This window comes from Falsiroseomonas algicola (assembly GCF_011040385.1).
GTDB lineage: Bacteria > Pseudomonadota > Alphaproteobacteria > Acetobacterales > Acetobacteraceae > Falsiroseomonas > Falsiroseomonas algicola.
In genome coordinates this window covers 168,447-278,600 of record NZ_JAAIKB010000006.1, presented here as the reverse complement: position 1 = coordinate 278,600, position 110,154 = coordinate 168,447, and the positions used below count along the sequence as shown (strand labels likewise).

Below are 110,154 nucleotides of genomic sequence, written 5' to 3'. Positions count from 1 at the left end.
GATCGGCGGCCAGCGTCTCCATGGCCTGGCGGATGGCCTGGTGGCCGGTGTCGGTGCCGTCGCCATAGGGATGCGCGGCGACATAGAGGTAGGGGATATCGCGACCCAGCGTGGCGCGGACGAGTGCCGCATCGACGCGCATCGCCTCCGCCAGCGAGGCGGCGGAGAGGTTGGGGTCGCGGCTGTCATATTCGCTGTGCAGCCAGACCATGGCGGTGGCGTCGCCGGGGCCATCGGCCCGGTATTGCTCCATGCGGTCCAGGAAGAGGCGTTCCAGCTCCCCGGCCTGCCAGCCGCCGGCCGCGGTCGGGTCCATCCATTCGTCGAGGAAGGCCGTCGCGGGGTAGGTGGTGTCGCCGCCCTGGCCGTCGCGGTCGTAGACCAGCGTCACACGATCGTTCACGCCATCGAAGCCGAGCAGGCGCTCCACCTCCGTCACCAGCCGCCCCGCGCCCGCGAAGCCATCGAGTTCGGCAAGGTAGGCGGCGTTGGATTGGCCACGCAGGATGAGATCGAGTTGCAAGGCGGCAGGCCCCCGGTTGTTGATTCCGGGGGGGCAATGCGGCGGCCCCGTCATGGTTCGGCGGGGTTCAGGCGCGTTGACGGGCTAGTGACCGGCAACGCGGCGGCGGGCGGAACGTTGCGCGCGGAGTCGCTTCACGCTTGCGTGGGCGGGCGGCGGCCGTGCCGCCGCTGCCCCATTCAGGCCATGAATCGGGCGTCGCGGGTGGCCGCGATCGCCTCATAGGCGGTCTTCACCGCGGCCGCGCCATGGAGGCGTTCCAGGCGCCGGACCGTGAAATGCCCCTCCGCCACGCTGCGGAAGTGTTCGAGGAAGGCGAGGTTGATGGCAGCACCCCCCGCCGCGCCGATCAGCGGCGCCGCCTGGGCGGAGAGCTTCAACGCCACCGGCCCGCCGAAGCGCGCCGCGATGGGGCCGAGGAAGCCCGGCAGTACCATGCCGGCCACGCCCTTGCCGACCGCGCCCTTCAGCGCCTCCGCCAGGGCGACGCGGACGGCGAAGTAGCCGGATTCGGCCGCGTCATCCCGCGCGTCGCGGCCGCCGAGCGCGAAGACCTTCAGGCATTCGGCGGCGACCAGCGGGTCCGACAGGTCCTCCCCGTGCTCGGCGGCGATGGCGGCGATCTGGCGCAGCAGCAGGGTGGTGGAGACCGGCAGTTCCACCAGCGTGCCGGGCAGGCCGAGCGCGCCGCCCGCCGCGCCGCTCGCCGCGGCCAGGCCGCGATGCAGCCAGGAGGTGGGCAGGGGCGTCGGGTTCGAGGCCGGCGCCGCCTTCAGCGCCGCCTGCATGGCGGTGGCGAGCGCCTTGCGCACCGCGCCATCCAGCATGGACTGCACGCCGGATGGCAGGCGGGAGCGCAGCGCCTCCACGGGGGTGCCGACCATGCCGGCGATGCGGGAGGCCAGGGAGACGGTCTCCAGCTGCACGACGGCGCGGGCGAGTTCCGCCTGCGCGTCGTCGGTCAGGATGCCAGAGGGGGGCGGGGCGACGGTGAGGGACATGCGGCACCATATGGGGGTTCGCGGCGCGGCAAGCGACCGCGTTCGCGCATGTTGTTACGCGCGAGGTGCCGTATGGTCCCGCAGCCAGGCGGCGAATTCCTCTTCCGTGAACTCGCCGGCGGCGAGGTCGAGCATGGCGACGGTCGCCATGGGCTGTGGCGCCACCAGGTCGAGCCCGTTCGCCATCAGGAAGACGCCCGCCGCCAGGAAGGCCGCGCGCTTGTTGCCATCCACGAAGGGATGGTTGCGGACGATGCCATGCGCATAGGAAGCGGCGAGGCGGCAGAGATCCGTCTCGGCCTCATAGGCGTGCCGGTTCAGGGGTCGGGCAAGGGCACTGTCCAGCAGCCCCTCATCCCGCAGACCCTCCGCGCCGCCGAACTGGCGCAGGCTTTCGCTGTGGAGGTAGAGCAGCGCCCGCTTGTCGATCCAGCGGGGGGTGGTCACGCCACGCCCCCTACTTGGCCAAAGCCGCGAAGGTTTCCCGGTACTTGCGCATCATCTCGCGCCCGAGGTCGAGCTGCGCCTCGGTTTCCTGCGGCGCAACGGTCAGCAGCAGCCCATCCGGACTTTCCACGACCTGGAGGCTGTCGCCCTCCGAGAGGTTGAGGCGCGCGAGCAGCTCCTTCGGCAGCACCACGCCCACCGAATTGCCGATCGCGCGCAGCTTGAGGGTCGCCATGTCACAGCCTCCGTGGATACGGAGGTTATAACGCAGCGACCCTGGCTGTGTCCACGTCTGTTATTACAGGATGAACCGCGAGAGGTCGGCGCTGCCTGCCAGCGGCGCGACGCGGGTCTTCACCAGCGCGCCATCCACCGTGATCGTCTCGCCCCCCCGGTCGGAGGCGGTGAAGCTGATCTCGTCCAGCAGCCGCTCCATCACGGTCGCCAGGCGCCGCGCGCCGATATTCTCGACCGTGGCGTTGATCTCGGCCGCGAGTTCGGCGATCGCATCCGTCGCGTCGCTGGTGATGTCGAGCGTGACACCCTCCGTCCCCAGCAGCGCCACATACTGCTTCACCAGCGAATGCTCGGGCTCCGTCAGGATGCGGCGGAAATCGTCGCGGGTCAGGGCGGAGAGTTCGACGCGGATGGGCAGGCGGCCCTGCAACTCGGGCAGCAGATCACTCGGCTTCGCCTGGTGGAAGGCGCCGGAGGTGATGAAGAGGATGTGGTCCGTCTTCACCGGCCCGTGCTTGGTCGTGACGGTCGTGCCCTCGATCAGCGGCAGCAGGTCGCGCTGCACGCCCTCGCGGGAGACGTCGCCGCCGCGGAAGCCGCTTTCGCTGGTGCGGGCGCAGACCTTGTCGATCTCGTCGATGAAGACGATGCCGTTGTTCTCGGCGTTGGACACGGCCTCGCGCGTCAGCGCCTCCTGGTCCAGCAGCTTGTCGGCCTCGTCCTTCAGCAGGGCCTGGCGGGCCTCGGCCACCGTCATCTTGCGGGGCTTCTGGCGGCCGCCGAACATTTTGCCCAGCATCTCCTGCATGTTCTGCATCTGCAGGCCCTGGGCGCCGGGCATGTCCATCATGCCGATCGGCATGCCGCCGGTGGTGTCGGCGACCTGCACCTCCACCTCCCGGCTCTCCAGCTGGCCTTCCCGCAGCATGCGGCGGAATTTCATCCGTGTCTCGCCGGAGGCACCCTCGCCGACCAGGGCGGAGATGAGCTTCTCCTCCGCCGCCAGCTCCGCCTTGGCCTGCACGGATTTGCGCGAGTTCTCCCGCGTCTGCGTGATGCTCACCTCAACGAGATCGCGAATAATGCTGTCCACGTCGCGGCCGACATAGCCGACCTCGGTGAACTTGGTGGCTTCGACCTTCAGGAAGGGCGCGTTGGCGAGCTTCGCCAGGCGGCGGGCGATCTCCGTCTTGCCGCAGCCGGTCGGGCCGATCATCAGGATGTTCTTCGGCACCACCTCCTCGCGCAGGCCCGCTGCCAGCTGCTGGCGGCGCCAGCGGTTGCGCAGCGCGATGGCGACGGCGCGCTTGGCGTCGTTCTGGCCGACGATGTGGCGGTCGAGCTCGCTGACGATTTCCCGCGGGGAGAGGTTCACGGTTTCCGTCACGACTCGATGGTCTCCAGCACGATGTTGCCGTTGGTGTAGACGCAGATGTCGGCGGCGATCTTCATGGCGCGGCGGGCGACTTCCTCGGCGGGGACGCCCTCCACCGTCAGCAGCGCGCGGGCGGCCGCCAACGCGTAGTTCCCGCCGGAGCCGATGCCGATCACGGCGTCCTCGGGTTCCAGCACGTCGCCCTGGCCGGTCAGCAGCAGGCTGCGCTTGCCATCGGCCACCGCGAGCAGCGCTTCCAGCCGCCGCAGGTAACGATCCGTCCGCCAATCCTTGGCGAGTTCGACGCAGGCGCGTTCCAGCTGGTCCGGGAAGCGTTCCAGCTTCGCCTCCAGCCGTTCCAGCAGGGTGAAGGCATCGGCCGTGGCGCCGGCGAAGCCGGCCAGGACGCGGCCCTGGGCGATGCGCCGCACCTTGCGCGCATTGCCCTTTACGACGGTCTGGCCCAGCGAGACCTGGCCATCCCCGGCCATAGCCACGCGCCCATCCTTGCGGACGCAGAGGATGGTGGTGCCGTGCCAGCCGAGGGGATCATGCGGGGAGGAGGAGGTGTTCATGGCCCGCGCATGTGGCATCGGGGCAGGGCCAGTGCAATGCAAGCGGCAGCGTCAGCGGCGCGGAACAGAAATGCAACACGGGCGGGTCGTTCGCCCGATTGTTGCCCCGCCGTCATCACCCGGCCGTGGACCCCGCCCGCCCTATCCGCTAGTGCAGCGCCCATGACGCGCACCGCCAGCATCGCCCGCGCCACCTCCGAAACCGACATCCGCCTGACCCTTGCCCTGGACGGCACCGGCAAGGTGGAGGTCGCGACCGGGGTCGGGTTCTTCGACCACATGCTGACCGCGCTCGCCCGCCATTCGCTGATGGACCTGACCGTCGCGGCCAGGGGCGACCTGCATATCGACGACCACCATACGGTGGAGGATGTCGGCATCGTGCTGGGCCAGGCGCTGCGCCAGGCGCTGGGCGACAAGCGCGGCATCCGCCGCTTCGGGCAGTGCCTGCTGCCGATGGACGAGGCGCTGGCCGAGGCCGCGATCGACATCTCCGGCCGGCCCTTCCTGGCCTGGTCTGTCCCCTTCCAGCGCCCCAAGATCGGCACCTTCGACACCGAACTCGTCGAGGAATTCTTCCGGGCTTTCGCCTTCAACGCGGGCATCACGCTGCACGTCACCTTGAAGGCGGGCACGAATGCCCACCATGTGGCGGAGGCCTGCTTCAAGGCCGTCGCCCGGGCGCTCCGGATGGCGCTGGAGACGGACCCGCGCATGGCGAACGAAATCCCCTCCACCAAGGGCTCGCTGGAGGGCTGATCGTGAAGCTCTACACCGTCCATGCGGCGCCGCCCCCGCCCCCCGGGCCGGAGGGCTGGCCGGAGCCGAAGGTGCGCCCGCCGGTCCTGGTGCGGGAGGGATTCTCCCTGGCCGCGACGATCTTCGGCCCCTTCTGGTTCGCCTGGAACCGGCTGTGGTGGGAGGCGCTGGCGCTGCTGGTGCTGGTCGTCGCCGCGGCCCTGCTGCTGCCCGAACCGCTGCTGAGCGCCACCACCGTCGTCCTGCACCTGCTGGCGGGCTTCGAGGCGCGGGACAGGCTGCGCGCGCGGCTCGCCCGGATCGGGCTGCCGGAACGCGGCGTGGTGGTGGCGGACAGCCTGGACACCGCCTGGTTCCGGCTCGGCCAGCAGCGCCCGGACCTGGTGCGGAGCCTGCCGTGAGGATCGCCGTCATCGATCCCGGCTCGGGCAACCTCGCCTCCGTCAAGCGGGCGCTGGAACGGGTCATCGGCGAAACGGGCGTCGCGGCAGAGGTCGCGGTGACGACGGACGCCGCCGAGGTGCGCGCGGCCGACCGCGTCGTGCTGCCCGGCCAGGGCGCCTTCGCCGCCTGCCGCCGGGGGCTCGACGCCCTGCCCGGCATGGTCGACGCCCTCACCGACAGCGTCATGGGGCAGAAGAAGCCCTTCCTCGGCATCTGCGTCGGCATGCAGCTGATGGCGGAGCGCGGGTTGGAGCATGGCGTGACGCCGGGCCTCGGCTGGATCGCGGGCGAGATCGCGCCGATGGACCCGCGGGACGAGGCGGGCGTGGAACTGCCCCTGCCGCAGATGGGCTGGAACGCGCTGGTGCTGGACCAGCCCGCGCATCCGCTGCTGGCGGGCCTCGCCCCCGGCGCCCACGCCTATTTCGTGCATTCCTACGCGCTGGCTGGCGGCAAACCCGCCGAGTTGCTGGCGAGCGCCCGCTATGGCGGCACGGTCCCGGCCATCATCGGCCGCGACAACATCGCCGGCACGCAGTTCCATGTGGAGAAGAGCAGCCTGGTCGGGCTGCGCATCCTGGCGAATTTCCTGCGGTGGGATCCATGAGCCCCACCATCCAGCGCGCCGGCCAGCACAAGCTGGCCGTCGAGATCGTCACCGAGCTGTCGCCGCATGACCTCGACGAGCTCTGCGAGGCGACCAATGCCGCGATCATCGAGGGTGGCGGCTTCGGCTGGGTGCAGAGCCAGGACCGCGCCGCGCTGGCGCGGCATTTCCGCGGCGTGCTGCTGGTGCCGGACCGCACGCTGTTCATCGCGCGGCTCGATGGCAATGTCGTCGGCAGCGCGCAGCTGGTCCGCCCGCCCCGCAACAACGAAGCCCAGGCCTTCGCGGCGCAGCTCACCCACGCCTACATCGCCCCCTATGCCCGCGGCCACGGGCTGGCGCGGCAGCTGGTGGAGCGGGTGGAGGAATATGCGGCCGGCACCGGCATCCGCGTGCTGAACCTCGACGTGCGGGAGACGCAGTCGAGCGCCATCGCGCTGTTCGAGGGCCTCGGCTACACGCGGTGGGGCACCCATCCCTGCTATGCGCGGGTGGAGAGCCGCACGGTCGCCGGCCATTTCTACCACAAGCTGCTGGAGCCCGGCCGCGGGCGCAGCACGGAAAGCCTGATCGGGGGCGGCTGAACACCCATGGCCTTTACCCTTTACCCCGCCATCGACCTCAAGGGCGGGCAGGTGGTGCGCCTCAAGCGCGGCGACATGGCGCAGGCGACGGTCTATGCCGATGACCCGGGCGCGCAGGCGGCCAGCTTTGCCGCGCAGGGCTTCGCCTGGGTGCATGTGGTGGACCTCGACGGCGCCTTCGCCGGCAAGCCTGCCAATGTGGAGGCGGTGAAGCGCATCATCGCCGCCGTGCCGGGGCTGTCCGTGCAGCTCGGCGGCGGGATCCGGGATATGGCGACGGCGGAAGCCTGGCTCGCCGCCGGCGTCACGCGCATCATCCTGGGCTCCGCCGCGGTGAAGGACCCCGATTTCGCCCGCGCCGCCTGCCGCGCCTTCCCGGGGCGCGTGGCGCTGGGCATCGATGCGCGGGACGGGTTCGTGGCGACGGAGGGCTGGGCGGAGACGAGCAGCACCACCGCGGTGGATCTGGCCAAGGCCTTCGAGGGATCGGGCGCGGCGGCCATCATCTACACCGACATCGCCCGCGACGGCATGCTGAGCGGCGTGAACGTCGCGGCCACCGCGGCGCTGGCCCGCGCCGTCACCATGCCCGTCATCGCCTCCGGCGGCGTCGCTTCCACGGATGATATCGTGGCGCTGAAGGCGGAAGGCGTGGTGGCCGGCGCCATCCTGGGCCGCGCGCTCTATGACGGCCGCGTGGAGCCCGCCGCGGCCCTGGCGCTCGCCGCCGCCTGAGCACTGGCGTGGCCGTTCCGCTGCAACTGGCGGAGACGGCCTGCTTCATCCTCGCGGCCTGGCTGGCGGTGCGGGTGCTGGGCCGGCTGCTGAAGGGGCGGGAGGTGCGCCTCCGGGACCGCAACCTGCGCGCCGCGCTGGTGCTGGCGCTGGCGGGGCTGCTGCTGGGCTGGGCGCGGCAGATCATCGCTTGACCAATGGCGACAACGGTCGCAATCACGCTACGCCTTCGCCATCCGGCGCGGCCCCTGACAAACCCGGACTAGCTGTCCCCAGCGGAGCGCCCCCTGTGCTGGCCCTGCGCGTGATCCCCTGCCTCGACGTCAAGGACGGCCGCGTCGTCAAGGGCGTGAATTTTCTTGAGTTGCGTGATGCCGGCGATCCGGTCGAGCAGGCGCGGATCTATGACCGGGAGGGGGCGGACGAGATCACCTTCCTCGACATCACCGCGAGCCATGAGGGCCGCGACACGATGCTCGACGTGGTGTCCCGCACCGCGGCGCAGGTGTTCATTCCGCTCACCGTTGGCGGCGGCGTCCGCGCGGTGGAGGATATGCGCCGCCTGCTGCTGGCCGGCGCCGACAAGGTGTCCGTCAATTCCGCCTTCGTCACCGACCCCGCGCTGGTGACGCGGGGCGCGGAGGCCTTCGGCAGCCAGGCCATCGTCGTCGCCATCGATGCGCGGTCCTCCGGCGAGGGCACCTGGGAAGTCTTCACCCATGGCGGCCGCCGCGGCACCGGCATCGACGCCATCGAATGGATCCGGGAGGCCGAGCGCCGTGGCGCGGGGGAGATCCTGCTGACCTCCATGGACCGCGACGGCACGCGCCAGGGCTTCGACCTCGGCCTGCTGCGCGCCGCGCGGGCGGCGGTGCGGCTGCCGATCGTGGCCAGCGGCGGCGTCGGCGCCGTGGAGCATTTCGTGGAAGGGGCGAAGGCGGGGGCGACCGGCCTGCTCGCCGCCAGCGTCTTCCATTACGGCCAGATGCGGATCGCGGAGGCGAAGGCCGCGCTGGAACAGGCGGGCCTGCCGATCCGGCCCATGGCAGAGGCTGCGTGAGATGGGCAAGGCCGCGACCCCGAAACTGAAGCCCGCCAAGGCCAAGGCCCCCAAGGCGAAGCCCGCGAAGCCGAAGCCCGCAAAGGCGAAGCTGCCGAAGCCGAAGGCCCTCAAGGCCAAGCTGCCCAAGGCCAAGAAGAAGGCGCTGAAGGTCGCGGCGAGCCTGCCGCTGCCGCCGACCATCCCCGTCGCCGAACAGCTCGCCATGCCGAAGGCGGCGAGTGCCGCCGGTGCCGGCGCGCTCGGCCGCTTCACGGTGGAAGGCGCGGAGGCCGCCATCCTCGACACGCTCTGGCGCACGGTGGAGGCGCGGCGCGCCGCCGGCGATGTGGAGAATTCGCACTCCGCCCGGCTGCTGGCGCGCGGCACCGCCAAGGTCGCCCAGAAGCTGGGCGAGGAGGCGGTGGAATGCGTGATCGAGGCGACGATGGGCAACCGCGCCGCGACGGTGCTGGAAAGCGCCGACCTGCTCTATCACCTCATGGTGCTCTGGGTGGATGCGGGCATCGCGCCGGCCGAGGTCTGGGCGGAGCTGGCGCGGCGCCAGGGCATCTCGGGCATCGCGGAGAAGGCGTCCCGGCCGAAGGGCCTCGTGAAGGCGGCGCAGACGACCAAGCTGCCCTGAAGGCGGGTTGCGCCGGCCCGGTGTCGTCGCCAGAACAGGGGCGCTGACCACGCCTGCGGAGCTTCGACCATGACGCGCATGACCGGCCTGCCGCCCTACGACTCCGGCAACATCTTCGCGCGCATCCTGCGCGGCGAGATCCCCTGCAAGCGGGTGCATGAGGATGAGTTCGCCCTCGCCTTCCACGACATCAACCCGCAGACGCCGGTGCATGTGCTGGTGATCCCGAAGGGGCCCTATGTCTCCCATGCCGATTTCAGCGCGCAGGCGTCGGACGCCGAGGTCGCGGGCTTCTGGCGCGCGGTCGGCAAGGTGGCGCGCGACCTCGGGCTGGAGGCTTCGGGCTATCGCATCCTCTCCAACATGGGCGAGGATGGGGGGCAGGAGGTGCCGCATTTCCACGTCCACATCTTCGGGGGCCGCCGCGTCGGCCGGATGGTGCCGGCGCAGGGCTGAGGCATGAGCAACCCGCTGCAGGATGCGCGGGCGGCGCTGGCCGCGCTCGGCACGCTGCCGGACAGCGAGATCGATATCGGCCAGGCCGCGCTGCAACTGGCGCGCGTCGATGCGCTGGAGGCGGATTGGCGCGCGGGGGCGGAACACCTGACGGCGCTGGCCCGCGCCGCGGTGAATGCCGCCGCCGCGGACAAGGAAGCCGATGCCGGCGACGTTGCCCGCCGCCGCGCCGTCCTCGCCCAGGTCATCCACGGCCAGTTCGGCTATGCCGGGGATGAGGAAACCTATGAGGACATGGCCAACGCCAACCTGCTGCGCGTGATGGAGCGCCGGCGGGGGCTGCCGGTGGCGCTTGGCATCCTCTGGCTGCATGCGGCGGAGGCGGCGGGGTGGGAGGCGCATGGCGTCGACTTCCCCGGCCATTTCCTGATCGCGCTGGCGGGGCGCGGCCAGGTGGTGGTGGATGTCTTCGCCGGCGGCCATGCCATGGATGCGCGCGACCTGCGTGCCACCCTGAAGCGCTTCGCGGGGGAGCAGGCGGAACTCGGCCCTTCGTCGCTGGCGCGCATGGACAAGCGCGCGGTGCTGCTGCGGCTGCAGAACAACATCAAGGTGCGGCGCCTGCGCGGCGGCGACCTGGCGGGCGCCGTGGCCTGCACGGAAGACATGCTGCGCATCGCCCCCGATGCCGCGCCCCTGTGGCGGGAGGCCGGGCTGATGCACCAGCGCCTCGACCAGATCGGGGCCGCCATCGCCGCGCTCGAGAATTTCCTCAAGCTGGTGCCGGAAGGCCCCCAGGCCGCCCGGGTGAAGGGCCTGCTGGAGGAGTTGCGGCAGCGGCTGAACTGAGGACGGTCCAGCGGGGAGCCGGGGGAACCGGCGTGTCCGCTCAGGCCGTCTGCTGCCCCGCCGCCTTCAGATCCTCCACAAATCGGGAAAACTCCCGCGCCTGCCCCTCCTGGTCCGGGATGCGCAGGAGGTAGCTCGGATGCACCGTCGCGAAGACCGGATGGCCTTCCAGTGCCGTCACGGTGGTGCCGCGGGTCTTCATCACCGGCAGCTTCTTGCCCGTCAGCGCCTGCAGCGCCGAGGCGCCCAGCGCCACCACCAGCTTCGGCGCGACGAGCCCGACCTCCCGCAGCAGGAAGGGGCGGTAGTAGGTGATGTCGCCGGCGTCCGGCGACTGGTGCAGGCGGCGCTTGCCGGTCGGCGTGAACTTGAAGTGCTTCACCGCATTGGTGACGTAGGCGGCATCGCGCGGCAGCCCCGCCGCCTCCATCGCGCGGTTGAAGAGGCGCCCGGCGGGGCCGACGAAGGGGCGGCCCTGGATGTCCTCCTCATCACCCGGCTGTTCGCCGACGAAGAGCAGCGGCGCGCCGACCGCGCCCTCCCCGAACACCGGCTGCGTGGCGCGCGTGGTCCAGTCCGGGAGGTCGTTCCGGCCGAGCAGTTCCTGGCGGAGATCGGCCAGCGCCAGGGCGGGATCCTTGGAGGTGTCGAGCAGGTCCATGGCGGCTTCAACGCGCGGCGCCGCGCCAGGCTTCACGGGCACCTGCGCCGGGACATGCACGGCGCGCTGCGGCTGCGGGTTGGGGGCGCCGCCGCCGCGGGCCACCATCTCCCGCACCCGCTGGGGGGCTTCCGCCAGCAGGCGGGGAATCTCGAAGGTCTCCGGCATGTTGCGCCAGTATTTGCGGGGCATCTCGGCCCGCATGGCGTTGGGCTTCACCCGGGCGGGGTTGAAGATCGCGGCGTAATAGGCGCGCCAGAGGGGCTCCACCGCATCATCCGGTGGCACCTCGGCGCGGTTGCCGCCCGGGCCGAAGGACAGGCTCTCCCCGTCCCAGCCCACCGTCCGGCGCGGCGTCACGATGGTCCAGCGCAGGCTGGCGAAGCGGCGGACGAAGAAATCGGCCTCCGCCTCCTCGATATGGTGGTCGGGCTCGAACCAGGCGACGTGGCGCGTGCCGGCCTCCGTCTCCACCTGCCGGAAGCGGAGGAAGGCGTGCATCTTGTGGGCGTCCCGCCGCACCGCCTTGGCCATCGCCTCCAGCCGCGCCACGGCCGGGTCGGTCGAGACCTGCATCAGCGCCGCCTCCCCCGCATGGATGCGCCAGAGCAGGCCATACAGCAGCGCGAAGCGTTCGGGATCGCTGTGGCGGATGGCGACCTCGGCGAGCCCCATGAAGGCGCGGGGCACGGTGAAGCGGCCGGGCTCCGCGGGGGGCGGGGGCGCGGGCGTCTCGCCGAACAGGCCGGGGCTGTCGCCGGCCACGCGCCATTCCACCTGGTCGGGCCTGAGGCCCGCCGCCACCAGGCCGCGCGCCGCCTGCCGCCACCCCCCGAAATCCGCCGGCCCTACCAGGATCGCCGCGACCGCCATGCGAAGCCCCTCCTCGTCAGAGGGAACATTTATAGAACATCGGGCGGCGGCTCAAGCGAGTCGTCCCGGGCTGGACATCGCCCTGGCTTGCGTGATTCTGGCCGTGCACGGGGAAACGGGTGGCCATGATGCGGATGCTGGTGCTGGGGGCGGGCGCGCTCGGCGGCTATTTCGGGGCGCGCGCGATGCAGCGTGGGCTCGATGTCGCCTTCCTGGTCCGCCCGGCGCGGGCGGCCGCGCTGGCGCGGGATGGGCTGCGGCTGCGCAGCACGCATGGCGATTTCGACGGGCCCGTCACCACGATGGAGCGCGCCTGTCCCGGCTTCGATGTCGTGCTGCTCTCCTGCAAGGCCTATGACCTCGATCCCGCGATCGAGGCGATCCGCCCGGCGGTGGAGGCGGGCGCCTGCGTGCTGCCGGTGCTGAACGGGCTGTCGCATATCGACCGGCTGAACGCCGCCTTCGGCGCGGCGCGCGTCTGGGGGGGCCTCGCGAAATGCGCGGCGACGCTGCGGCCGGACGGCACCATCCAGCACCTCAATGACTGGCACTGGCTGACCTTTGGTGAACAAGGGGGCGGGGAGCAGGACGGCGCGCTGGATGGCCGTGCCGCCGCCTTTGCCGCGGCGCTGGGCCAATCGCCGGGGCTGGTGGCGGAGGCGGTGCCGGACATCAGGCGGCGCATGTGGGAGAAGCTGGTCCATCTCGGCACCGTCGCGGCCGGCACGGTGCTGATGCGCGCCAGCGTCGGCGAGATCATCCGCGCCGGCGGCCGCGGCTTCCTACTGGCGCTGCTGGAGCGCAACGCCGCCATCGCGGCGGCGCAGGGCTTCCCGATGTCGCCCGGTTTCATGGAGAGCTACCGCGCGATGTTCTCCGATGCCGGGAGCGCCTACACCGCCTCCATGCTGAGGGATCTCGAAGCGGGCGGGCGGACGGAGGCGGAGCACATACTGGGCTTCCTGACCGATGCCGCGCGTGCGGCGGGTGTGCCGGAAGACCTGCACGCGCTGGCGCTGCTGCACGCCCGCGCGCATGACCAGCGGCGGGAGGCGAAGCGACGGCCATGAGCGGTTCAGCGGATCGGATCAGCCTCGGCACGCCGAAGCTCAAGGCCGTGGTGAAGGCCGAGGGTGCGGAACTCACCAGCCTGAAGGACGGGGAGGGCCGCGAGCTGCTCTGGCAGGCGGAAGCCGCCTGGCCGCGCCATTCGCCCGTGCTCTTCCCGATCGTGGGGAAGGTGAAAGACGACACGCTCCGCATCGGGGAGGCGAGCTTCCCCATGGGCCAGCACGGCTTCGCGCGCGACAGCCGCTTCACGCTGGTGGAGCATGACGCGACGGGGTGCCGGTTCCTGCTTCAGGACAGCGAAGCGACGCGCGCCATCTACCCCTTCGCCTTCCGCTTCGAGGTCGCCTATGCCCTGCATGGTGCGACGCTGGCCGTGACCTATGGCGTCACCAATGCGGGGGAAGGCACGCTGCCCTTCTCCGTCGGCGCGCATCCCGCCTTCCGCTGGCCGCTGCCCGGCAGCGCCGGCAAGCTCGCGCACCGCATCGAGTTCGAGCAGGAGGAGGCCGGGCCCTTCTTCCGGCTGAACGACAAGGGCCTGATCGACCAGACGCCGCATGCCCTGCCGACGCATGGCCGCACGCTCGGACTGCGGGAGGATCTGTTCCGGCCGAGTGCGATGATCCTGCTGAACCCCGCCAGCCGCCGCCTGCAATACGGCGCGCCGGGTGCGCCGGGGCTGGAAGTGGCCTGGCAGGGCTTCGGCCAGCTCGGCCTCTGGATGAAGCCCGGCGCCGATTTCCTCTGCATCGAGCCCTGGGCGGGACACGCGGATATCGATGGCTACGACGTCGATCTCTGGTCCAAGCCGGGGATCGAGATGCTGGAGGCGGGAGAGACGCGGCGCTTCACCTGGCGGGTTTCCGTCACGGGATAGCGGGCGCCGTTAGTCATTCCTGAGCCGGAAACGTGGCAGTGGCGCCCGGCGGCTGTTCCGGGCTCCGGGATGACGCGCCCGCAACGTCGCCGGAGGATCCGATGCGTCGACCGTTCAGCAACCTGTCCCTGTTGTGGAAGGCGCTCCTGCCCGTGGCACTGCTGGCGGCACTGGCCGCCGGCAGCACCTTCTACCTCATCCGCGTCGTGCAATCCGTCGATGCCGAATACTCGATCCTGATCGAGCGTGAGGCGGAGGCCGCGACAGCGGCCGCCAATGCCAATGCGACCACCATCGACATGGCGCGCGCGGTCTGGCGCGCGACGGCGTTCGAGGAACGCGCGGAGGTCGCGGTCGCGCAGCGCGAGATCGAGGAGATGGGCGAGACGATGGCGTCCCATATCCGGGAGATGCGGGAGGCAGCCCCCGATGGCACGCTGGCGGCGGATATCCAGGCGATGCAGCAACGCTTTGCCGCCTTGCAGCAGGTGGCGCTGGCGGGCCTGCGCATCCTGGCGGAGGGGCGGCAGGCGGAAGCCGAGGCCATGCTGCGCCGCGACTTCCTGAACCAGGTCGTCGAGTTGCGGGGGCAGAACCGCCGCCTGATGGAGGCGTTCGTCGGCCTGGCCGATCGCCGATCGGCGCAGCTGACCGACACCGTCGATGCGACCGCGCTGTGGCTGCAGATCGGCCTTGGCGTCGGGCTGCTGCTTGCTGTCGCGATGGCGGCCGGCATGGCGCTCGCCACCGTCGTGCATCCGCTGAAGCGCCTGAATGACGCGACCGCTGCCGTGGCGGCGGGCCGCTTCGAGACGAAGGTCCCTGAAACCGACCGCGGCGACGAGGTCGGCACCATGGCGCGCGCGCTGTCGGGCTTCGCCGAAGGGCTGCGGGAGAATGCCGCCCTTCGCGCCAGGCAGGAGGAGGACAAGCATGCCGCGGAGGCGGCCCGCAAGCAGGATCTGGAGCGCGTCGCCACGCAGCTGGAGGAGCGCGTCGGCGGCGTGGTGGAGGGCATCGCCTCCGCCTCCAACGAACTCAACGCCGCCGCCACCTCGCTGGTTGGGATCGCGGAGCAGGGCGCGATGCGCGCCAGCCAGGTGAGCGACGCCACCGGCGCCACCAGCGAGAATGTCGGCACCGTCGCCGCGGCGACCGAGGAGCTGGCAAGCTCCGTCGCCGAGATCGCGCGGCAGGTGAACGAGAGCTCCGCCGTCGCGCGCGCCGCCGTGGAACAGGCGGAGCGGACCAACAGCACCGTCGCCAACCTCAACGAGGCCTCGCAACGCATCGAGGAGGTGCTGAAGCTGATCGGCAGCATCGCCGGCCAGACCAATCTGCTGGCGCTGAACGCGACGATCGAGGCGGCGCGCGCCGGCGATGCCGGCAAGGGCTTCGCGGTGGTGGCGAGCGAGGTGAAGTCGCTGGCCGGCCAGACCACGCGCGCGACGGAAGGCATCGCCCAGCAGATCAGCGCGATGCAGGACGCGACGCGCGGCGCGGCGACCGAGATCAGCGCCATCCGCGATACCATCGTGAAGATCAGCGACATCGCGGTGGCCATCGCCGCGGCGGTGGAGCAGCAGGGCGCCGCGACGCAGGACATCGCCCGCAGCGTCCAGGCCGCCGCCAGCGGGACGCGCGACGTGGCCGCGCGGATCGAGGAGGTGCGCCAGGCGGCCGGGGAGACCGGCGGCGCGGCGACGCAGGTCAACGCCACCGCCGGCGAATTGTCGGAACAGGCGGAAGCGCTGCGCCGGCAGGTGCGGGACGTGCTGGTCACGCTGCGCGCGGCATGACGCTCCACCGCATCGTGGCGATGAGTATCGGCGAGTCCGGCGTGGCGGCGGACCCCGCCGCCATCGCCGCGATGGCGGACAGGCTGCGCGGCGGTCTGCTGGCGCGCGGCGTGACGGGCTGCCTGACGCTGCGCGGCCACTGCATCGGCCAGGTGCTGGAAGGCCCACCCCGCGCCGTGCGCAACGCCTTCGCCCGCCTGAAGCGGGACTGGCGCCACCGCGACCTGGTGGTGCTGGAGGATCGCGCCGTGGCCGCGCGGGAGTTCAGCGACTGGGGTATGCGGCCACCATCTGCCTGAGCCGCGCGACCTCCACCTTGCCGAGCGCGGTGCGCGGCAGGGCAGGCAGGGCGACGACCGCGCGGGGCTGCTTGAAGCGCGCGATCTGGCCCTCGAAATGGGCCAGCACGCGGGCGGCATCGAAGCCCTCGCCGGGCACGACCACGGCGATCGGCACTTCGCCCCAGCGCGGATCGTCGCGGCCGACCACGGCGCCTTCCGCGACGCCGGGCGCGCTGCGCAGCAGGCGTTCGACCTCGGCGGGGTAGATGTTCTCCCCGCCCGAGATGATGACGTGCTTGAGGCGGTCGGTGAACCAGTAGCGACCCTCCGGGTCGACGCGCCCGACATCGCCGGTGGGGAACCAGCCATCCGGCGTCAGCGCATCGTCGCGCTTCCAGTAGCCGCGTAGTACGGCGGGGCCGCGCACCTGGATCTCCCCATCGGTCCCGGGCGGGCACAGGGCGCCGCCGGTATCGACCAGGCGGCATTCCGCGTGCAGGGCCGGGCGGCCGATGGAGCCGGGAGCGGCCAGCGCCTCCTCCCGCGTCTGCACGATGGCGATCGGGCAGGTCTCCGTCGCGCCATAGACCTGCTGCACCGGGATGCCGCGCTGATGAAAGGCCTCGATGAGCGGCAGCGGCACGTCGGAGGAGCCGGCGCCGATGGCGCGGAGCGAGGAGAGGTCCGCGCTGGCCCAGCGGGGATGCGAGACCAGCGCCTGCATCACGGCGGGCACCAGCAGCGTCAGCGTCGGGCGGTCGCGCTCCACCGTGTCGAAGAAGGCGTCGGCCTCGAAGCGCGGATGCAGGATGATTTCGGCGCCGGCCATCAGCGCCGGCGTGGTCTGGATGTTGAGGCCGCCGACATGGAAGAGCGGCAGCACGGTCAGCACGCGGTCATCGGCCGCAAGGTCGAAGGTCGCGATGGCGTTCAGCGCGTTGAAGCGCAGCGCCCGCTGGTCCAGCACCGCGCCCTTCGGCCGGCCGGTGGTGCCGCTGGTATAGACCAGCAGCAGCGGGTCATCGTCGGTGCCGACGGCCGGTGGCACGGCATCGCCGTGCAGCGCCGTCGCATCCATCACCGCGCAGCCTTCGGGTGCGGCGGCCACGGCAGTCTCGAGAAAATCAGGCGTGGCCAGCAGCAGGGACGCGCCCGCATCCTCCAGGATGAAGCGCCATTCCGGCGCGGCCAGGCGCCAGTTCAGCGGCACCTGCATGGCGCCGAGCCTGGCGCAGGCCAGCAGCGCCACGATCTGCGCGGGGTGGTTGTGGCCGAGGAAGCCGATGCGGTCGCCCCGCCCGATGCCGCGCGAAGCCAGCGCGCCGGCCATGCCAGCGACGGCAGCGTCCAGCGCGCCGTAGTCCAGCGCGGCCTCGCCGAAGCGCAGCGCAATGCAGCCGGGCGGGTGGGAGGCCGCCCAGTGGTGGAGCGGCGCGGTCAATCGACCTCGCCCTTCTCGTAGAGCGTGTCGCGGCCGAGGCGATCCAGGCAGAGTTCCGCCGTCCAGGGCAGCATCAGCGCGCCGCAGCGGCTGTCGCGATACATCCGTTCCAGCGGCAGCGACTTCAGCATGGACTGCCCGCCACAGGTGCGGATGGCGAGCGCGCAGAGCGCATTCGCATTCTCCATCACCGTGTATTGCGCGGTCAGCGCGCGCATCATCTGCTCCTTGCTCGGATCGGGCCGCGCATCGGTGATGGCCTGGAACCACAGCGCCTTGGTCTGTTCCAGCATGATGCGCATCTGCGCGACGGCGATCTGCTTGGTCGGATACATGCGGCGCTTGACCGGCGGCGTGCCCGGCACCTCGCCCCGCAGATACTTCACGGTGAAGTCGTAGGCCGCCTGGCAGATGCCCATGTAGGTCGGAGACAGCGTCATGAACATGTGCGGCCAGCGCGTGGCGGCCTGGAAGTAGAGGCCGGGCGGCATCAGCGCCGCATCGTCGGGGACGAAGACATCCTTGAAGAGCAGGTTGCGGGAGACGGTGCCGCGCATGCCGAGCGGGTCCCACTCGCCCTCCACCGTCACACCAGGCGCGGTGGCCGGCACGCCGAGATAGAGCGTGTCCCTTCGCGACAGCTTCTCGCCTTCATGCACCTCCGTGCAGAGGATGCCGTAGTAGTTCGCGTGCCCCGCGAGGCTGGCGAAGATCTTCTTGCCGTTGATGAGGAAGCCGCCCTCCACGCGCTTCGCCGTGGTGCCGAAGGCCGCGGCACCGGCGGCGGCCGCGCCGCCTTCGGAGAAGGGCTGCGAGTAGATCGCGCCATCGGCCAGGATGCGGTCGTAGTGGATCTGTCGGCGCCGGCGATGTTCCGCACGGGCCTCGGCGGGAATGTCCAGATCCTCGGTCAGCGCACCGGTCCAGAGCGTCGAGCAGACATGCATGTTCCAGGTCAGCGCGGTGGCGCCGCAATACCGGCCGAGTTCGGCGGCGGTCATGCAATAGGCGCGGAAATCGGCGCCGAGCCCGCCTTCATCCTTCGGGATGCAGATGCCGAGCAGCCCTTCGCGATGCATGTCGCGATAGTTGTCGGTGGGGAAGGTGGCCTCGCGGTCCCAGCGCGCGGCGCGGGGCGCCAGCACCGTCGCGCCGAAGCGGCGCGCCTTGGCGGTCAGTTCGGCCTCGAATGGGGTCAGCCGGAAGGCGTCGGCGTCGAAGATCGGCGCGTCTTCCAGCGTGGTGGCGGGCAGGGCGTCCATGCTCAGCTCTCCAATGCGTCGCGCAGCGCGGCCGCAAATTCGGCGGGTTTCTCCAGGTGGATCAGATGCCCGGCCTCCGGGATCACGATGATCCGCGCGCCGGGGATCGTCTCCGCCATGCGCTGCATGGTCTTGAGCGGCGCGGCCTGGTCGCGCTCGCCCGCGATCAGCACGGTCGGCACGCTGATCCGCGCCAGGTCGGCGCGGCGGTCGAAGGTCGTCAGGCAGCGCAGCGTGTCGCGATAGACATCCTCCGGCACCGCCTGCATCGCCTCCAGCGCGCGGGGATAGGCATCGGGCGCGGCGTCCGGGCCGAACATGCCTTCCAGCATCGCCGGCGCGGCCTCCCGCATCGTGCTGCCTTCCAGCGGGCCGAGGCGCGCGCGCAGGAAGGCGTCGGCGAAGCTCGGGTCGCGGCCGCCAAAGGCCGGCGTGGTGCCGTAGAGCACCAGCTTCGCGACGCGGTCGGGATGCGTCGCCACGAAATCCTGCGCGACCATGCCGCCCATGGAGTGGCCGACCAGCGTGGCCTTCGCGATGCCACGCTCGTCCATCGCCGCCAGCAGCGCCGCCGTCAGCGCGGGGAAGGTCATCGAAGGCAGGGGCGCCGTGCCGCAGAAGCCCGGGAACGGCCAGTCGAGGGCGCCCGGCACCAGATTACCCCAGGAGGGGCCGCCAATGCCGTGCAGTAGGATGGTGGTCATGGAACGAGCCTCCCCTCGATGACGACGGGCTCGCCATCCAGCGCGATGGTGCAGCCGAAGACGGGGATGTCGAAATGCCCCTCCGTGAAGCGGCCCGCGAATTCATTCGCGCCGGTCGAGAACAGGAAGTTCCCCGCCGCGGCGCGCAGCTCCGTCCCGTTGGTGTCGCGCGCGCCATAGGCCAGCAGCGCCTCCCGCCGCGCGCGCGCGTTCATGCCCCAGCCGACATGGCTCACCGCATAGGCCGCGCGATCGCCCCAGGCGGCGAGATACTCGCGCATGGCGATGGCGTCGGTGCCCGCGCCCTCGATCGCCGTGACGTGGTCATCGATCAGCGTCAGGCGCACGGGGCTTTCGATGTAGCGCTTGAAGGTCAGGTTCGCGTCGCCCGGCGCCAGCACCAGCGTGCCGTTGACCGTGCCGGCGCGCGGGAAGCTGACGACGACGCCGCCCGGCCAATGCGCGATGGTGCCGGGGCGGTCCGTCCAGCCCCAGACCCCCGCGGTGATGGCGCCCGCCATGTCCACCACCAGGTCCGTGCCGGCCGCGCTCGTCACGGTCATCCGCTTCGCGGCGCGGGCGCGCTTCACCGCCGCCTTCACCGGCGCCTCGTCCTCGGGCCGTGGCACCAGCCGCTCCAGCGCCTCCGGATGCTCGTTGGAGACCATCAGGATGCGCGACCCCGCCGCCAGAATCTCCTTCAGCTCAGGCGCGTGCAGCAGGCCTTCCAGCGTCAGGTCCAGGATCAGGGAGGACGCCTTCAGCGCCGCCAGCGCGCCGGGATGGCCCTGCAGTGCGCGGGACGCGCCGGTGGAGCGCACCGGCACCGGCGCGGATTGCCGCGACGTCGGCACCACGAGCCGGAAGGGCCGGCAGCCCAGGCGATGGGCGGCCAGCTCCGCCAGGTCGAGGTTCAGCGGCCGCGACTGGCTTTCCGCCAGCAGGCAGACGACCTCCCCCGGCTGCGCTTTGCACAGCCGCAGCACGGCCTCGAAGGCCTCGATCCATTGCGGCTCGATCCGGTCGTCGCGCAATCCCGGGCACTCCCTGACGTTGCCCCAAGGATAACGCTGGTCCGTGACATATGAAAAGTCATATGTTGGCCGCCATGGGCGAATCCCCCCGCTTCGTCGATGGCTATCTGCTGGCCCTGCTGGCACGGGCGAGCCATGCGGCCTCCGCCGGGTTCCATGCGCAACTCAAGGCGCGCGGCGTGGCCGTGCCGGTCTGGCGCGTGCTGGCGACGCTGGAGGGCGCGGCGCAGGGTGTCACGGTCGGCGAACTGGCCGAGACCTGCCTGATGCAGCAGCCCACCATGTCCAAGCTGCTGGACCGGATGGCGGCGGATGGCCTGGTGGCGCGGCAGCGCCAGGGCCGCATGATGCGCATCCGGCTGACGCCCCCTGGTGCCGCGCTGGCCGCCGAGCTGGTGGCGGAAGCCCGTGCCCATGAGGCCGCGCTGCTCGCCCGCCACGCAGGGGCCGCGCCCGCCTTGAAGGCGCTGCTGCGGGACATTGCGGGGCCTTCATCTGAAGCGGGCTGATCCCCATCTGCCGCGCATGCCATCCCCGGACAAGCTCGGCCGCATCGTGCTGGTGCTGCTCGTCATCTCCGCCCTCGTGCAGATCGCGCGGCTTGCCTTGTCATGAGCCCTGCGCCCGGTAAGGGTGCAGGGAACACGCAGGGAGCGCGGCGATGAAGGTGGCGGTGATCGGCCTCGGGGCCATGGGCATGGGTGCCGCGCTGTCCTGCCATCGCGCGGGCCTGGCGACGACGGGCTGCGACATGCGCGACACGGCGCGCGCCGAGTTCGCCGCCGCGGGTGGTGCCACCGCCGCCAGCGCGGCCGGGATCGACCAGGGCACGGAGGCCGTGCTGCTGCTGGTGGTGAACGCCGCGCAGACGGAGGCCGCGCTCTTCGGGCCGGAAGGCTGCGCGCCGCGCCTGGCGCCGGGCGCCGTCATCCTCTCCTCCGCCACCATGGGCCCGGCGGATGCGAAGCGCCTGGCGGAGAAGGCCGAGGCAGCCGGCTTCCTCTACCTCGATGCGCCGGTCTCCGGCGGCGCCGCCAAGGCCGCTTCGGGGGAGATGACGGTGATGGCCTCCGGCTCGCCTGCCGCCTTCGCCAGGGCCCGGCCGGTGCTGGATGCCGTCGCCGCGAAAGTCTGGGAACTCGGCGATGCGCCGGGCATCGGCGCCACCGTGAAGGTCGTGCACCAGCTGCTGGCCGGGGTGCATATCGCCGTGGCGGCGGAGGCGATGGCGCTCGGCATCCGCGCCGGCGCCGATCCGCGGCAGCTCTATGACGTGGTGACGAGTGCCGCCGGCAATTCCTGGATGTTCGAGAACCGGATGGCCCGCGTGCTGGTCGGCGATGACGCGCCCCGCAGCGCCGTGGACATCTTCGTCAAGGACCTCGGCCTGGTGGCGGAGATGGCGCGGGGGCTGAACCACCCGGTGCCGCTGGCCACCCAGGCGCAGCAGCTGTTCACGGCGGCCAGCGCCATGGGCCATGGGCGCGCGGATGATGGCTTCGTCATCCGCGTCTGGCAGGCACTGACGGGGATCAGCCTGCCGGAGAAGACGCCGGTCAGCTGATGGCGGCGACGACGCCCGCGATGGCCAGCATCAGCACCGCCAGGGCGGCGCCGGCGCGGGCCAGCTCCTCCATCTTCTCCCGCGTCACCAGCGGCTCGGCGGGGGGGCGGGAGGTTTCCTCACCCGGGGTTGTCTCGGCATAGGGGTCGCGCAACCCCAGGAATTCCGACCGTTGTTGCTTGGTCTGCGACATCGCCGCCCCTGTTTGACCGCCGGCACGTCATAGCCGGCTGGATTCTGGCCGGAAACAGATCACGGGTTGAGAAACCCGCTTTCTCGCTTAAGTCAAAATTGGAACGCTCTCTTTTTCGTGAGAAGCCTCAGCCCTGCCGCGGATAGGTCTCCGCGCGCACCTCCTCCAGGAAGGGCGCGCGGATGCCGGCGGGGGAGACGAGTTCCACCTCCGCATGGTCGGCATGCAGGCGGTGGCGCAGGAAGCCGGCCAGGCGGTCGCCGGGAATGCCGGGCTGGATCTCCGGCTCGCAGACGAAGGAGGCCGGGGGCGCCCAGGCGTGGATGACCTCCCCCCGCTGGACCAGGCGGTGCAGGTGGACATGGCCGGAGCCGACCAGCCGCAGCGCGGGGTGGGTCAGCAGCGGCGCCAGCGTGGCGCGGGCGGCGGGCGGGACGGACCAGTAGTCGAAGGGATCCTCCATCCCGTGCACGAAGGGCGGCTTGTGCAGGAACAGCGCGATGCGCCGCCGGCCGAGCCCCTCCAGCGCCGTGGCCACGAAGCCTGCCTGCTCGGTCTCCCGCGCCAGGCCGGTGCCCATGATCTCCGTGTTCAGGCCGATCAGGCGCCAGGATTCACCGCCGGGGCCATCGAGGTCCTGGATGAAGCGGTCGGCGCCGAGCATCGCGTCCCAGCGGGCCAGGCGGGCTTCGTCCACCACCTGGGTCGGCATCGTCTCCCGCGTGCTGCCGACATCGTGGTTGCCGGGGATGGCCAGCAGCGGCGCGCGGCCCGCGGCGCGGCGGAGCGCGCTGGCGGCGAAGGAGAGGTCCGCATCCCGGTCCGCGCCATCGAGCGAGAGGTCGCCGCTGGCGACCAGCGCGGCGGGCGGGTCCGCATGCAGCACGGCCTCGATCCGCGCCATGTTGGCCTGGAAGACGGTGGTGCGGGGGCCGAGATGCGCGTCCGAGATCTGCGCGACGATGATGGGCATCAGTGTTCCTGTCGGGGTGCGCGGGTGGAGGCGCGGATGACGAGTTCGGGGACGAGGCGCGTGTCGCGGCGCGGGGCGGCGGGTTCTGCAATCTCCGCCAGCAGCGCCTCCGCCGCTTCCCGTCCCATGGCGGCGTGCTGGATGCGGATGGTGGTGAGCGGCGGGTCGATGAGGTCCACGAAGGGCATGTCGTTGAACCCCGTGACGGAAAGGTCGACGCCGGCGCGAAGGCCGCGTGACCGCAGCACGTCGTAGACACCAAGGCATAACATATCGTTCGCGGCGACGAGGGCCGTGAAAGAGGCGGCGGTGAAGGAAGGGCCGGCCAGCAGCGTCTCCATCGCCACCCGCCCGGCGGCGCGGGTGTAGCCCGCCGCATCCACCACCGGCCCCGGATCGAGCCCCGCCGCCCGCAGGGCCTCGAGAAAACCCTCGCGCCGGTCGATGGCGGTGGAGACGCCGCGCGGCCCGGCGAGATGCGCGATGCGGCGATGGCCTAGCGCCACCAGATGCGACACCGCGAGACCGATGCCATGCCGGTCGTCATTCGTGACGGCCGATGTGGTGGCGCCAGGCAGGCGCCGGTTGATCAGCACCGTCGGGATGCCGAAGCGGGCGCAAAGCTCGATCGCATGCGTCCCCTCTGCCGCGGAGGCCATCATCAGCCCGTCCACCACATGCTCCGCCATGCGGGAGATCAGCATCTCCTCCCGCGCCGGGTCATTGTCCGTGTTCGCGACCAGCGTGGCGTAGCCCTGCGCGGCCAGCAGCGATTCCGCCGCGCGCACGATGGGCGGGAAGATCGGGTTCACGAGGTCCGGGACCAGGATGCCGATGGTGCGGGATTTCCGCGTTCGCAGCCCGGCCGCCAGCGCCGAGGGCCGCCAGCCCAGCCTGTCCGCCGCCTCCGCCACCCGCAGCGCCACGGCTTCCGTCACCATCCCCCGCGTGGCCGGGTTGAGGGCGCGGGAGACGGTGGAGGCATGCACCCCCGCCGCGCGCGCGACATCGGCGATGGTGGCGCGGCCGGCCGGGGGCGGCGCGGCGTCAGGGATCGGGCGGTTGGGGGGCATGGCGCCGGCATCCTAGCCCGTCTTCGGGGCAGGTTGCAGCCATGCGTCGGGGGTGATGCAATCGATTGCAGAAAATGCTTGACCCCTTTCCGGGCACTGCTTACGAAGGCCGCAACGCCCGCCTGAGGAACCGTCCGACGATGAATGACGCGCCGCCAACCCCGGCCGCCCTTGCCCCCGGCGCCAGCCTGCCGGCCTCCGCCCCCGCGCTGCGCTTCCAGCGCCATGGCGGGCCGGAGGTCCTGGCGGTGGAGGAGATGCCGGTGCTGGCCCCCGGGGCAGGCGAGGCGCTCGTCCGGGTGCATGCCGCCTCCATCAACCCGTCCGACGTGAAGAACGTGCTGGGGCGCATGAAGCAGACCGTGCCGCCGCGCACGCCGGGGCGGGATTTCGCGGGCGTGGTGGTCGCCGGTCCCGCCGAGTGGCTCGGCGCGGAGGTCTGGGGCACCGGCGGCGATATCGGCTTCACGCGGGATGGCACCCATGCCGCCTACCTCACGGTCCCCGTCGGCGCCCTTTCCCGTAAGCCGGCCAACCTCTCCTTCGAACAGGCCGGCGCGGTCGGGGTGAACTACATCAGCGCCTGGATCGGCCTCGACTACGCCGCGATCAAGCCGGGCGAGACGCTGCTGGTCATCGGCGCCAGCGGCGGCGTCGGTGGTGCCGCCTGCGGCATCGCCCGTGGCAAGGGGGCGTCGGTCATCGCCGCCTGCCGCGGCCAGGCGGACCCTGCTTCGCCGGCGCGGCACGCGACCGACAACTTCATCGACCTGAACGAGCCCGACTTCGCCGCCCAGATCGCGAAGGCCGCCGGCGGCAAGCCGATCGACGTGGTGTTCGATTGCGTCGGCAGGCCGGACCTGGTGGAGCCGGCACTCGCCGCGCTCGGCTTCGGCGGCCGCGCCATCCTCATCTCGGGCAGCCCCGGCGAGAGCATGAAGGTGGAGATGATCCCCTTCTATCGCCGCGAATGCCGCCTGATCGGCGTGGACAGCCTGAAGCGCAAGGCGGCCGAATGCGCGCCGATGATGGACGCGCTGCGCGCGGGCTTCGAATCCGGCACCTACCCCGCCCCCGCCATCGCGGAACGCCATGCCCTGGCGGATGGCGCGGCTGCTTACGCCTCCGTCGCCCGCGGCACCCGCGGGCGCGTCGTGCTGACGATGACCTGAGCATCCCTGACGCAGGGAGGAGGAACCACCATGGCCGATGGCCACATCACCTATACCAGCGAGAACCTGACCGGCGCGGTGCTGGAGCGTATCCGCGGCGATGCCGATCCGCGCATCCAGCAGGTCATGACCGCGCTGATCCGCCACGTGCATGACTTCGTGCGGGAGGTGGAGCTGACGCCGGAGGAATGGGAGCAGGGGGTCGGCTTCCTGACCGAGCTCGGCCGCTGGTGCGACGACAAGCGGCAGGAGGTGATCCTGCTGTCCGACATCCTCGGCGTCTCCATGCTGGTCGATGCCATTGCGCACCGCACCCATGCGTCGGTCAGCGAGACGACGGTGCTCGGTCCCTTCCACCGGGAGAATCCGCCGCCGATGAAGAACGGGGAGAACATGTCCCCGGGCGTCGAAGGCGAGCCGCTCGAGGTCGAGGTCCGCATCCTCGACGCTGACGGCAATCCGCTGGAGGGCGCGCAGGTCGATGTCTGGCACACCTCCCCGGATGGCTTCTACGACAGCCAGCTGGGCGAGGAGCACAACATGCGCGGCCGCTTCGTCACCGGCCCCGATGGCCTGGTCGCCTTCCCGACCGTGATGCCGGCCAGCTACCCGGTGCCGCATGACGGTCCGGTGGGCCGCGTGCTGGCGGCGATGGGGCGCGGGCCGATGCGGCCGACCCATGTGCATTTCTGGATCAAGAAGCCCGGCTATCGAGACCTGATCACGCATATCTTCAAGGACGGTGATCCCTACCTGCATGAGGATGCGGTCTTCGGCGTGAAGGCCTCGCTCGTCACCGACTGGGACGAGCCGAAGAAGCAGGGCCGGCCCGCGAAGCTCACCTATGAATTCCGCATCCCGAAGGCGGATGCCGACACCAACGCCGCGAAGGACTGAGAACATGCGTCGCAAGGTCATCCTCACCTGCGCGGTGACGGGCAACATCACCACCCCCGAGCAGACGCCCTACCTGCCGATCACGCCGGAGCAGATCGCCAATGCCGCGATCGATGCGGCGAAGGCCGGCGCCGCGGTCGCGCATATCCATGTGCGGGACCCGGAGACGGGCAAGCCTTCCATGTCCCTCGACCTCTACAAGGAAGTCGTGGACCGCATCCGCAGCAGTGGCACCGATGTCGTCATCAACCTGACGACCGGCCCGGGCGGGCGCTTCGATCCGTCCCGCGACAATCCCCGCGTGGCCGGGCCGAACAGCACGCTGCTGCCGCCGGAGAAGCGCGTGGAGCACATTGTCGCGCTGAAGCCGGAGATCGCGACGCTCGACCTGAACACCATGTGGTCGGGCAATGCCGTCGTCATCAACGCGCCCTGGTCCGTGACGAAGATGGCCGAGCTGATCTACAGCGTCGGCACCATCCCGGAGCTTGAGGTCTTCGATTCCGGCGATATCGGGCTGGCGAAGAACCTGATGGAGCAGGGCGTGCTGAAGGGCCCCTGCCTGTTCCAGGTCTGCATGGGCATCCGCTGGGGCTTCGACTGGGATCCGCAGACGCTGAACTACGCCAAGTCCATCCTGCCGCCGGGCAGCCCCTGGGCCGCCTTCGCCATCGGGCGCATGGAATTCCCCATGCTGATGCAGGCCTGGCTGCTGGGCGGCCATGTGCGCGTGGGCCTCGAGGACAACATCTACCTCAACAAGGGCGAGCTCGCGACGAGCAACACCGTGCTGGTGGAACGCGCCGTGCGCCTGCTGCGCGAATTCGGCGTGGAGCCGATGACCGCCGCCGAGGCGCGCGCGGAACTCTCCCAGGTTGGCGGCTGGAGCCGATGATGGCGTCCGATGATCGGAGGGCCGAAGGGCCCGGAGATCTGAATCGGCCGCCTCAGACACGCGGTGTATTGATCGTCACCGGCGGCGGGCGCGGCATCGGGGCGGAGACCTGCAAGGCCGCCGCCGCCGATGGCTGGACCGTCGTCGTCAACTACGCCCGTGACGCCGACAGCGCCGCTGGTGTCGTCGCGGCGATCGAGGCAGCGGGCGGCAAGGCAAAAGCCGTGCAGGCCGATGTGCAGACCGAAGCGGGCATCACCGCGCTGTTCGAAGCCGCTGACCGCATCGGCCCCGTGCGCGGCCTGGTGAACAATGCCGGCGGCAGCGCGGATGCGAAGATCGCCGACCTCACCACGGCCGATTACGACCGGATGATGGACAGCAACCTCCGCACCACCGTCTTCTGCGCGCGGGAGGCCGTGCGCCGCATGGCGACGGATCGCGGGGGAGAGGGCGGCGTCATCGTCAATGTCGGCTCCCGCGCCAGCGTGCTCGGTGGCCAGCCCGGCCGCGTGATGTATGCCGCCGCCAAGGGCGCGGTCGATGGTTTTACGAGTGGCCTCGCCAATGAGGTTGGGAAGCTGGGTATTCGCGTCTGCACCGTGCGGCCGGGCGTGATCCGCACCGCCACCCACGAAGCGAAGGCCGGGGCCGAACGCCTGAAGACCATGACGGCCGCGATCGCGCTGGGCCGGCCCGGGGAGCCGGAGGAGGTGGCGGCGCTCATCACCTTCCTGCTCTCGCCCTCGGCCTCCTACATGACGGGAACGCTGGTGGATATCGGCGGCGGACGCTGACATTCTGTTTCGACAATAACGGAGGACAACGAACCATGATGATGAGGACGACGCGCCGCCTGCTGGCGGCCGCCGCGCTGGCCCTGCCGATGCTCGGCGGTGCGGCGCAGGCGCAGAACTGGCCCGAACGCCCGATCACCATGGTGATCCCCTTCGCGCCGGGCGGGCCGACCGATGTGGTGGGTCGCCTGATCGCGGAGGCGATGGGCCGCGACCTCGGCCAGAACGTGCTGGCGCAGAATGTCGGCGGCGCCGGCGGCACCACGGGTACGGCGCGCGTCGCCGCCGCGGCGCCGGATGGCTACACCATCCTGCTGCACAACATCGGCATCTCCACCGCGCCGACGCTCTACCGCCGCCTGCCCTATGATCCCGTCACGGCTTTCGAGACGGTGGGCCTGGTGACCGCGACGCCGATGGTGTGGCTCGCCCGCCCCGGCCTGCCGGTGACCAACTTCGCGGAGATGATCCGCCATGTGCGCGAGCGGGGCGAGGCGGTGAACCTGGCCAATGCCGGCCTCGGCTCCGCCAGCCAGCTCTGCGGCACGCTGTTCCAGGCGAGCCTCGGCGTGCGCGTCACCACCGTCTCCTACACCGGCTCGGGCCCGATCTATCCGGAGCTGATGGCGGATCGCCTCGACATCTATTGCGACCAGACCACCTCCGCCTCCTCCTTCGTCACCAGCGGGCGCGTGCGCGGGCTGGCAGTGACGACGGCGGAGCCGATGGCGCAGCTGCCGGGCATCCCGACCGCGGGCCAGGCCGGGCTGCCGGGCTTCGAGATCGGTATCTGGCACGGCATCTACGCGCCGAAGGGCACGCCGACGCCTGTGGTGATGCGCCTGAACCAGGCGCTGCGCGCGGCACTCGCCGATCAGCGCGTGGTGACGCGCATGAATGAGCTCGGCAGCCCGCCGGAGCCGGTGGAGCGCCAGAACCCCGATGTGCACCGCGCGCATCTGGTGTCGGAGATCGCGCGCTGGCGCCCGATCCTGCAGGCGGCCGGCCAATTCGCGGATTGAGGGTGTCGGACTGACGACCGTCACGGGCAGGGGTGCACCGCATCCCTGCCCTTTTTCGTTGAGGGATTCATGCAGACCTTGAACGTCGTCGCTTTCGCCGGCGCCTCCAACCTCGCGCTCTGGGCGGGCACGAAGCACGGCGTCTTCGCGCGCCATGGGCTGGAGATCGCGCTCTCCCTCACGCCCAACTCCAAGGCGATGGCGAGCGATCTTTACGCCGGCCGCTTCGACCTGGCGCTGACGGCGGTGGACAACATCGTCGCCTATGATGAGGGGCAGGGGGAGGTGGAACTGCCCGGCCCCGCCGATTTCGTCGCCTGGCTCGGCGTCGATGACGGCATGCTGAACGTCATGGCGGTGCCCGGCATCGCCGACATCGCCGCGCTGCGCGGCCGGCGCGTCGCGGTCGATGCCATGACCACCGGCTTCGCCTTCGTGCTGCGGGAGATGCTGGGCCGCGCCGGCGTGGCCGAGGCGGTGGAATGGGTCGCCGTCGGCGGCGGCGCGCAGCGCCTCGCGGCCCTGGTCGAGGGCGCGCAGGAGGCGACGCTGCTGAACACGCCGCTCGACCTGGCGGCCGAGGCCAAGGGCTGCCTGCGCCTGGCCCGCGCGCAGGATGTCGTCGGCCCCTACCAGGGCATCGTCGCGGCATCGCGCCGCGGCGTGCTGGCGGAGAAGCGCGCCGCGCTGGTCGCCTTCGCCCGCGCATTTCGCGAAACGCTCGCGCTGCTCGATGCCGACCACGCGGAGGCCGCCGCCATCCTGGCCGAGGGCGCGAAGATGCCGCCCCCCGTCGCGGCGCGCGCCGTCACCGCGCTGCTCGATCCCGTCCGCGGCATCACGCGCGACCTGTCGATCAGCGAGGCCGGCCTCGCCACCGTGCTGCGGCTGCGCAGCCACTTCACGGGCAAGGCGCTCACCGATCCCGCGCGCTACCTCGATCCCTCGATCCGCGCCGAGGCCTTCGGATGAGCGACAGCTTCCGCGCGGGGCTGCAGGCGGCGCGGGCGAAGCGCGGCTACCTGCTGCCGCATCACGGCCTGTTCCGCCTGCTCTCGCCCGACTTCGCGGAAGCCTATGAGGCCGCCTATGGCCGCCTCGCCCTGCAGCCCGTGGCCCTGCCGGCGGAGGAGAAGGAGTTCCTCTGGCTGGTCATCACCGCCGTGGTCGGCAGTGCGACGGCGCGCCATCACGTGCGCCGCTACAGGGAAGCGGGCGGGGGCATCGAGGGCGTGGAGGCCGCGCTCCGCCTCGCCGGCTTCGCCGTGGCGCGCTCCCGCTTCGACTTCGCCGCCGAGGGCTGGGCCGGGCAACTGCCGGGCTGGGACGCCGGGGCGGCGGAAGCGGCGGCGCTGGAGGCGCTGACCCCCACCCTGCCGCCGTCACGCCGCGCCTTGGCGCTGCTCGCCGCCTGCACCGCGCGGCGGGATTCCGCGGGGGTGCAGCGCTACCTTCGCGCCGCCTACGCGGTGGGGGTGGAGGAACGCTGGATGGCGGAGGCGATGTGCCTGACGGTGCAGCCGGCGGGGCTGCCCAACGTGGTGCACGCGGCGGGGCTGTGGCGCGGGGTGATCGCGTCGGGGGAGGTGCAGGCCTCCGACGCGTTCAGGGCCTGGGTGGAGATTCCGGCGGAGGGGGATGCGTGATTCCGGGAAAGGCTCTGCCTTTCCCGGACCCTATCCGCCCAAAGGGACCAGGGGCCCGAGACGGGCCTGGACCGTCTCAAGTCAGGGCTCGCAGCGCAGCATGACCGTGGCGCGGTGGGCGATGTCGCCGACATCGGCGGCGCTGCGATCGGCGCCGCGGCTCTCCGCCGTGCGGAATTCCTGGTTGTTCCGCCGCAGGAAGGCCTGGGCAGCCTCCCCCTTCACCGCGAAATTCACGTTGTCCACGTTCTGGACGCGACGGTTGTCGAGCTTGGCGACGACGACGCCGACCACATTTCCCTGCATGTCCAGCAGCGGCCCGCCGGAATTGCCGGGCTGCACCTCCGCGCTGATCTGGAAGCGCGTCTGGTCATTGCCGATGCCACCCAGCGCATTGATCTCGCCCCGCGTCAGCTTGGGGTCGGAGGACAACAGCCCGGAAAGCGGGAAACCATAGGCCACCACGCTCTCCCCCCGCCGGATCGCGGGCGTGCCGCGGAAGGCGACGGTCGGGCCAGGATTCCCCGGCACCGCGAGCAGCGCCAGGTCCAGCCGCGCATCCGCCTGGCCCTGCACCGTCGCCGCCAGCCAGCGGCCATCCGCGGTGCGGGCCAGGATGCGGCCGCAGCCTTCGATGACATGGTGGTTGGTCAGCACCCGGTCGGGGGCGACGACGAAGCCGGTCCCTGAACTCACGCGTCGGGCGTTCTGATTGGGGCGAGCCTGCGCCACCGGGGGCAGGGGCGCGGCGGCGGTCGCGATCTCGATCCGGGTCTCCGCGCAGATGTCGCGGTCGCGGATCAGCCCCTCCCGCCCATCGGCCAGGACCATCCTGATGTCGAAGCGGCAGCCCGCATCCTGGTTCACCCGCAGCGCGAAGGCGGCGTTGGTCGGCAGCGGGCCGCGGTTCAGCAGATTGCTGCCCCAGTCCGGCCGGCCGCTGCGCACGGCATGCAGCGCCGTCGCCTCCTGCCCCGTGCGGTTGACGATGCGGACCGGCTCGGTCTGCGGAGGTGCCGGCGCCTGGGCCGCCGCGGGCGCCGCCAGGACGAGGGAGAGCAGGATCGCTGAGGAAATGTTGCGCATGGCGCCGCCCATGTCGGGCGCCCCCGGTTCCGCGTCAACGGGCCCTGAGGCCATCGGCCGATCGGGAGCCCGGCGGCGGCCAACGGCCGCCGAGGCGCCGAATGGCGCCCGCCGCCTGTGCGGCGAGCCAAGCGCGCGGATGCGGCCGCGTCACGCCGCAGGCGTGCCTTCGGCACGACGCACTTGAGGGCACCAAAAAACTCATACCGACCGCCGCTGCAAGCGGCGGTCGGTATGAGCCAGATCAAGGCCGGCGCCTTCCAGAGCGGACAATCTCGGGGAAATCGAGGCGGGGTGCTTGACCCTCCCATTGTGGGAGACGCCACCTTCGCCTCATGGAACCGAAGCCCCCGATGCCCGAGGCCCCCCTCGCGCCGCCCCCGACCCTGTCCCTCCCCGTGGAGGGGATGACCTGCGCCAGCTGCGCCGGGCGGGTGGAGCGCGCGCTGGCGCAGGTGCCGGGCGTCGCCGCCGCCAGCGTGAACCTGGCTTCGGAAACCGCGACGGTCGCCGGCACCGCGCCCCCCGCCGCCCTGGCCGAGGCGATCCGCGCCGCCGGCTACCAGGTGCCCGAACAGGAACGCACGATCGGGATCGAGGGCATGACCTGCGCCAGCTGCGCCGGCCGCGTGGAACGCGCGCTGGGCAAGGTGCCGGGCGTGCTCTCCGTCAGCGTGAACCTGGCCTCGGACCAGGCGACCATCCGCGCCCTGGCGGGGGTGGAGGAGGCAGCGCTGGCCGCGGCCCTGTCCCGCGCCGGCTATGCGCTGACAGCCACGCAGGAGGATGACGGCGCGCCGGAGGCCGCGAAGCTGTCGCGCCAGCGGCGGGACCTGGTCCTGGCCGGGCTGCTCGCCGCGCCCTTCCTGGTCGGCATGGTCGGCATGCCGCTCGGCCAGGACTGGATGCCGAATGGCTGGGTGCAGCTGGCGCTGGCCACCCCCGTGCAGTTCTGGCTCGGCGCGCGCTTCTTCCGCGCGGGCTGGGCGGCGCTGCGCAACCGCACCGGCAACATGGACCTGCTGGTCTCCATCGGCACCCTCTCCGCCTTCCTGATGAGCCTCTGGCTGCTGGTCCAGCATGGCGGTGGCCATAGCCACGCGCTGTATTTCGAGGCGGCCGTCGTCGTCATCTTCTTCATCCTGGTCGGCAAATACCTGGAAGCCCGCGCCAAGCGCGGCACCGGCGCCGCCATCCGCGCGCTGCTCGACCTGCGCCCCCGCACGGCCCGCCGGCTGGATGCGCAGGGGCAGGAGCAGGAGGTGCCGGCCGCCGCGCTGGCACTCGGCGACCGCGTCGTCGTGCGCCCCGGGGAGCGCATCCCCGTGGACGCCGTCATCGAACAGGGCGAGGCCGGGATCGACGAAAGCGCCCTGACCGGGGAGAGCCGGCCCGTCGAGAAGCGCCCCGGCGACAGGGCCGCGACCGGCACGGTGGTGCTGGATGGCCGGCTGGTGCTGCGCGCCACCGCCATCGGCGCGGACACGACGCTGGCCCGCGTGGCGGCGCTCGTCGCCGCCGCCCAGGCCAGCCGCGCCCCCGTGCAGAAGCTGGTCGATCGCGTCAGCGCCATCTTCGTGCCCGTCGTCATCGGCATCGCCGCCGTCACGCTGCTCGGCTGGCTGCTGGCGGGGGCGGGGTTCGAGGCCGCGTTGCTCAACGCCGTCGCCGTGCTGGTCATCGCCTGCCCCTGCGCGCTCGGCCTGGCGACGCCCGCCGCCATCATGGCCGGTACCGGGGCGGCGGCGCGCGCCGGCATCCTGATCCGCGATGCGGAGGCGATCGAGCGCGCCCAGGGCATTTCGTTCGTTGCCTTCGACAAGACCGGCACGCTGACCGAGGGGAGGCCGCGGCTCGCCGCCCTGCATCCGGCGGACGGCATCGACCCCACGGAGGCGCTCGCACAGGCGGCCTCCCTGCAATCCGGCAGCGAGCATCCGCTGGCCCGCGCGGTGCTGGCCGCCTTCGGCGCCACGCCCGCCCCCGCGCAGGGCTTCCGCGCCCTGCCGGGCCGCGGCGTGGAGGGCGTGGTCGCCGGCCGCCGCCTAGCGCTGGGCAGCCCGCGCCTGCTGGCGGAATCCGGCGCCGATCCCGGCGCGCTGGCGACCACCGCGCGGGTCGAGGCCGCGCAGGGCCGCAGCCTCGCCTGGCTGATCGACCCGGCCACGGCGCGCGTGCTGGCGCTGCTGTCCTTCGAGGATGCGCCGAAGCCCGGCGCCACCGCCGCCGTCTCCGCACTGAGGGGCATGGGCCTGGAGGTCGCGATGCTGTCCGGCGACAACCGCGCCGCCGCCGGGGAAGCCGCCGCGCGGCTCGGCATCGGCCGCGTGGAGGCCGAGGTGCTGCCGCAGGACAAGGCCGGCCATGTCGCGGCCTGGCGGCAGGAAGGATTGCGCGTCGCCATGGTGGGCGATGGCGTGAACGACGCACCGGCGCTGGCCGCGGCGGATCTCGGCATCGCCATGGGCACCGGGACCGATGTCGCGATCGCGGCGGCGGGCGTCACCCTCATGCGGGGCGATCCGGGCCTGGTGCCGGCCACGCTCGAGATCACCCGCCGAACCTATCGCAAGCTCAAGGAGAACCTGTCATGGGCCTTCGGGTACAACCTGCTCGGTATTCCGCTGGCGGCGGCGGGCTTGCTCTCTCCGCCGGTGGCGGGGGCGGCCATGGCGCTGTCCTCCGTCTCGGTGGTGGCGAACGCGCTGCTGCTCTCGCGGTGGAAGCCAGCCGGCCCCCCGCGCCGTCCCTCCGGCCCCGCGGCATGAATATCGGGGAGGCGGCCGCCCGCTCCGGCGTCTCGGCCAAGATGATCCGCCACTACGAATCGATCGGGCTGGTCACGGCCACGCGCCGGGCGAATGGCTATCGCAGCTATGGGCCGCAGGACGTGGCGGTGCTGCGCTTCATCCGCCATGCGCGGGACCTGGCCTTTCCGCTGGAGGATATCCGCAAGCTGCTGGCGCTGTGGCGCGACCGGTCGCGGGCGAGTGGCGACGTGAAGCGCCTGGCGATGGACCATGTGACGGCGCTGGAGGCCAAGGCCGCGTCGCTGCGGGCGGTGGCTGACAGCCTGCGCCACCTGGCGCAGCATTGCGCCGGCGATGACCGGCCGGACTGCCCGATCATCGATGAGCTGGAGGGCAAGTCTGCATGACGGTGGCGCTGAAGGTCGAGGGCATGAGCTGCGGCCATTGCGTGAAGGCGGTGACGGGCGCGATCCAGGCGCTCGACCCCGCCGCGCGGGTGACCGTGGCGCTGGAGACCGGGATGATCACGGCGGAGACGGTGCTGACGGAAGCGCAGGTCGCCGCCGCCGTCGCGGAGGAAGGCTACAAGGCGGCCTGAGCCGCGCAACGCCGCCGTTCCTGCTGCGTTCGCGCCCCCGGACAGGGAGGCGCGGTGCATGGCGATCGGCGGGGCGAGTTGGCCCGACATCTTCAAATGGGCCGCGACGGGCCTGACCATCGCGGGGGCCGGCACCACCGCCGCCGATCTCGGCCGGCGCGCCACGGGCTGGGGTTTTGCGCTGCTGTCGGGCGGCTCGGCGTGCTGGCTCGCCTCGGCGCAACTGGAGCAGGAGAGCCAGCTGGGGCTCACGAACCTGGTGCTGCTGGCGCTGAACCTGTTCGGGGTGTGGCGCTGGCTGGTGCGGAAGGCGCCGGCCTGAACCTCGCGGTCCAGGGTTCCGCTGAACCCTGGCGAGGGTGCAGGGGGCAGAGCCCCCTGCGGGCCTACCGCCGCTTGATCCGGTCGGGCGAGATGTCCACCGGCCCGCCGCGCAGCTGCGCCTGCTCCACCATGTCGCCCGGCTGGGCTTCCCCTGGATGGATCGGGTCGTCGATCTGGCCGGAGGCGCGGTTGTCGCCCGCCTCGTCGGCGTGCTCCCCGCTCTCCCCCGGCCGCACCCTTTCGCCGCCCGGCAGCGTGGGGCGCAGCGCGTCCTCGGACCCGCGGGCCTCGCCGATCCTGTCCTTGTCGTCCATGGCGTCCTCCTGGCTGGGGATCGCCAACGCGGCGCCAGGGCGGGCGGTTGCGGGAACCCTCGGGCGTGCCGGGCCTTCCTGGCTGCGCAATGGCGGGAGTGGCGGCATGACCGAGTGGTGGCGCGGCGCGGTGATCTACCAGGTCTACCCACGGTCCTTCCGGGATTCGGACGGGGACGGGGTGGGCGACCTGCGCGGCATCCTGCAGGGGCTGGACCATGTCGCGGGGCTTGGCGTGGATGCCGTCTGGCTGGCGCCGGTCTATGCCTCGCCGCAGGCCGATTTCGGCTATGACGTGGCGGATCACTGCGCGGTGGATCCGCAATACGGCACGCTGGCGGACCTCGAGGCCGTGATCGCGGGCGCGCATGAGCGCGGCCTCAAGGTCATGCTCGACCTCGTCACGGGCCATACCAGCACGGCGCATGCCTGGTTCCGGGAAAGCCGGGCGCGGCGGGATGGGCCGCTCGCGGATCGCTATGTCTGGGCGGATGCGAAGGCGGATGGATCGCCGCCCAACAACTGGCTCTCCGTCTTCGGCGGCCCGGCCTGGCGGTGGGAGCCGCGGCGGCGACAGTACTACCTGCATCACTTCCTGCCGGAGCAGCCGGCGCTGAACCTGGAGGATCCCGACACGCTCGATGCCGTGGCGGGGGTGATGCGCTTCTGGCTGGATCGCGGCGTCGATGGCTTCCGGCTGGATGCGCTGGATTTCGTGGCGCATGACAAGGCGCTGCGGGACAATCCGGCCGCGCCGCCGCGCCCCGAACCACCCGCCAAGCTCTTCGGCCTGCAGCTGCACCAGCACGACATGATGGGGCCAGGGACGGCGGCCATCCTGCGGCGCTTCCGGGCGGAGGCCGATGCCGCCGGCGCGGTGCTGCTGGGCGAATTGTCCTCCCAGCCAGGCGCGCATGCGCGGGTAGCCCGCGCCACGGCGCCGGGGCTGCTGCACATGGCCTATACGCTGGCGCCGCTGCGGGCCGGCTTCGACCATGGCGTGGCGCGGGCGCTGGTGGAGGCGGCCTCCCACCCCGAGGGCTGGCCCTGCTGGAATTTCAGCAACCATGACGTGGTCCGCACCGCCACGCGCTGGTCGCCGACCGGCACGCCCGACCCCGCCGTGACGCGGCTGCTGATGGCGCTGCTGCTGACCCTGCGCGGCAGTGCCTGCCTCTACCAGGGGGAGGAGCTTGGCCTGCCCGAGGCCGAATTGCCGTTCGAGGCGCTGCGCGACCCCTTCGGCATCAGCTTCTGGCCGGATTTCGCCGGCCGCGACGGGTCCCGCACGCCGATGCCCTGGGACGCTGCGCTGCCCCATGCCGGTTTCACGACGGGCAGTCCCTGGCTGCCGGTGCCGGAGGCGCATCGCGACCTCGCCGTCTCCATGCAGCAGGAACCCGGCAGCATGCTGGCCTTCACGCGGGAGCTGCTGGCCACGCGGCGCGCCAGCCTGGCGCTGGTGGCGGGCGCGTCCCACCCGCTCGGCCTGCCGGCGCCGCTGCTGGGGTTCGAGCGGCGGGAGGCGGCGGATCATGTGCGCTGCCTGTTCAACCTCTCGCCCGAACCGGTGCCCGTGCCGGCGGGCCTGCAGGGGGGCGCGGCGCTGTCGGGCAGCCCGGTCGGCGCGGCGGGCGAGGTGCTGCCAGGCTGGGGCGTGGCGCTGGCGCGGGTGTAGGCGGCGCCAGAACCCGGCGGTCCAGGGTCGCCTTCGACCCTGGCCGGGGGTGCAGGGGGCGGGCAGCCCCCTGCGGCCTGGACGCGGGCGCGCCGCTGCGCTTAAGCGCCCGCGTATTCTGCCATGGCAGCCGGAGCCGCGCCCATGAACCCCGCCACGCGCGACGCCCTGATGGGCGTCACCACCGCCACCCTGACGACGGTCCTGCTCAAGAAGGGCGTGCGCTTCTGCTACATCGCCGGCAGCCGCCCGATCGTCCCCGGGGCTGCGAAGCGGATCGTGGGCCCCGCCTTCACGCTGCGCTTCACGCCGACGCGGGAGGATCTGGCGACGGTGGAGAGCTGGTCCTCTCCCCGCTCGACCCGCGCGGCGATCGAGGAGATGCCGGAGGGTTGCGTCGCCGTCGCCGATGCCATGGGCAATACCGCGGCCGGCATCTTCGGCGACATCCTCTGCGCCCGCATGGCGAAGAAGGGCGTGGCCGGCTTGGTGACGGATGGCATGGTGCGGGACGGTGCCGGCGTGATCGGCACCGGCCTGCCGGTCTTCTGCCAGGGCTATGTCGCCCCTGCCTCCGTCGCCGCGCTGAACTTCGTGGGATGGCAGGAGACGATCGGCTGCGGTGGCGTCACCGTGGTGCCGGGCGACATCATCGTGGCGGACCAGGATGGCGCCGTGGTGATCCCGGCCGCGCTGCTGGATGCCGTGACGGAAGCCGCGGTGGAGCAGGAACGGCTGGAGGGCTGGATCATGAAGGAGGTCGAGAAGGGCCTGCCGCTGCCCGGCCTCTATCCCCCCAATGCCGAGACCAAGGCCCGCTACGAGGCCGATCGCGGCCGCGGGTGAGGCACCACGCCATGGCCAGCGCGGCGCCGCTGGTGGATCGGGCCGGGGTGCATCTGCTGCGCAACCTCGGCCCGCGCAGCGCGGCGATGCTGGCCGATGCCGGGATCGAGACGGTGGGCGACCTGCGCGCGATCGGCGCCGCGGGCGCCTTCCGCCGGCTGCGCTTCATGGGGGGCAACCCGTCGCGCAGCCTGCTCTGGGCGATGGCGGCGGGGCTGCAGGGGCGGGACTGGCGGGCGCTGGACGAGGCGGAGAAGGCGGCACTGGAAGCGGCGCTGCTGGACTGACGGATTCCGCTGGCGGCGCGCCGGCGTTCGCTTTATGTTCGGATCATCCTGGCCCGGATTGCGCCCTTCGCACGCTGTAGCCGCGCTGCCACGGCCAAGGTTTTCCGGCGGTGCAGGCGGGCGGCAGCGCCCCATGAAATCGGTGCTAAACGTCCTAAAGGCCCTAAACCGGCTTTAGAATCCGGCTGATTTTAGTGGCAGCCATGCCACGGTCCCGCAGGAAATCCCCGCACGACACCGGGGCAAAAAAAGCCCCAGCGCCTTGCAGCGCCGGGGAAGTGGATGGTCCGCACACCATGCGCGGAACCGCCGGGAGAAAACGTCGAGGCAATGCCTTGACGCGTTACCATCTGCGCCACTTGTCCTCACGGCAGCGTGACGCCTGGGTGAAGCCTTGGTCAGTCATTGTGCAGCGCGAAGGATGGCGCGGCCGATCCTTCCGCCGCCATGCGCAGGTGGGCGCCCTGGGACCGCAGCGCGGCCTGGATGTCGGCCACCGGCACCGCCCGCGGCGCGACCCCCCGCGCCGCCGCCAGCGCGGCCCCGACCCCCGCCGCCTGGCCGGTCAGCCAGCACTGCGGAATCTCCCGCAGGAAGGAATGGCTGGTGGCATCGCAGGCGAGGTGCCGGCCCGGCGCCAGCAGCCCGTCCAGCGCCACCGGGACGATGGCGCCATAGGGCACGGAGACCGGCGGGAAGGCGGGCGCCAGGCTCGGCGAGACGCCGATCTCCTCCGCCGAGACCCGCCCATCCCACCAGGCGCGCGTCACCGGCGTGACGCCGGCGAGCCGCCGCGCATGCCGGACGCCGAGCTGCGGCGCCGTCAGCATCGGGAAGGCGCGCTCGAAGCCCGGGCACTCCGCGCGGTAGCGCTCCAGGTGCCGGAACATCAGCCGGTGGGAGATGACCTCCACCTCCGCCAGATCATCGACCATCACGGCGGAATAGCCCGCGAGACGCGGGCCCATGAACAGCGCGACGTCGTCCCGCCAGCTGGCGAAGGCCTTGTCGAAGAAGCCGACAGCTTCCTTGCCGCGGCGCATGAACTCGCTGAATTCGTCGGGGCTTTCCGCCCGCCAGGCGAGGTAGCGCGGCATGTCGACGCCGCCCCAGGTCCAGGAGGTGTTCATGCAGTGGTGGATGTCGCGCGTATCGACATCCTCCGCGAAGGCGGCGCCGGCGCGGGCATAGAGGTCGCCATCCCCCGTGCCGTCCACGGTCACCTTCGCCAGCACGGCGCGGCGGCCCTGTTTGCTCTCGAAGATCGCGCCGGCGACGGCGCCGTCCCGCAGGATGGGCTCGGCGCCCCAGGCGTGGAACAGCAGCTCCACGCCCGCCTCGGCGGCCATCTCCAGGCTCGCGGCCTTCAGGTGTTCCGGGCAGACCGTTGGCGAATGGGTGACGATGCCGTGGAAGGCGGCGGTGCGCAGCGCCCACCAGGCGGCCGTCGCGGCATCGCGCGATCCCCAGGCCTCCGGCGGCGGGCCCGCCACGACGGCCTTCGGCAGGCGGTCCAGCAATTCGGCGGCGAAGCCCTGGATCAGCAGGCTGCCGTCCCAGCCCGTCATGCGGTCGATCCACACGACGAGCCCGCCGGTGGACAGGCCACCCAGGTGGTTGTGGCGCTCCAGCAGGATGGTGCGCGCGCCGAGGCGGGCGGCGGCCACCGCGGCGGCGGTGCCGGCGGGGCCGCCGCCCACCACCAGCACGTCGCATTCGGCGTGGACCGGGATGTCCCGCGCCGCCTCCCGCACCGTCAGCCCGGTCTCGCGCCGCCGCTCGCGCGCCCGGGGGCTGAAGACCTCGGATCGGAAGAAGAGGCGGCCGCCGTCATTCGTGCCCATCGCCGCAGGATAGGGTGGATCGGGTCGCGCGGCCCAGCCCTCGGCGCCGCCCGCTGTTCCGCGCGGGGCGCCCGCGCGGTATCCTGGCACCAGACCCGAAAGCGGAGGCCCATGCGCAACCTGCTGCACGCAACCGACCGCGACCGCCTGGCCGCCTGGTTCCGCGGGCCGATCGAGCGCAGCGTGGCGCTGGACGGCAGGCGGCTGACGGCGCTGGCGGAAGGCGAGGCGGGTGGTAGCTTCTGCGCCGCCGCGGGCAATGCGCGGGCCGCCGAAGCGCTGGCCATGCCCGACATCCATGACGCCGCGCCTGGCCTGGCCGCGGCGGCGATCGACTTCGCCATGGCGATGGAGGACGCACCCGAACCCTGCGGGCGCCTCGGCTGCCATGGGCTGCTGGTGGTGCAGGAGGATCCGCGCGACCTGCTGGTGCTGACGCCCTTCGACGCCTTCGGGGGCGACCTCTCGATCGGCATGCTGCACCAGCGCCCGCGCGGGCCGCTCGACGCCCTGGTCTCCGCCACCCATGGCGGCAACAACGTGGAGTTCCAGCTCGGCTGGCGTCCCCACCGCGAGGATGTGGAGGAGGCGGTGACGGCCTGCGGGCTGGATCGCGAAGGGGAGACGGTGGTGGCCTGGCACGAGAGCCGGGTCATGGGCCGTGCCGGCTGGCTGCGGCCGCGCCGGGTGGAAGTCGGGCGGGTCCGCTACGCCTACACGATCAGCGGCGCCTCCCCCCTGCTGCGGCTCACCGTGACCTTCACTGCCGCCGTCCCGCTGCGTCGCGTGCGGCTGACGACGGCGCTGGACGGGCTGTCCGACAGCGGCTTCGCGGAAGGCGTGGTGCAGGAGGGCGCCGGCTGGCGCCGCCTTCCCCCACCCTCCCGCGCCGGCACCGAAACCTGGCAGGCGGCGGGGCCGGCAAGCCACGTCGCGGTCGCGCCCGAGGGCTGGCCGCCGGATGGCGCGACGCTGCACCTCCGCCCGGTCGATCCGGACCGCGTGCTGCATGTCAGGGCGACCGCGCTGCGTCCGGGCCAGGTGCAATGGGTCCTGCTGCGGCATGGCGGGGTGTCCCTCGCGGCGGGAGAGACGCTGGTGGTGCGGGAGGACCGCTTCCTCTCCCGCGGCCTGACGGCGCCGGAAGCCGCCCAGGCCATGGCGATGACCGGCGCGGACGGGCTGGACCTGCAGCCCCTGCCGCCACAGGGCGCCACCCTCAACGCCATCGGAACCCATCTCCTTTTCGCTGCGGCCGAGGCGTATCGGGACCCGGTCCCCGCGGCGCGGCGGGCGGCGCTGGCGGCGTGGTTCGACGCGCATCTCGACCGGCTGATGGATGGCGAGGCGGGGCTCGAGGATCTCGCGCATGCCGCGCTCGGCGTCGATGCGCGGCTGCGCGCGGAGGCACAACCCCGCCACGCCACGGCGTTGGGCGACCTTGCGGGACGCATCCTGGCGCTGCAGGGCGATGACGGGGTGTTCCGGGACCGCGACGGTCGCCTGGCCGATCCGGCCGTGCAGGCCATGGCGCTGCTGGCGCTGGCGCGCGCCTTGCCGCAACTCGATCCCGCACGGATCGCCCCGGCCATCGCGGCCGCGCTGGCCGCGGTGCGGCCGGGCATGGTGGACCTGGTGGCGGGGCCGCGACGCGCGCAGGCGGAGGGGTTGCTGGTGGGCGGCGCCGCCCGGCAATCCGAACTCCGCTACGGGGAGGGCGTGGCCCTGATGGTGCGCGCGACCGGTGCGGTGATGCTGGCCGCCACGGTGGCCCCCGGCGCGCTGGACGCGGCAGCGATCGGCCAGGCGGAGGAGTTGCACCACCATGCGATCGCGCTGCTGCGTCCGCTGGTCCGGCTGCAGGGCGGCACGCTGGTGGTGATGCCCTCCCCCCTCGGCGGGGATACGGAGCCGACCACCCAGGCCGCCGCCATGCTGGGGCTGATGGCGCCGGATGCGGTGATCCTGGGCCTGGCGGCGGCGCCGGCGGCGTGAAGTCACTTCCAGCCCTCGGCCTGCTGGCCCTGCTGGCGGGTTGCGCCGGCGCGCCGGAAGCGCCGCCCTCGCCGCCACTCTCCTACCCCCCCGCGGCCGCGCAGCGCGTCGTGCGGATCGCGCTGGCGGAGTGGCGGGATTGGGGGGAGGTGACGCGCCCGGCCTGGACCACGGCGGAGGAGATGGCGGCGCGCGAGGCCGATCCCGGCAACTTCCCGCGCGTCATGGCCTATTGGCAGGCGGTGCCGGAGGATCACGGCGCCATCCCGCTGAACCGCCGCCGCTACGCCGCGGCGCTGGCCCGGCAGCCGGAGGGGGCGGCGCTGTGGTCCACGCCCTACTGGTCGGCCGCCTTCATCTCCTGGGTGTTCCGGGCCGCGGGCATCGATGCCGCGGAGTTCCCGCCGAGCGCCACCCATGCCTTCTACCTCGATGGCCTGATCGCCACCGCCCGCCGCTTCCCGGCCGAGGCGCCCTTCATCCCGCATGCGCCGGATGAACGCGCGCCCGCGCCGGGCGACCTCCTCTGCTTCGACCGCGGCCCGTCGCCGCTGCGGCACTGGACGGAACGGCTGGCGGAGGCCGGGCGGGCGCGGGCGATGCATTGCGACATCGTGGTGGAGACGCCGCCGGGGGAGGTGCGGGCGGTGGGGGGCAATGTCCTCGATGCCGTCACGATGACCATCTACCCCGCCGGGCCGGATGGGCGCCTGCTGGCGGCACCGCCGGGCCGGCGGCCGCTGCTGCTGCTGATGGAAAGCCGTCTCGGCTGGCTGCCGCCCTGGTCGGGGCCCTGATTGACCCCTGAATTGGTGGGGCTATGCCTGGGGCAAGCCGCCCGCTTCCCGGGCCTCGGAGCATGACCAGCATGGCCGACCTCTTCTCCCCCCTCCAGCTTCGCGACACCACCCTGCCGAACCGCATCGGCATCTCGCCGATGTGCCAGTATTGCGCCGGGCCGGATGGCCGCCCGACCGACTGGCACCTGGCCCATCTGCTGCAGCGCGCCATCGGCGGCGCGGGGATGGTGATGGCGGAGGCCACCGCGGTGACCGCCGACGGCCGCATCACGCCGGGCGACCTCGGTCTGTGGGAGGATGCGCAGATTCCGGCGCACCGGCGCCTCGCCGCCGCCATCGCCCATGCCGGCGCGGTGCCGGCGATCCAGATCGGCCATGCCGGGCGCAAGGCCAGCCGCGCGCCGGCCTGGGACGATGCGCCGGCCGAGCCGGGCTGGGAGATCAAGGCCCCCTCCGCCATCCCGATGGGCGCCTTCGCCACGCCCACCATGATGACGACGGAGGAGATCGAGGCGATCCCGGGTTTCTTCGCCGCGACCGCCAGGCGCGCCGTGGCCGCGGGCTATGGGCTGGTGGAGCTGCATGCCGCCCATGGCTATCTGCTGCACCAGTTCCTCTCCCCCATCAGCAACACGCGCAACGACCGCTGGGGCGGCGATTTCGAGGGCCGGACGCGCCTGCCGCTGGCAGTGGCGAAGGCGGTGCGCGAGGCGGTGGGGGAGGGGCTGCCCCTGCTGGTCCGCATCTCCCACACCGACTGGATCGAGGGCGGCTGGACGACGGATGAGTCCATCGAGCTGGCGAAGCGCCTGAAGGCGGCGGGGATCGACGGCATGGACGTCTCCTCCGGCGGCATCGACCCGAAGCAGAAGATCGTGCTCGGCCCGGGCTACCAGGTGCCGGGGGCGGAGGCGGTGAAGCAGGGTGCGGGCATGGTGGTGGCCGCCGTCGGCCTGATCACGGAGCCCGAGCAGGCCCAGGCCATCGTGACGGAGGGCAGGGCCGACCTCGTGCTGCTGGCCCGCGCCACGCTGCGCGATCCCTACTGGCCGATGCGCGCCGCGGTCGCGCTGGGCCGCGTCGATGCCGCGCGGACGCCGCCGCAATATGACCGCGCCTGGGGCAGCATCGCGCGCATGGGCATGCGGCGGGAGACCGGGAGCCCGATGGCGGCGCTAAGCGAGTAATCAACGGACCGGTCTCTTGACCGGTCCGAGCGCCCGAATCGGCGCCGCGGCATATGCCGCGAAGCCAAGGAAACCGGAGGTTTCCGCGTCACGCCGAAGGCGTGCCTGCGGCACGACGCGTCTGAGGGGGGCCTGAGCGGTCACGCGAAAGGGCCGTTAGTATAACGCGCCCCTACGGCGCGGCAATGGCGGCCAGCGCCGTCGCCACCTCCGCCGGGCCGAAGGGCTTCTCGAGCACGGGCGGTGGCTGGTCGGGGTCCAGCGCGGCCACGGCGGCGGGGCCGGCCACCGTATCGCCGGTAACGAAGCAGAAGCGGCCGCGCAGCCCCGGATGGGCGGCGATGGCGCGGCGGTAGAAGCCGCCGCCGCCACCGCCGGGCATGCGGAGGTCGCAGAAGACGCCGTCGAGCCCGCCCTGCGCCAGGCGGGCGAGGGCGGCGGGGATGTCCGTCACCACCTCCGCCGCCACGCCCTGCACCGCCAGCAGGTCGGCCAGCGCCTCCCCCACCTCGGGCTCGTCATCCACCACCAGCAGGCGGCGGCGCGGCGCGGCGCGGGGGGCCTCGGGCGGCGCGGCGGCGGTGGTGCCGCCGCCCGGCGGCAGGCGGACGACGAAGCGGGCGCCGCCGAGGGTGCCCTCCTCCAGCCCGATGGTGCCGCCATGGGCGCCGAGGATGTTGCGGCAGACCGCGAGGCCGAGGCCGGTGCCGGCACCGAGCGGCTTGGTGGTCACATAGGCCTCGAAGATCCGCTCCCGCATCGCGGCGGCCACGCCGGGGCCGTTATCCTCCACCGCGAAGCCGGCGCCGCCATCGGTGGTGGCGAAGGTCTCGAGGCGCAGGCGGCGGGGCTCCGGCTGGTCCGCCAGCGCGGCCTGGGCGTTGACCAGCAGGTTCACCGCCACCTGGCCCAGCTGGTCCGGGTCCGCCTGGATGCGGGGCACCCCCGGCGCCAGCGCATGCTCCACCGCGATGCCGGCGCTGCGCAGCCCATAGGCCACCAGCTCCTGCGCGCCGCGCAGCGTGGCGTTGAGGTCGACGGCGCTGCGGCTCGGCGGCTGCTGGCGCACCATGGCGAGGAAGGTCTTCACGATCCGCCCGCAGCGCGCGGCCGCGGCATGGATCCGCGCGGCACGGTCGCGCACCGCCGGGTCCTCCGCCACCGCTTCCAGCATGGTGGTCTGCGCGACGACGACCGCCAGCGGATTGTTCAGCTCATGCGCCACGCCGGCCAGCAGGCTGCCGAGCGCCGACATCTTCTCCGTCTGGTGCAGGCGTTCGCGCTGGCGGGCCAGTTCGGCCTCCGCATCCCGTATCGGCGTCAGGTCGCGCAGCCAGGCGGTGAAGAAGGTGCGGCCGGCGGCCTTCACCTCATGGATCGACATCTCGCAGGGGAAGACGCTGCCATCGGCGCGCATCGCCTCCATCTCCAGCCGCTGGCCGAGCACATGGGGGCAGCCGGTGGCGTGGTAGCGGGCGAGCCCCGCCTCATGCCCCGCGCGGTGATGCGGGGGAACGATGGTGTCGCCGATCGGGCGGCCCATGATCTCGTCCCGCCGGTGGCCGAAGATGCGTTCCGCGGCGGCGTTCCAGCCGATGACGCGGCACTCCCGGTCGGCCGTGATGACGGCATCCAGCGCGGCGTCGATCACGCCCTGCTTCAGCGCCTCGGCCTCCGTCAGCCGGGCGAGGAGGGAGGCCTCACTCTCCATCGGGGGTGAAGACGTAGCCCTGGCCGCGGATGGTGCGGATCAGCCGCGGATTGGCGGGATCGGATTCCAGTTTGCGGCGCAGCCGGGTGATGCGGACGTCGATGGAGCGGTCGAGCGGATCGACATCCTTGCCATGCGCCAGCACCAGCAGCCTTTCGCGCGAGAGCACCTGGCCGGGATGGGTCGCGAGGATAAGGAGGAGATCCACCTCCATGGTCGTGAGCGGCACTTCCTCCTGCCCCGGATCCAGCAGGCGGCGGCGATCCGGGCTGAGGGTGAAGCCGCCGAAATGCAGATCCGGCGTGCGGCCGGCCGGGGCTGCCGGCGCGGGGAGCGGCGCAGGCGCGGCGGGGATAGCGGGACGCGGCGCCACGCTCGGCGCCGCGACGCGCGGTTGACCGATTGGCGCAGCCACGCGGCGACGAAGGACGCTGCGGAGCCGCGCCAGCATCTCCCGCAATTCGAAGGGTTTGCCGATGTAGTCGTCGGCGCCGATCTCCAGCCCCACGATGCGGTCCACCGTCTCGCCCAGCGCCGTCACCATGATGATGCCGGGCGGGCGGGGCAGGGCGCGGAGGCGCCGGGCGATGGAAAGCCCGCCTTCCCGCGGCAGGTTCAGGTCCAGCAGCACCACATCGACCGGGCCGGCAGCGAGGGCGGCATCGAGCGCCGCGCCATCCGCGCAGGCGCAGACGGCAAAACCTTGCAGGCGGAGGTAGTCCACGACCACCTCCCGCAGATCGGCTTCATCCTCCACGACCGCGATGCGGGTCGGCGATGCCATGGTCCCCTGTGCCCCAGACGAGTTTGCCCCAGACGCGGGCTCAACCTACAGGGGGGAGGGTCCGGGTGTCACCGCGCCGGCGTGGCGCGGTGAAACCGTTGCAATAAAGAAAACAGTGTTTCGGCGGCCCGCCTTCAGCGGCCCGTCATGATCCGCTCGACCAGCTGCTTCGCCGTCGGCACGAAGCCGTTGGAGTAGAAGGGGTCGGTGCCGAAGCGGTAGGCGTTGTGGCCGGAGAACATCAGGTTCCGTTCCAGCCTGCCGCCATGGGCGATGTCCTGCAGCGTCTTCTGGATGCAGAAGCTGCGCGGGTCGGCCTTCTTGCCGGTGGTGAAGTCGGGCTCCACCTGCGTCCAGTTCGAGAAGCGGCAATGGGACAGGCAGCCCATGCAGTCCGTCTGGTCCTTCAGGATCTCCCGCGCCGCCGCCGGCGTCTCGAAGACCAGCGTGTCGTCGGGGGTGCGCAGCGCCTCGGTGAAGCCGGACGCGATATAGCCTTCCGCGCGGGGCAGGTCGTCCGGCTTCAGGTAGACCAGCCGCTTGCGCGGCCCGATGCCGAGCGGCGCGGTATGGGCCTCGTTGGGCTCGGTCGTGTAGGCCACCTGGCGTTCGCTGCGCGCTTCCAGCTCGTTCAGGAATTCGGTGCGCACGGCGGAGGAGTAGAAGCCGGTCGGGCTGAAGGGCTGCAGCAGCACATCGCCCTCCTTCAGCTGGAGGAGGCGGGTCTTCCACTCCTCGCTGATCGGGCTTTCCTGCGTCAGCAGCGGGCGGGTGCCGAACTGGAAGGCGACGGGTCCCAGTTCCTCGCTGTCGATCCAGTGCTCCCATTCCTCCAGCCACCAGACGCCGCCGGCCATGATGATGGGCACGTCGTGCAGGCCGAATTCGCGCATCGTCTGGCGCAGCTTGAGGACGCGGGGATAGGGATCCTCCGGCCGCTTCGGGTCCTCGCTGTTGGACAGGCCGTTATGGCCGCCGGCCAGCCAGGGGTCTTCATAGACCACGCCGCCCAGCAGCTCCCGCTGCTTGTTGTAGGACCGCTTCCACAGCGCGGAGAAGGCGCGGGCGGAGGAGATGATGGGGTAGTAGTGGACGCCGTATTCGCGGGCGAGGTCGGCCAGGCGATAGGGCATGCCGGCGCCGCAGGTGATGCCATGGACCAGGCCCTTGGCGCCTTCCAGCACGCCGCGCGCCACGCGCTCGGCGCCGCCCATCTCCCACAGGATGTTCATGTGGATGCGGCCCTGGCCGCCGGCGCGTTCATGCGCTTCGCGCGCCTGGGCGATGCCGCCGGCGATGCCGTAGGCCACCAGCTCCTCATGCCGTTCGCGCCGCGTGCGGCCGTGGTAGATCTGGCGGATGACGTTGCCGTCGGCGTCGTAGCTGTCGGCGTTCACGGCGGAAAAGGTGCCGACGCCGCCGCCGGAGGCCCAGCCGCCGCAGGTGGCGCCGTTGGACACCGCCACGCCCTTGCCGCCTTCGACCAGCGGCAGGACTTCGACGCCGCCCATGCGGATCGGGTTGATAGCCTTCAAGGCTTTGGGCTCCGGTGACTGTCTCAGACGGAAGGGTGGTCATAAACGAACCACGGGGCGTCCAAGAAGACGTCCCGTGGATCGCTAATATGGCGTGTCCCGGCCCACTATGGGAGAGGGGGCACGGGATTACCCGAGCAGAGTGGTCGGAAGCGGGACCGCCAGCGTGGTCCGCGCCCCCGTCTGGCGTCAGTCGCCGCCGTGCTCGCCGCCCTCGCGCCGCGGGCGGAAGCCGCGCTCGCCACCGCGGTCACGGTCGCGGCGGGGGCCGCGGTCACCGCGATCGCCGCCACGGTCACCACCCTCGCCTTCCTCGCGCGGGCGGCGGGCGCCGACCTGCTCCGTGATGTCCGCGCCCGTGGCCTGGTCCACCACGCGCATGGAGAGCTTCACCTTGCCGCGGTCGTCGAAGCCGATGACCTTGACCTTCACCTGGTCGCCGTCCTTGACCACGTCGGTGGTCTTCTGGACGCGCTCATTGGCCAGTTCGGAGATGTGGACCAGGCCGTCCTTGGCACCGAGGAAGTTCACGAAGGCGCCGAATTCGGCGGTCTTCACGACCTTGCCGTTGTAGATCTTGCCGATCTCCGGCTCCGCCACGATGCCCTGGATCCAGTCGATCGCCTTCTGCGCGGCCTCGATGCTGGTGGCGGCGACCTTGATGGTGCCGTCATCCTCGATGTCGATCTTGCAGCCCGTCTGCTCCGTGATCTCGCGGATCACCTTGCCGCCGCTGCCGATGACGTCGCGGATCTTGTCCTTGTTGATGTTGATCACGGTGATGCGGGGCGCGGTGGCCGCCACGTCGCCGCGCGCACCGCTGAGGCCCTTGGCCATCTCGCCCAGGATGTGCAGGCGGCCATCCTTCGCCTGGCCGAGGGCGATCTTCATGATGTCGAAGGTGATGGACGTGATCTTGATGTCCATCTGCAGCGCGGTGATGCCCGCCTCGCTGCCCGCCACCTTGAAGTCCATGTCGCCCAGGTGGTCTTCGTCACCCAGGATGTCGGAGAGCACGGCGAAGCCGCGATCCTCCTTGATCAGGCCCATGGCGATGCCGGCGCAGGGGCGCTTCAGCGGCGTGCCGGCGTCCATCAGCGCGAGCGAGGTGCCGCAGACCGTCGCCATGGAGGAGGAGCCGTTGGACTCCGTGATCTCGCTGACCACGCGCAGCGTGTAGGGGAACTTCTCCTTCTCCGGCAGCAGCGGGTGGATCGCGCGCCAGGCGAGCTTGCCGTGGCCGATCTCGCGCCGGCCCGGGGAGCCCATGCGCCCCGTCTCGTTCACGGAATAGGGAGGGAAGTTGTAGTGCAGCATGAAGTTCTCGCGGTACTCGCCCGCGAGGGCGTCGATGATCTGTTCATCCTGCCCGGTGCCCAGCGTGGCGACGCAGAAGGCCTGCGTCTCGCCGCGGGTGAAGAGGGCGGAGCCGTGGGCGCGCGGCAGGATGCCGACCTCGGCCACGATGGGGCGGACCGTCTTGGTGTCGCGGCCGTCGATGCGCAGCCCCGTGTCCAGGATGGCGTTGCGGACGACGTCGGCCTCCAGTTCCTTCAGCAGGCCCTTGGCGGCGCCGGCATCGAGGCCCTCGGCCTCCAGCTGCGCGACCACGGCCTTCTTGGCGGCGGAGACGGCGTTCTGGCGGGCCAGCTTCTCGACGATCTTGTAGGCCTCGGCCATCGGCGCGCGGCCGAGTTCGGCGATGCGGGCCTTCAGCGTCCTGGCGGCCTCGCTTTCCTCCGGCAGGGCCCAGGCGTCCTTGGCGGCCACCTCGGCCAGCTCGATGATGCCCTGGATGACCGGCTGGAAGGACTTGTGGCCGAACTCGACGGCGCCGAGCATCACGTCCTCGGACAGTTCCTTCGCCTCTGACTCCACCATCAGCACGCCTTCGGCGGTGCCGGCGACGACGAGGTCGAGCGCGCTCTGCGCCATCTGGGCCGCGGTCGGGTTCAGCACGTACTGGCCGTCGATATACGCCACGCGGGCGGCGCCGACCGGGCCGAAGAAGGGGATGCCGGAGAGCGTCAGCGCGGCGGAACAGCCGACGAGCGCCACGATGTCCGGGTTGTTCTCGAGGTCATGCGACAGGACCGTCGCGATCACCTGCACCTCGTTGCGGAAGCCCTCGGGGAAGAGGGGGCGCAGCGGGCGGTCGATGAGGCGGGAGATCAGCGTCTCGGATTCGGAGGGCCGGCCCTCGCGCTTGAAGAAGCCGCCGGGGATCTTGCCCGCGGCGAAGGCCTTCTCCTGGTAGTTCACGGTCAGCGGGAAGAAGTCCTGGCCGGGCTTCACGCTGCGGGCGCCGACCACGGTGCAGAGCACGATGGTGTCACCGAGCCGCGCCATCACGGCGCCATCCGCCTGGCGGGCGATCTTCCCGGTCTCCAGCGTCAGCAGCTGGCCGCCCCAGGAGATGTCCTTGCGGAAGTATTTGTCGAACATGCGTCGTCCTTCTCGGCCCCGCCGGATGCGAGGCCACGTCATGACACCGCCCGCGGGGCTGCCCGCGGACGGCTGAATGCGTGGAAGACGGATGCGCGCGGTGTCGTTCCTGTCCAGTCGGACAGGGATGGTCGGCGACTCGGGCGGCATGGGAAGGCGGAGGGCCCACCGCGTTGTCGCGCAGTGGGAAGGCCGCCCATGTGGCCGGAGGCGCCGTCATCCTCCCATCCGGGAACGGCCCATCCTCGGTGCATCCGCTGCCATCGCAGCGAAGGCCGGGGCCCCGCCAGGGGACCGGCCCGGGCGGGGCTATGGCATGGAAGGGGGCGAAAGGCCAGCGGAAAGGGTTTTTGGCGGTGTCAGCGGCCGCCGTGGCCACCCCCGGGACCACCGCCGCCGGGCCCACCGCCGCCGGGACCACTCCCAGCACCGCCACCGGGCCCGCCACCCGGACCACTACCTGGGCCGCCACCTGGGCCGGCACCGGGTCCGCCAGCAGGGCCACCGCTCGGACCGCCACCAGGACCGCTGTCGCCAATGCCTGGAGGGCCTCCCGGGCCACCAGCCGAAGCGCCCGGGTTCGCGAAGCCAGCCCCCGGCGGCGCGGCACCGGGCGGCGCGGCACCGGGCGGCGCGCCCATAGGGCTGGCGGGACCGGGACCGGCGGGACCACCATCGCCGTCTGACATCGCGGGCGGCGGCATGGCCGCGATGGCCCGGAACCCGCCATCTGCCTGGCGCGTCGCTTCCACCACCAGGCGGCGGGCTTCGGCCATGGGGCGGAGCGCGGCATCCGCCGAGAGACCGAGCGCTGCATCCGCCGCAAGCACCGCGCCCCCTGGGCCGAGCCGCAGGCCTTCACTGCCGCCGACAAAGGCCTCCACCAGCAGGCGGCGCGTCTCCGGCCCGAAGCGGCGGAGCGGATCGACCAGGGTCAGGTCGGGCTCGATCCCGTCCAGCCGCAGCCTGCCATCATGCCAGGTCCCGGTGGCGACGACCGGCACACCGATCACGAGGCCGCCGGTACCACCCGCCTCCAGCCGCACGGGGCCGATCCGCAGCCCCGCCGCATCCCGCTCCACCACGCCGCGCAGCAGGGCGCGGCCCGGTTCTGCGGGGTCGATGCGTGTTGCCTCGATCACGCCATCCGGCCGCGCCAGGCCGCTGACGGCGATCCAGGTGCCGGGCGCCCAGTCCTGGCCGCCGCGGAGCGCCGGGGCGAAGGCGAGGGGCCGGCCGGCCACGACCAGCCCGCCCGGGCGGGTCGCGGTGACGGGTCCGACCACCTCCTGCCGCACCGCGACCTGTTCGGCCCGCAGCACGGCGCCCTCGCCCGCCGCGCGGATCACCACGACCTGGCCGGCGCGGAGCGGCGCCTCGGGCCCGAAGCCGCCATCGCGGGGCACCGGGCGGCCGTGGCTGTCGTGCTCCACAGCAATGCCGTTGACACAGATGCTGGCGAAGCCGGTGACGACGCCGATAACGCCCGTGCCGCCGATGCCGCGATCGCCCCCCGCCAGCGCCGCCGGCCGGCCGGTGCCGCCGATGCCGCGATCACCGGCGGCGAGGGGCGCGCCGTCATCGGGCCCGATCCGGCAGGACGGGTGCGACGGCGGCGGCGGCGCGCAGGCGGCGGCCAGCAGCAGCGGCAGCAGGAAGGCGAGGCGCCTCATCCCCGGCGCTCCGGCGGCGTCTCGGCCTCGGTGTAGAGATAGACGCCGAGGTTGACGCGGCGCGTCGGCGTGCCGGGCGGTGGTTCCGGCTGGCCGTCCAGCATCGCCAGGACCTCCCGGTTCACCTCGACCAGCATGCGGTCCACCGCGGCGCGGCCCAGCGCTTCCATGCGCTCGGCGATCGCGGGCGGCAGGCCATCGTAGTGCACGGCGCGTTCCAGGAAGGCCGGCTGCGCGCCGGCGACATTGGCGGTGGCGGCGGCCAGGTGGTCATGCAGGTTGCGGGCGAAGTAGTGCAGCTGCGCCTCCGTCCCCGGCCGCGGCACGAAGGCCGCTTCCTGCAGCACGGCGCGGTCCCCCGCATCCAGCCGCACCACGCCCTGGGCCAGCCATTCATCCAGCACCGCGCGCGGGCGCACATCCCGGGTCACCGCGCTGACCAGCGCGTCGAAGGAAGGCTCGCCCGCCGCCGAGGTGCGGGGCAGGGGGAGCGGCCGCCCCGCCGCATCGCTGAAGGCAGGCAGGCCAAGCCAGCGCGCGACCAGCTGGCTGTGCAGGGTCACGACCGGGGGCAGGTCGGGCGCCTCCGGCGGCTGTTCGCGGAGCCGCCGGATTTCCTTCCGGTGCACGCCCGTCATCAGGCTGAGCCGGCTGTCGGTACGCGCGGCCGCGCTCGCGATCTCCTCCGCCGCCACCTGGACATAGAGGCCGCGCACGAGGTCGGCGAAGACCGGCCAGGTGAGCCCGGCGCGGATCATCAGGCGCAGCAGGGGGCGCAGCAGCCGGGCCAGCGGGCGCAGCAGGGCCGGAGCTGCGGGTGGTGCGGGAAGGTCGGACACGGATCGGGCGCTTCGCGGTGTCAGGCAGCGTAACACGTCGTGACGTGGGAAATCAGCCCACACGATTGACGTGGGAAATTTTCCCACATTATGTTGCCGCCAGACCACATGGCGGACCCGGTGATGACCACGCCCAAGCCCTTCCCCCTTCCTCGGCCCGCCCCCCGGCCGGTCGCCCGCATCGCCGCCGCGGTGATGGGCGAGCTGCGCCGGCATCCCGGCCTGCGCGCCGGGCTGCGCGGCCTGGCCGGCCCGGCGCTGCCGCTGCTGCGCCCCTATCTGCACGCGCTGCCGACAGCCGATGCGCTGGGCTACCAGCGCTGGATCGAGGAGCACGACACGCTGTCCGACGCCGAGGCGCAGGCGATGCGCCAGGAGGCGCTGGCGGGCCGCAACCCGCCGCTGCTGTCCATCGTGATGCCGGCCTATGAGACCCCGCCCGCGCTGCTGCGGCAGGCGATCGCGTCCCTGAAGGCGCAGACCTGGCCGCATTGGGAGCTCTGCGTGGTCGACGATGCCTCGCCATCGAGCCATGTAGAGGCGCTGCTGTCGGAGATGGCCGCGGTGGATCCGCGCATCCGCTGGCGGCGGCGCACGCGCAACGGCCATATCGCCCGCGCGACCAATGATGCGATCGGCATGGCGCGCGGCGACCACGTGCTGCTGATGGACCATGACGACCTGCTGCCGGCGCGCGCGCTGCATGAGGTGGCGGCGCTGATCCGGCGGCACCCGGACCTCGACATCGCCTATTCCGACGAGGACAAAATCGACGGCCAGGGCCGGCGCTTCGCGCCCTACTTCAAACCCGATTTCGATCCGGAGCTGCTGCGGGCGCAGAATCTGGTGAGCCATCTCGGCGTCTATTCGACGCGGCTGCTGCGCCGGATCGGCGGCTTGCGGCCCGGCTTCAACGGTAGCCAGGACCATGACCTGGCGCTGCGCGCCTCGGCGGCGACGATGCCGGCGCGGATCCACCACATCACGCGCATCCTCTACCATTGGCGCCAGCCTACGCAGGGCAGCTATTCGAAGCGGGAGGCCGCGCGCTGCGTCCGCACCTCCCGCGCCGCGGTGATGGAGAGCCTGGCCTCGGCGGGGGAGGTCGGCGTGGTGTTGCAGCCCGCGCCGCTGGCGCCCGGCTGGCATCGCGTCGTCTATCCGGTGGCGCAGCCGCGGCCGCTGGTCAGCGTGCTGGTGACGATGCCGGTGGGCGGGCGGCTGCCCGACTGCGCGGATGGCGTGCTGCGGCGGACCAACTGGGCGGAGCTGGAGATGATCGTGGCCGCGCCGCCGGCGGGGCCGGGGAGCGGTCCGTTCCGCCCGCTCGATGCCCGCCTCCGCTGGCTGGAGGTGCCGCCGGGCACAGGCCGCGCCGCGGCACTGAACCTGGCGGCGGCGGAGGCGCGGGGATCTCTGCTGCTGATGCTGGACGAGGCGGCGGATGTGCTGTCGCCCTACTGGGTGGGGGAACTGGCCAGCCAGGCCCTTCGCCAGCCCGTGGGCGCGGTGGGCGCCAAGCTGATGGGTCGGGACGGAAGATTGCTGCATGCCGGCTTTGCCCTGGACCCGACGGCGGTGGTCCGGCCGGTGGCGCCGGGCGCGATGGCGGGCGATGTCGGGCCGGGCGGGCTGCTGGCGCTGACGCGGCAGGTCTCCGCCGTCTCCGGCGCCGTGATGATGCTGCGGCGCGCGGTGTTCCAGGCCGCGGGCGGCTTCGACGAAGAGTCGCTGCCGCATGCGCTGCATGACGTCGATCTCTGCCTGCGGCTGCAATGGCGCGGGATGCGCGTGCTTCACACGCCCTTCGCCATGCTGATGCATCGCGGCGTGATGGAAGCCCTGCCGGCGGCGCCGGTGGAGGCTGCCGCTGCGCTGGAGGCGGCGCGCGCGGTGATGCGCCAGCGATGGGCGGAGGCCCTGGCCGCCGATCCCTTCCAGAACCCCAATCTCCAGGTCCTCGCGGCCTGCATGACGCACGCCGCGGGCAGCGGCTTCGAGTGGTCCCGGGGGGGTGTCGCGTGAGCGCGCCGCTCGATGCGGGCCTGGCCGCCGGGATCGTGCTGTTCCACCCGGCGCCAGCGCTGCTGGAGGCATCGCTGGCCTCGCTGCAGGACAGCGTCGGGCGTATCTACCTGTTCCTGAACGCGCCGCTGTCGCCCGCCACGCGCGCCGTGGTGGACAGGCCCTGGCCGCGGCCGGCGGTGCTGCTGAACGATGGCACGAATCTCGGCCTCGGCACCGCCTACAACCGCATGGCGGCGATGGCGCGTGCGGATGGCTTCTCGGCGCTGCTGCTGCTGGACCAGGATTCGTCGCCCCTGCCTTCCATGGCCCCGGCCCTGTGCGAGGCGCGGGCGAGGTTGATCGCGGCCGGTGAATGCCCCGCCGTGGTGGGGCCGCTGCCGGTGGCGGCGCGGGGCTGCGGCTGCAAGGCGCCGCGCTGCTTCCGCCGGGGCGGCGCGGTGCCGGCCGCGGGGGCGGTGCCGCTGGAATTCGTCATCTCCTCCGGCTCGCTCATCGACCTCGCGGCCTTCGAGGCGGTGGGCGGCTTCCGAGAGGATTTCTTCATCGATGCGGTGGACATCGAATGGTGCCTGCGCGCCTGGGCGCGGCACTATTCCTGCTGGATGCTGTCCTCCGTGCCCATGCCGCACCGGCTGGGGCAGGGCGTGCTGCGCGTGCCGCTGCTGGGGCTGAGGCTGGCGCGGCAGCCGCCCTTCCGCCTCTACACTCATGCGCGGAACCAGGTGGCGATGCTGCGCCTGCCCTCGGTACCGCTGGCCTGGAAGTGCCGGGCCGCGCTGGCCATGGCGGCGCAGTCGGTGCTGCATGCCTGCGCTAGCGGTGGGTGGCCGGCGCTGAGGGCCTTCGCGCTGGGCGTGGCCGATGGGCTGCGCAGCCGGCTCGGCCCGGTGACGCGGGATTTCGGGTAGGGCTATTCTGCAGCCTGCGGAAGCCCGCGCGGCGCTTCCGGCGCCCGCGCCCAGAGTTCCGGCGCCAGCTCCTCCCGCCGGTCGGGGAAGGCGAGCGCGCAGACGAAGGTCACGCCCCCGAAGGCTGAGAGCACCAGCAGCACGCTGCCGAGCCCGCCCGCGGTGCCGTGCAGCCAGGCGATGACAGGGCTCGCCGCCGCGGCACCGAGGAAGCCCACGAAGAAGCGGATGGAATAGAGGCGCGTGCGGAGCTTCGGGCCGACATAGCGGGCGGTCATCGTCTCGTTCACCGTGACCTGGCCGAAGATGGCCGCCGCCAGCAGGCCGGCCACGGGCAGCACCGCCCAGCCCTCGAGGAAGGAGAGCAGGGCGAGCCCCGGCAGCGGCACGCAGGCGAGCGGCAGGAAGACGCGCTTCAGCGTGTTGCGGTCGATCAGCCGCCCGACCGTGAGCTGCGTGATGCCGCCGCAGATGATGGCGAGGAAGGCCAGCATGCCGACCACCGGCAGCAGCTCCGGCGAATTGGCGAGGCGCTCCTCCATCAGCTTCGGCAGCAGGATGGTGAAGGCGTTGAAGATGAAGCCGCTGACGGCGGCGAGGCTCATCAGCACGATGACCGCGCGGCGGACGATGGCGGGCGGGATCTCCGGGAAGGGCTTGCCCGCGGCCTTGGTCTTGGCGCTGTCCTCCGGCCCTTCGCGCAGATAGAGCAGGCCGACGGCCAGGCAGAGCGCGCCGGGGATGATGAAGGCCCAGCGCCAGCCGAGGGCCGCCGCGAGGAAGGCCGTGACGGCCGGGGCCAGCGCCACGCCCGCATTGCCGAAGACGCCGTTGATGCCCATGGCGCGGCCCACCTTATCCCCGGCCGCATCCACCAGCATGGCGGTGCCGATCGGGTGGTAGATGGCGCTGAAGGCCCCCATGAAGCCGAGCGCCAGGGCCAGGGTGACCGGCCCCGTCGCGAAGCCGGCCGCGGCCATCGAGGCGCCGGTGCCGAGGAAGAAGGCCGCCATCAGCGCCGGGCGGCCGAAGCGGTCCGCCAGCGCGCCCATGGGCAGCGACCCCATGCCATAGACCACGAACATGCCGGTGCCGAGCGCCACGATCGGGCCGTAGCCGGTGCCGAAGACCTCGGGTTCCTGCAGCACGATGCCGAGCACCGCGGTGGCCAGGATCAGCAGCCCGTAATGGGTGAAGATATGCGCCGCGTTGATGAACCAGATCGTGCGCCGAGCCGCGTCCATGATGCCGTTCCCACAGTTTCGCAGGCTGCTCCTGCCGGGGGTCATGCTAGGCTGGCGCGAAGGAGACGTCCCGACAGCCCATGTCGCCAAACCGCCATTCTGCGGGGCAGCCCGCGCCGCGCCGCGACCTGCCGCAGGATGGGGTGGACCGGCCGCTTGCCGCCTTCGCCCGCGACTATGCGGAAGGGGAGGGGGTGCCGAGGCATGCGCATGACCGCGCGCAGCTCCTCTGGGCCACCCGCGGCACCATGCGCATCGCGACCGACGCCGCGGGCTTCGTCGTGCCGCCCGGCCATGCGCTGTGGATGCCGGCGCGGGAGCCCCATCGGGTGGCGACGGAAGGTGGCGTCGCCATGCGCGCCCTGTTCCTGCGGGAGGATGCGGCGGTGGCCGGGCCGGAGGAGGCGACGGTGCTCGCCGTCTCCTCCCTGCTGCGCGAACTGATCCTGGCCGCCTGCGCGGAGCCGCTGGAATGGGATCCCGCCGGGCGCGGTGGCCATCTGGCGGCGCTGATCCTGGACGAGATCGCCCGCGCGCCGGCGCTGCCCTTCCGGGTGCCGGAACCGCGCGACCCCCGCCTGAAGCGCCTGGCGGAGGCGCTGCGCCGCGACCCCGCAAGCCCGAGGCGGCTGGAGGAATGGGCCGGGGAGGCCGGCGCCAGCCCGCGCACGCTGGAACGGCTCTTCGTGGCGGAGACCGGGATGGGCTTCGCGCGCTGGCGGCAGACACTGCGGCTGGCGGAGGCGGCGTCCCGCCTCGCCAGCGGGGAGTCACCGGCGCGGGCGGCGGCGGCGGTCGGCTATGCCAGCGCGCCCGCCTTCGGCGCGGCGTTCCGCGCGGCCTTCGGGATCACGCCCGGCGCGGCGCGGCGGTAGGTCAGGCCCGCCGCGCGCCGTAATGCGGGCGCGGCGGGCGGGCGGGCCAGGTGGCGGCCTCCACCTGGTCCGCCGTCGCGGCGATGCGCGCGGCGGCGAGCGGATGGCCGCCATCCAGCGCCGCGAGCGCCAGGCGACGCAACTCGGCCAGAATCGATTCGAGCGAGGCCGGCGCCGTTGCGGGCGCGACGGGCTCGCGATCGGGGTGGCCTCCGGTCATCCTCGTACCATTGCGCAAAAGGATTTGTCCGGACAGGAAAGAACGCGGGATGACGTCCGCGGCATGATCACAAGAATGCGACCGCCTTGCGGGAACTTCCGGGCAGCCGCGTTACTGCCGCAATCGGGGCGGGAGGACATCCATGCGAAGTGCATCGGCCGAACATCTGCCTGAGGCAGCCGGGCTCGCCGGGACCATGATGACCGGACCATCGCCGGTGAGGGCGGTGATCCTCATCCTGCTGGTCTGGGCGGTGGCGACGACGATCTTCGTCGGCGGCGTCGGCGCCTGGGTCGCCATGTGGCGGCGCTGGCGCGTCTAGCGCCGGAACGGGTCGCGCCGACCCCTTGCGGGCTTCCGTCTTGAACATAACATGAACGGAAACCTCTCGGATTCTGAACCCCATGGAGCTGCGCGAGAAGCTCGAGATCCTGGCCGATGCCGCGAAGTATGACGCCTCCTGCGCCTCCTCCGGCACCGCCAAGCGGAACAGCCTGAAAGGGGGGCTCGGCAGCACGGAGGGGTCGGGGATCTGCCATGCCTATGCGCCGGACGGGCGCTGCATCTCGCTGCTCAAGATCCTGCTGACCAATGCCTGCGTCTTCGACTGCGCCTATTGCGTGAACCGCGCTTCCTCCAACGTCCGCCGCGCCCGCTTCACGGTGCGGGAGGTGGTGGATCTGACGCTCGCCTTCTATCGGCGCAACACGATCGAGGGGCTGTTCCTGTCCTCCGGCATCATCCGGTCGCCGGACTACACGATGGAGCAGCTGGTGCTGGTGGCGCGCACGCTGCGGGAGGAGCACGGTTTTCGGGGGTACATCCACCTGAAGACCATCCCGGATGCGGCGCCCGAATTGCTGGAGGAGGCCGGGCGGCACGCCGACCGGCTTTCCATAAATGTCGAGCTGCCCAAGGCGGAGAGCCTGACCACGCTGGCGCCCGAAAAGGATTTCCGCAGGATCCGCCTGGCGATGGCGGGGCTGCGCGGGAAGATTGAGGCGCGGGAGGAGGCGGTGAAGACCGCGCGCCGCGCCCGGCCGCCGCGTTTCGCCCCGGCGGGGCAATCCACGCAGATGATCGTCGGCGCCGATGGGGCGGATGATGGCGTGATCCTCGGCACGGCGACGGACCTCTATGCGGGCTACCGGATGCGGCGCGTCTACTACTCCGCCTATTCGCCTATCCCCGACGCGTCGCGCCTGCTGCCGCCCATCGCGCCGCCGCTGGTGCGGGAACACCGGCTCTATCAGGCGGATTGGCTGCTGCGCTTCTACGGCTTCTCGCGGGAGGAGATCCTGGCCGGCGGCCAGGGCGGCATGCTGGACCTCGAACTCGATCCCAAGACCGCCTGGGCGCTGAAGCACCGGGAGCACTTCCCGGTGGATGTGAATACCGCGCCGCGGGAGGCGCTGCTGCGCGTGCCGGGGCTGGGGGCCAAGACGGTGGATCGCATCATCGCCGCGCGGCGCCACACCCTGGTGCGGGCGGAGGACCTGGCGCGACTGCGCGTCAGCCTGCCCAAGGTGCTGCCCTTCGTGCTGCTGCCCGGGCATCGGGCACGGGGGCTGGAGATGCCGGGCCTGCGCGGGCTGCTGGTGCCGGAGACGGCCTTCGCCCGCGCGGCGAAGCCCGCGCAGTTGTCGCTGTTCTAGGCGGCGAAGCCGGCGCAGCGTTCGCCGTTCTGATGGGGGCGAGGCCGGGATTGCTGCCCCGGCCCGCGCTTCCGCCTGCCCGTTCACGACAGCGCCCCCCGCCTCATGGCCGGCCGGGGTGGGTGGGTGGCCGGCCATGAGGGACCCCGTCACCGCATCGCGGCGATGTCGATCACATCGGCCTGGCCGAGGCCGCTGACCGCGCCGGTCGCCGTCAGGCGGCCATTGGTGAGGTCGATCGTGTGCAGCGTGCCGCCGGCCAGGACGAAGCCGGTATTGGTGCCCTGCGCATCGGTCAGGATGTCGAAGGCCGTGCTGGCGGGCAGCGTCATGCCGACCATGCCGCGGGATTGCTGCACGCCGTCATTCGGCGGCGCCTGCAGGTTGAAGCTGCCGAGCAGGGTGTCGAGCGTGTAGAGCGCCGTGGTCGGCGCGCCGGGCTGGCCGGCCGCCGGGGCATTGGCGGGCGGCGCGACGCTGTTGGTGTAGGCGCCGGCGGTGATGCGGGGCTGAGTCCCGGCATTCGCCCCCTCGCCGTACTTCAGCGTGCCGTCGCGCACGACTTCGCCGCTATCGACGTTCACGCGGAAGTTCGTGCCGTTCATGCCCATCAGCCGCAGGCGGTTGGCGACCGGGTTGAAATCGACCACGGCGCGGCCGCCGCCATCGAAGGGCATGTTGAGGCGGGAGACCTGCGTGGCGCGGCCGGTCGCGGGATCGATGGTGACGATCTGGCTGCGATCCGTGACCCCATAGAGGCGGCCATCCTGAGGGCGCTGGTCGATGCCGATGACGCGGCCCTCGGCGCCGCTGATGCGGACGGGGGCGCTGGCGCGGCGCGTCTCCCCATCGATGCGGACCAGGCTGTTCTCGGCGGTCAGGCCGATCAGCGTGGTGGCGCCGGCGGGGGCTGCGGCGGCCGCGACCAGCGCGGTGGCGAGCAGGGCGTGGCGGAAGCTGAGGGACATCGCGTTTCTCCGTGGCCGTCTCGGGGCCCGGCGGGCCCCACTGACGGCGTTACGGAGCCGGCGCGCTACCGGACGCAGCGACTACGGAAGAAAACCGATCACGAACCCGTGGCCGGCGCGAGGCGGCCGATGAACTGGATCGGGCCGGTCGGGCGGCCAATCGGCGACCCCCCCGGCGGCTCCAGCGTGATCTCGATCAGCATCCCCGGGCTCGGGCGGATCGTCGCGGGGCGGACGGTGATGCGCCCATCGGCGGGGATGAGGCCGAGCGAGGTCGGCGCCGTCTCCCCCTGCGGCAGCGCCCACAGTTCCAGCACGCGGTCCGGCGGGGCCGGGCGGGTGTTGAGCGAGGCGAGGCGGATGCCGGCCTGGTCGGCCTCCACCAGCCAGGCCGGCTGTTCGCGATCCGTCAGCAGCACGGTCATCAGCCGCGGCTCCGGCGCCGGGCGAAGGACCATCAGGGCGGCAAGGCCGGCGGCGACGGCGGTGGCGCCGATGGCCCCCGCCCGCCAGGGGTCGAGCAGGCGGCGCCACCAGGACAGGGAAGGGGCCGGCGGCGTGGGGTCCAGCGCCGCCGCGATTCGCGCCCAGAGGTCGGGCGGCGGGGCCTCGGGCGGGGCAAGGGCGGCGAGCGGCGCGAGCTTCGCTTCCCAGGACGCGACCGCGCCTGCCAGGGCGGGATCGACGGGCAGGGCGGCGGCGACGGAAGCGGCCTCCCGCGCCTCCAGCGTGCCGAGCACGTATTCGGCGGCGAGGGCGTCGCGCTCCTCGGCGGTCATCGGGCGGCCGCTCATGCCAGGCACTCCCGCAGCCGCAGGAGGCCGCGCCGGATCCAGGCCTTCACCGTGCCGAGCGGCAGTTCGAGCTGGGCGGCGATCTGGGCGTGGGACAGGCCATGCACAAAGGCGAGGACGATGCCGCGGCGGTTCCGCTCCTCCAGCGAGGAGAGGCATTCCCGCAGGCGCACGCCTTCGGATTGGGCGGCGATGCGATCCAGCGCATCGGCCTCCACCGGCGTGTCGCCGAGGCCTGGATCATCCGTCGGGATCTCCCGCCCCCGGGCGCGCGCCATGTCGAGCGCCGCGTAGCGCACGATGGCGGCGAGCCAGGATTCCGCCGACCCCCGGGCGGGGTCGAACTGGTCCGCACGGCGAGCGATCTTCAGGAAGGCGTCCTGCAGCGCATCGGCCGCCGCGTCGCGGTCCCGCAGGATGGCATTGGCCACGCCGAAGAGGCGAACGGATTGCCGTTCATAGATCGCGCGCAGCGCATGCCTGTCCCCCCGCGCGACGGCGGAGAGCAGCGGGGAAAGGTCGGTCACGGCATCCATGCGCGCGAAGAATGCTCATGCGGCGCGCAAGGACGCAACGGTGGCAGGCACTGCCCGCGGATCGGGCAGGCGCGGGCGCCGTGCCGGCCGGGCTGGCGGATGAAGCCCGCTCCATGCCCTGGCATGCGGTTTGCCAAGCGCAGCCCATGGCATCCTGGCCGCCCCTTTCCGTCCGCCCCGCCGCAGGCCGCCCCCGGCGCCCTGGCCGGCCGGCGCGCGCCCATGGGCTGGCCCGGGCGCGCGGGCGGTGGCGACCAACGGCCTGATCCCGTGGCCGTCGCGTCCCGCTGCGGGACGCGCGGTGGGTGTCCCGCACCCTGATCGCAGCCTTCCCGCAAGCCTGCCCCGAGCCCTGGCGGAGTTGCCATGACCTGTGCCCAAGACCTGCCCGCGCTGGAGCGCCTGGTGGCGCGCGAGCTCGCGCTGACTGCCTATCCGGCCGTTCCCTGGGTGGCGCCGCTGACGGCGCCCGATGGGGCGGAGGCGCTGGACTGCGCCATCATCGGCGGCGGGCAATACGGCCTGGCGCTGGCCGGGCTGCTGAAGCGGGAGCGCGTGACGCGCATCGCCGTCTTCGACGCGGCGCGGGATGGCCTGGAAGGCCCCTGGCTCAGCTTCGCGCGCATGACGATGCTGCGCACGCCGAAGGACCTGGCCGGCCCCGAATGCGGCCTGCCCTCCCTGACCTTCCGCGCCTGGTGGGAAGCGCAGCATGGCGAGGCGGCGTGGGAGGCGATGTATCGCATCCCCCGCACCGCCTGGGCCGCCTACCTCGCCTGGTTCCGCCGCGTGCTGGACCTGCCGGTGCTGAATGGCTGGCGGCTGCGGGAGATGCAGCCCGCCGCCGAGGGCACGATGATCGCGCTGCTCTTCGACACGCCGGAAGGCCCGATCCTGCGCCATGCCCGCAGCCTGGTGATGGCGACGGGCACCGGCGGCGCGGGCGGCTACGCCATTCCCGATGCCATCGCCCGCGCCGTGCCGGCCGGCCGCGTGGTGCATGCGAATGACATCCTCGACCTCGGCGCCTTCGCGGGGGAAAGGGTCGGCGTGCTGGGCGCGGGGGCGACGGCCTTCGATGTCGCGATCGCGGCGCTGCAGGCCGGTGCGGCGCGCGCCGAAGTCTGCGTCCGGCGGCCCGATCTGCCGCGCGACAATCCGCGGCGCTGGATGGAAAGCGCGGGGCACCTCGCGCATTACGTCGACCTGCCGGATGCCGCGAAATGGGCCTATGCGACACGACTGCGGCAGATCGGCCAGCCGCCGCCGCAGCCCACCTTCGATGCCGCGATGGCACAGCCCGGCTTCCGGCTGCGCCTGGGCATGCCCTGGGACCAGGTGCGCTGGACAGGCAGCGAGATCATCGTGGAGGGGGGCGGCAAGCGCCTCGTCCATGATCGGCTGATCATCGCGACCGGCTTCCTGAGCGACATGGCGCTGAAACCCGAATACGCGGCCCTGCTGCCGCATGCCGCGCTGTGGAGGGACCGCTTCACGCCGCCGCCGGAACAGGCGGATGCGCGGCTGGCGCGCCAGCCCTACCTCGACCGCTTCGGCGGCTTCACCGAACGCATGCCGGGCGCGGCACCCTGGCTCGGCCGCGTCTTCACCATCACCAACAACGCCTCGCTCAGCCTGGGCCCCGTCGCGGCCTCCATCAGCGCGATGAAATACGTGGCGCCGCGCCTGGTGGAGGGCGTGAAGCGCCGGCTCTTCCTGGACCAGCAGGAAAGCGACTGGGCCTGGTTCCTGGGCGGCGAGCACGCCGAACTGTCCCCCTTCGTCCTGCCGGAGACCGAAGCCGCATGAGCGACGTCCGAATCACCGCCGTCGTGCCGGAGATGGCGACGCCGGAGGCCATCGCGCCCTTCGGCACGCTGATCGAGGCCGGCGAGGACGGCACGCCCTTCGGCGATGCCGATGCCAGGCTGGAACTCGGGCGCGGCACGCCGCGGCTCTACATCATGCGGCTGCGGCAGCGCCCGCTGCTGGTGCGCGGCATCACGCGCCACACCCGCGTGACGCAGTGCCTGGCGGCGACGATGGGCGGCGAGTGGTTCATCGGGCTGGCGCCGCCGATCGATGCGGACCTGCCCGATGCGAAGCCCGACCCGGCGGCGATCCGCATCTTCCGCATCCCCGGCGACAAGGCGCTCGCGCTCCATCGCGGCACCTGGCACGCGGGGCCGTTCTTCGAGGCGGAGACGCAGGATTTCCTCAATCTCGAACTCGCCGACACGAATGAGGTGGATCACCACACCGTCCGCCTCGACACCGAATTCGGCATCGCCTTCGCGATCACGCCCTGAGGGAGCGCCCTGCATGACCCGCCTGACCCGTCGTGCCTTGCTGGGGATCGGTGCCGGCCTGGTGGCCGCGCCCGCGATCGCGCAGCCGCGTGCCATCCGACTGATGCTGGACTGGACGCCGCAGGGCTACCACGCCGCCTGGTTCCTGGCGGCCGAGCGCGGCCATTTCGCGCGGGAGGGGCTGAACGTCGCCATCCAGCGCGGCTTCGGGTCGGGCGATGTGGTCACCAAGGTGGCGGCAGGCGTGGCCGATATCGGCTTCGGCGATCCGGGCGCGGTGGTGAAGCACAATGCCGAGAATCCCGGCCGCGCCATCGTCAACGCCTTCCAGTATTTCGACCGCACTCTGGCCGGCGTGATCACGCTGGCGGGGCGGGGGATCGAGAAGCCGTCCGACCTGCGGGGCAAGCGTATCGCGGCGCCGGCGGGCGACAGCGGCCGCGTGCTGTTCCCGGCCTTCGCGCGTGCGAATGGCATCCCCGCGGATTCCGTCACCTGGATCACCGTCGCGCCGCCGATCCGCGAGCCGATGCTGATGCGGGGAGAGGCTGATGCCATCACCGCCTTCGTCTCCGGCGCCTTCTTCAACCTGCGGGCGCTGGGCGCGCGGGAGGCCGATATCCGCATGTTCGGCTTCAACGCGCATGGCGTCGACATCTACGGCAATGCGCTGCTGCTGCCGGCGGAGCTGGCGCAGCGGGAGCCCGCGATGGTGAGGGGCTTCGTGCGCGCCACCATCGCCGGGCTGCGCGACGCGCTGAACGACCCCGCTGCCGCCATCGCCGCCGTGCAGGCGCGGGAGCCGCTGGCCGACGTGCCGCTGGAGACGGAGCGGATGCGCTTCATCATGCGGGAGGCGGTGCTGACGCCGACGGTCGCGCAGCACGGCGTCGGCCATGTCGATGGCGCGCGCGCGACGGCGATGGTGGCCGCCATGGCGGAGAGCTTCGCCGTGCCCAACCCGCCCGCGGCATCGTCCTTCATGCTGACCGACTTCCTGCCGCCGGCGGCGGAGCGGATGCTGCCGGCCATGCGCGCGTGATGCGCGACCACGGGCGCTATCCCTACTCCGCGATCGCGCGGCGCCCGGCCTGGGATTGGCCGGGCGGCAGGCGGCTCGCGGTCTTCATCGCCGTCAATCTGGAGGCGTTTCCCTTCGCGGAGGGGATGGGCATTCCGCTGGTCAATCCGCTGCCCGAGCCCGATGTGCAGAATTACGGCTTCCGCGACTGGGGCAACCGCGTCGGTGTCTGGAACCTGCTCGACGCGCTGGATGAGTTCGCGCTGCCGGCGGCGGCGCTGATGAACACGGCGATCTACGACCTCTGCCCGCCCGTCGCCGAAGCCTTCCGCGCACGGGGCGACGAGGTGGTGGGCCATGGCCGCACCAATGCGGAGCGGCAATCCGACATGGATGAGGCGACGGAGCGCGCGATGATCGCGACATGCCGCGCGCGCATCGCCGTCGAGGAGGGCGCGGCCCCGCGCGGCTGGATGGGCCCCTGGGTGGCGGAGACGCATGTCACGCCGGATCTGCTGGCGGAGGCGGGCTTCGACTACGTCATGGACTGGACGCATGACGACCAGCCGACGCGGCTGGCGACGCGGGGCGGTGGATCGCTGGTCACGGTCCCCTATTCGAAGCCGACCAACGACATTCCCGTGCTGCATGCGGCCAAGTGGCCACCCTCCGTCTGGGCGGATGCGCTGATCGACCAGTTCGAGGAGCAATTGCGGCTCTCGCGGAAATGGCCGCTGACCTTCAACCTGTCTCTGCATCCCTTCCTCGTCGGGCATGCCTTCCGGCTGAAGCACCTCCGCCGCGTCTTGGCCCATATTGCCGCGGCCCGGGATGATATCTGGCTCTGCCGGCCCGGCGACATCGCGCGCCATGCGGCAACGGTGCTGTAGGGCATGGATTTCGAATGGAGCCTCTTCGTCGAGAGCCTGCCCGCCTTGGCGCGCGGCGCGGCGACGACGGCGGAGCTGGCCTTCGTCTCGATCTGCGGGGGCCTCGTGCTGGGGCTGATGGGCGGGCTCGCGCGCGTCTCCGGCATCGTGGCCCTGAACGCCTTTGCGCTGGCCTGCGTGACCCTGCTGCGGGGCGTGCCGCTGCTGGTGACCATGCTGTTCTTCTACTACGGCCTGCCGTCGCTCGGCCTGCTGCTGGAGGCGAAGACGGTCGCGATCCTGGCGCTGTCGCTGACCAATGGCGCCTATGTGACGGAGATCGTGCGGGCGGGGATCCAGTCCATCGATCGCGGGCAGATGCGCGCGGCGCGGTCGCTCGGCATGGGATGGGCGCTGGCGATGCGGCGGATCGTGCTGCCCCAGGCGCTGCGCCGCGTGCTGCCGCCGATCGGGAATGAGGCGATCACGCTCTTGAAGAACACGGCGCTAGTGAGCGTCATCGCGATTCCGGACCTGCTGCGCGCGGGCACGGACATCATGACCTGGCAGGCCAATACCTTCAGCCCCTTCGCCGGCGTCGCGCTGATGTACCTGATGATGACCCTGCCGCTGGTCTGGCTGGTGGCGCGGCTGGAATCCCGATGGAGGGTGGCGTGAGCGCTCTGCTGTTCAAGGGCGCTACGCTGCTGCGCGGTGGCGATGACTGGGCGCCGGTGGCGGGCGTGGATCTGCTGCTGCGCGATGGCGTGGTGGCGGAAGGACCGGCTGACGGTGCGGCGACCGTCGAGGCCGCGCACCTCCTGCTGCTGCCCGCCTTCGTCAACGCCCATACCCATTCGCCGGAGGCGCTGGCGCGGGGCCGCGCGCCGATGGCGCGGCTGGATGACTGGCTCGCGGTGGAATACGCGGACGGCCAGGATGCGCTGCCGGCTGCGCGCATCCGCCAGGCGATCCTGATCAGCTGCGCGGAGGCGATCCGCGGCGGCGCCGTGCAGGTCACCGACCATTTCCGCCAGATCCCGCCGAGCGTGAAGAGCGTGGCCGCCGCGGCCAGCGCCTGGGCGGAGGGCGGCATCCGCGCGCGCGTCGCCATGATGCTTCGCGACCTGCCCTCGCCGTCGGCCAGCTTCACGCCGCCGAGCACGGCGGAAGCATTGGCAGTCGCGGAGGCGCTGCTGCGCGATCCACCGCCGGGGGCGACGGTGGGGCTCGGCCCCTCCGCCCCGCAGCGATGCAGCGATGATCTGCTACGCGGGGTCGCGCGGCTGGCGGAGCGGCATGGCGCCTTCGTGCATCTCCATCTCTGCGAGACCGCGAAGGATGCGGTGGATTGCCGCGCCCGTGCGGGGGGCGATGATCCGGTGGCCTGGCTGGAAGGCCTCGGCCTGGCGGGCGCCCATGTGGAATACGCGCATTGCGTCCATCTCGGGGATGCGGAGCTGGACCGCATGGCGGCGCAGGGCACGACCATGGTGCACAACCCGCTGGCGAACCTTCGCCTCGGCAGCGGGATCGCGCCCGTGGCGCGCGGGCTGGCGCGCGGCGTGCGGCTGCGCGTGGGCTCCGACGGCCCCGGCAGCAACGATACGCAGGACATGCTGGAGGCCGCGAAATTCGCCATGCTGCTGCCGCGCGCCGGTCGCCCCGATGCGGAATGGCCGACGCCCGAACAGACGCTGTCGATGGCGACGGGCGGGCACAGGCTGGTGGCGGGCGCGCGGGCGGATGTGATTGCCTTCGACCTCCGCGCCGCCGCCTTCGCCGGTGCCAAGCCCGACGAGATCGTGACGCGGCTGCTGCTGGCGGCGCGGCCGCGCGACCTGCGGCATGTGCTGCGGGAAGGCGACTTCCTGATGCGCGATGGCGCGTTGGTACCGCCGGCTTTGGCGGCGCTGCCATGAGCGTCATTGCCGTCCGCAACCTGCACAAATCCTATGGCGCGACGCCGGTGCTGCGCGGCGTGGACCTGACGGTGGCGAAGGGCGAGACGGTCTGCGTCATCGGCCCCTCCGGCAGCGGGAAATCGACGCTGCTGCAATGCCTGAACGGGCTGGAGCCCTTCGAGAGCGGGGAGGTGATCGTCGCCGGCCAGCATATCGGCTGGGGCAGCGGCGGCGCGCGCATCCCGGAACGCCAGATGACGCTGGCGCGGCGCCGCATCGGCATCGTCTTCCAGCAATTCAACCTGTTCCCGCACATGACGGCGCTGGCCAATGTCATGGAGGCGCCGGTGCAGGTGCTGAAGCGGCCGCGCGCCGTGGTGGAGGCGGAGGCGCGGGCGCTGCTGGCGCGGGTCGGGCTGGCACACAAGGCGGGTGCCTATCCGGCGGACCTCTCCGGCGGGCAGCAGCAGCGCGTCGCCATCGCCCGCGCGCTGGCCATGCAGCCGGAGGTGATGCTGTTCGACGAGGTGACCTCCGCCCTCGACCCCGAACTGGTCGGCGAAGTGCTGGCGGTGATGCGCGGCCTGGCGGCGGAGGGCATGACCATGCTCGTCGTCACGCATGAGATGGGCTTCGCGCGGGAAGCCGCGGACCGCGTCATCTTCATGGATGGCGGGCTGGTCGTGGAACAGGGGCCACCTGCCGAAGTGCTGGGGCGACCGCGGGAAGCGCGGACGCGGGAATTCCTGGGCCGCGTGCTGCGGCCTGAATCGATCGAGGCATGAGGGGGACTGGGACGATGGACCGCATCCGCATCACGCGCCGCGCGCTGCTGGCGACGACGCTCGCGACGCCCGCGCTCGCGCAGGAGGGTGACACGCTCGCCAAGGCGCGCGCCGCCGGCGTGCTGGTGGTCGGCAATGGCGGCGCCTTCCCGCCCTTCGAGTTCATGGAGAATGGGCGCCTCACGGGCTATGACGTCGATCTCGGCGAGGAACTCAGCAAGCGCATGGGGCTGCGCATCCAGTGGCAGGTGATCGCCTTCGCGGGGCTGATCGCGGGCCTCACCTCCGGCCGCGTGGACTGCCTGATCACGGCGATGGCCTGGACCGCGGAGCGCGCGGAGCGCATCGCCTTCTCCACCCCCTACTACAAGACCGGCATCGCCGCGGGCTATCGCCCGGGGCTCGCGATCGACCGGCCGGAAGACCTGGCGGGGCGCATCGTCGGCGTGCAGGTCGGCACCTCGGGCGAGCAGTTCGTGCGGCAGAACCACGCCAACAGCGTGAAGGAGATCCGCGTCTACAACGAATTCCCGCTGGCGCTGCAGGACCTGGTGGTGGGGCGGGTGGAGGCGGTGGTGAACACGCAGCCCGTGCTGCGCTGGAACATCGCACGCAATGCCCGCGTGCGGCTCGGCGTCTCGCCTGTGTGGGATGCGCGCGACGTCGGCATCAACACGCGGCACGCCGATACGGCGCTGATGGCGGAGATCAACCGGCACCTGGCCGCGATGCAGGCGGATGGCTTCCTGCCGGGGCTGGACCAGAAGTGGTTCGGCCAGGCCTCGTGATGTCTTCGCGCCCGCAGGCCGCCATGCTAGACATCCGTCGCCCTGGTGAGCCGGAGAAACGGGCCTGGGCGACATCGCGTGGCGGCATCCCGCAGGGGATGCGCGGCCGTGCCACCGTCGCCAGGACCTGATCCGCCACCCATGGATGCGCTGCCCCTTCACCCCCTGATGCCGCTGCCGGATGCCGAGGCGCGACTCGCCGCGCTGGCGGATCGCGTGGCGTGGGAGCTGCAGACGCTGGCCTATCCCGCGCGGGACTGGGTGCGGCCGCGCGGCGATGGCGTGCGGGATGTGGTCGTGGTTGGTGGTGGGCAATGCGGGCTCGCGCTGTCCTTCGCGCTGCGGCGCGCGCGCGTCACGAATACCGAGGTGCTGGAGGCCGGCGCCCCCGCCGGCATCTGGCTGCGCTTCGCCCGCATGCACACGCTGCGGACGCCGAAGCATGTGACGGGGCCGGAACTCGGCATGCCCTCGCTCTCCGTCCGCGCCTGGTTCGAGGCGCGGTATGGCGAGGCCGCCTGGGCGGCTCTCACGAAAATCCCGCGCGACGTCTGGCAGGCCTATCTCGACTGGCTGCAGGGCATGCTGGCGCTGCCGGTGGAGGCGGGCTGGCGCGTCGATGCGGTGGCGCCGGAGGCGGATGATTTGCTTGCCGTCACGGCGGAGCGCGACGATGGCGCGCGGGCGCGGTGGCTGGCGCGGCACGTGGTGCTGGCGACAGGGGTGGATGGCGCCGGGGCCTGGCAGGTGCCGGCGATGGTTGCGGCGGCGCTGCCGGCGGGCCGCTACGCCCATACGGCGGAGGCGATCGACTTCGCGCGGCTCGCGGGGAAGCGCGTGGCGGTGCTGGGCGCGGGGGCCTCGGCCTTCGACAATGCGGCAATGGCGCTGGAACATGGCGCGGCGCGCGTCGATCTGCTGGCGCGCCGGCCGCAACTGCCGGCGGTGAATCCCTATCGCTGGATGGAATTCGCAGGCTTCCTGAACCACTTCGCGGACCTGCCGGATGCGCTGAAGTGGCGCTTCATGCGGACCATCTTCGCGATGAACCAGCCGCCGCCGCAGGAAACCTTTTCCCGATGTGCGCTGCATGCGGGTTTTCACCTGCACCTCGGCGCGCCGATTCGCGCGCTGCGGATGGAAGGCGATGCGATCGTGGTGGAGACGCCGCACCGTGCCGTCCCGGCGGATTTCCTCATCGTCGGCACGGGGCTGGTGGTGGAACCCGCGCTGCGGCCGGAACTGGCCGCGGCCGCGCCGCATCTCGCGCGGTGGCGGGATCGCTTCGCGCCGCCGGCGGGGGAGGAGGATGCCGCGCTCGGCGCCTTCCCCTACCTCACCGGCGATTTCGCCTTCACCGAACGCGTCGCGGGCAGCGCGCCCTGGCTCGCGCGGCTGCGTTCCTCCTCCTTCGCCGCCATGGCCAGCACGGCCTCCTCGGGCGGCATCTCCACGCTACGGCCGACCGTCGATCGCATCGCGCGCGGCATCACGCGCGACCTGTTCCTGGACCAGGCGGAGGCGGACCACGCCGCGCTGGTTGCCTATGAGGAACGCGAGTTGGTTGACCTGACCCTGGCATCGGAAGGGACACGCCCATGGTGAAGGACGGCGCCGCCCATCTGCGCAGCCTGCGCGACGCGCGCACCATCTTCATCGATGGGCGTCGGGTTGCGGATGTGACGACGGACGCTGCCTTCGCCGGCGCCGTCGCCTCCGCCGCCTCTCTCTATGACCTGCAGGCCGAGGACCCCGATGGCATGACCTTCGACCTCGGCGACGGCACGCGCAGCGGTTTCGCCTGGATGATGCCGCGCAACCACGCGGAGCTCGTGAAGCGGCGCGTGGCGATGGAGCGCATCGCGGCGCGCAGCTGCGGCATGATGGGCCGCAGCCCCGACCACGTCGCCTCCACCTTCGTGGGCTTCATGGCCGGCCGCCACGCCTATGAGGCGCGCGGCGGCGCGGCGCTCGCTGCCTATTTCGAGGAAGCGCGACGCGCCGACCACTGGATCGGCTACGTCATCATCAACCCGCAGGCCGACAAGTCCCGCCAAGCGAAGGACCAGCCGGGCGGCGACCTGGTGGCGCGCATCGTGGACGAGGATGCGGGCGGCATCACCATCCGTGGCGCCAAGATGCTGGCGACCGCCGGCGTGATGGCGAATGAGCTGATGGTGTCCGGCATCGTGGCGCTGATGCCGGGCGACGAGCCCTATGCCTTCACCGCTGTCATGCCCATGGCGACCAGGGGCATCAAGCTTCTGTCGCGCCGGAGCTATGAGGCCGCGGCGAGTTCTGTCTTCGACTACCCGCTCTCCGCCCGCTTCGACGAGAATGACGCCGTCGTCTTCTTCGAGGATGTGAAGATCCCCTGGGACCGCGTCTTCGTCCATCGTGACCTGCGGATGATGCAGGCCCAGTGGCATGAGACGCGGGCGCATGTGATGCAGAACTACCAATGCATCGTTCGGCTCTCCGTCAAGCTGCGCTTCCTGCTGGGTCTTGCGCATCGCATCGCGGAGACGAACGGCATCCTCGGCTTCCCCCAGACGCGGGAGACGCTCGGCCTGCTCGCCGCCAAGGCCAGCAGCATCGAGGCGATGGTCGTCGCCATGGAAGCGCAGGGCGAGGATTTTCATGGGACCTTCGTGCCGGACCGGCGGCTGCTGGTCTCGGCGCAGGTGCTGGCGCAGACCATCTATCCGGAATTCATCGAGGCGATCCGCGGCCTGTCGGGTGGCGGGCTCGTCATGGTGCCATCCTCCGCCGCCGACTTTGATGGCGGGGAGGTGGAGCGCATCATCCAGGCCAGCCAGCGTTCGCCCGTGGCGGGCAGCGAGGAACGGGTGAAGCTGATGAAGCTGGCCTGGGACGCGATCGGGTCCGAATTCGGGTCGCGACACCTGCAATACGAGATGTTCTACTCCGGTCCGCAATTCGCCATCCGCGGCAATTCCTACCGCTTCCACGATTGGACAGGACCGAAGGCCATGGTGCAGGGCTTCATGGACAGCTACGGGCTCGACCGCCCGGATGCCAAGGCGGCGGCGGAATGACGCCGGCGCAGATCAGGGCCTCCGCCTTCGTCGCGCATGGCGATGTGCGGGTGGAAGGCGCGGCGGAGGGGCAGCTCGCGGGCCTCACCTTCGCGGTGAAGGATCTGTTCGACGTGGCGGGCACCGTCAGCGGCTGGGGCAACCCCGACCGCGTGGAGCAGACGCCGCCTTCTGCCACCACGGCCAGCGCGCTGCTGCCGGCGCTCGCCGCCGGTGCGACGATGATCGGCAAGACGCATACGGATGAGATCGCCTGCGGCCTGTTCGGGGAGAACCCGCATTACGGCGCGCCGATCAACCCGGTGGTGCCGGATCGCGTGCCGGGCGGCTCCTCCTCCGGCTCCGTCGTCGCGGTGGCCGGTGGCTTCTGCGATTTCGCCTTCGGCACGGATACCGGCGGTTCCGTCCGCGTGCCGTCCAGCTTCTGCGGCGTCTTCGGCATCCGCACCTCCCATGGCCGCGTCTCCACCGCGGGGCTGATGCCGATGGCGCCGAGCATCGACACGGTGGGCTGGTTCGCGCGCGATGCGGGCCTGCTGCGGAAGGTGGGCTCGCTGTTCTTCGGCGACGCGCCGGCCACGACGCCGCGGCTGCTCTTCGCGGAGGATGCCTTCGCCATTCCCGTGCCGCCGCTGCAGGATGTGATGCGCGATGCGGCGGCGAAGCTCGGGCCGATGCAGGCCGTGCGCGCCTATGGCGAATGGGGCCACACCTGGTGGCTGGAGACCTTCAAGCCGCTGCAACTCGGCGAACTCTGGGCGACTCATGGCAGCTGGGCGACGGCGCCGGGGCGGCGGCTGAGCCCAGCGGTGCGGGACCGCATCGCGCTGGCCTCCACCGTGCCGCAGGCGGATATCGCGGCGGCCTGGGTGCGGCGGGAGACACTCTCGGCGCATATCCGCGCGCTGCTCGGCCATGACGGCATCCTGGTGATCCCGACGGCGCATGACCTGCCGCCGCTGCGCGATGCCCCGGTCTCCGCGCAATTCGCCTTCCGCGACAACACGCTGGCGCTGACCTGCATCGCGAGCCTCTGCCGCCTGCCGCAGGTGAACGTCCCGGCGGGCACGCTGGACGGCATTCCCTTCGGCCTGTCGCTGGTGGCCGCGCCCTACCAGGACGCGATGCTGCTGGCGGCGGCGGAAGCGCTGGCGCCCGCGCTGGCGTGACGGTGCTGCTGGTCACGGGCGGGCTGGTCTGGGACGGCGCCAGCGCGGCGCCGCGGGACCTGCTGCTGCGGGATGGCCACATCGCGGCGGTGCTGGCGCCGGGCGAGGGGCCGAAGGACGTCCCCCGCTTCGATGCCAGCGATCGCCTGGTGCTGCCGGGCCTGGTGAACGCGCATACCCACGGGCACGCCACCCTCATGAAAGGGGTGGCGGATCGGTGGATGCTGGAATCCTCGCTGACCAATGGCGCCTGGATGGGCGGGCGGCGGGATGCGGAGACCATCCGGATTTCCACGCTGCTGGGCGCGGTGGAGATGCTCGAGGCCGGCTGCACCGCCTGCTACGACCTGTTCTTCGAATTCCCCGGCCCGAGTGCGGAAGGCCTGGCCACGGTCGCTGCCGCCTATGCGGAAGCGGGCATGCGGGCCGTGGTCGCGCCGATGGTGGCGGATCGCGCGCTGTTCGAGGTGCTGCCCGGGTTCCTCGATACGCTGCCCGACGATCTGCGCGCGCAGGCCAGCGCCTTCCGCCTGGCGCCGGCCGCGCAGACCCTCGCCGCGCTGCGCGACGCCTTCGCCAGCGTCACGCCACCTTCTGGCATCAGCTTCGCCCTGGCGCCGACCATCCCGCATCACTGCACGGATGACTTCGTGACGGGGTGCCGGGACCTCGCGGCCTCGCGAGGCCTGCGTCTGCACATGCATATCGCGGAATCGAAGCTGCAGGCGCTGGTGGCGCGCAGGCTCTGGGGCATGGGTCCGGTGCATCACATCGCGCGCCTCGGGCTGCTGGGCCCTCATTTCACGGCGGCGCATGCGGTGTGGCTGGAAGCGGCGGAGCTGGACCTGCTGGCGGCGCATGGTGCCACGGTGGCGCATATGCCGGCGAGCAATATGCGGCTCGGCGCCGGCGTCGCTTCCGTCGCCGCGATGCGCGCGCGTGGCATCACGGTCGGGCTCGGCACGGATGGCTGCAATTCCGCGGACAGCCTCGACATGGCGGAGGCGATGCGGCTGGCCTCGCACCTCTCCCGCATCCGCGACGTGCCGCGCGAGGAATGGCTGGCGGCGGCGGATGTGCTGCGCATGGCGACGGAAGGCGGCGCCGCCGTGCTCAGCATTGAGGGCGGGCGGATCGCGGAAGGCGCGCCGGCGGATCTCGCGCTGCTCGACCTCGGCCACCGCGCATTCGTGCCGCTGCATGACGCGGCGAACCAGGCCGTGACCTGCAATACCGCTGGCAGCGTCAGGGAAGTCTTCGTCGGCGGCCGGCAGGTGGTGGTCGAGGGGCGCTGCCTCGCCCCCGTCGCCGCGACGCTGCGCGACCGCGCGCGCGATGCGCTGGCGGAGTTGATGGAGCGGCTCGCGCCCTCTCGCGCCCTGGCCGCGCGGCTGGAGCCGCATGTCGTCGCCTATGCCGAGCGGGAGGGCCGCGCCGCACTGCCCTTCGCGCGCAAGATCCCCGTGGAGAGCAGCCTCGCATGACTTCGCCGCTTCGCCTGACCATCGGCGTTTCCGATTGCGACCGCGCCCGCGCGCTGGCGGAAGGCCGCGTGCCGATCGCGGGCGTCGTGGCGGAGACGACCGTCATGGCGCTGCAGCCGCTGTTCAATTTGCAGATGACGACCCATCAATTCGATTGCTGCGAATTCCCCATCGCCACCTGGCTGCGGCATTTCGATCGGCCCCGGCAGGACTATGTCGGCATCCCCGTCTTCCCCTCCCGCCATTTCCGCTTCTCCTGCGTCTATGTGAACAAGGCGAAGGGGCTGACGAAGCCGGCCGACCTGGCGGGCAGGCGCGTCGGCGCCATGGTGTGGGACATGGCGGCGGCGGTGTGGCTGCGCGGCATCTTCGCGGAGTTCTACGACCTTCCCGTCGCCGCGCCGATCTACGTGAATGCCGGGCTGAACGCGGCCCGCGCGGGCGAGGATCATCCGCAGGACTATCCGCCCGGTGTCACCATCGAGCATGTGACGGACAAGTCGCTGTCCGAGATGCTGGAGAGTGGCGAGATCGACGCGATCTACACCGCCCGCGCGCCTGACAGCTTCTTCAGTGCGCCGGACAAGGTCGGGCGGCTCTTCGCCGATCCGATGGCCGCCGAGATCGACTACTTCCAGCGGTCCCGCATCTTCCCGCCCATGCATCTGGTGGCGGTGAAGACGGCTATTGCCGAGGACAATCCCTGGCTGCCGCGGGCGCTCTACGATGCCTTCGCGGAATCGCAGCGCCAGTCCCGGCTGCGGCTGCATGACAGTGCCACGCTCGCCTTCGGCCTGCCTTTCCTGGTCCAGCACCTCGAGGAGACGGAGCGCGTGCTGGGCGCGGATTTCTGGTCCACGGGCTTCGCGGCCAATCGCCACGTCTTCGCGACGCTGATCCGCTACATGCGCGACGAGGGCCTGCTGAAGCGCGACCTGGCACCGGAAGAGCTGTTCCCCGCTGCGCTGCTGGAGACCTGAGCGATGGTCACCACCGACGACCGCGACACGCGCGTGCGCGAATCCGCGCAGAAGTTCCGCGCGCCTTTCACCCTGGATCCCTCGCTGGCGCTGTACTGCCCGCAGGACAATGTGGACAGCCTCCAGCATCCCCGCATCAAAGCATGGTTCGACTTCGTCGGCCGGGACTACAATCCCGTGCTGCCCGATGTGCCGCATCGCGTGCTGCTGCTGCTGCCGTGCACGCGCACGAAGCCCTACATCCTCTCCACCGAGCACAAGCGCATCAATGCCGCGCTGATCGCGGCAGGCTTCGTGCCGATGGCGCCGGCCGATCCCACGCTGCTGGGGCTGCGGGAGGAGGGGGAGCCGGAGGCGCTGTTCAGCCTGGCGCCGCTGCTGCATCCCGATGGCATCGTCATCCATCGCGCCGTGATCAGCGAGCCGCTGGGCCTGGTGCCTTATGAGCACATGCTGGCCTATCCCGGGGGGACGTCACCCGCCGTGCTCTATGACGATCCGGGCCTGTTCGAGGAGCGGGGCAATGCCGTCTCTCCCTGGCGGGAGGACCATACGGCCACGCGCGTGAGCGCCACGCGGTGGAAGTGGGGGCCGGCCGAGAAGCGCGCCTATGTCGTCATGCACAACGAGATGGCGCGGGTAGTGGCGGAGGCGCTGGGGCGGTTCGGGGGGGTCTATACGCGGCGCATCAGCTGGGTGGCGCCGGGGCTGACGCATCGCAGCTTCGTCGTGGCGAAGAGGGAGCGCGCTGCCCATGGCATCGTCGCGCAGCGCCAGGTGGGGGCGGAGCGGCTGCCGCTGGTCGGCGCCAACGACCTGCTGCCGGTTGACCTTCGCCTGACCGCGTTGCCGACGCGGGAGCAGTGCCAAGATGCGCTGGTGCGGCTGTCGGCGCGGCTCGGCAGGACGACCACGGAGGCCGCCGGCCATTTCGGCCGCGGCGGCGGCGATGCCACGCCCCTGGCCCTTCCCGAGTTGCTGGAAGACCTCTTGGCCGCAATCCGCGCCAGTTGATGGTGGTGCAGGAGGCCGCTGCCTCCTGCCGGGGTTCCAGGGGCAGAGCCCCTGGAGTCTTCCAGGCGCTCAAGCGCCGGGCGCCTCAGGTCTCCAGCATCCGCCGCAGCAGTTCCACGTCTTCGGCGAAGGCGCTGTCCGCCTGCATCAGCTCCGCCACGCGGCTGACCGCATGCATCACCGTGGTGTGGTCCCGTCCGCCGAATCGGCGGCCGATTTCCGGCAGGGACCGGCTGGTGAGCTGCTTGGCCAGGTACATCGCCACCTGGCGGGGCCGGGCCACGTTGCGGGCGCGGCGGGGGGAGGACATGTCGGTCAGGCGGATATTGTAGTGTTCCGCCACGCGCTTCTGGATCTCCTCGATCGTCACGCGGCGGTCATGGGCGCGGAGGATGTCGTGCAGCACCTCCTGCGCGCCTTCCAGCGTGACGGGCCGGCCGAAGAGGTTGGCGTGGGCGATCAGGCGGTTCAGCGCGCCTTCGAGTTCCCGCACGTTGGAGGTGATCTTGTGGGCGAGAAATTCCATCACCTTGGGCGGCACCGGTACGCCCTGGCTCTGCGCCTTGGCCTGCAGGATGGAGATGCGGAGTTCGTAGGTCGTCGCGTGCAGGTCGGCCACCATCCCGCAGCCAAGGCGGGTGCGGAGGCGATCCTCGATGCCCGAGAGGTCGGAGGGCGATTTGTCCGCGCTCACGATGATCTGCTTGCCGGCATCGACCAGGGCGTTGAACGTATGGAAGAATTCTTCCTGGGTATTGTCCTTGCCGATCAGGAATTGCAGGTCGTCGATCAGCAGGACATCGACGCTGCGCAGGCTTTCCTTGAATTCCATGGTGGACTGGGACCGCAGTGCCGCGATGAAGCGGTACATGAACTTCTCCGCCGACATGTAGGCGACGGAGAGCGGCGGGCGGCCCTCGGCCACGCCGGAGTCGCGGATGGCCCAGGCGGCGGCGTGCATCAGGTGGGTCTTGCCCAGGCCCACGCCGCCGTAGAGGAAGAGCGGGTTGAAGCCCGGGCTGGCCGGCTTTTCCGCCACGCGGCGGGCGCAGGCATAGGCGAATTCATTGGGCTTGCCGACGACGAAGGTGTCGAAGGTGAAGCGCGGGTCGAGTGGCGCGGACCAGTCGCCGCGCGGGTCGGGATTGCGCGGCTCCGCGGCGGGGGCTGGCGCCGGCGCGGGGCGGCCGAGCGGCTCCGCCAGGCCGGCGGGCGCTTCCACGGCTTCGGGCGCGCGCAGCGGCGCGGGGCGCGGCGGCTGGCGGGAAGCCTCGGCCGTGGCGGGCAGCGCGGCGGGGGCCACGTCGGCGGCACGGGGTTCGGGCGTCACGCGGAAATCGATGCGGCGGATGGAGGGCACTTCCGCCTGCCACAGCGCGCGCAGCCGGTCGCCGTAATGGCCGCGCACCCAGTCGCGCAGGAAGCGAGTCGGCAGAAGAACGACCGCTTCCTCGCCCTGGATGGCGGACAGCGTCATCTGGCGCAGCCAGGTCCGGTATTCGACCTCGCCGACTTCCTCACGCAGCCGGCCGCGGATGCGCGCCCATACCTCCGCCAGCTGAGCCGGGGGGGGCGGAGACGACGGACCGACCGCATTCTCCATAGGACGCACCTGCCAACCTCATGGGCCCTCGCGGGCAATGTCGATGTGAACAACGTGCTGCGGAGGACCCGCCATGGGGGGCAGTGGCGCTGTATCCGGGGGGATGCACCCTGCTTCCCCGAAGCTACCGCGCCCCGCTCGACCCACGCAAATGATTACTGCACCTCGACCAAGTCACGATGGTCAGGGTGAAAGTATTCAGTTTGCAGCACAAGAATGAGACCACGACAAAACGCCCGACAGCCGGCGCTTTCATGGCGCGCCGCCGGGTTGGTCTATGCGTGATGTCGAAAGCACGCCGCGATGGTGGGCCGTTGCTGGCAACGGCCCGCCGGAGCGGGCGTCAGGCCTGGGCGGAAGCGCCGAGGGCCTTGATGCGCGAGGAGAGGCGCGACAGCTTGCGGGCGATGGTGTTGGCGTGGAAGACGCCCTTGCCCGCCGCGCGCTGCAGTTCGGGCTGCGCCGCCTGGAACGCCGTCGCCGCCGCCGCCTTGTCGCCGCCGGCGATCGCCTGCTCGACCTTGCGGAGGAAGGTGCGGACGCGCGACTTGCGGGCGCGGTTGCGCTCCGTGCGCTTCTCGGTCTGACGGATGCGCTTCCGCGCGGAGGCCGTGTTCGCCATGGGTTGCTGTATCTGACCAGTCGAGATGTTTCGGGAGCCTCCGGGCGGACCCTTCGGCGAAGGCGCGGTTTCTATCCCCCGCATGTCGCCTGAGTCAATGGACGGGCGTCACGCGGGGGCAACAGGGCGGTCACGAAGCAGGCGCAACCGCGGTGGTTCCGGTTAGCGGTTGGTGAAGGACGGCTTCCGCTTCTCCGCGAAGGCGGCCATGCCTTCCTTCTGGTCTTCCGTTGAAAACAGGCTGAGGAACAGGCGGCGTTCGAAGCGCACGCCCTCCCGCAGCGTGGTCTCATAGGCCACGTTCACCGCTTCCTTCGCCATGGCGACGGAGGGTGCGGAGAGGCTCGCGATCTTCTCGCCCATCTTCACGGCTTCCGCGACCAGGTCGGCCACGGGCACGATGCGGCAGACGAGGTTGGCGCGCTCCGCCTCCTGCGCATCCATCATGCGGCCGGTCAGGATCATCTCCATCGCCTTGGACTTGCCGATGGACCGCACCAGGCGCTGAGTGCCGCCGGCGCCCGGGATGATGCCGAGGTTGATCTCCGGCTGGCCGAACTTCGCATTGTCCGCGGCCAAGATCAGGTCGCACATCATGGCGAGCTCGCAGCCGCCGCCCAGCGCGAAGCCCGCCACCGCCGCGATGACCGGCTTCTGGATGGTCAAGACCGTTTCCCAGCGCTTGCCGATGAAGTCGTCGAAATAGACGCCGGGATAGGCGCGGTCCTTCATCTCCTTGATGTCGGCGCCGGCGGCAAAGGCCTTCTGGCTGCCGGTGATGACGATGGCGCCCACGGCCGGATCGGCATCGAAGGTTCGCAGCGCGTCGCCGAGTTCCGTCATCAGCTGGTCGCAGAGCGCGTTCAGCGCCTGGGGCCGGTTCAGCGTGATGACGCCGACGCGGCCTTGGGTCTCGACCAGGATCATCTCATGGGCCATGCGGCGTCGCTCCCTTGTACGCCCCAAGGGGTAGCGCAGCGCGGCCGGTGCCTCAACGCTGCGTCTTGCCGCAATAGAAGGTGCTGCGCCCGGACTGGACGATGCGCGCCACGCCGGCGCAGCCGCTCCCCGGCCCCGGGCACAGCGGGCAGGGCTGGCCTTCGCGGTCATAGACGGCGAAGCGATCCTGGAACCGGCCGAGTTCGCCATCGGCCCGGACATAGTCCCGCAGCGAGGAGCCGCCGGCGCCGATCGCCTCCTCCAGCACCGCCTTGATGGCCGGCACCAGCTTCGCCGCCCGCGCGCCCGCCACCGTCTGCGCCAGGCGCCGGGGGGAGATGCCGGCGCGGAACAGCGCCTCCGCGACGTAGATGTTGCCGAGCCCCGCCACCACGGCCTGGTCCAGCAGCGCGGCCTTGATGGGCGTCTTCTTCCCCGCCAGCGCGGCGGAGAGGGCGGCGGGGGTGAAATCGGCCTCCAGCGGCTCCGGCCCCATGCCGTCCAGCAGCTTGTGGCGATCCTCCTCCGCCGTCGGCATCAAATCCACGCAGCCGAAGCGGCGGGGATCGACGAAGCCGATCCGCGTGCCGTCCTCCGTCTCCATGAACAGATGCTCATGCGCCTCCGGTGGCCCGTTATGGCCGCGGGCATCGGAGAAGCGCCCTGTCGGGCCCATCCAGGGCACGGGTGGGCCTTCCACCGGCCGCGCCACCATGCGGCCGGACATGCCGAGATGGATCAGCAGGCTCTCCGCCGTATCGAGCCGCGCGAGCATGTACTTGCCCCGCCGCCGGAACCCGGTGACGCGCGCCCCTGTCAGCCTCTCCCCGAGCCTGTCCGGGAAGGGCCAGCGGAGGTCGGGGCGGGTGGTCTCGGCACGGATGATCCGGCGGCCTTGCAACACGGCCGCCAGCCCCCTCATCACCGTCTCCACCTCCGGCAATTCCGGCATCTTTTCTCCGTGCTGCCGCGGTCGGGTGGCGCGGCGGGGCGCTCGACATGGTGCGGGCGGCGCTTGGTGTCAGGGCGCCCGGGGGCGTTGATTGCCGGTGGGCGGTGCGGGTGGCAAGGTGGGGTGATGACCGACACGACCGATTTCGGGTTCCGCGAGGTTCCCCGCGACCAAAAGGCCAGCCTGGTCCGCCAGGTGTTCGAGAGCGTGGCCCCGCGCTACGACCTCATGAACGACCTCATGTCGCTCGGCATCCACCGGATCTGGAAGCGCATCTTCGTCAACGCCATCGGCGCGTCGAAGCGGGAGACGCTGCTGGACCTCGCGGGCGGCACGGGCGACATCGCCTTCGGCGCGCTGGCCGGCGGCGCCAAGCGCGTGATCCTGACCGATGTGAACCCCGCCATGCTGGAGGTCGCGCAGAAGCGGGCGCTGGACCGCGGCATCGTGGATGGGCTGGACTACGCGGTGGTGGATGCCGAGCATATCCCGCTGCCGGACCGCAGCGTGGAGAAGATCTCCATCGCCTTCGGCCTGCGCAACTGCACCGACAAGGACGCGGTGCTGCGGGAAGCGCGGCGCGTGCTGCGGCCGGGTGGGCGCTTCCATTGCCTCGAGTTCTCGCGCGTCGAGATCGCGCCGCTGGCCTCCATTTACGACACCTGGTCCTTCAAGGTGCTGCCGGAGATCGGCGCGCGCGTCGCCAAGGACCGTGACAGCTACGAGTACCTGGCGGAGAGCATCCGCCGCTTCCCGGACCAGGAGACGCTCTGCGAGATGATGCGCGGCGCGGGGCTGGAACGGGTGGCCTACCGCAACCTCTCCGGCGGGATCGTCGCGATCCATACGGGATGGCGGCTGTAGAAGCGGAGGCGCGGGTCCGTGCCGCCTTCGCGCGGCAGGGCTTCATGCGCAATCTGGGCGCGCGGATGGTGGAACTGTCCGCGGGGCGCTGCGCGATCGAATGCGCCTTCCGCGACGACCTGACCCAGCATCACGGCCTGTTCCATGCCGGCGTGCTGACCACGCTGGCCGACAATGCCTGCGGCTTCGCCGCGCTGTCCCTGATGCCGGAGGGAGCGGAGGTGCTGAGCGTGGAGTTCAAGACCAGCTTCCTGCGCCCCGCCAGCGGCATCGCCGTGGTGGCGCGGGGCGAGGTGGTGAAGCCCGGACGCACGCTCAGCTTCTGCCGCGCCGACGTCTTCGCCCGCGACGCGGGGGCGAAGGAGGTGCTGGTGGCCACCATGACCGCTACCATGATGCAGGCCGCCCCGGAGCCCCGCTGATGTCCCGCATCCTCCTGATCGTCTCCGGCAGCGTCGCCGCCTACAAGGCGCTGGAACTGACGCGGCTGCTGCGCAAGGCGGGGCATGAGGTCTCTCCCATCCTCACCGCCGGCGGCGCGCGCTTCGTGACGAAGGAGGCGCTGGCTGGCATCTCCGGCGCGCGGGTGCATGACGACCTCTGGGCCGCGGAGGCGGAGATCGGCCATATCCGGCTCGCGCGCTGGCCGGACCTCGTCGTCGTCGCGCCGGCCTCGGCCAACATGATCGCGCGGATGGCGAACGGGCTGGCCGATGACCTGGCCGGCACGGTGCTGCTGGCGACGCGGGCGCCCGTGCTGGTGGCGCCGGCGATGAACCCGGCCATGTGGGCGCATCCGGCGACGGTGGCGAACATGGCTGCGCTGCGCTCGCGCGGCGTCGCCGTGGCGGGGCCGGAGGAAGGCGCGATGGCGGAGCCGGAAAGCGGCCCCGGGCGTCTCGTGGAGCCCGCGGCGCTGGCGGCGACCATCGAGTCCATTCTGCGCGATGGTCCGCTGAAGGGGCGGCACGTCATCGTCACCAGCGGGCCGACGCAGGAAGCGATCGATCCTGTCCGCTACATCGCCAACCGCAGCAGCGGCAAGCAGGGCCATGCCATCGCGGCCGCGCTGGCGGCCCTCGGCGCGCGCGTCACGCTGGTGAGCGGCCCGGTCAGCCAGCCCGATCCCACCGGCGTCACGGTCAGGCGCATCGAGAGCGCGCGGGACATGCTGGCGGCGGTGGAGGCGGCGCTGCCCGCCGATGCCGCGATCTTCGCCGCCGCCGTCGCGGATTTCCGGCCCGAAGCGGCGCCGACGCAGAAGATCAAGAAGGAACCCGGCGCGCCGCCGCCCGAGATCCGCCTGGCGCTGAACCCCGACATCCTGGCGACCGTGGCGCAGCACGCCACGAAACGACCGCGGCTGGTGGTGGGCTTCGCGGCGGAGACGGAGAAGGTGGTGGAGCACGCCACCGCCAAGCGGCTGCGCAAGGGCTGCGACTGGATCGTGGCGAACGATGTCTCCGGCGACGTGATGGGCGGCGCAGAGAATGCCGTGCACCTGGTCACCGAAGCCGGCGTCGAGGATTGGCCGCGCATGCCGAAGGAGGAGGTGGCGAAGCGCCTCGCCGTGCGGGTCGCGGAGGCGCTGGGCTGAACCGTTTACGGGCTGGGCGGACCGGCCCCACAACCTGGCGATGGGTCAGCACGGACAGCCAAGCCCGTCAGCACCTGGCCGAAGGGCCGCGGCGGCGTGATGGCGAACCGCCATGCCGCCGCGCCAAGTCATGGGATAGCGTAATTGAGAATAGGAATTGTCACCGTGCAGGTGAGCGCGCCAGTCAGGAAATTCTTCCGGACTGATTGCGTCATCCGCTCCGTGTCCATGCCAGGATTGACGACGAGACGGCGCGCCTCTGGCGCTGCGAGAGCGGCAGCGTCTGTGCGGCACTGATCCTGGAAGACAGCCTCGTCGGGCGCATGACCCGTTCGCCTTGCGGTGAATACAATCTGGTGATTTCGGCGATATTCGACCCGGTGCTCCATGTCGCCAGTCCGCCCCTCCCGCGCGACAGAGACCTGAGGCTCCTGGGCGGCGCAGCCTGCCAAGGCGAGTAACAGCGCAACATGGATTCGCATCGCTCCGTCCCTCCGGCAATCATGCGCCAACTCTCGCGTCGCAACTTCACCCGATCACGGGGCATCATCCACCGCGACCGGGCCGTCGGGCTGGTAGATGATATCCGTGCCGCGCATCGGCGCCGCCGTTCCCGGCCCCGGCCGTCACGGGGAAGCATGGACCGGGGCTCGTCAGTGCGTATCCTGGCCCCCATCTGCGACGCGCAACAAGGATTCCCCCGGATGATCCCCGCCGCTTCCCGCCCTGGGCCCGCCCCGCATGCCGTCTGACGCGACTGCCCTCGAAGCGATGGCGCCCGTGGACCAGAAGCAATTCCGCGGCGGCATGGCGCTGCTGGCCGCGGCGGTGAACCTAGTGACCACCGATGGGCCGGCCGGGCAGGGCGGCTTCACCGCCTCCGCCGTCACCAGCGTGACGGATGATCCGGCGACGCTGCTGGTCTGCGTGCGGCGGAACGGCTCCGCCACACCCGTCGTGCGCGCCAATGGCGTGGTCTGCGTGAACACGCTGGCCGCGGGGCAGCAGGCGCTGTCGACCGCCTTCGGCAGCAGCAGCGGCACGCTGGCGGACCGCTTCGCGCTGGGGGAATGGGCAAGGCTGGTGACGGGCGCGCCGGTGCTGCGCGGCGCGGTGGTGAATTTCGACTGCCGCATCGCGCAGGTCACCGAGGTCGGCACCCACAGCGTGCTGTTCTGCCAGGTGCTGGCGGTGGAGACGCTGCCGGAGGCGGCGCCGCTGCTCTACTTCAACCGCGCCTACCGCACGGTCTGACCGCCGCATGGCACAGGACCTTGCCGCGCGCCTCGATGCGCTGCTGGCCGCGCTGCCGCGCCGCTACCCCGGCCCGGGCGGCGCCATCGCCGTGCTGCGGCAGGGCGAGGTGCTGGCGCGCCATGCCTGGGGCTACGCCCATGCCGAACGGCGCATCCCCTTCACGCCGCGCAGCCTGTTCCGGATCTGCTCCATCACCAAGCAGTTCACCTGCGCGGCGATGCTGGCCGCGCTGCCGGATCCGGAGGCGCTGGCACCCGCCATCCGTGCGCGGCTGCCGCGTCTGCTGGGTGCCATGCCGTCGGTGCGGCACCTCGCGCACAACCAGTCGGGGCTGCGGGACTACTGGGCCGTCGCGATGCTGCACGGCTCGCCGGCCGAGGCGCCCTTCGGGGATGCGGAGGCCACGCGCGTCATCGGCGCCACGCAATCCCTGCACTTCGCGCCCGGCACGCGCTACTCCTACGTCAACCAGAATTTCCGGCTGATTTCCGACGCGCTGGAGGATGTCACCGGCCGCGGTTTTTCCGAATTGCTGCGCACCCATGTCTTCGACCGCGCGGGCATGCACACCGCCTTCCTCGCCGCCGATACGCGCGCCATGCCGGACGGGACGGAAGGCTATGAAGGCTCGGTGGCGACGGGTTTCGTGCCGGCGCGCAACAACATCCTCTGGACCGGCGATGCCGGGCTCGGCGCGAGCCTGGATGACATGATCGCCTGGGAGCGCTTCATCGACGCGGCGCGCGACGATCCGGACGGCCTCTACAACCGCCTCTCCGCCCCCGTCGCCTTCGACGGCGGTGCCCCTGCACCCTACGGCTTCGGTCTCGGCCGCGGGCGGGAATTCGGGCGCGCGACGACGGGCCATGGCGGTGCGCTGCGGGGCTGGCGCAGCCATCGGCTGCATCTCGCGGCGGAGCGGCTTTCCGTCGTCGTGATGCTGAACCACCTGACGGATGCGGCCGCCGCGGCGCTGGATGCCGTGGCCGCCGTGCTGGGGGAGGCGCGGCCTGCGCCCGTCCCGCGCCCGGCGCCCGCCTGGCTGGGTGCCTACCAGGACCCGGAGACCGGGCTCTCCGCCCGCATCGACGAAGCGGCCCCCGGCCTGCTGCGCCTGCGCTTCGGCCATTCCGCGGAGCGGCTGGAGTTGCGGGAGGATGGCAGCGCCGACAACGGCCGCACGCGCCTCATGATGACGCCGCAGGGCCTGCGGATGGAGCGCCCGCAGGAGAACCAGGTGTCGCTGCTGGTTACGCGTCCCGGCGAGGCCGCGACCGATATCGCGGGTGAGTATCGCTGCGCCGAACTCGATGCGACGCTTTGCGTGGTGGATGCCGGCGGCGCGATGCAGGGCGGCTTCGGCGGCTTCCTTGGCCAGGGGCGGATGGAGCAGCTGGAGCCGATCGGCCCCGACCTCTGGGCGCTGCCCTGCCCGCGCGCGCTGGACCACACGCCGCCGGGGGACTGGACGCTGGCCTTCCGCCGCGATGCCGCGGGGCGCGTCGCGGGGGTCACGGTCGGGTGCTGGCTGGCGCGGGGGCTCGATTACGAAGCCGTGAGGTGAGGGGGAACCGATCCGGCTGAGGGCGGTTACCGGGGCGTGTGTTGGCTTCCGGGACTCACTGATGTCGGTTTCCTCCCCCACCACCGCGCCGAGCTTCGGCGCCGTCATGTCCACCCTTGCCGCGCTGCTGCTGGGCTATGCCAGCATGCAGATGGGCAACACGCTGCAGGGCACGCTGCTCGGCGTGCGCGGCAATCTCGAAGGCTTCGATGCGGCCATCGTGGGCTTCGTCGGTGCCGCCTTCTGGGCCGGTGTCGTCGCGGGGTCGCTGCGCGCGGGCGCGTTGATCCGCCGCGTCGGCCATACGCGTACCTTCGCCGCACTCGCCGCCATCGCCTCCACCGCCGCGCTGCTGCACCTGCTCGTGATGCATCCGATTGCGTGGATCGCGACGCGCGCGCTGACCGGCTTCTGCTTCGCCGGCCTCTTCATGACGGTGGAGAGCTGGCTGAACGCCGCCGCCACGGCGGAGAATCGCGGCCGCGTGCTGGGCCTCTACGGCATGGCGGGGCTGGTCGCGGGCATTGGCGGGCAGATGCTGCTGACGACGGTGGATACGGCGGGCTTCGCCGCCTTCTGCATCGTGGCCGTGCTGATCTCGCTTGCCCTCGTGCCCGTCGCCGTCTCCGGCGCCAGCGCGCCGGCGCATGCGGTGGGGGAGGCGCGGATCGACCTGATCGGCCTCTATCGCGGGTCGCCCTTCGGCGTGGTGGCCGCGGCGCTCTGCGGCTTCACCACGGCGAGCTTCTTCGCGCTGGCGCCGCTGCTGCTGGCGAATGGCGGAATGGAGGGCAGCGGCATCGCCTTCGTCATGGCCAGCGCCACGCTGGGCGGCTTCCTGATGTCCTGGCCGATGGGGCGGCTGTCGGACCGCATGGACCGGCGCATCGTCGCCGTCTCCATGGCCGGCGTCGCGGCCATCGTGCTGCCGCTGCTGGTGAACATGATTCCGGCGGATGCGGGGCTGATCGTGATCTGCGCCTGCGCCGCGATCTTCGGCGCCAGCGTCATGCCGACCTACGGCATCGTCGCCGCGCATGTGAACGATACGGTGCAGCCCGGCGACTATGTCTCCGCTGCCGGCGGGCTGCTGGTGCTGCAGGGGTTGGGCGCGACGCTCGGGCCCATCTTGTCGGGCGCCGCCATGTCGGCAGCCGGCGCCATGGGGCTGGCGGTGGCGATGGCGGCCGCGCAGGCGCTGGTGCTGGGCTGGGGTCTGTGGCGCATGCGCCAACGCCCGGCGCCGCCGCCGGAGGAGAAGGGCAGCTTCGCCATCGCCCCGGCCGTGCCCGTCGGCACCGCGCTGCATCCCGAGGTGGATGCGGAGGCGGAGGCGGCGTGACCGCGCGCGCCCTGGTCTTGGCGGCGCCTTGCTGCTCAACTCCGCCCGTCTTGAACCGGGACGGCTGACGGATGGATGTGGAACTGAAGGTGCTGGATGCGCGGCTCGCCGAATGGGGCCTGCCGCGCTACCAGAGCGAGATGGCGGCGGCGGTGGATCTGATGGCCTGCCTCGACGCGCCCTTGACGATCATGCCAGGGGCCGCGCCCGTGCTCGTCTCCTCCGGCATCGCGGTGCACATGGCGGATTCGGGGATGGCGGCGCTGGTGCTGCCGCGATCGGGCATGGGGCACAAGCGCGGCCTGGTGCTGGGCAACCTCGTGGGCTTGATCGACCCCGACTACATGGGCCCCATCATGGTCAGCTGCTGGAACCGCAACGGGCCGGGCAGCGAGCCGATCGTGCTGGAACCCGGCGAGCGTTTCGCGCAGATGGTCTTCGTGCCGGTGCTGCGGCCGGCCTTCCGGGTGGTGGAGGAGTTCACGACCGTCTCCGCGCGCGGCGCGGGCGGCTTCGGATCCACGGGCGGCTAGACGCAGGAGCCCCCGGGGGTCGCCCCCCGGGGGTGTCGTTCAGGCCCGGGCTTCGACCGCACCGCGGCCGAGCAGGCGGTTCACGTCGAGGGCGAAGGCGCCAGCGCCGAGCCCCGCCTGGACCAGCAGCAGCACCGTCCACATGGCCGGGAATTCCCAGCCACCGCCCGGGGCGCTGAACACCCAGCCCTGGCCGGCGTGCTGGATCGTGGCGCCGATCATGATCGGCAGCGCGGCGATGCTGACGAGGCGGGTCCAGACGCCGGCGATCAGCGCGATGCCCGCCGCGGTCTCCGCGATGGCGACGACGGCGCCGAGGATCGGCGGATAGCCGATGGAGCCGAAATAGCCCATCGTGCCCGCCAGGCCGAAGGTCATGATCTTCAGCAGCAGGCCATGGGCCAGGAACGCCACGCCCAGCGTCACGCGCAGCAGCGCGGCGGCATAGGGGGTGGTGGTGCGGGTGTCGGTGAACATCGTGGTGGTCTCCGTGCGGGGCGCGTCAGGCACCCCTCTTGGCGCCCTGTATGGTCCCGCAACGGCCCGCCCTTCCAACAGCGGTACGGAACACCCATCATCACCGCGACGAATGATGGGGTGGCGACTTGGCCGATCTGCAGAACCTCGACCTGAACCTGCTGCGTGTCTTCGATGCGGTGGCGCGGGAGAGGCATGTGACCCGCGCGGCGGAGAAGCTGAACCTCTCCCAGCCCGCGGTGTCGAACGCGCTGTCGCGGTTGCGCACGGCGCTGAAGGACGAGCTGTTCCTGCGCCGTCCCGGCGGGGTGGAGCCGACCGCGCTGGCCCTTTCGCTGGAAGGCCCCGTTGCCCAGGTGCTGGACACGCTGCGCACCACGCTGGCCGATCACGCGCCCTTCGACCCCGCGACCACCGACCGCGTCTTCACGCTGGCGCTGAGCGAATATGCGGAGAGCGTGCTGGTGCCACCGCTGCTGGAGATCATGGCGAAGGACGCGCCGCGCGCGCTGGTCGCCGTGCGGCATGCCGACCGCACCAATGCGATGGAGATCCTGGAGGCCGGCACGGCGGAGATGGCGATCGCCGTGCTGCCGGAACCGCCCGCCCTCTACACCCGCGTGCGGCTGCTGCCGGAGGGCTTCCTGACGCTGGTGCGGCCCGGCCATCCGCTGGCGGAGGGGCCGATGACGCTGGAGCGCTTCACCGCCTTCCCGCACCTCCTGCATTCCGCCAACGGGTCGCGCGACGGCGCGCTGGACGGGCCGCTGACGGAGGCCGGGCATCCGCGCCGGCTCGGCGCCGTGGTCGCGCATCTCGGCGCGGTGCCGGACATCCTGATGCGCACGGACATGGTGATGTCGTTGTCGGGGCGCCTGGCGCAGCGCCTGGCGGAGACGCATGGGCTGGTGCTGCGGCCCTGCCCGGTGGAGCTGAACCACACGCGCCTCAGCCTCGTCTTCCACCGCCGCTTCGAGGCCGATCCCGGCCATGCCTGGCTGCGCCGCCTGCTGCTGAGCGTGGCGCGGGAGGTGGGGCCGGTGCCGGGCGTGGGGGCGTGAATCCCACCGATGGCCGGAGGGCGCAGGCGGCGTCCGCCGCCGAGCACCCGGAGGCCTGAATCGGTGGGGCAGCCATGATCTTCGACTACGTCATCGTGGGCGCGGGCAGCGCGGGCTGCCTGCTGGCGGACCGCCTTTCGGCAAGGGGCGCTTCGGTCGCGGTGATCGAGGCCGGTGGCCGGGACCGGCATCCCTGGCTGCACATCCCGGCGGGCTATGCGCGCATCCTGGCGCATCCCACCCTGACCTGGGGCTTCGCCACCGCGCCGGACGCCGCCACGGGCAACCGGGCCCTGGATTATCCGCGCGGCCGGGTGCTGGGCGGGTCGTCCGCGATCAACGGGCTCGGCCATGTCTGGGGCGATCCCTCGGATTATGACCTCTGGGCGCAGAAGGGCTGCGCGGGCTGGTCCTGGGCCGACCTCGCGCCCCATTTCGCCGCCTATGAGCGGGCGGAGGAGCAGGGCGCCCATCGCGGCCGTGACGGGGCGCTTGCCGTCGAGCATCTCGCGGAAGTGCCGCCGCTGGTCGAGAAGCTGCGCGACGCCGCGGCCGCCATCGGCCTGCCGACGCCGCGCGACATGAACGGCCCTGTGCGCGAGGGATTTTCCACATTTCAGCAGACCCGCCAGGGGCGCAGGCGGCATTCCGCGGCCAGTGCCTTCCTGCGGCCGGCGCTGGCGCGCGGCGTGGCGCTGTTCGACAACGCCTTGGCGCTCCGCATTGTGCTCTTGGAAGGCCGCGCCACCGGCGTCGCGATCCGGCGCGGCGGCGTCGAGACCATCCTCTCCGCGCGGCGGGAGGTGATCCTGAGCGCCGGCGCGATCGGATCGCCGCATCTGCTCATGCTCTCTGGCCTCGGCCCCGCGGAGCATCTGCGGGACCACGGGATCGAGGTGGCGCGGGACATCCCGGGCATCGGCCGGAACCTCCAGGACCACTACATCGCCCGCATGACCTGGCGGCTGACCGACCATCGCTGGTCCGCGAACCGCCGCATCGCCTGGCCGCGCCTCGCGCTGGAACTGGCGCGCTGGGCGCTGCGGGGCGATGGCGTGCTGACCTGGTCGCCCGGCATGGTCGGCGTCTTCGCGAAAACGCTGCCGGGGCTGGAGGCGCCGGACATCCAGCTCAATGGCGGCCCCGTCTCCTGGGAAGATGGCCGGATCGGCGTGCCGGACCCGGAGCCCGGGCTGACGCTCGGCGCCTGGCAATGCCGGCCGCTGTCGCGCGGCCAGGTCACCTTGGCCTCCCCCGACCCCGCCCGCGCGCCCGTCATCGCGCCCCGCTTCCTGACGGCGCCGGAGGACCGGGCGGCGGTGGTGCGGGGCATCCGGCTGGCGCGGCGCTGGATGGCGGCGGAGCCGCTGCGGGGCATCGTGGCCGGGGAACTCCGCCCCGGCGCCGCCCTGCAATCCGACGAGGAACTGGCCGCTTTCGCGGCCGAGACGGGCGGCACCGTCTACCACCCCTCCTGCACCGTGCGCATGGGCGGGGAGGGGACGGGCGCGCCGCTCGACCCCGCGCTCAGGCTTCGCGGCGTGGCGGGGCTGCGGGTGGTGGATGCCTCGGTCTTCCCGGACATCCCGGTCTGCAACATCAACGCGACGGTGCTGGCGGTGGCGCACAAGGCGGCGGGGATGATTCTGTCAAGCTGATATCGACACTTGAATAGCTGTTCATGTGTCGCTAGTGGGGCGCCTCACCGCGAGGGGGAGTGCCCGACCATGTCGCCGATGACCACCCTCGCCCTGGCCATGGGCATGTCCGTCGATGCCTTCGCCGCGGCCATCGGCAAGGGCGCCGCGCTGGAACGGCCGCGATTCACGGAGGCGCTGCGCACCGGGCTCGTCTTCGGCGCGGTGGAGGCGGTGACGCCGGTGATCGGCTGGGCGCTCGGCATGGCGGCCAGTGCGCATGTGGCGGCGGTGGACCATTGGCTCGCCTTCCTCATCCTGGGCCTGGTCGGCGGGCGGATGCTGTGGGGCGCCACCCAGGCCGAACCGCCAGCGGAGCGGCCGCGCCGCCACGGCACGGCGCTGCTGCTGGCGACCGCCATCGGCACCAGCCTGGATGCCATGGCGGTCGGCGTGACGCTCGCCTTCCTGGATGTCGACATCACCATCGCCGCCGCGGCGATCGGGCTGGCGACGGCGGTGATGGCGACGATCGGGATGCTGGTCGGTCGCTGGCTCGGCGGCCGCTTCGGCCGGGCCGCGGAGGCGCTGGGCGGCGTGGCGCTGGTGCTGCTGGGCACCAAGATCCTGCTGGAACACACGATCCTGGCCTAGAGCACGCTGCGTTCAGTTGAACGCAGCTCGTGCTCTAGAAGTATTTAAATCTAGAGCAAGAAATGCGTTCAGATGATTCCATTTGAACGCATATTGCTCTAGCGCGACGCCGCCGGTGGTCAGCCTTCCTCGAAGCGCAGGCCGCGGGCGCGGATCAGGCTGCCCCATTTCTCCGTCTCGGCGCGCTTATGCGCCTCCGCGCCGGCCATGTCCGTGCCGTGCAGCAGGAAGCCCACCTCCGCCGCGCGGGCGCGGACATCGGGCTGCGCCAGGCCGTGCAGCGCGGCGGCGGTCAGGCGGCGCGCCACCGGATCCGGCGTGGCGGCGGGCACCCACCACATGACCCAGCTATTCGCCTCGAAGCCCGGGGCGACCGTCTCCGCCATGGTCGGCACGTCGGGCAGGGCAGGGACGCGGGACGGCGTGCAGACGGCCAGCGCCTGCAGCCCGCCCTGGCGGATCTGGCCGAGGGCTGCCGGCATGTCGGCGAACATGAAATCCACCGTGCCCGCGCGAAGGTCGGTCAGCGCCGGCGCCGTGCCGCGATAGCTGACCAGGGTGAAGTCGCCGCCGCTGGCGCCGCGATAGAGCTCCGCCGCCAGCTGGTGCGGCGTGCCGGACCCGCCGGTGGCACCGGACAGGCGGCCGGGATTGGCCTTGAGGTGGCGGTCGAACTCCCGCACATCCGCCCAGCGCCCGGCACGCACCACCAGGATGAAGGGGGTCGTCGCCAGCCAGGTGAGCGCCTTGAACTCGCCCAGCTCATAGCCGGGGTCGCGCATCATGAAGGGCGCGATGACAGAGGAGATCGGCGCCAGCAGCACCGTCGTGCCATCCGCGGCCGCGCGCGCCACGCTGCGGGTGCCGATGGCGGCACCGGCGCCCGGGCGGTTTTCCACCACCATGGGCTGGCCGAGGAAGCCCTGCATGTGCGGCGCCATGACGCGGGCCAGGATGTCCGGGCTGCCGCCGGGGGCGAAGGGGTTGATCAGCCTTACCGGGCCGGGCGGTGCCCAGTCCTGGGCGAGGGCGGGGGTGGCGAGGGCGCCAAGGCCCCCGGCCATGGCAAGGCGCAGCGCCGCGCGCCGCGAGACTTCGGTCATGATGGGATTCCCTGTTCGGTGAAGCCGGGCGTCCTTCTGTGGGCCGCCTGTCTCCGGCACATGGACGTTCCGTCATCGGAAGGCAAGAAGCCGGTCGCGTGCTGGGGCGTGCCCCGGCGGCGTGCTACAGGGCGGGCGGATGGCCCGAATCGCCCGCAAGCCGGAACCGCCTGCCACGCCCCGGGCCAGTGCCCGGCGGGCTGCCCCGCCCAGCCCGGTAAAGCGCCCCCGACGGGGCTGGCGATGGCTGCGCTGGCTGGTGCTGCTGACCATCTGGGGCGGCGTGGCCCTGGCCGGCCTGCTGCTCTTCCTCACCTGGGACCTGCCGCGCACCGACCTCGCACTCAGCACGACCCGCCGCGCGGGCGTGACGCTGGAAGCGGCCGATGGGCGCATCATCGCGACCTCCGGCGACGTGGTGGGCGATATCGTCAGGCTGCGGGACCTGCCGGCGCACCTGCCCGCCGCGGTCATCGCCATCGAGGACCGGCGCTTCCGCGACCATCTCGGCATCGACCCCATCGGCATCGCGCGGGCGGCCTATGTGAACGTCACCACCGGCCGGGTCGCCCAGGGTGGCTCCACCCTGACGCAGCAATTGGCAAAAAACCTGTTCCTGACGCCGGAGCGCAGCTTCCGCCGCAAGGCGCAGGAAGCCGTCATGGCGCTGTGGCTGGAATGGAAGTTCACCAAGGACGAGCTGCTCGAGATCTACCTGAACCGCGTCTATCTCGGCGCCGGGGCCTATGGGGTGGATGCGGCGGCGCGGCTCTATTTCGGCGTCCCGGCGACGCGGCTGAACCTGTGGCAATCTGCCATCCTGGCGGGGCTGCCCAAGGCGCCCTCCCGCCTCAACCCGCGCACCGCGCCCGAAGCCGCGGCCGGGCGGGCGGCGGAGGTGCTGGAGGCCATGGCCGATACGGGCGTCATCACCGCCCGCCAGGCGACCCAGGCGGCGGAGGCGATCCGCATCCCGCCGCGGCCATCCCGCGATTCCGGCTGGTTCGCCGACTGGGTGATGGACGACCTCGGCAGCCGCTTCCCCGGCAATGCCGACCTCGTGCTGCGCACCACGCTCGACCTGAGGATGCAGGCGGTAGTGGAGGCGCGGCTGGAAGCGCTGCTGGCGGGCCCCGGGCAGCGCGCCCGCGTCGGGCAGGGGGCGGTGGTGGCGATGGAGGCCGGGACCGGCAACATCCGCGCCATGGCGGGCGGCCGGGACTATCGCAGCACCCAGTTCAACCGGGCCACCCAGGCCCGGCGCCAGCCCGGATCGGCCTTCAAGCCCTTCGTCTTCCTGGCCGCGCTGGAAGCCGGCGGCTCGCCCCAGGACCCGGTGGCCGATGGACCGCTGACGCTCGGCGGCTGGTCCCCCGGCAACGGCACCTGGCGCGCCCGGGGCGAGATCACGCTGGAGGAGGCGCTGGCCCATTCGGTCAACACCGCCGCCGTGCGGGTCCTGCAGCGCGGCGGCGGCGCCCGCGCGGCGATCGAGACGGCGCGGCGCTTCGGCCTGCCGGGGCCGTTCCAGCGCGATGCGACGCTGGCGCTCGGCACCGGGGAGGTGACGCTGCTGGACCTGACGGCGGCCTATGCCCCCTTCGCCAATGGCGGGCTGCTGCCGGACCCGAGGGGGCTCGCATCCGCCCGCGCTGATGGCCGCGCCGTGCCGGTGGCGCCCCCGGCCGCGCGCCGCGTGACCACGCCGGAGGCCGCCCAGGCCATGCGGCGGATGCTGGACGCGGTGGTGGCGCGCGGCACGGGCCGCGCCGCCCAGCCGCCGGGCGCGCGTGCGGTTGCGGGCAAGACGGGCACGACGCAGGATTTCCGGGACGCCTGGTTCATCGGAATCGCGCCCGTTTCCGGGTCGGGACTCGTCATCGGCATCTGGCTCGGCAACGATGATGGCTCCCCGATGGTTGATGTGGCGGGCGGCACGCTGCCGGCCCGGTTGTTCCGCGAGATCCTGGAAGGGCTCGCCCAGTCCGAGCCGCCGCAAACGGCGGCCGGTGGTTGAAGGAGGTTCCCGCGTTGGCTGATGACCTGACGACCCAGCGCCATGACCGCCTGCGCCGAATCGCGCCGGCGGTGCAGCACGACATCAACAACGCCATGATGGTGCTGGCCTCGAACCTGGAACTGCTCGGCCGCAGCGTGGCCGATGGGGCGCCGCGCCGGCAGCTCGACCGCTGTGTCGAGGCCCAGAAGCGGCTGGATGCGACGATGCGCGGCTTCCTCGATGCCGCACGGCGGCCTGTGGAGGAGCCGACACGGGCCTCGCTCGCGCAGGCGCTGCGCCAGGTGCTGCCGCTGCTGACCGTGGCGGCGGGCGCGCGGCACGGGGTGGACCTGACGCTGCCGGAGGGCGTGCCGGAGGTGGCGCTGGATCGCGCGCGGCTGGACCTGGCGCTGCTCGCCATGGTGCAGGATGCGGTGCCGGAACTGCCGCCGGGCGCGCGGATCGGGCTGGCGCTGGAGAAGCGGGATGGCGCCGTGGCGGTCGTGGTGACCCTGCCGGAGGGGGGCGCGGTCTCCGACCGCGCCATGGCGCTGCTGGCGGAAGCGGCCACCGGCGGCACGCTGGAAACGGGGCCGGTGCTGACCTGGCCTACCAGACCAGCCTGACGCCATAGGCGGCGAAGGCCGCGTCATTGGTGATGATGGGCAGGCCGGTTGCGATGGAAGTCGCGATCAGCATGCGGTCCATCGGGTCCCGGTGATGCGGCGGCAGGGTGGCGGCGCGGGCGGCGATGTCCCAGTCCACGGCGAGGGGCTTGTAGCCGCGTTCGCGCAGGAAGGTCGGAAAGCCAAGGTCGTCGAAGGGCGCGAAGGGCGGCAGTTTGCCATCTGCAGCCTTGCGCGTGATCTCCCAGACCGTCTCCGCGATGACGTAGACCTCCCCGCCTTGCATGCCGGCGTGGCCGGCCGCGGACATGCCGGCGCCACCAAGTGCGTGAAACACGATCAGGGCGCAGGCATCGGCAAGGCAGGCGCCCGGCGGATAGGCCGGCCAGCCCGCGGCGGCTTCCGCGAAGCCTTTGCGGCTAGGGCTCAATCCCAGCCCTCTTCCTTCATCTGCTCATCCGTCAGGGGAGCGAAGATGGCGGGGTCGTAGACGAAGTTCTCCCAGCCCGGCAGTTTCCGCAGGTCGCCAGGCTCCCGCAGCACCTTCGGCGCCACCGCCGTGATGCGCGCCACCGGCACGCCGTTGCGGGCGACGATCACGTCCTGCCCCGCCTCCACCTCCGCCAGGATCTGGGAGAGGTGGGTCTTCGCCTCATAGACGTTCACGGTCCGCATGGCGGGCTCCGTCGGGTTGACCAAGGCTTGACTAACCCGCGCGGGGGCGCTTGGTCAAGGCTTGACCAACCCCTTCACCAGCAGCAGCCCCCAGGCGGCCATGGTGATGGCGTCCCTGATCTCGCCATCACGGATCATGCGATCGAATTCGGGGCGGGGGATGCGGCGGCTGATGAGGTCCTGCTCCTCCGTCTCCAGCGCCGCCTCGCCCCGGGTCAGGCCGGTGGCGAGGACGATATGCGCGCCCTGGTTCATCGTGCCTGGCGCCTCGAACATCGTGCCGACGTGCCGGAGATGGGTCGCCACGAGCCCGGTTTCCTCCCGCAATTCATGCGCCGCCACCACCAGCGGGTCCGTGCCGCGCGGGCCCCACATGCCCATCGGGAACTCCCAGAGCCTTTCGCCCACGGGGTAGCGGTATTGCTGGACCAGTTCGACCGACCCGTCGTCATGGATCGGCACCACCAGGGTGAAGTCGTCTTTCTCCACCACGCCGTAGATCCCCGGCGAGCCATCTCGCCGGCGGATTGCATCCTCCCGCACCCGCATCCAGCGATTCTCGTAGGTGACGCGCGTGGCGGTCGCGACGATGTCGGGGGTCTGGTCGGTCACGGGCGGGCGTTCTCCGGGATCAGGCACGCGATCGCGCATGCAACAGCAGGGCCAGCCCGGACAGCGTCAGCACGCCGCCGACGATGTCGCTGACGAAGAGCCGTTCGCCGAGCAGGGCCCAGCCGAACACCGCGGCCACGGGGGGCGCCAGCAATTGCAGGGCGGAGGCGGTGGAGGTCGGCACCCGCTTCAGCATGATGAAATAGAGCGCATAGGCCCCGATGCCGACGACCAGCATGGACCAGAGCAGCGCCGCCAGCGTCGCGGCTCCCGGCAACCCCGGCGGCCCGCCTTCCAGCAGGATCGCCAGCGCCAGGCAGAGCAGGGCGGAGACGGTCGTCTGCCCGAGGCTCGCGGCCCACATGTCGACGCGCCCCTTGGCAGGGGCGTAGATCAGCAAGCCCACCGCCTGCCCCGCGGCGGCGGCAATGGCGAAGCCGAAGCCCGCGGCCTCCGCCCCGGGCAGCCCGTCCAGCGCCCGCAGCAGGCCCAGCAGCGCCACGCCGGACCAGCCCAGCGCCAGGCCCAGCCAGGCCAGGCGGGGCAGGGGGCGGCGCAGCAGCAGGCTCTCCCCGGCCGCGACCAGCAGCGGCGTCGTGGCGCAGATCAGCGCCACCAGCCCGGTGGGGATCCGCGCCATGGCCAGCCAGGCGCAGGCGAGGTAGCCGCCCATGCCGAAGACGCCGAGGGCGGCCACGCGCAGCGCATCGCCGCCCGAGGGCACTCGCCCGCGCAACACGACCGCGATGGCCAGCAGGATCGGCGCCGTCAGCCCGAAGCGAATGCCGAGCGCCCAGAGCGGCGGCCATTCCCGCACCACCACGCCCGCGACCGTGAAGGCCGAGGCCCAGATTGCGACGAAGCTGCCGCCGATCAGCCAGCCGCCCCGTCCCACGGGCTATTTCCTTCGCGCGATCGCCGCGTCCAGCGTGTTCTCGAGCAGGCAGGCGATGGTCATGGGGCCGACGCCGCCCGGCACCGGCGTGATCGCCTCCGCCCGCGCGGCCGCTTCCGCATAGGCGACGTCACCGACCAGCTTCCCATCCGCCAGCCGGTTGATGCCGACATCGATGACGGTCGCACCCTCCGCGATCCAGTCGCCGCGCACCATTTCCGGCCTGCCGACCGCCACCACCAGGATCTCCGCCCGGCGGCATTCCGCGGGCAGGTCGCGGGTGCGGGAATGGACGATGGTCACGGTGCAGTCGGCCGCCAGCAGCAGCTGCGCCATGGGCCGGCCGACGATGTTGGACCGCCCGAGCACCACGGCGCGTGCCCCCGGCAGCACGGCGCCCGACGCCGCCAGAAGGTGCATCACGCCCTTCGGCGTGCAGGGCACGAGGCCCGGCTGCCCGGACGCCAGCCGCCCGGCATTCAAGGGATGGAAGCCGTCCGCATCCTTCTCCGGCGCCACGGCGGAGATCACGATATCCGCCCGGATCTGCGGCGGCAGGGGCAGCTGCACCAGGATGCCATCGACCGCCGGGTCGGCATTGAGCTGCGCCACCACGCCCAGCAGCTCGGCCTCCGTCGTCGTGGCGGGCAGGGCGATGGTGGCGCTGTCGAAGCCCACCTCCTTCGCCGCCTTGTCCTTATTGCGGACATAGACGCCGGAGGCCGGGTCATCGCCCACCCGCACCACGCGCAGCCCGGGGCGGTAGCCCAGCGTCGCGACGCGCGCCGCGATGCGCTGGCGAAGATCGGCGGCGACCGCCTTGCCGTCGATGATCCGGGCCGTCATGCGATGAGCTTTTCCAGTTTCGGGATCAGGTCCGCCGGATCGCCGGCGATGCGGAACACCTTCTGGCGCGACCCGCCCCCTTGCAGCAAGTCCACCGCCGAGGGGGCGATGCCGAGCGCCCGGGCCAGGGCCTGGCCGATGGCTCGGTTGGCGCGCCCATCCTCCGCCACCTCGGCCACCGCCACGCGGATGGCGGCACCATCCGGCGACACTCCGCCCACCGCGGGCCGCCTGGCCCGCGGCTGCGCCTTCACCGCCAGGTCCACGCCATCGGGGCGCAGGCGCCAGGGCGGCATGGCGGTGTCAGAAGTAGAGGCCGCCGCGCAGCAGGTAGCCCTGGATGGCGCCGAGCGCGATCTGCGCCGCGGTGATCAGCAGCAGGACCACAAGCGGCGAGAGATCGATGCCGCCGAGATTGGGCAGGCGTCCCCGCACGGGCCGCAACGCCGGCTCCGTCACGCGATAGAGGAAATCCGCGATCGTCCAGACGATGCGGTTCCGCCCGTCGAGCACGTTGAAGGCCAGCAGGGTCTGCACGATGGCCGCCAGGATGACGGCCCACCAGAACAGGTCGAGCGCCGCCCTGAGGAGGAAGAACACGGCATCGAGCAGCATCGGCGCACCCCTGGTGTTGCGGCCGGAACCTAGTGGGCCAGGGGTTACCGAACAAGGCACTGACCCCCGCTTGACACCCGCCGGTCGCCCGACGATAACCCGCCCCCACGGTGCGGGGGTGTAGCTCAGTTGGTAGAGCGCGTCGTTCGCAATGACGAGGTCAGCGGTTCGATCCCGCTCACCTCCACCACCGTTTCCCAACTCTCAGGCGCGTAGGGTCAGTCGGCTAGGCTCATGCCGCGCCCTCGTGCGATCGCGTTCCGCACGCTGCTGCGGTTTCCTAATCGCCGCCTGGCGATGACCAGCGGCCGTTGCCGGCCGCCTACCCCACCTCGCCCTCTCCCGGATCGAGCCCGACGATCTGCAGCAGCAGCATGCTGCGCAGCAGCGCGATCCCCTCCGCCGCAACCGGCTGCGCCGACCGCAGCCATGCGCGGACGGCACCGCTGTAGGTCGAATAGAGCGTCAGCGCGACGAGGTCCGGTGGCCATCGGGTCCCGATGCGGCCCTGCGCCTGCGCCGCCGCGACCAGGCGACCCAGCCCGGCGATGATGAGGCTGCGGTCCGGCAGGTGATTCCGGCGTGACGGGCTGAACATGTCGAAGGTGATCTCCCGCAGCAGCACGCGCGCCAGCGCCGGATCACGGCCGAAGACCTCGTAATTGCCCTGGAAGACATGAAGCAGCTGTTCGATGAAGGGCTGGGCCGGGTCCAGGGTGCGGAACGGCTCGGTGCTGAGACGGCTGATATCGTCGGTGAAGAGCAGGAAGAGCAGGTCCCGCTTGTCGTGCGCGTAGGCGAAGATCGTGCCGAAGCCGACACCCGCCAGCGAGGCGATCTGCCGCAGCGTCGTGTCGTCGTAGCCGCGCTCCGAGAAGAGCTGGAGGGCAGCGCTGCGGATGCGGTCGAGCTTGTCGCGCTTGTTCCGCGCGCGGCGGCCCGTTGTGGCCTGCTCCCCCACTGTCCTGTCCACCCGCCCGTCCATGCACCCTCCGGAAGAGCCGCCATCCTACAGGATGCGGCCAGGACGACCCATGGCGCTTGCTGCCTCGAGTATTTTCGATCATGATCGATTTCCAGGGATGCCGGGACGAACCTGGCTGCGGGAACGCCATGAAGATCTGCCTGTTCGACAACGACCGTCTGGGCGTGGTGGAGGGCGACGTCGTGCGGGACGTCACCCCCGTGCTGGATTGGCTGCCCGCGTATCGCGGCATCCTGCCCCGCCACGATCCGCTGGTCGCGGCCCTTCCCGACCTGATGCCGGCGATGCGTGACGCTGCGCGGACCGCGCCATCGAAGCCCGTCTCGGCGGTGCGCTTCCTGCCGCCCGTGGCGAAGCCGGGCAAGGTCGTCGCGGCGCCGGTGAACTACCGGGCGCATCTCGACGAGGCGATCGCGGAGCCCGAGACCTTCTCTCGCGCGCATGTGCGCCAGATCCAGGAAAGCGGGCTGTTCCTGAAGGCGACCTCCTCGATCATCGGCACCTCCGACCCCGTGCGGCTTCGCCACACGGACCGGCGGAACGACCACGAGATCGAACTCGTCGCCATCATCGGAAAGGCCGGAACGAACATCACCGAGGCCGACGCCCTGTCGCACGTCGCGGGCTACACGCTCGGCCTCGACATGACGCTGCGCGGGCCCGAGGAACGCTCCTTCCGCAAATCCGGGGACAGCTACACCGTCCTCGGCCCCTGGATGGTGACGGCCGACGAGTTCGGCGATCCGGGCGATGTCGATGTAGCCCTCGAAGTGAACGGGGAGCCGCGCCAGCGCGCGAATACGCGCGACCTCATCCTGTCCGTCAGGGACCTGATCGTCTTCGCCTCCTCCTTCTACACGCTGCATCCCGGCGACGTGCTGATGACCGGCACGCCGGAGGGCGTCGGTCCCGTCCGGCCCGGCGACGTGATGCGCGCGAGCGTCGGCCGGGTGGCCACGGTGGAGGTTCGCGTCGAGGCTGCCTGATCGACTTCCTGCACGACAACAAGAACGAAGTGGGAGAGAACGTCATGACCAGAATCACGCGTCGCAGCCTGCTGGCCGGCGTCGGAATCGCCGCGCTCGGCACCGGGCTTGCCCGGCCCGCCCTGGCGCAGTCCGGCTACCCCAGCCGCAACGTCACCATCATCGCGCCGGTCGCGCCGGGCAGCCAGAGCGACATCTTCGCCCGCATCCTGTCCACCCCGCTCGCCCAGCGCCTCGGCCGCCCGGTGATCGTCGAGAACCGTCCCGGCGGCGGTGGCATCGTCGGCACCCAGGCCGCGGTGCGGGCAGCCCCCGACGGGCACACGCTGATGCTGCATTCCAGCAGCGGGTCGCTGGTCGCGCCGCAGCTTCGCCGCCCGCCGCCCTATGTCACGCCACGTGACCTCGTGCCGGTGGCCGTGACGCTCAGCGGACCTTCGGTCATCGTCGTGAACCCCGCCATCCGCGCCAACACCATCCAGGATCTGGTGGCGGAGCTGAAGGCGAATCCGGGCCGCTTCAACCTCGGCAGCCACGGCGTCGGCGCCTTCAGCCACGTCGCCATGGAGCTTTTCATGGCGGAGACGGGGACGCAGATGGTGCACTCCCCCTACAATGGTGGCGGGCCGCTGGCCGCGGCCTTCGCGGCCGGCGACGTGCATGTCGTGCTGTTCGACATCCTGACGGCACGGCCCTTCCTCGCCTCCGGCCAGGGGCGGCCGCTGGCGGTGGTGGGGGAACGCCCGGCGACGGCGCTGCCGGAGGTGCCGCTGGTGTCAGAGACGGTCGCGCCGGCGGTGAACATGGATTACTGGTTCGGCGTCTTCGCGCCGGCCGGCACGCCCGAGCCGATCGTCGAGCGGCTGAATGCGGAGATCGCCGCCATCATGGGCACGCCCGAATACCAGGCGCGCGCGACCGAGGCCTCCATGCTCACCACGCCGCAGCCCCTGCCCGCGATCCGCGCGCGGGTGGAGAAGGAGTGGGATGACTGGGCCCGCGTCATCCGCGACCGCAACATCGTCTCCCAGTAGCGATCGCCATGGCCCGGGTCCCGCTGCCGCGCCGGGAGGACATGCCGGCGGAATGGCACGACACCTATGACCGCATGCAGCGGGAGAGGGGAAACCCGACCTCCAACGTCTTCCTCGCGCTCGCGAACCTGCCGAACCTGATGGATGCGCTGCTGTCCTTCACCGGGGAGATGAAGCGCGGATCGGTGCTGAGCCAGCGTCACCGCGAACTCGGCATCATGATGACGGCGCTGGCCGCCAGCTCCGCCTATGAGTTCGACCACCACTGGAACCACGCGATCCGCGCCGGCGTGCCGCGGGCGCAGCTGGAGGCGCTGGACCAGTGGGAGACCTCGCCCCTGTTCGACGATCGCGAACGGGCGCTGCTGCGCTACGCGGTCGAGGCGACGCAGCGCATCCAGGTGACGGACGAGACCTGGGAGGGGCTGACCCGCGCCTTCCCGCTGCGGCAGGTGATGGACCTCGTCATGGCGGTCGCCTGGTATAACGCGGTGGCGCGGATCAACGGGCCGCTGAAGATCGAGAACGAGCCCTGGTTCAAGCGGCTTTGAGAGAGGACGCGGCATGATCCCGCAGACGAATTTCGTCCCGCCCTTCAACGTGACGCGGGCCAGCCACATCGTCCTGACGACGCGCGACCTCGCCGCGAGCAAGGCCTTCTACACCGGCGTCATCGGGCTCGTGGTCACGGCGGAGGAAGACGGCATCGCCTACCTCCGCGGCGTGGAGGAGAGCGCGCACCACTCGCTCGTGCTGCGGGAGGCGCAGGGCGAGCCGGTCTGCGAGCGCATCGGGCTGCGCGTCCTGCAGGACCGGGACCTCGACCAGGCGAAGGCGTATTTCGACGCGCAGGAAATCCCCGCGCGCTTCGTGGACGTGGCGTTCCAGGGAAAGACGCTGCATGTCAGCGACCCCGAAGGCGTGCCGCTGGAACTCTGCGCTCGGATGCCGCCCCAGCCGCGGCTGCACGATCAGTTCCAGCTGCACAAGGGCGCGGCGGCGCTGCGGCTGGACCACTTCCAGCTGCTCGTGCCCGACGTCGTTGCGGCGAGCCGCTTCTACACCGACCTCGGCTTCCGCATCTCCGACTACTTCGTGGACCGACCGGAGGATGAGCGGCCGCTCGGCATCTTCCTCTACCGCAAGAGCAACCCGCATGACGTGGTGTTCCTCACGCGGCCTGGGCCGGTGATGCATCATTTCGGCTACATCGTCGCGGATGTGCAGGTGATGTTCCGCGCGCTGGATACGGCGCACAACATCGGCTTCAGCCGCTGTCTGGAACGGGGGCCTGGCCGGCACGGGCAGGGGCACGTCCTCTACACCTATCTGCGTGACCCCGACGGGCACCGCGTCGAGATCCTGCCGGCCGCGATCCAGATGGGCGACATCGAGGACGAGCCCGTGCGGTGGCATCGCGGCAACCGCCATGCCTGGGAATTGCCGCCGCCCAGGAGCTGGCTCTACGAGGCGACGCGGTTCAAGGATGTGGCGGTGCGGGAAGGCGCCATGGGCCACGGGCTGAAGTCGCTGGAGGATTTTCTCGAATCTCAGCCGCGGCGCGGCTTCTCGGTCGAGACGTCGCCGGTTCCGGCCGATAAGGCATGACGGGCGTGTCCCGCTTCGGGCGGGCAGCAGCGACCGCGCCTGATCGCCGGCCGCGACCCGGGACACCGGACGGGCGATCGGCGCGGCCGTGCCCTCATGGCCGCGCGGCAGGCCTCCGCCGTCGCCAACCGGGCGCGCTCAGCGGGACCATCCAGCCGTCGCCCTGCTGACGCGCGCGGGGGCCGCTCATTCGGCCCCGAAGCGGTAGCCCACGCCCGGTTCCGTGCGGATCAGCGTCGCGGCTGCGCCGAGCTTCTGGCGCAGCTGCCCGACATAGACGCGGAGATACTGCGCATCCTCCAGATGCGCGGGCCCCCAGACCGCCAGCAGCAGCTGGCGCTGCGTCACCACGCGGCCTTCCCCGCTACGGACGAGTGCCGCCAGCAGATCCCATTCGCGCGGCGTCAGCTTCAGCGGCTCCGCGCCTTCCACCCGTGCCGTGCGGCGGCCGAAATCGACCTCCAGTGGCCCGACGCGCACCACGCTGTCCACGGGCTGCCGTGAAGCCGCGCCAGCGCGTCGCAGCGCGGCGCGAAGGCGGGCCAGCAATTCCGCGAGGGCGAAGGGCTTCTCGACATAGTCATCGGCGCCGGCATCCAGTGCCGCGACCTTCTCCGCCTCCGCATCCCGGGCGGAGAGCACGATGACGGGCGCATCGGTGAAGCCGCGCAGACGGGGGATCGCCAGCTTGCCATCGCCGTCCGGCAGGCCGAGGTCGAGCAGCACCAGCGCCGGCGCGCGCTCCGCCGCCAGGCGCAGCCCCTCGGCCATCGTCAGGGCGCGCAGCGGCGCATAGCCCGCCGCTTCCAGTGCCGGGCCCAGGAAGCGGTGGATCTGCGGTTCGTCATCGACGACCAGGATGCGGGGCGGGCCGACATCGCTCATGCCGCGGGGAACCTCAGCACAATTCGCGTGCCGCGCCCATCGGGCAGCGTGGGGCTCTCCGCCGCGATGCGCCCGCCCATCGCCTGCACCAGGCCGCGGCAGATGGCGAGGCCGAGGCCGCTGCCGGCAGCAACCCGATCGGTGCGCGTGGCGCGAAAGAACGGATCGAAGACCCGGTGCAGATCCTCGCCCGGGATGCCCGGCCCGTCATCCTCGATCGCGATCACCAGCGCCGTTCCCTCCCGCCCGATCCGCGCGCCGACATGGCCATCCGGCGCCGAGAATTTCAGCGCATTGTCGAGCAGATTGGCCAGCACCTGGTCGAGCAGCGCGGGGTCGAGCCGCGGGGCGAGCGGGCGCGTGCCCGGCTCCAGCACGATCTCCCGCCCATGCGCGCGCGCGGCGCGGGCGGCGGCCGTCTCCACCGCCTCGGCCAGGTCCACCGTCTCCCGCCGCGGCTCGATCTGGCCGTTCTCGATCCGCGCGATGTCGAGGATGTTGGCGATCCAGCGTGACAGGCGCTGCGTTTCCTCCTCCGCCGTCGCCAGCAGATCGGCGCGCGTCGCCTCCGACAGCGCGGCGCCGGATGTTCGCAGCGTCGCGATGGCGCCGCGGATGGAGGTGAGCGGGGTGCGCAGGTCGTGGCCGAGCGAGGTCAGCAGTGCGGCGCGCAGTGCCTCCGTCTCCGCCCGCGCCTCGCCCCGGGCGCGCTCCTCCATCAGCTCCGCCCGTTCCAGCGCGATGGCGGCCTGGTCGAGCAGCGCGTCGAGCGCGCGGTCGGCCTCTCCCTCCAGCACGGCGCCGTCCGGCGGGCGCAGGCCGACCAGGCCCGTGAGGCCGCGTGCCGTCCGCATCGGGCGGAACTGCCAGGCCGCCGCCGGCAGCGTATCGGTGCCCCGCCCCGCGCCACGCCGGTTGGCCGCCGCCCAGCGCGCCGCGGCCATGCTGGCCTCGTCCGGCTCCGCCTCCAGCGGCATGCTGGCGCGCAGCACCGGCTCCGGCGTGCTCTCCCCGGGCAGAGGCGGCAGCAGCAGCAACACGCAGGCCGGCCAGCCCGTGATGTGGGAGGCTTCCTCCGCGATGGCCTGCACCAGATCGCCCTTGTCGCCCGGCGCGCCGAGCCGCCGGCTGAACTCGACCAGGCGGCGGAGCCCGAGCAGGCGCGCTTGCGCTGCGCGGACGGAGCGGCCGAGGCCGCCGGTGGTGCCGGCCAGCAGCAGGGCCACGAGCGCGAAGACGACGACGCCGACGACATCCTGCGGCCCGGCGATGGCCAGGGTGTAGCGCGGCGGCAGGAACAGGTAGTTCCAGGCGAGGAAGGACAGCGCCGCGGCCAGCCCGCCCTGCAGCGCCCCGAAGCCCACCGCCGCCGCGACGATGGGCACGAGATAGACCATGCCGAGGGCACCTTCCGGCACCACGCCATCGGCGGCGAGCCCGATACTCGTCGCGGCCGCGACGAGGGCAGGCGTCGCCGCCCAGCCCGCCCAGGGCGCCAGGCGTCGCTCCTCCGCCGGCGGGCGGGGCGGCCCGGCCACGGGGTCCGGCACCAGATGCAGCGTGAAGGCCGTGGCCTGGCGCAGCAGCAGGGCGGACAGCGTCCGTCCCGTCATCCGTCGCCACCAGCCCGGCCTTCCCCGCCCGATGACGAGGTGCGTCACGTTGCGCGATCGTGCTTCGCGCAGGATGGCGGCGGGCAGGTCGGCGGCGACCACCGTCTCCGTCGCCGCGCCCAGCCGTTCCGCCAGGCGCAGCGCGGGGCCGGGGTCGCTGCCCGGCGCGGCGCTGGGCTGTTCGACATGCAGCGCGACCAGCGGCGCCTTCAGCGCATCGGCGATGCGCCGCGCTTCCCGCACCACCGTCTCCGCCGCGGCATCGGCGCCGACCAGCGCCATCACGCGGTCGCCGGCGGGCCAGGGACCGGCGATGGCATTGGCGCGCATGTAGCCCGTGACATCGGCATCGACGCGGTCCGCCACGCGGCGCAACGCCATCTCCCGCAGCGCCGCCAGATTGCCTTCTCGGAAGAAGCCCCGCAGCGCGCGGCTGGCCTGGTCCGGGCGATAGATGCGGCCCTGGCGCATCCGCTCGATGAGCTCCGCCGGCGGGATGTCGATCAGCTCGACCGCATCGGCCTCTGCCAGCACGCGGTCGGGCACCGTCTCCGCCACCCGCACGCCGGTGATGCGCGCGACCGCTTCGGACAGGCTTTCCAGATGCTGGACGTTCATCGTCGTCCAGACCTCGATGCCGGCGTCGCGCAGTTCCTGCACATCCTGCCAGCGCTTCGGGTGGCGGCTGCCGGGCGCATTGCTGTGCGCCAGCTCATCCAGCAGCAGGATGCCCGGGCGGCGCGCCAGCGCGGCGTCGAGGTCGAATTCCTCCAGCACCTGGCCGCGATAGGGGATGCGGGCGCGGGGCAGGGCAGGCAGGCCGCTGGCCGCCGCCATCGTCTCCGCCCTGCCATGGGTTTCGACGATGCCGACCACGACATCGGTGCCGCCCGCGAGGCGCCGCCGCGCCTCCGCCAGCATCTCCATCGTCTTGCCGACGCCGGGCGCCGCGCCGAGGAAGACCTTCAGCCGGCCGCGCCCTTCCTGCCGCGCGAGGGCGAGCAGGGCGTCGGGATCGGGGCGGGCGGGCGGCTCGGCCATGGGATCCCGATAGCAGGCCCGCGCCGGCGCCGCCCGCGTCTTTACGCGTCCTTTATGCGGCGGGCCGCGATCCCGCATGGAGCCCTTACGCGCCCCGGGCCTACGCCATGGCGGCAATCCTGACGGGATCCCTGCCTGATGCTCGACCTTCTCCTGCTGGCGCTCGGCGTCGGCCTGTTCGGCGCGATGGCCGCCTATGCGGCGGGCTGCGACCGGGTCTGACCGCCATGACCGAACTGATCCTGGGCGGCATCGTCGTCGCCCTGCTCCTCCCCTACCTGCTGTGGGCGCTGCTGCGTCCCGAGGATCTCTGATCCCATGACCCTTCTCGGCTGGGCGCAGATCGCGCTCGTCCTCGCGGCCATCATCGCGGCCGCGATTCCGCTGGGGCGATACATCGCCGCCGTGGCCGCTGGCCGCGTGACCTTCCTAGCGCCGGTCGAGCGCGCCTTCTATGTGCTGGGCGGGATCGATCCGGGCCGCGGCATGGGCTGGCGCGGCTATACGCTGGCCATGCTGGCGGCGAATGCGGCGGGGTTCGTGCTGCTCTATGCGCTGCTGCGCCTGCAGGGCGCGCTGCCCCTCAACCCCCAGGGCTTCGACGGCATCCCGCCCTGGCTCGCCTTCAACACGGCGATCAGCTTCGTCACCAACACCAACTGGCAGGCCTATAGTGGCGAGGCCGCGATGTCCTACCTCTCCCAGATGGCGGGGCTCGCGGTGCAGAACTTCCTCTCCGCCGCCACCGGCATGGCGCTGGCGCTGGCGTTGTGCCGTGCCTTCGTGGCCGGCGGCGTCAGCGAACTCGGCAATTTCTGGGCCGATCTCGTGCGCATGACCCTCTATGTGCTGCTGCCGCTGGCGATCCTGGTCGGCGCGGCCTTCGTCGCCATGGGCATGCCGCAGACGCTGTCGGCCTATGTGGAGGCGACGACGCTGGAAGGCGCGACGCAGACCATTCCGCTCGGCCCTGTCGCCTTCCAGGTTGCGATCAAGCACCTCGGCACCAATGGCGGCGGCTTCTTCGGCGTGAACTCGGCGCATCCCTTCGAGGGGCCTTCGGCGCTGGCGACCAGCCTGCAGATCTGGGCGCACCAGGTGATCCCCTTCGCCATGGCGCTGGCCTTCGGCCACATCGTGGGCGACCGCCGGCAGGGCCTGGCGCTGGCCGCGGTGATGCTGGGCTTCGTCGTCGCCGGCACGGCCGCGATCTATGCGGCGGAGGCCGCGGGCAACCCGCTGCACCTCGCCGCCGGCCTGGACCCTTCCCAGGGCAACATGGAGGGCAAGGAGGTCCGCTTCGGCCAGGCGCTCGTCGCGCTGTTCACCGCCACCACGACGGGCGCTTCCAACGGCGCGGTGAACGCGATGTTCGACAGCTTCACGCCGTTTGGCGGCCTGGTGCCGCTGTTCCTGATCCAGCTGGGGGAGGTGCTGCCGGGCGGCGCGGGCTCCGGCCTCTACGGCATGATCGTCTTCGTGCTGCTCGCGGTCTTCGTGGCCGGGCTGATGGTGGGGCGCACGCCCGAATATCTCGGCAAGAAGGTGCAGGCGCGGGAGATCAAGCTGGCGATGCTGGCGGTGCTGGTCCTGCCCGCCGTCATCCTCGGCTTCACCGCGGTCTCCCTCGTGCTGCCCGCGGCCATCGCCTCCATCCAGGATGCCGGCCCGCACGGGCTGACGGAGATGCTCTACGCCTACAGCTCCGCCG

At 71.8% G+C, this 110,154-nt stretch carries 114 protein-coding genes and 1 tRNA gene (2 of these 115 running past the window's edge); 71 read left to right on the top strand and 44 right to left on the bottom strand.

Annotation, left to right across the window (positions count from 1 at the left end):
* The 6 genes from G3576_RS16940 to hslV form a co-directional block, all read right to left on the bottom strand.
* Positions 1-523, bottom strand: partial view of a DUF4214 domain-containing protein gene (locus G3576_RS16940; RefSeq protein ID WP_164695604.1) — the beginning only. Its footprint begins 1,610 nt before the window's first position; 523 of the gene's 2,133 nt are visible here — the first part of the coding sequence; the start codon lies at positions 521-523; the stop codon falls past the left edge of the window.
* 179 nt (positions 524-702) lie between these two features.
* On the bottom strand, positions 703-1,524 hold the full coding sequence (locus tag G3576_RS16935) for an EcsC family protein (protein ID WP_164695603.1): 822 nt from the start codon (positions 1,522-1,524) through the stop codon (positions 703-705).
* 54 nt (positions 1,525-1,578) lie between these two features.
* Positions 1,579-1,971, bottom strand: a complete 393-nt coding sequence (locus G3576_RS16930) for a type II toxin-antitoxin system death-on-curing family toxin (RefSeq protein WP_164695602.1) — start codon at positions 1,969-1,971, stop codon at positions 1,579-1,581.
* Positions 1,972-1,981: 10 nt separating this feature from the next.
* Positions 1,982-2,206: an AbrB/MazE/SpoVT family DNA-binding domain-containing protein gene (locus G3576_RS16925; protein ID WP_164695601.1), complete on the bottom strand. Its 225-nt coding sequence runs from the start codon at positions 2,204-2,206 to the stop codon at positions 1,982-1,984.
* A 63-nt stretch (positions 2,207-2,269) separates the two neighbouring features.
* Positions 2,270-3,595, bottom strand: a complete 1,326-nt coding sequence (gene hslU / locus G3576_RS16920) for an ATP-dependent protease ATPase subunit HslU (protein WP_164695600.1) — start codon at positions 3,593-3,595, stop codon at positions 2,270-2,272.
* Entirely contained in the window at positions 3,592-4,158 is a 567-nt protein-coding gene (gene hslV / locus G3576_RS16915) for an ATP-dependent protease subunit HslV (RefSeq protein WP_164695599.1), read from the bottom strand. The genes hslU and hslV overlap by 4 nt, the downstream gene beginning before the upstream one ends.
* Positions 4,159-4,320: 162 nt before the next feature.
* Here hslV and hisB point away from each other — a divergent pair, with 162 nt between their 5' ends.
* The 10 genes from hisB (at position 4,321) to G3576_RS16865 (ending at position 10,277) form a co-directional block, all read left to right on the top strand.
* Positions 4,321-4,917 (top strand): imidazoleglycerol-phosphate dehydratase HisB, encoded by a 597-nt coding sequence (gene hisB, locus G3576_RS16910; RefSeq protein WP_164695598.1) that lies wholly within the window; start codon positions 4,321-4,323, stop codon positions 4,915-4,917.
* Positions 4,918-4,919: 2 nt separating this feature from the next.
* Positions 4,920-5,318 (top strand): DUF2628 domain-containing protein, encoded by a 399-nt coding sequence (locus G3576_RS16905; protein WP_164695597.1) that lies wholly within the window; start codon positions 4,920-4,922, stop codon positions 5,316-5,318.
* Positions 5,315-5,968 (top strand): imidazole glycerol phosphate synthase subunit HisH, encoded by a 654-nt coding sequence (gene hisH / locus G3576_RS16900; RefSeq protein ID WP_164695596.1) that lies wholly within the window; start codon positions 5,315-5,317, stop codon positions 5,966-5,968. Before G3576_RS16905 ends, hisH begins: the two co-directional genes overlap by 4 nt.
* Positions 5,965-6,552 carry a GNAT family N-acetyltransferase gene (locus G3576_RS16895; protein ID WP_164695595.1) on the top strand — a complete coding sequence of 196 codons (588 nt, stop codon included), beginning with the start codon at positions 5,965-5,967 and terminating at the stop codon, positions 6,550-6,552. The genes hisH and G3576_RS16895 overlap by 4 nt, the downstream gene beginning before the upstream one ends.
* Positions 6,553-6,558: 6 nt before the next feature.
* On the top strand, positions 6,559-7,287 hold the full coding sequence (hisA, locus tag G3576_RS16890; protein ID WP_164695594.1) for a 1-(5-phosphoribosyl)-5-[(5-phosphoribosylamino)methylideneamino]imidazole-4-carboxamide isomerase: 729 nt from the start codon (positions 6,559-6,561) through the stop codon (positions 7,285-7,287).
* Between the two features lie 8 nt (positions 7,288-7,295).
* Positions 7,296-7,481 (top strand): hypothetical protein, encoded by a 186-nt coding sequence (locus tag G3576_RS16885; protein WP_164695593.1) that lies wholly within the window; start codon positions 7,296-7,298, stop codon positions 7,479-7,481.
* A 95-nt stretch (positions 7,482-7,576) separates the two neighbouring features.
* Entirely contained in the window at positions 7,577-8,347 is a 771-nt protein-coding gene (gene hisF, locus G3576_RS16880; RefSeq protein WP_164695592.1) for an imidazole glycerol phosphate synthase subunit HisF, read from the top strand.
* A 1-nt stretch (position 8,348) separates the two neighbouring features.
* Positions 8,349-8,972 (top strand): phosphoribosyl-ATP diphosphatase, encoded by a 624-nt coding sequence (locus tag G3576_RS16875; RefSeq protein WP_164695591.1) that lies wholly within the window; start codon positions 8,349-8,351, stop codon positions 8,970-8,972.
* 69 nt (positions 8,973-9,041) lie between these two features.
* Positions 9,042-9,428, top strand: a complete 387-nt coding sequence (locus tag G3576_RS16870; RefSeq protein WP_164695590.1) for a histidine triad nucleotide-binding protein — start codon at positions 9,042-9,044, stop codon at positions 9,426-9,428.
* Positions 9,429-9,431: 3 nt separating this feature from the next.
* Positions 9,432-10,277, top strand: a complete 846-nt coding sequence (locus G3576_RS16865; protein ID WP_164695589.1) for a SirB1 family protein — start codon at positions 9,432-9,434, stop codon at positions 10,275-10,277.
* A gap of 40 nt (positions 10,278-10,317) precedes the next feature.
* Here the strand turns inward: G3576_RS16865 and G3576_RS16860 are convergent, their stop codons facing one another.
* A complete protein-coding gene (locus G3576_RS16860) occupies positions 10,318-11,811 on the bottom strand; it encodes a UdgX family uracil-DNA binding protein (protein WP_164695588.1) in 1,494 nt (497 codons plus the stop codon).
* A gap of 125 nt (positions 11,812-11,936) precedes the next feature.
* Here G3576_RS16860 and G3576_RS16855 point away from each other — a divergent pair, with 125 nt between their 5' ends.
* The 4 genes from G3576_RS16855 (at position 11,937) to G3576_RS16840 (ending at position 15,857) form a co-directional block, all read left to right on the top strand.
* Positions 11,937-12,881 (top strand): 2-dehydropantoate 2-reductase, encoded by a 945-nt coding sequence (locus tag G3576_RS16855; protein ID WP_235952094.1) that lies wholly within the window; start codon positions 11,937-11,939, stop codon positions 12,879-12,881.
* Positions 12,878-13,759, top strand: coding sequence for an aldose 1-epimerase family protein (locus G3576_RS16850; RefSeq protein WP_164695587.1), 882 nt, complete (start codon positions 12,878-12,880; stop codon positions 13,757-13,759). Before G3576_RS16855 ends, G3576_RS16850 begins: the two co-directional genes overlap by 4 nt.
* A gap of 101 nt (positions 13,760-13,860) precedes the next feature.
* Positions 13,861-15,558, top strand: a complete 1,698-nt coding sequence (locus G3576_RS16845; RefSeq protein WP_164695586.1) for a methyl-accepting chemotaxis protein — start codon at positions 13,861-13,863, stop codon at positions 15,556-15,558.
* Entirely contained in the window at positions 15,555-15,857 is a 303-nt protein-coding gene (locus G3576_RS16840; RefSeq protein ID WP_164695585.1) for a BLUF domain-containing protein, read from the top strand. Before G3576_RS16845 ends, G3576_RS16840 begins: the two co-directional genes overlap by 4 nt.
* Here G3576_RS16840 and G3576_RS16835 read toward each other — a convergent pair.
* The 4 genes from G3576_RS16835 to G3576_RS16820 are packed head-to-tail and all read right to left on the bottom strand — an operon-like array spanning position 15,823 to position 20,280.
* Positions 15,823-17,280 (bottom strand): AMP-binding protein, encoded by a 1,458-nt coding sequence (locus G3576_RS16835; RefSeq protein WP_207622862.1) that lies wholly within the window; start codon positions 17,278-17,280, stop codon positions 15,823-15,825. The genes G3576_RS16840 and G3576_RS16835 overlap by 35 nt on opposite strands.
* Positions 17,277-18,542 carry an acyl-CoA dehydrogenase family protein gene (locus G3576_RS16830; RefSeq protein WP_164695584.1) on the bottom strand — a complete coding sequence of 422 codons (1,266 nt, stop codon included), beginning with the start codon at positions 18,540-18,542 and terminating at the stop codon, positions 17,277-17,279. Before G3576_RS16830 ends, G3576_RS16835 begins: the two co-directional genes overlap by 4 nt.
* Before the next feature lie 2 nt (positions 18,543-18,544).
* Positions 18,545-19,246, bottom strand: a complete 702-nt coding sequence (locus G3576_RS16825; RefSeq protein ID WP_164695583.1) for an alpha/beta fold hydrolase — start codon at positions 19,244-19,246, stop codon at positions 18,545-18,547.
* Positions 19,243-20,280 (bottom strand): M29 family metallopeptidase, encoded by a 1,038-nt coding sequence (locus G3576_RS16820; RefSeq protein WP_164695582.1) that lies wholly within the window; start codon positions 20,278-20,280, stop codon positions 19,243-19,245. The genes G3576_RS16825 and G3576_RS16820 overlap by 4 nt, the downstream gene beginning before the upstream one ends.
* A 74-nt stretch (positions 20,281-20,354) precedes the next feature.
* Between G3576_RS16820 and G3576_RS16815 the strand changes: the two genes are divergently transcribed.
* The gene (locus tag G3576_RS16815) at positions 20,355-20,789 is read left to right on the top strand and encodes a MarR family winged helix-turn-helix transcriptional regulator (protein WP_164695581.1); all 435 of its coding nucleotides are present in this window, start codon (positions 20,355-20,357) and stop codon (positions 20,787-20,789) included.
* Positions 20,790-20,941: 152 nt separating this feature from the next.
* Complete coding sequence (gene ltnD / locus G3576_RS16810; protein ID WP_164695580.1) at positions 20,942-21,844, top strand: L-threonate dehydrogenase; 903 nt, start codon at positions 20,942-20,944, stop codon at positions 21,842-21,844.
* Here the strand turns inward: ltnD and G3576_RS16805 are convergent.
* The 3 genes from G3576_RS16805 to G3576_RS16795 all read right to left on the bottom strand — a co-directional run bounded on the left by G3576_RS16805 (position 21,837) and on the right by G3576_RS16795 (position 24,083).
* Entirely contained in the window at positions 21,837-22,037 is a 201-nt protein-coding gene (locus G3576_RS16805) for a hypothetical protein (protein ID WP_164695579.1), read from the bottom strand. The genes ltnD and G3576_RS16805 overlap by 8 nt on opposite strands.
* 127 nt (positions 22,038-22,164) lie before the next feature.
* Positions 22,165-23,010 (bottom strand): metallophosphoesterase family protein, encoded by an 846-nt coding sequence (locus tag G3576_RS16800; protein ID WP_164695578.1) that lies wholly within the window; start codon positions 23,008-23,010, stop codon positions 22,165-22,167.
* Positions 23,010-24,083 carry a LacI family DNA-binding transcriptional regulator gene (locus G3576_RS16795; RefSeq protein WP_164695577.1) on the bottom strand — a complete coding sequence of 358 codons (1,074 nt, stop codon included), beginning with the start codon at positions 24,081-24,083 and terminating at the stop codon, positions 23,010-23,012. The genes G3576_RS16800 and G3576_RS16795 overlap by 1 nt, the downstream gene beginning before the upstream one ends.
* Before the next feature lie 140 nt (positions 24,084-24,223).
* On the opposite strand from G3576_RS16795, the gene G3576_RS16790 reads away from it, so the two are divergent.
* The 7 genes from G3576_RS16790 to G3576_RS16760 all read left to right on the top strand — a co-directional run bounded on the left by G3576_RS16790 (position 24,224) and on the right by G3576_RS16760 (position 30,512).
* Entirely contained in the window at positions 24,224-25,255 is a 1,032-nt protein-coding gene (locus G3576_RS16790) for a quinone oxidoreductase family protein (RefSeq protein WP_164695576.1), read from the top strand.
* A gap of 30 nt (positions 25,256-25,285) precedes the next feature.
* Positions 25,286-26,152, top strand: a complete 867-nt coding sequence (locus G3576_RS16785) for a dioxygenase family protein (protein WP_164695575.1) — start codon at positions 25,286-25,288, stop codon at positions 26,150-26,152.
* A 4-nt stretch (positions 26,153-26,156) separates the two neighbouring features.
* On the top strand, positions 26,157-27,047 hold the full coding sequence (locus G3576_RS16780; protein WP_164695574.1) for a BKACE family enzyme: 891 nt from the start codon (positions 26,157-26,159) through the stop codon (positions 27,045-27,047).
* A 68-nt stretch (positions 27,048-27,115) separates the two neighbouring features.
* Positions 27,116-27,844: an SDR family NAD(P)-dependent oxidoreductase gene (locus G3576_RS16775; protein WP_235952092.1), complete on the top strand. Its 729-nt coding sequence runs from the start codon at positions 27,116-27,118 to the stop codon at positions 27,842-27,844.
* Positions 27,845-27,879: 35 nt separating this feature from the next.
* Positions 27,880-28,866, top strand: a complete 987-nt coding sequence (locus tag G3576_RS16770) for a tripartite tricarboxylate transporter substrate-binding protein (protein ID WP_235952090.1) — start codon at positions 27,880-27,882, stop codon at positions 28,864-28,866.
* A gap of 69 nt (positions 28,867-28,935) precedes the next feature.
* Complete coding sequence (locus G3576_RS16765; RefSeq protein WP_164695572.1) at positions 28,936-29,838, top strand: ABC transporter substrate-binding protein; 903 nt, start codon at positions 28,936-28,938, stop codon at positions 29,836-29,838.
* Positions 29,835-30,512, top strand: coding sequence for a hypothetical protein (locus G3576_RS16760; RefSeq protein WP_164695571.1), 678 nt, complete (start codon positions 29,835-29,837; stop codon positions 30,510-30,512). The genes G3576_RS16765 and G3576_RS16760 overlap by 4 nt, the downstream gene beginning before the upstream one ends.
* 81 nt (positions 30,513-30,593) lie before the next feature.
* Here G3576_RS16760 and G3576_RS16755 read toward each other — a convergent pair whose 3' ends face one another.
* Positions 30,594-31,598 carry a S1C family serine protease gene (locus G3576_RS16755; RefSeq protein ID WP_235952088.1) on the bottom strand — a complete coding sequence of 335 codons (1,005 nt, stop codon included), beginning with the start codon at positions 31,596-31,598 and terminating at the stop codon, positions 30,594-30,596.
* Between the two features lie 353 nt (positions 31,599-31,951).
* Here G3576_RS16755 and G3576_RS16750 point away from each other — a divergent pair, with 353 nt between their 5' ends.
* The 4 genes from G3576_RS16750 to G3576_RS16735 are packed head-to-tail and all read left to right on the top strand — an operon-like array spanning position 31,952 to position 35,268.
* Entirely contained in the window at positions 31,952-34,366 is a 2,415-nt protein-coding gene (locus G3576_RS16750; protein ID WP_164695569.1) for a heavy metal translocating P-type ATPase, read from the top strand.
* Positions 34,363-34,755: a Cu(I)-responsive transcriptional regulator gene (gene cueR, locus G3576_RS16745; RefSeq protein WP_164695568.1), complete on the top strand. Its 393-nt coding sequence runs from the start codon at positions 34,363-34,365 to the stop codon at positions 34,753-34,755. Before G3576_RS16750 ends, cueR begins: the two co-directional genes overlap by 4 nt.
* Positions 34,752-34,946 carry a cation transporter gene (locus G3576_RS16740; RefSeq protein ID WP_164695567.1) on the top strand — a complete coding sequence of 65 codons (195 nt, stop codon included), beginning with the start codon at positions 34,752-34,754 and terminating at the stop codon, positions 34,944-34,946. The genes cueR and G3576_RS16740 overlap by 4 nt, the downstream gene beginning before the upstream one ends.
* A gap of 58 nt (positions 34,947-35,004) precedes the next feature.
* Complete coding sequence (locus tag G3576_RS16735; protein ID WP_164695566.1) at positions 35,005-35,268, top strand: hypothetical protein; 264 nt, start codon at positions 35,005-35,007, stop codon at positions 35,266-35,268.
* Between the two features lie 64 nt (positions 35,269-35,332).
* Here G3576_RS16735 and G3576_RS16730 read toward each other — a convergent pair whose 3' ends face one another.
* The gene (locus tag G3576_RS16730; protein ID WP_164695354.1) at positions 35,333-35,584 is read right to left on the bottom strand and encodes a hypothetical protein; all 252 of its coding nucleotides are present in this window, start codon (positions 35,582-35,584) and stop codon (positions 35,333-35,335) included.
* Between the two features lie 106 nt (positions 35,585-35,690).
* Between G3576_RS16730 and G3576_RS16725 the strand changes: the two genes are divergently transcribed.
* The 3 genes from G3576_RS16725 to G3576_RS16715 all read left to right on the top strand — a co-directional run bounded on the left by G3576_RS16725 (position 35,691) and on the right by G3576_RS16715 (position 38,395).
* On the top strand, positions 35,691-37,262 hold the full coding sequence (locus tag G3576_RS16725; RefSeq protein ID WP_164695565.1) for an alpha-amylase family glycosyl hydrolase: 1,572 nt from the start codon (positions 35,691-35,693) through the stop codon (positions 37,260-37,262).
* Between the two features lie 144 nt (positions 37,263-37,406).
* Positions 37,407-38,108, top strand: a complete 702-nt coding sequence (locus G3576_RS16720; RefSeq protein WP_235952086.1) for a ribonuclease activity regulator RraA — start codon at positions 37,407-37,409, stop codon at positions 38,106-38,108.
* 11 nt (positions 38,109-38,119) lie between these two features.
* Positions 38,120-38,395, top strand: coding sequence for a TfoX/Sxy family DNA transformation protein (locus G3576_RS16715; protein WP_164695563.1), 276 nt, complete (start codon positions 38,120-38,122; stop codon positions 38,393-38,395).
* 398 nt (positions 38,396-38,793) lie between these two features.
* Here G3576_RS16715 and G3576_RS16710 read toward each other — a convergent pair whose 3' ends face one another.
* Complete coding sequence (locus tag G3576_RS16710) at positions 38,794-40,239, bottom strand: FAD-dependent oxidoreductase (protein ID WP_164695562.1); 1,446 nt, start codon at positions 40,237-40,239, stop codon at positions 38,794-38,796.
* Between the two features lie 111 nt (positions 40,240-40,350).
* Here G3576_RS16710 and G3576_RS32320 point away from each other — a divergent pair, with 111 nt between their 5' ends.
* From G3576_RS32320 to G3576_RS16695, 3 genes are all read left to right on the top strand, one after another.
* Positions 40,351-42,234: a hypothetical protein gene (locus tag G3576_RS32320; protein WP_164695561.1), complete on the top strand. Its 1,884-nt coding sequence runs from the start codon at positions 40,351-40,353 to the stop codon at positions 42,232-42,234.
* Complete coding sequence (locus G3576_RS16700) at positions 42,231-43,031, top strand: DUF2272 domain-containing protein (protein WP_328729242.1); 801 nt, start codon at positions 42,231-42,233, stop codon at positions 43,029-43,031. The genes G3576_RS32320 and G3576_RS16700 overlap by 4 nt, the downstream gene beginning before the upstream one ends.
* 71 nt (positions 43,032-43,102) lie before the next feature.
* Complete coding sequence (locus G3576_RS16695; RefSeq protein WP_164695560.1) at positions 43,103-44,221, top strand: NADH:flavin oxidoreductase/NADH oxidase; 1,119 nt, start codon at positions 43,103-43,105, stop codon at positions 44,219-44,221.
* 172 nt (positions 44,222-44,393) lie between these two features.
* Here the strand turns inward: G3576_RS16695 and G3576_RS16690 are convergent, their stop codons facing one another.
* From G3576_RS16690 to G3576_RS16665, 6 genes are all read right to left on the bottom strand, one after another.
* A complete protein-coding gene (locus G3576_RS16690) occupies positions 44,394-45,932 on the bottom strand; it encodes an ATP-binding protein (RefSeq protein WP_164695559.1) in 1,539 nt (512 codons plus the stop codon).
* Positions 45,922-46,716 carry a response regulator gene (locus tag G3576_RS16685; RefSeq protein WP_164695558.1) on the bottom strand — a complete coding sequence of 265 codons (795 nt, stop codon included), beginning with the start codon at positions 46,714-46,716 and terminating at the stop codon, positions 45,922-45,924. The genes G3576_RS16690 and G3576_RS16685 overlap by 11 nt, the downstream gene beginning before the upstream one ends.
* A 134-nt stretch (positions 46,717-46,850) precedes the next feature.
* The gene (locus tag G3576_RS16680; protein ID WP_164695557.1) at positions 46,851-48,251 is read right to left on the bottom strand and encodes an NAD(P)H-dependent flavin oxidoreductase; all 1,401 of its coding nucleotides are present in this window, start codon (positions 48,249-48,251) and stop codon (positions 46,851-46,853) included.
* Between the two features lie 189 nt (positions 48,252-48,440).
* Complete coding sequence (gene pnp, locus G3576_RS16675; RefSeq protein ID WP_164695556.1) at positions 48,441-50,696, bottom strand: polyribonucleotide nucleotidyltransferase; 2,256 nt, start codon at positions 50,694-50,696, stop codon at positions 48,441-48,443.
* A 359-nt stretch (positions 50,697-51,055) separates the two neighbouring features.
* Positions 51,056-52,369, bottom strand: coding sequence for a DUF5666 domain-containing protein (locus G3576_RS32595; protein WP_164695353.1), 1,314 nt, complete (start codon positions 52,367-52,369; stop codon positions 51,056-51,058).
* Positions 52,366-53,208 (bottom strand): DUF6502 family protein, encoded by an 843-nt coding sequence (locus tag G3576_RS16665; protein ID WP_164695555.1) that lies wholly within the window; start codon positions 53,206-53,208, stop codon positions 52,366-52,368. Before G3576_RS16665 ends, G3576_RS32595 begins: the two co-directional genes overlap by 4 nt.
* 123 nt (positions 53,209-53,331) lie before the next feature.
* Here G3576_RS16665 and G3576_RS16660 point away from each other — a divergent pair, with 123 nt between their 5' ends.
* Positions 53,332-55,233 (top strand): glycosyltransferase, encoded by a 1,902-nt coding sequence (locus G3576_RS16660; protein WP_164695554.1) that lies wholly within the window; start codon positions 53,332-53,334, stop codon positions 55,231-55,233.
* On the top strand, positions 55,230-56,144 hold the full coding sequence (locus G3576_RS16655; protein WP_164695553.1) for a glycosyltransferase family protein: 915 nt from the start codon (positions 55,230-55,232) through the stop codon (positions 56,142-56,144). The genes G3576_RS16660 and G3576_RS16655 overlap by 4 nt, the downstream gene beginning before the upstream one ends.
* Positions 56,145-56,146: 2 nt before the next feature.
* Here the strand turns inward: G3576_RS16655 and G3576_RS16650 are convergent, their stop codons facing one another.
* Complete coding sequence (locus tag G3576_RS16650) at positions 56,147-57,388, bottom strand: MFS transporter (protein ID WP_164695552.1); 1,242 nt, start codon at positions 57,386-57,388, stop codon at positions 56,147-56,149.
* Positions 57,389-57,468: 80 nt separating this feature from the next.
* On the opposite strand from G3576_RS16650, the gene G3576_RS16645 reads away from it, so the two are divergent.
* Positions 57,469-58,263: an AraC family transcriptional regulator gene (locus G3576_RS16645; RefSeq protein ID WP_164695551.1), complete on the top strand. Its 795-nt coding sequence runs from the start codon at positions 57,469-57,471 to the stop codon at positions 58,261-58,263.
* Position 58,264: 1 nt separating this feature from the next.
* Here the strand turns inward: G3576_RS16645 and G3576_RS16640 are convergent, their stop codons facing one another.
* Complete coding sequence (locus G3576_RS16640; protein ID WP_164695550.1) at positions 58,265-58,483, bottom strand: hypothetical protein; 219 nt, start codon at positions 58,481-58,483, stop codon at positions 58,265-58,267.
* A 142-nt stretch (positions 58,484-58,625) separates the two neighbouring features.
* On the opposite strand from G3576_RS16640, the gene G3576_RS16635 reads away from it, so the two are divergent.
* The gene (locus G3576_RS16635; protein WP_164695549.1) at positions 58,626-58,805 is read left to right on the top strand and encodes a hypothetical protein; all 180 of its coding nucleotides are present in this window, start codon (positions 58,626-58,628) and stop codon (positions 58,803-58,805) included.
* A gap of 82 nt (positions 58,806-58,887) precedes the next feature.
* The gene (locus tag G3576_RS16630; protein WP_164695548.1) at positions 58,888-60,138 is read left to right on the top strand and encodes a putative DNA modification/repair radical SAM protein; all 1,251 of its coding nucleotides are present in this window, start codon (positions 58,888-58,890) and stop codon (positions 60,136-60,138) included.
* 149 nt (positions 60,139-60,287) lie between these two features.
* On the opposite strand, the gene G3576_RS16625 is transcribed toward G3576_RS16630, so the two are convergent.
* The 3 genes from G3576_RS16625 to G3576_RS16615 form a co-directional block, all read right to left on the bottom strand.
* Positions 60,288-61,106, bottom strand: coding sequence for a DUF4394 domain-containing protein (locus tag G3576_RS16625; protein WP_164695547.1), 819 nt, complete (start codon positions 61,104-61,106; stop codon positions 60,288-60,290).
* Between the two features lie 98 nt (positions 61,107-61,204).
* Complete coding sequence (locus G3576_RS16620) at positions 61,205-61,900, bottom strand: anti-sigma factor (RefSeq protein ID WP_164695546.1); 696 nt, start codon at positions 61,898-61,900, stop codon at positions 61,205-61,207.
* Positions 61,897-62,436, bottom strand: a complete 540-nt coding sequence (locus tag G3576_RS16615; protein WP_164695545.1) for a sigma-70 family RNA polymerase sigma factor — start codon at positions 62,434-62,436, stop codon at positions 61,897-61,899. The genes G3576_RS16620 and G3576_RS16615 overlap by 4 nt, the downstream gene beginning before the upstream one ends.
* Positions 62,437-62,802: 366 nt before the next feature.
* Here G3576_RS16615 and G3576_RS16610 point away from each other — a divergent pair, with 366 nt between their 5' ends.
* From G3576_RS16610 to G3576_RS16545, 14 genes are all read left to right on the top strand, one after another.
* Positions 62,803-64,245 carry an FAD/NAD(P)-binding protein gene (locus G3576_RS16610; RefSeq protein WP_164695544.1) on the top strand — a complete coding sequence of 481 codons (1,443 nt, stop codon included), beginning with the start codon at positions 62,803-62,805 and terminating at the stop codon, positions 64,243-64,245.
* On the top strand, positions 64,242-64,745 hold the full coding sequence (locus G3576_RS16605; protein ID WP_164695543.1) for an ureidoglycolate lyase: 504 nt from the start codon (positions 64,242-64,244) through the stop codon (positions 64,743-64,745). Before G3576_RS16610 ends, G3576_RS16605 begins: the two co-directional genes overlap by 4 nt.
* A 13-nt stretch (positions 64,746-64,758) precedes the next feature.
* A complete protein-coding gene (locus G3576_RS16600; RefSeq protein WP_164695542.1) occupies positions 64,759-65,787 on the top strand; it encodes an ABC transporter substrate-binding protein in 1,029 nt (342 codons plus the stop codon).
* Positions 65,787-66,656 (top strand): polysaccharide deacetylase family protein, encoded by an 870-nt coding sequence (locus tag G3576_RS16595; RefSeq protein ID WP_164695541.1) that lies wholly within the window; start codon positions 65,787-65,789, stop codon positions 66,654-66,656. The genes G3576_RS16600 and G3576_RS16595 overlap by 1 nt, the downstream gene beginning before the upstream one ends.
* 3 nt (positions 66,657-66,659) lie before the next feature.
* Positions 66,660-67,313: an amino acid ABC transporter permease gene (locus G3576_RS16590; protein WP_164695540.1), complete on the top strand. Its 654-nt coding sequence runs from the start codon at positions 66,660-66,662 to the stop codon at positions 67,311-67,313.
* Complete coding sequence (locus G3576_RS16585) at positions 67,310-68,557, top strand: amidohydrolase family protein (RefSeq protein ID WP_164695539.1); 1,248 nt, start codon at positions 67,310-67,312, stop codon at positions 68,555-68,557. Before G3576_RS16590 ends, G3576_RS16585 begins: the two co-directional genes overlap by 4 nt.
* Positions 68,554-69,324: an amino acid ABC transporter ATP-binding protein gene (locus G3576_RS16580; RefSeq protein WP_164695538.1), complete on the top strand. Its 771-nt coding sequence runs from the start codon at positions 68,554-68,556 to the stop codon at positions 69,322-69,324. Before G3576_RS16585 ends, G3576_RS16580 begins: the two co-directional genes overlap by 4 nt.
* Before the next feature lie 14 nt (positions 69,325-69,338).
* Complete coding sequence (locus G3576_RS16575; protein WP_164695537.1) at positions 69,339-70,112, top strand: substrate-binding periplasmic protein; 774 nt, start codon at positions 69,339-69,341, stop codon at positions 70,110-70,112.
* A gap of 141 nt (positions 70,113-70,253) precedes the next feature.
* Complete coding sequence (locus tag G3576_RS16570; protein ID WP_235952083.1) at positions 70,254-71,717, top strand: NAD(P)-binding domain-containing protein; 1,464 nt, start codon at positions 70,254-70,256, stop codon at positions 71,715-71,717.
* Positions 71,711-73,171, top strand: coding sequence for a 4-hydroxyphenylacetate 3-hydroxylase family protein (locus G3576_RS16565; RefSeq protein WP_164695536.1), 1,461 nt, complete (start codon positions 71,711-71,713; stop codon positions 73,169-73,171). The genes G3576_RS16570 and G3576_RS16565 overlap by 7 nt, the downstream gene beginning before the upstream one ends.
* Complete coding sequence (locus tag G3576_RS16560) at positions 73,168-74,340, top strand: amidase (RefSeq protein ID WP_164695535.1); 1,173 nt, start codon at positions 73,168-73,170, stop codon at positions 74,338-74,340. Before G3576_RS16565 ends, G3576_RS16560 begins: the two co-directional genes overlap by 4 nt.
* Positions 74,337-75,824: an amidohydrolase family protein gene (locus tag G3576_RS16555; RefSeq protein ID WP_164695534.1), complete on the top strand. Its 1,488-nt coding sequence runs from the start codon at positions 74,337-74,339 to the stop codon at positions 75,822-75,824. The genes G3576_RS16560 and G3576_RS16555 overlap by 4 nt, the downstream gene beginning before the upstream one ends.
* Entirely contained in the window at positions 75,821-76,804 is a 984-nt protein-coding gene (locus tag G3576_RS16550; RefSeq protein WP_164695533.1) for a substrate-binding domain-containing protein, read from the top strand. Before G3576_RS16555 ends, G3576_RS16550 begins: the two co-directional genes overlap by 4 nt.
* A 3-nt stretch (positions 76,805-76,807) precedes the next feature.
* Positions 76,808-77,818: a hypothetical protein gene (locus tag G3576_RS16545; RefSeq protein ID WP_164695532.1), complete on the top strand. Its 1,011-nt coding sequence runs from the start codon at positions 76,808-76,810 to the stop codon at positions 77,816-77,818.
* 85 nt (positions 77,819-77,903) lie between these two features.
* Here the strand turns inward: G3576_RS16545 and dnaA are convergent, their stop codons facing one another.
* The 4 genes from dnaA to mutM all read right to left on the bottom strand — a co-directional run bounded on the left by dnaA (position 77,904) and on the right by mutM (position 81,934).
* On the bottom strand, positions 77,904-79,421 hold the full coding sequence (gene dnaA / locus G3576_RS16540; RefSeq protein ID WP_164695702.1) for a chromosomal replication initiator protein DnaA: 1,518 nt from the start codon (positions 79,419-79,421) through the stop codon (positions 77,904-77,906).
* Positions 79,422-79,764: 343 nt separating this feature from the next.
* Positions 79,765-80,043, bottom strand: a complete 279-nt coding sequence (rpsT, locus tag G3576_RS16535) for a 30S ribosomal protein S20 (protein WP_164695531.1) — start codon at positions 80,041-80,043, stop codon at positions 79,765-79,767.
* A gap of 162 nt (positions 80,044-80,205) precedes the next feature.
* Entirely contained in the window at positions 80,206-80,982 is a 777-nt protein-coding gene (locus tag G3576_RS16530) for an enoyl-CoA hydratase (protein WP_164695530.1), read from the bottom strand.
* Between the two features lie 52 nt (positions 80,983-81,034).
* Positions 81,035-81,934 (bottom strand): bifunctional DNA-formamidopyrimidine glycosylase/DNA-(apurinic or apyrimidinic site) lyase, encoded by a 900-nt coding sequence (gene mutM / locus G3576_RS16525; RefSeq protein WP_164695529.1) that lies wholly within the window; start codon positions 81,932-81,934, stop codon positions 81,035-81,037.
* A gap of 126 nt (positions 81,935-82,060) precedes the next feature.
* Between mutM and G3576_RS16520 the strand changes: the two genes are divergently transcribed.
* The 7 genes from G3576_RS16520 to dut all read left to right on the top strand — a co-directional run bounded on the left by G3576_RS16520 (position 82,061) and on the right by dut (position 89,091).
* Complete coding sequence (locus G3576_RS16520; RefSeq protein WP_164695528.1) at positions 82,061-82,798, top strand: class I SAM-dependent methyltransferase; 738 nt, start codon at positions 82,061-82,063, stop codon at positions 82,796-82,798.
* Positions 82,786-83,220 (top strand): PaaI family thioesterase, encoded by a 435-nt coding sequence (locus G3576_RS16515; RefSeq protein ID WP_164695527.1) that lies wholly within the window; start codon positions 82,786-82,788, stop codon positions 83,218-83,220. The genes G3576_RS16520 and G3576_RS16515 overlap by 13 nt, the downstream gene beginning before the upstream one ends.
* Entirely contained in the window at positions 83,220-84,395 is a 1,176-nt protein-coding gene (gene coaBC / locus G3576_RS16510; protein WP_164695526.1) for a bifunctional phosphopantothenoylcysteine decarboxylase/phosphopantothenate--cysteine ligase CoaBC, read from the top strand. Before G3576_RS16515 ends, coaBC begins: the two co-directional genes overlap by 1 nt.
* Before the next feature lie 741 nt (positions 84,396-85,136).
* Complete coding sequence (locus tag G3576_RS16505; RefSeq protein ID WP_164695525.1) at positions 85,137-85,649, top strand: flavin reductase family protein; 513 nt, start codon at positions 85,137-85,139, stop codon at positions 85,647-85,649.
* A 7-nt stretch (positions 85,650-85,656) separates the two neighbouring features.
* Entirely contained in the window at positions 85,657-87,216 is a 1,560-nt protein-coding gene (locus G3576_RS16500; protein ID WP_164695524.1) for a D-aminopeptidase, read from the top strand.
* Positions 87,217-87,277: 61 nt separating this feature from the next.
* The gene (locus G3576_RS16495; protein WP_164695523.1) at positions 87,278-88,558 is read left to right on the top strand and encodes an MFS transporter; all 1,281 of its coding nucleotides are present in this window, start codon (positions 87,278-87,280) and stop codon (positions 88,556-88,558) included.
* A gap of 71 nt (positions 88,559-88,629) precedes the next feature.
* Positions 88,630-89,091, top strand: coding sequence for a dUTP diphosphatase (gene dut, locus G3576_RS16490; protein WP_164695522.1), 462 nt, complete (start codon positions 88,630-88,632; stop codon positions 89,089-89,091).
* 39 nt (positions 89,092-89,130) lie between these two features.
* On the opposite strand, the gene G3576_RS16485 is transcribed toward dut, so the two are convergent.
* Positions 89,131-89,568 (bottom strand): DoxX family protein, encoded by a 438-nt coding sequence (locus G3576_RS16485; protein ID WP_164695521.1) that lies wholly within the window; start codon positions 89,566-89,568, stop codon positions 89,131-89,133.
* A 128-nt stretch (positions 89,569-89,696) separates the two neighbouring features.
* Here G3576_RS16485 and G3576_RS16480 point away from each other — a divergent pair, with 128 nt between their 5' ends.
* The 3 genes from G3576_RS16480 to G3576_RS16470 all read left to right on the top strand — a co-directional run bounded on the left by G3576_RS16480 (position 89,697) and on the right by G3576_RS16470 (position 92,920).
* A complete protein-coding gene (locus G3576_RS16480) occupies positions 89,697-90,629 on the top strand; it encodes a LysR family transcriptional regulator (protein ID WP_164695520.1) in 933 nt (310 codons plus the stop codon).
* Between the two features lie 74 nt (positions 90,630-90,703).
* On the top strand, positions 90,704-92,287 hold the full coding sequence (locus tag G3576_RS16475) for a GMC family oxidoreductase (protein WP_164695519.1): 1,584 nt from the start codon (positions 90,704-90,706) through the stop codon (positions 92,285-92,287).
* Positions 92,288-92,356: 69 nt separating this feature from the next.
* Complete coding sequence (locus tag G3576_RS16470) at positions 92,357-92,920, top strand: manganese efflux pump MntP (RefSeq protein ID WP_164695518.1); 564 nt, start codon at positions 92,357-92,359, stop codon at positions 92,918-92,920.
* Between the two features lie 119 nt (positions 92,921-93,039).
* On the opposite strand, the gene G3576_RS16465 is transcribed toward G3576_RS16470, so the two are convergent.
* Entirely contained in the window at positions 93,040-94,023 is a 984-nt protein-coding gene (locus tag G3576_RS16465) for a Bug family tripartite tricarboxylate transporter substrate binding protein (RefSeq protein ID WP_164695517.1), read from the bottom strand.
* A gap of 259 nt (positions 94,024-94,282) precedes the next feature.
* On the opposite strand from G3576_RS16465, the gene G3576_RS16460 reads away from it, so the two are divergent.
* Positions 94,283-96,040: a transglycosylase domain-containing protein gene (locus G3576_RS16460; RefSeq protein WP_328729233.1), complete on the top strand. Its 1,758-nt coding sequence runs from the start codon at positions 94,283-94,285 to the stop codon at positions 96,038-96,040.
* 14 nt (positions 96,041-96,054) lie between these two features.
* Positions 96,055-96,648, top strand: coding sequence for a HAMP domain-containing histidine kinase (locus G3576_RS16455; protein ID WP_164695515.1), 594 nt, complete (start codon positions 96,055-96,057; stop codon positions 96,646-96,648).
* On the opposite strand, the gene G3576_RS16450 is transcribed toward G3576_RS16455, so the two are convergent.
* The 7 genes from G3576_RS16450 to G3576_RS16420 are packed head-to-tail and all read right to left on the bottom strand — an operon-like array spanning position 96,632 to position 100,291.
* A complete protein-coding gene (locus tag G3576_RS16450; protein WP_207622861.1) occupies positions 96,632-97,078 on the bottom strand; it encodes a type II toxin-antitoxin system VapC family toxin in 447 nt (148 codons plus the stop codon). The genes G3576_RS16455 and G3576_RS16450 overlap by 17 nt on opposite strands.
* Positions 97,075-97,323, bottom strand: coding sequence for a type II toxin-antitoxin system Phd/YefM family antitoxin (locus G3576_RS16445; protein WP_164695514.1), 249 nt, complete (start codon positions 97,321-97,323; stop codon positions 97,075-97,077). The genes G3576_RS16450 and G3576_RS16445 overlap by 4 nt, the downstream gene beginning before the upstream one ends.
* A 54-nt stretch (positions 97,324-97,377) precedes the next feature.
* Entirely contained in the window at positions 97,378-97,935 is a 558-nt protein-coding gene (locus tag G3576_RS16440) for an NUDIX hydrolase (protein ID WP_328729231.1), read from the bottom strand.
* A 19-nt stretch (positions 97,936-97,954) separates the two neighbouring features.
* A complete protein-coding gene (locus G3576_RS16435) occupies positions 97,955-98,830 on the bottom strand; it encodes a DMT family transporter (RefSeq protein ID WP_164695512.1) in 876 nt (291 codons plus the stop codon).
* Between the two features lie 3 nt (positions 98,831-98,833).
* Positions 98,834-99,676, bottom strand: a complete 843-nt coding sequence (gene folD / locus G3576_RS16430; RefSeq protein WP_164695511.1) for a bifunctional methylenetetrahydrofolate dehydrogenase/methenyltetrahydrofolate cyclohydrolase FolD — start codon at positions 99,674-99,676, stop codon at positions 98,834-98,836.
* Positions 99,673-99,972 carry a DUF167 domain-containing protein gene (locus tag G3576_RS16425; protein WP_164695510.1) on the bottom strand — a complete coding sequence of 100 codons (300 nt, stop codon included), beginning with the start codon at positions 99,970-99,972 and terminating at the stop codon, positions 99,673-99,675. The genes folD and G3576_RS16425 overlap by 4 nt, the downstream gene beginning before the upstream one ends.
* Before the next feature lie 7 nt (positions 99,973-99,979).
* The gene (locus G3576_RS16420; protein WP_164695509.1) at positions 99,980-100,291 is read right to left on the bottom strand and encodes a YggT family protein; all 312 of its coding nucleotides are present in this window, start codon (positions 100,289-100,291) and stop codon (positions 99,980-99,982) included.
* A 114-nt stretch (positions 100,292-100,405) separates the two neighbouring features.
* Here G3576_RS16420 and G3576_RS16415 point away from each other — a divergent pair.
* Positions 100,406-100,481: transfer RNA gene (locus G3576_RS16415), tRNA-Ala, on the top strand.
* A gap of 132 nt (positions 100,482-100,613) precedes the next feature.
* Here the strand turns inward: G3576_RS16415 and G3576_RS16410 are convergent.
* Positions 100,614-101,276 carry a TetR/AcrR family transcriptional regulator gene (locus tag G3576_RS16410; RefSeq protein ID WP_164695508.1) on the bottom strand — a complete coding sequence of 221 codons (663 nt, stop codon included), beginning with the start codon at positions 101,274-101,276 and terminating at the stop codon, positions 100,614-100,616.
* A gap of 128 nt (positions 101,277-101,404) precedes the next feature.
* Between G3576_RS16410 and G3576_RS16405 the strand changes: the two genes are divergently transcribed.
* Genes G3576_RS16405 through G3576_RS16390 form a run of 4 tightly spaced genes read left to right on the top strand, consistent with a single transcriptional unit; the run spans position 101,405 to position 104,904 of the window.
* A complete protein-coding gene (locus tag G3576_RS16405; protein ID WP_164695507.1) occupies positions 101,405-102,262 on the top strand; it encodes a fumarylacetoacetate hydrolase family protein in 858 nt (285 codons plus the stop codon).
* Positions 102,263-102,306: 44 nt separating this feature from the next.
* The gene (locus tag G3576_RS16400) at positions 102,307-103,296 is read left to right on the top strand and encodes a Bug family tripartite tricarboxylate transporter substrate binding protein (protein WP_164695506.1); all 990 of its coding nucleotides are present in this window, start codon (positions 102,307-102,309) and stop codon (positions 103,294-103,296) included.
* A gap of 8 nt (positions 103,297-103,304) precedes the next feature.
* The gene (locus G3576_RS16395) at positions 103,305-103,847 is read left to right on the top strand and encodes a carboxymuconolactone decarboxylase family protein (RefSeq protein WP_164695505.1); all 543 of its coding nucleotides are present in this window, start codon (positions 103,305-103,307) and stop codon (positions 103,845-103,847) included.
* Between the two features lie 13 nt (positions 103,848-103,860).
* On the top strand, positions 103,861-104,904 hold the full coding sequence (locus tag G3576_RS16390) for a VOC family protein (protein WP_164695504.1): 1,044 nt from the start codon (positions 103,861-103,863) through the stop codon (positions 104,902-104,904).
* Between the two features lie 186 nt (positions 104,905-105,090).
* On the opposite strand, the gene G3576_RS16385 is transcribed toward G3576_RS16390, so the two are convergent.
* Together G3576_RS16385 and G3576_RS16380 are read right to left on the bottom strand one after the other, a co-directional pair.
* Positions 105,091-105,789 (bottom strand): response regulator, encoded by a 699-nt coding sequence (locus tag G3576_RS16385; protein WP_164695503.1) that lies wholly within the window; start codon positions 105,787-105,789, stop codon positions 105,091-105,093.
* A complete protein-coding gene (locus tag G3576_RS16380) occupies positions 105,786-108,443 on the bottom strand; it encodes a sensor histidine kinase (protein WP_164695502.1) in 2,658 nt (885 codons plus the stop codon). Before G3576_RS16380 ends, G3576_RS16385 begins: the two co-directional genes overlap by 4 nt.
* 107 nt (positions 108,444-108,550) lie before the next feature.
* Between G3576_RS16380 and G3576_RS16375 the strand changes: the two genes are divergently transcribed.
* Both G3576_RS16375 and kdpA read left to right on the top strand, forming a co-directional pair.
* Entirely contained in the window at positions 108,551-108,757 is a 207-nt protein-coding gene (locus G3576_RS16375) for a potassium-transporting ATPase subunit F (protein WP_164695501.1), read from the top strand.
* A gap of 4 nt (positions 108,758-108,761) precedes the next feature.
* Positions 108,762-110,154 carry the 5' portion of a potassium-transporting ATPase subunit KdpA gene (kdpA, locus tag G3576_RS16370; RefSeq protein WP_164695500.1) on the top strand. 305 nt of this gene lie beyond the right edge of the window, so 1,393 of the gene's 1,698 nt are visible here — the first part of the coding sequence; it begins with the start codon at positions 108,762-108,764; its stop codon lies off the right edge, out of view.

Coding starts and splice junctions, on each gene's coding strand:
- G3576_RS16935 (WP_164695603.1), bottom strand. CDS start 1,524: ATGTCCCTCACCGTCGCCCCGCCCCCCTCTGGCATCCTGACCGACGAC.
- G3576_RS16925 (WP_164695601.1), bottom strand. CDS start 2,206: ATGGCGACCCTCAAGCTGCGCGCGATCGGCAATTCGGTGGGCGTGGTG.
- hslV (WP_164695599.1), bottom strand. CDS start 4,158: ATGAACACCTCCTCCTCCCCGCATGATCCCCTCGGCTGGCACGGCACC.
- hisB (WP_164695598.1), top strand. CDS start 4,321: ATGACGCGCACCGCCAGCATCGCCCGCGCCACCTCCGAAACCGACATC.
- G3576_RS16895 (WP_164695595.1), top strand. CDS start 5,965: ATGAGCCCCACCATCCAGCGCGCCGGCCAGCACAAGCTGGCCGTCGAG.
- hisA (WP_164695594.1), top strand. CDS start 6,559: ATGGCCTTTACCCTTTACCCCGCCATCGACCTCAAGGGCGGGCAGGTG.
- G3576_RS16875 (WP_164695591.1), top strand. CDS start 8,349: ATGGGCAAGGCCGCGACCCCGAAACTGAAGCCCGCCAAGGCCAAGGCC.
- G3576_RS16870 (WP_164695590.1), top strand. CDS start 9,042: ATGACGCGCATGACCGGCCTGCCGCCCTACGACTCCGGCAACATCTTC.
- G3576_RS16865 (WP_164695589.1), top strand. CDS start 9,432: ATGAGCAACCCGCTGCAGGATGCGCGGGCGGCGCTGGCCGCGCTCGGC.
- G3576_RS16860 (WP_164695588.1), bottom strand. CDS start 11,811: ATGGCGGTCGCGGCGATCCTGGTAGGGCCGGCGGATTTCGGGGGGTGG.
- G3576_RS16855 (WP_235952094.1), top strand. CDS start 11,937: ATGATGCGGATGCTGGTGCTGGGGGCGGGCGCGCTCGGCGGCTATTTC.
- G3576_RS16850 (WP_164695587.1), top strand. CDS start 12,878: ATGAGCGGTTCAGCGGATCGGATCAGCCTCGGCACGCCGAAGCTCAAG.
- G3576_RS16845 (WP_164695586.1), top strand. CDS start 13,861: ATGCGTCGACCGTTCAGCAACCTGTCCCTGTTGTGGAAGGCGCTCCTG.
- G3576_RS16840 (WP_164695585.1), top strand. CDS start 15,555: ATGACGCTCCACCGCATCGTGGCGATGAGTATCGGCGAGTCCGGCGTG.
- G3576_RS16830 (WP_164695584.1), bottom strand. CDS start 18,542: ATGGACGCCCTGCCCGCCACCACGCTGGAAGACGCGCCGATCTTCGAC.
- G3576_RS16825 (WP_164695583.1), bottom strand. CDS start 19,246: ATGACCACCATCCTACTGCACGGCATTGGCGGCCCCTCCTGGGGTAAT.
- G3576_RS16815 (WP_164695581.1), top strand. CDS start 20,355: ATGGGCGAATCCCCCCGCTTCGTCGATGGCTATCTGCTGGCCCTGCTG.
- ltnD (WP_164695580.1), top strand. CDS start 20,942: ATGAAGGTGGCGGTGATCGGCCTCGGGGCCATGGGCATGGGTGCCGCG.
- G3576_RS16805 (WP_164695579.1), bottom strand. CDS start 22,037: ATGTCGCAGACCAAGCAACAACGGTCGGAATTCCTGGGGTTGCGCGAC.
- G3576_RS16800 (WP_164695578.1), bottom strand. CDS start 23,010: ATGCCCATCATCGTCGCGCAGATCTCGGACGCGCATCTCGGCCCCCGC.
- G3576_RS16795 (WP_164695577.1), bottom strand. CDS start 24,083: ATGCCCCCCAACCGCCCGATCCCTGACGCCGCGCCGCCCCCGGCCGGC.
- G3576_RS16790 (WP_164695576.1), top strand. CDS start 24,224: ATGAATGACGCGCCGCCAACCCCGGCCGCCCTTGCCCCCGGCGCCAGC.
- G3576_RS16785 (WP_164695575.1), top strand. CDS start 25,286: ATGGCCGATGGCCACATCACCTATACCAGCGAGAACCTGACCGGCGCG.
- G3576_RS16780 (WP_164695574.1), top strand. CDS start 26,157: ATGCGTCGCAAGGTCATCCTCACCTGCGCGGTGACGGGCAACATCACC.
- G3576_RS16770 (WP_235952090.1), top strand. CDS start 27,880: ATGATGATGAGGACGACGCGCCGCCTGCTGGCGGCCGCCGCGCTGGCC.
- G3576_RS16765 (WP_164695572.1), top strand. CDS start 28,936: ATGCAGACCTTGAACGTCGTCGCTTTCGCCGGCGCCTCCAACCTCGCG.
- G3576_RS16760 (WP_164695571.1), top strand. CDS start 29,835: ATGAGCGACAGCTTCCGCGCGGGGCTGCAGGCGGCGCGGGCGAAGCGC.
- G3576_RS16755 (WP_235952088.1), bottom strand. CDS start 31,598: ATGCGCAACATTTCCTCAGCGATCCTGCTCTCCCTCGTCCTGGCGGCG.
- G3576_RS16750 (WP_164695569.1), top strand. CDS start 31,952: ATGCCCGAGGCCCCCCTCGCGCCGCCCCCGACCCTGTCCCTCCCCGTG.
- cueR (WP_164695568.1), top strand. CDS start 34,363: ATGAATATCGGGGAGGCGGCCGCCCGCTCCGGCGTCTCGGCCAAGATG.
- G3576_RS16740 (WP_164695567.1), top strand. CDS start 34,752: ATGACGGTGGCGCTGAAGGTCGAGGGCATGAGCTGCGGCCATTGCGTG.
- G3576_RS16735 (WP_164695566.1), top strand. CDS start 35,005: ATGGCGATCGGCGGGGCGAGTTGGCCCGACATCTTCAAATGGGCCGCG.
- G3576_RS16730 (WP_164695354.1), bottom strand. CDS start 35,584: ATGGACGACAAGGACAGGATCGGCGAGGCCCGCGGGTCCGAGGACGCG.
- G3576_RS16725 (WP_164695565.1), top strand. CDS start 35,691: ATGACCGAGTGGTGGCGCGGCGCGGTGATCTACCAGGTCTACCCACGG.
- G3576_RS16720 (WP_235952086.1), top strand. CDS start 37,407: ATGAACCCCGCCACGCGCGACGCCCTGATGGGCGTCACCACCGCCACC.
- G3576_RS16715 (WP_164695563.1), top strand. CDS start 38,120: ATGGCCAGCGCGGCGCCGCTGGTGGATCGGGCCGGGGTGCATCTGCTG.
- G3576_RS16710 (WP_164695562.1), bottom strand. CDS start 40,239: ATGGGCACGAATGACGGCGGCCGCCTCTTCTTCCGATCCGAGGTCTTC.
- G3576_RS32320 (WP_164695561.1), top strand. CDS start 40,351: ATGCGCAACCTGCTGCACGCAACCGACCGCGACCGCCTGGCCGCCTGG.
- G3576_RS16695 (WP_164695560.1), top strand. CDS start 43,103: ATGGCCGACCTCTTCTCCCCCCTCCAGCTTCGCGACACCACCCTGCCG.
- G3576_RS16690 (WP_164695559.1), bottom strand. CDS start 45,932: ATGGAGAGTGAGGCCTCCCTCCTCGCCCGGCTGACGGAGGCCGAGGCG.
- G3576_RS16685 (WP_164695558.1), bottom strand. CDS start 46,716: ATGGCATCGCCGACCCGCATCGCGGTCGTGGAGGATGAAGCCGATCTG.
- pnp (WP_164695556.1), bottom strand. CDS start 50,696: ATGTTCGACAAATACTTCCGCAAGGACATCTCCTGGGGCGGCCAGCTG.
- G3576_RS32595 (WP_164695353.1), bottom strand. CDS start 52,369: ATGAGGCGCCTCGCCTTCCTGCTGCCGCTGCTGCTGGCCGCCGCCTGC.
- G3576_RS16660 (WP_164695554.1), top strand. CDS start 53,332: ATGACCACGCCCAAGCCCTTCCCCCTTCCTCGGCCCGCCCCCCGGCCG.
- G3576_RS16650 (WP_164695552.1), bottom strand. CDS start 57,388: ATGGACGCGGCTCGGCGCACGATCTGGTTCATCAACGCGGCGCATATC.
- G3576_RS16645 (WP_164695551.1), top strand. CDS start 57,469: ATGTCGCCAAACCGCCATTCTGCGGGGCAGCCCGCGCCGCGCCGCGAC.
- G3576_RS16640 (WP_164695550.1), bottom strand. CDS start 58,483: ATGACCGGAGGCCACCCCGATCGCGAGCCCGTCGCGCCCGCAACGGCG.
- G3576_RS16635 (WP_164695549.1), top strand. CDS start 58,626: ATGCGAAGTGCATCGGCCGAACATCTGCCTGAGGCAGCCGGGCTCGCC.
- G3576_RS16630 (WP_164695548.1), top strand. CDS start 58,888: ATGGAGCTGCGCGAGAAGCTCGAGATCCTGGCCGATGCCGCGAAGTAT.
- G3576_RS16625 (WP_164695547.1), bottom strand. CDS start 61,106: ATGTCCCTCAGCTTCCGCCACGCCCTGCTCGCCACCGCGCTGGTCGCG.
- G3576_RS16620 (WP_164695546.1), bottom strand. CDS start 61,900: ATGAGCGGCCGCCCGATGACCGCCGAGGAGCGCGACGCCCTCGCCGCC.
- G3576_RS16615 (WP_164695545.1), bottom strand. CDS start 62,436: ATGGATGCCGTGACCGACCTTTCCCCGCTGCTCTCCGCCGTCGCGCGG.
- G3576_RS16610 (WP_164695544.1), top strand. CDS start 62,803: ATGACCTGTGCCCAAGACCTGCCCGCGCTGGAGCGCCTGGTGGCGCGC.
- G3576_RS16605 (WP_164695543.1), top strand. CDS start 64,242: ATGAGCGACGTCCGAATCACCGCCGTCGTGCCGGAGATGGCGACGCCG.
- G3576_RS16600 (WP_164695542.1), top strand. CDS start 64,759: ATGACCCGCCTGACCCGTCGTGCCTTGCTGGGGATCGGTGCCGGCCTG.
- G3576_RS16595 (WP_164695541.1), top strand. CDS start 65,787: ATGCGCGACCACGGGCGCTATCCCTACTCCGCGATCGCGCGGCGCCCG.
- G3576_RS16590 (WP_164695540.1), top strand. CDS start 66,660: ATGGATTTCGAATGGAGCCTCTTCGTCGAGAGCCTGCCCGCCTTGGCG.
- G3576_RS16580 (WP_164695538.1), top strand. CDS start 68,554: ATGAGCGTCATTGCCGTCCGCAACCTGCACAAATCCTATGGCGCGACG.
- G3576_RS16575 (WP_164695537.1), top strand. CDS start 69,339: ATGGACCGCATCCGCATCACGCGCCGCGCGCTGCTGGCGACGACGCTC.
- G3576_RS16570 (WP_235952083.1), top strand. CDS start 70,254: ATGGATGCGCTGCCCCTTCACCCCCTGATGCCGCTGCCGGATGCCGAG.
- G3576_RS16565 (WP_164695536.1), top strand. CDS start 71,711: ATGGTGAAGGACGGCGCCGCCCATCTGCGCAGCCTGCGCGACGCGCGC.
- G3576_RS16560 (WP_164695535.1), top strand. CDS start 73,168: ATGACGCCGGCGCAGATCAGGGCCTCCGCCTTCGTCGCGCATGGCGAT.
- G3576_RS16550 (WP_164695533.1), top strand. CDS start 75,821: ATGACTTCGCCGCTTCGCCTGACCATCGGCGTTTCCGATTGCGACCGC.
- G3576_RS16545 (WP_164695532.1), top strand. CDS start 76,808: ATGGTCACCACCGACGACCGCGACACGCGCGTGCGCGAATCCGCGCAG.
- dnaA (WP_164695702.1), bottom strand. CDS start 79,421: ATGGAGAATGCGGTCGGTCCGTCGTCTCCGCCCCCCCCGGCTCAGCTG.
- rpsT (WP_164695531.1), bottom strand. CDS start 80,043: ATGGCGAACACGGCCTCCGCGCGGAAGCGCATCCGTCAGACCGAGAAG.
- G3576_RS16530 (WP_164695530.1), bottom strand. CDS start 80,982: ATGGCCCATGAGATGATCCTGGTCGAGACCCAAGGCCGCGTCGGCGTC.
- mutM (WP_164695529.1), bottom strand. CDS start 81,934: ATGCCGGAATTGCCGGAGGTGGAGACGGTGATGAGGGGGCTGGCGGCC.
- G3576_RS16520 (WP_164695528.1), top strand. CDS start 82,061: ATGACCGACACGACCGATTTCGGGTTCCGCGAGGTTCCCCGCGACCAA.
- G3576_RS16515 (WP_164695527.1), top strand. CDS start 82,786: ATGGCGGCTGTAGAAGCGGAGGCGCGGGTCCGTGCCGCCTTCGCGCGG.
- coaBC (WP_164695526.1), top strand. CDS start 83,220: ATGTCCCGCATCCTCCTGATCGTCTCCGGCAGCGTCGCCGCCTACAAG.
- G3576_RS16505 (WP_164695525.1), top strand. CDS start 85,137: ATGCCGTCTGACGCGACTGCCCTCGAAGCGATGGCGCCCGTGGACCAG.
- G3576_RS16500 (WP_164695524.1), top strand. CDS start 85,657: ATGGCACAGGACCTTGCCGCGCGCCTCGATGCGCTGCTGGCCGCGCTG.
- G3576_RS16495 (WP_164695523.1), top strand. CDS start 87,278: ATGTCGGTTTCCTCCCCCACCACCGCGCCGAGCTTCGGCGCCGTCATG.
- dut (WP_164695522.1), top strand. CDS start 88,630: ATGGATGTGGAACTGAAGGTGCTGGATGCGCGGCTCGCCGAATGGGGC.
- G3576_RS16485 (WP_164695521.1), bottom strand. CDS start 89,568: ATGTTCACCGACACCCGCACCACCACCCCCTATGCCGCCGCGCTGCTG.
- G3576_RS16475 (WP_164695519.1), top strand. CDS start 90,704: ATGATCTTCGACTACGTCATCGTGGGCGCGGGCAGCGCGGGCTGCCTG.
- G3576_RS16470 (WP_164695518.1), top strand. CDS start 92,357: ATGTCGCCGATGACCACCCTCGCCCTGGCCATGGGCATGTCCGTCGAT.
- G3576_RS16465 (WP_164695517.1), bottom strand. CDS start 94,023: ATGACCGAAGTCTCGCGGCGCGCGGCGCTGCGCCTTGCCATGGCCGGG.
- G3576_RS16445 (WP_164695514.1), bottom strand. CDS start 97,323: ATGCGGACCGTGAACGTCTATGAGGCGAAGACCCACCTCTCCCAGATC.
- folD (WP_164695511.1), bottom strand. CDS start 99,676: ATGACGGCCCGGATCATCGACGGCAAGGCGGTCGCCGCCGATCTTCGC.
- G3576_RS16425 (WP_164695510.1), bottom strand. CDS start 99,972: ATGCCGCCCTGGCGCCTGCGCCCCGATGGCGTGGACCTGGCGGTGAAG.
- G3576_RS16420 (WP_164695509.1), bottom strand. CDS start 100,291: ATGCTGCTCGATGCCGTGTTCTTCCTCCTCAGGGCGGCGCTCGACCTG.
- G3576_RS16410 (WP_164695508.1), bottom strand. CDS start 101,276: ATGGACGGGCGGGTGGACAGGACAGTGGGGGAGCAGGCCACAACGGGC.
- G3576_RS16405 (WP_164695507.1), top strand. CDS start 101,405: ATGAAGATCTGCCTGTTCGACAACGACCGTCTGGGCGTGGTGGAGGGC.
- G3576_RS16400 (WP_164695506.1), top strand. CDS start 102,307: ATGACCAGAATCACGCGTCGCAGCCTGCTGGCCGGCGTCGGAATCGCC.
- G3576_RS16395 (WP_164695505.1), top strand. CDS start 103,305: ATGGCCCGGGTCCCGCTGCCGCGCCGGGAGGACATGCCGGCGGAATGG.
- G3576_RS16390 (WP_164695504.1), top strand. CDS start 103,861: ATGATCCCGCAGACGAATTTCGTCCCGCCCTTCAACGTGACGCGGGCC.
- G3576_RS16385 (WP_164695503.1), bottom strand. CDS start 105,789: ATGAGCGATGTCGGCCCGCCCCGCATCCTGGTCGTCGATGACGAACCG.
- G3576_RS16380 (WP_164695502.1), bottom strand. CDS start 108,443: ATGGCCGAGCCGCCCGCCCGCCCCGATCCCGACGCCCTGCTCGCCCTC.
- G3576_RS16375 (WP_164695501.1), top strand. CDS start 108,551: ATGGCGGCAATCCTGACGGGATCCCTGCCTGATGCTCGACCTTCTCCT.